Raw genomic sequence first — 115,113 nt, 5'->3', positions numbered from 1 at the left:
AGCGCCGCCTGCGCGTACGCGACGAACGACGGGACGATGTCCACTTCGGCCTCCTCGTCCTGGGCTGCTGCCTGATGCTCTTCCGTCGCCTTCAATCCTGACTTTTGTTAGGCGCTCTAAGGACCGCCGTGCTCCAGGCGCTGTACCGGCTCACCCGCCTCGGCTCCTCCATGGGAGTGCCGCCCAACCTCTTCACGGAGATCACCCGGCTGCTGGCGGTGCTCTCCGAGGACGAGCGCGCGGCGCTCAATCAGTATTTCGGCAAGATTGGGGAGCATCAGGAGCTCATCCAGGACCTCACCCCAGCCGGGGTGGAAGCCTTCAACCGGGACACTCCGGACCAGGAAGGCGTGCGCTACGCCTCGATCGTCACGGGAGCACCACCTCCGACCCTGCTCCGCCGGATGTCATTGCGCCTGCTGCTGTCACCGGACTCGTTCCTCTACGGCATCTTCTCGTCCCTGTATGTGCTGAGCGCGCCCCTCTCCACAACGTTGGAGATTCCCGAGCGCACGGAGGAACAGAACCAGTTGCTCCAAGAGGTGCTCGGCAAGACATTCGAAGCCTGGAGCGATGGCATCGTCCCGAGCCGCTCGCAAGTCTGGGGGCAGCTCATCCACGCCGTGCCAGCCGACCACCTGGACGTCATGGGCCACTTCGATCAGCCCGAGCAGTACATCAGCTGGCTCAAGTCTGGATCGAGCTTCCAGGAGTCACACTTCCATGCCCTCTGGGAGCGGGTGCTCGACTTCACGGTGGGCGAGACGGCCCCGTGACACGCGCGACGACCACCCCGCCCCTTGGCGATCCATCTCAGGAAACGCGAACGTTCGCCCGCGCCACCAAGGCCTCCGAGTCCGCCAGGAATGCCCTGACGTGGTCATCCCTGAGCCCAGCCGAAGGCAGGATCGCCAGACCTTTCTTGTCGAACATGGCGCCGCTGTGTCCTTCGAGGTCCGGCGTCACGAGCAGCGGGGTCACGGTCTCCGCGTAGGCCTCGGCACTCGGTGCCAGGAGCCCGATCATCCACTCGGTGAAACGAAAACGAAGCGTGCCCTCGCCGAGGAAGTTGCTGCGGATGTTGGTCTTGATGACACCGGGATTGAGTCCGAAGAAGTTCGCGTTCTCGTAGCGCTTCGCCGAGTCGATGACGAGCATCTCGTTCCCTGCGACGGTGTTCATGTGCACCGGCATGGCCCTGTAGGACTTCTCGGCGTTGAGGTCGTCGAGCGTGCCGGTCTGGCCGATCCCCGGATAGCCCATGATGAACACCCGCGGCTTCGTCCGAGCCGTCGGCCGTTGCCTCCCGAGACGCGGAGCGATGCCTCGCACCAGCACCAACCTGCTCAGGTAGCTGACCGCCATGTCACGCTCGATGCCCTCGGCGGTCTCCTGGCGCGTGGGCGCGGCGAAGATACCGGTGGTGAGGACGACAAGGTCCAGTGTCTCCGCAGGCAACGCCGCGGCGACACGCTGCGCTTCGCTCATCAGGCTGAGGTCTGCCTGGAGGAACTCGATGCCCGGGACACCGGAATCGCGGAAGGTCTGGCCGACGACTGTCACGCTCGCGCCGCGCGAGGCCAGGAGGCGACTGATGGCACGCCCGAGCCCACCAGTTCCGCCAACGACGGCTACTTTCGTTCCCTTGAGGTCGAGGCTCGCGGAGTCGACCCGGCGCCATGAGAGGTTCTTGTTGTATTTCATGGCGGTCAGAGCCCCTCTGCTACGACGTATTCGCGCACCGTGGTCGGCCGGATCGCCGGGTACCGGTCGTTCATGAGCGGGGCGAGTTTGCCTTCGCCGTTGAGAACGGACCGGTAGTACATGAGTGGCAGGTAGGAGAGGAATTGAGCGGGGCCCGCCTGCTTCAGTTGCTCGATGCGTGCATCCAGGTCTTCGAGCGAACCCAGCCGCTCGACACGCAGCTTCTTCCCCGATCCCGACTCGTAGGCGCGGACGAGGCCTTCGAAGTCGAGAACGTCTCCCGCGACGGAGAAGATGCGCGGAACGGGGCGTTCGTCGACGGCGGCCTCCACGGTGTAGCGCGCCGTGTCCAAGTAGGTGGTCCAGTCCATCGGCTGTTTGCCGTCGCCCCAGACGTAGGCCGTTTGCTTCTCGACGTCGATGACGCGAATGAAGCCGAACAGCACACCTCGATCGAGGAATCCGCCGTTCAGCACGTGGACGACCTCGACCTTGCCGCGCTCGGCATCCGCGACCAACGCGAACTGGCGCCGCATCTCGGAGGTGGGGATGTGGCCCGGCTTCACCTTGAAGAGATCGAGAGAGTAATCGGAGGGAATGAACCTGTTGACTCCAGCGTCCCGCGCCGCGCGCAAGAGGTGCGTCTGGCCGTCGATGATGACCTCGGGGCCACCCTGGACCGCGGAGATGACGGTTGATGCGCCCTGGCAGAGCAAGTCCAGCGCGGCGCGGGATTCTGGCCCCAACGCGCCCTCGACCACCTGTGCCTCTCGCTTCTCGAGGCCCGCGACCTTCTCACGGCTTCCCGGGCGGACGAGAACCCGGAGTCTCACGTCCTGCTTGTCGAGCAGCGCATTGCCGATCAGTGTTCCCAGGTGGCCCGTACCACCCACCAACGCGATTGTCTGCCTGGTCATCATCCCCTCGATCGCTGGAGCGAGCTGTTCCTCGCTCTTCATGAAGAAGGGCCCGTACGAAACGACGCGTTCGTGAAGTAGGCTGTGCCGGGTGCCGGCCCTTTGTTTCTTTCCGGAAAGAAATAAACTCCGATCTGTGGGCTGTCAAGCCCGCGAGCATTGCCATGGGAAGACCGAAGGAAATCACGGACGAGCAGATCGTCGTCACCGCACGGCGCTGTTTCCTCAAGCGCGGCGCGGGCGTGTCAGCTGCCGACATCGGGCGTGAGCTCGGAGTGAGCCACACGACACTGTTCAACCGGTTCGGCTCGAAGGAGGCGCTGATGATCGCTGCCCTCGGGCCGCCCGAAGAGGTTCCCTGGGTGGCTGCGCTCGACGCTGGGCCCGACGACCGCCCGATCCGCGAGCAGCTCGTGGAGCACGCGAAGTTGATCTCCACCTACTTTCAGGACCTGCACGCAGGGCTGGGTGTGTTGCAGGCCGCTGGCATCGAGCCCGGGAAGGCCTACCGCGGGCGCAGGGGCGAGTCGGCACCGGCCCAGGCGCTCCGCGCGCTCGTTGAGTGGCTGAAGCGCGCTCAGAGCCAGGGACGCCTGGCCAGGTGCGACGTCGACACCCTGGCCGCGACACTCTTGGGCGCGCTGCATGGCTGGGCGTTCACCGCGCGAGTCTGCGGCGAATCGACGGCCCCCTCTGCCGGCGAGCGCTACATCGAGCGCTTCATCGATCTCCTCTGGAACGGGATTGGAGGAAACAAGGCGTGAGTGCGGGGACAGCCCGTCAACGAGACGGCGTCAGGACACCAAGGGAACACGAAGCTGGGGTGAAGATGAAGACCATTGGCCTCATTGGCGGAATGAGCTGGCAATCGAGTGCGCACTACTACCGCATCCTCAACGAGGAGACGGCTCGGCGGCTGGGAGGGCTGCACTCGGTGCCGCTGCTGATGGACTCGGTGGACTTCGCGCCCATCGAGGTGCTGCAGCGCAGCGGAGACTGGGAGCAAGCTGGGCACATCCTGGCCGCGAAGGCCGCCAACCTGGTACGGGCTGGCGCGGGAGTGCTGGGGCTTGCCACCAACACCATGCACCTCGTCGCTCCAGCCATCCAGGCGGTGATCGATATCCCCTTCATCCACATCGCGGATCCGACCGCGCAGGCGCTCCTAGGTGACGGCTTCCGCCGCGTGGGTCTGCTGGGCACGCGCTTCACGCTGGAGAAGCCCTTCTACCGCGAGCGGCTGGAGGCAGCGGGGCTGGAGGTGCTGCTGCCCGAGGCCGAGCGCATCCAGCTCAACACCATCATCTATGAAGAGCTGTGCCAGGGCATCGTCACCGAGCCCTCGCGCCGGATCTATCAGGAGGCCATTGCCCAGCTCGCCGCCCGTGGCGCTCAAGCGGTGATCCTCGGCTGCACTGAGATCGGAATGCTCATCACCGCGGAAACCAGTTCCCTGCCCGTCTACGACACAACGGACCTTCACGCCAAAGCACTCGTCTCGGCCGCACTCCGCTGAACTCCGGCGGAGATTGAGGAAGCCTTCCTCCAAGCCGCTGTCAGCCTGAGCAGGGCAGCCGGACACGCATGGGACGAGCGCTGGAATCCTTGCGCCCCGTGCCGAGCTGTCCCTCAGTGCCGATGCCCCAGCACCAGGCAGAGCCGTCGGTGGTGATGGCGCAGGTGAATCGGTCTCCGGCGGCCAGTGCGACGGCCTGGCCCTTCAGCCCCGACACACGCAGAGGAGACGAGAGCGCACTGGGCTTGGCGCTCCCGCTCTGGCCCTCCGTGTTCTCTCCCCAGCAGAGGACATTCCCCTCTCCTCCTTCACCTGAGATGCGCGCGCAGGTGTGGCGGAAGCCAAACACCACCTCCTCGACATGGTGGCCCAGCTCCTTCATCTCCACCGGCACCCTGGCGAGCGCTGGGAAAGGCTCTTCCTCCAGCAGCTCTCCGAAGCACCAGAGCGAGCCATCCTTCTTCCAAGCGCAGGTCTTGTCGACGCCCGCCGCCACACGCACCACCTCGCTCATTCCGGAGATGGGAATAGGCACGGAACTGGAGCGGACATCTCCCTGGCCCAAGGCGCCGTATTCGCTGCGCCCCCAACACCATAGGGAGCCGTCGCGCAGGGCTGCACATGCGTGGCTCGTCCCCGCAGCGACGGAGACCACCTCCAGGGGGAGCTTGGAGACCCGGGTCGGCCCCGGGTGTGGGGTGACGTCTCCGGCGCCGAGCTGACCGCTCTCGTTGGCTCCCCAGCACCACAACGTTCCATCCCGCCGAAGCGCACAGGTGAAACCACCGCCCGTGGCCACCTGCGCTACCCCTGGAGTGGACTCCTCCCAACGGGTAGCAAAGAGCCCATCAGTGCTGGAGGTGAGAGGCCCGAGCAGGCTCCAGCACGCCAGAGAGCCATCCGTCACCCGAGCGCACTGTGCGCCATACAGCTCCGCAGCTCCCTCCAGGCGCTGGATGCGTACGGGATGGCCACCTGGCTCTCCGTAGGCCGCTTCGGAGAAATCAAGGTTGCCCCCCGCACAGTACCCCGCGCCCGTGAAAGTCCTCACGCACGCGATGTCGAGCGCCACGCTCAGCTCGACGGCGTTGCCAGCCAGCAGGCGCAGCGGCTGCGGCGAAAGCTCTCGCTTGTCCTGGGTGTCTCCTTCGGTACCGCGAGCTCCAGGTGGGTGGGAGCCCCAGCACCAGGGCGTGCCGTCGCGAAGGAGCGCGCAGGCAGAACTGCCTCCAGCGGCGATCTGGGATACGCAGCGCCCAGCCTGCACAGGCGCTTTCGTGGGGGGCAGCCCCAGGCGGTGCTTCAGGTGGCCACTGAGCCTCCGAGGAACACCGGCGCCGCCCACGAGTTCCATCCACAGCTCCACCTGCTGCGGTGTCTCCAGGAGGTTCCACAGCTCCGCGTCCTTGGGATTCTCCGTCGGCCGCCCGACGACTCGCTTCAGGGAGAAACGCTCGCGGAGCATCTCACCGGGCGCAAGGTTCACCGGCCCGTGGGGGTGAAGATCCGCAACATCGCCCAGCTCGTCGATGGGGTAGCTGAAAACACGCCCGCTGGCGGTGCGCACATGAAGCTGGGTGAAAGCCGTCCAATGCACGGTGCTGCAAACCTGGACGGGGATCTGTTGGGGTTCGGAGGTCACGTTGCGCGCGACAGCTTCGAGTTCCAGTTCGGTGGGCAGCGGCCCACTATTCGGGACGATGGCCAGGCCGAGCTGCACTCCCTTCACCGGCTTCCCCCACGCCACGTCATCCGCCGCCGCAGGGCTGGCGACCAGCATGATCAAGGCCCCCAGCAACCAGCTCACGCATGCTCTCTGCATGAAAATCCTCTCGACGATCGGCGCGCATGGACTGTACGGCATCGTCCTCCGAGCACGCAGGAACATCTCCGGCGTGATGAACGGACGAGGATCCACCGAGATCTATTCTCCGAGGCGCCGAGTCAATGCGGAGTAGACTCCACACGCTCTCGCGCCACAGTGCCTCCCCTCTCGCGACGGGACCCAGCCATGAAACGCAGGTGTATTCCCGTTGGTATTGCCACGATTGCCGTGCTCATCCAGGTGGTGGTGGGCGCGTCGGGCTGCTGCCCGGGTCCGCGGGACTACAGTTCGAGCCTTCATGCCTTCGCGAAGGCGCGAGTGGCCAATCGCATCCTTGCCGTCCTCCGCCTGGATCGAACACAGATTGCCTTTCCTCCCGCCGAGGATAAGGGGACGCGCGCCGCCGATGGGAGCGTGTCTGTCATCGAGGTTTCACTGGAGTTGGAGTTCCCGCCCGGGCAGGAGGCTCAGGGGGGAGTGCGCGCAGCTGGGCTCATGATCCGGGATCGTGAGGGGTGGGTGGTGAGCCGGCAGTCGTTCGAGCAGGAGCAGGTCTCACGGGGACAGACCCTGCGATCCCGGCTCGAGCTCAAAGGTCGGGAGGGCAAGCCGTTACCGCCGGGCGAATACACGGTGGAAGCCCTGCTCTTCAGCGAGCCCGAGGGAGAACCGACCGTGGTCCAGGCCCAGTTCCGGCTCGCCTCCTGCGCGTTCTACTGAACCGTGAGTGGCGCTTCCCGGAAAGGGATGAGAGCCACCGGTATCTTCGCCATTCGCATAACGACCCGCATATGCACGAAGGAGTTTTCCGCCTCTCCTCTGAATCAACGCTTGCTCAGAGGATGTCGCTGCATAATATGCGCGCCCCTTCCCATGACTGCTAGGAGTGCGCGTTCCCCCATGTCCCCCAACCCCGGCCTTCCTGCCCTGCTTCCGACGTATGCGCCGTACCCCTTTCCCATCCACCGGGGCGAGGAGGACCGCATCTATGACGACCAGGGACGTGCATACCTGGATTGGTACGGAGGGCACTGCGTCTGCGCCACCGGCCACTCTCATCCGCGCGTAGCCGAGGCGGTGGCGGCTCAGGCCCGTGCGCTGCTCTTCTACTCGACGGCGGCATCGCTGCCGGTGCGCGACGCGGCAGCAGAGAAGCTCGTGGCCTTCGCTCCCGAAGCGATGGCGTCCGTCTTCTTCTGCAACTCGGGCGCGGAGGCCAACGAGAACGCACTGAAGATTGCGCTCCTCCTGACAGGACGGAAACGGTTGGCCGCCTGCGAGGGTGGGTGGCACGGGCGCACGCTGCTGGCGCTCTCCGTCACGGACGACCCGAAGCTGACGCAGCCCCTGGCGGACTTCCTCGTGCCGACGACGGTGCTGCCCTTCAACGATGTGGCCGCGCTGTCATCGGCGGACCTGTCTGGCGTGGCGGCGGTCATCGTTGAGCCCATCCAGTCCATCGCAGGCGTGCGCACCGCGACGGTGGAGTGGCTCCAGGCATTGCGCCGCGCGTGTGACGCGAGCGGGACGCTGCTCATCTTCGACGAAATCCAGACGGGCATCGGGAGGACGGGCGCGCCGTTCGCCGCACAGCGCTTCGGCGTGACGCCGGACCTCATCACCTGTGCCAAGGCCATGGCGTCCGGCGTCCCCATGGGCGCTGTGCTGATGAAGGAGCGCGTGGCGCGGAGCCTCAAGTCGGGCGACCTGGGCTCCACCTTCGGAGGAGGACCGCTGGCGTGCGCCGCACTGAGCGTCACCCTGGACATCCTCCGCGAGGAGCGGCTCATGGAGCGCGCGATCCACGTGGAGGCCCAACTGCGCCGCGAGTTGGAGGGCACCGTGGTGCGGCAGATTCACGGCGCGGGGCTGCTGCTTGGACTGCGTGTGGGGCCTCGGGCTGGCGCCCTGCGCCAGCACCTGCTCGCATCGGGCATCCTGGTGGGCGGCTCGCACGACGCGGAGGTGCTCCGCCTCATGCCACCGCTCATCGTGCGAGACGCATCCGTGGCCGCGCTGGTGAAGGCCATCCGCGCCTTCGCGTAGCCACGGGAGTCTCTTAGCCCGGCTCCTTGCGGCGGCCCAGTGGGTCCATGCCGATGTGAAAGTGGTTGCCGCCGCGCAGGCCGATCTCACGCAGCACCTCCAGCTCCTTGATGCGCACCAGGAGCGGATTGGCCGCGAGCAACTGGGCCGCCTTCTCGTCCGCGGTCATGCGCCGCTCCACCGCGACCGCGTGCGCCTCGGCCTCCAGCCGCGACACCTCGGCGAGCTTGCGCGCCTCGATGAGCTTCGCCTCCGACTCGCGCTCGGTCTCGATGACTCGGTTCATGATCTCCCGGAGGTTGCCCGGGAAGACCAGGTCCTTCACGTCCGCCCGGCGCACCTCTACCCCGTAGGATTGCGCCGAGGCGCGCACGTCCTCCCGGATGGCGTCCGACAGCTCGCTGCGGTCGCGGAGGATCTGGTCCAGCGTGCGGCTGGTGAGGAAACGCCGGGCCGCCAGTTGCACGTCCTCGTAGATGCGCTCCTCGTAATGCTCCACGTTGAGCAGCGCCGCGCGGGGATCCACGACCTTGAAGTACAGGAGCAGCGACAGCCGGACAGCGACCTTGTCCGAGGTGAGGATCTCCTGGTTCTTGATGGTGAGCGAGCGCTCGCGCAGATCCACCCGCACCACCTCGCGCCGGGGCAGCCAGAAGCCCGTGAAGAAGCGGTGGCGTCCGGGGTTCAGCGTCCGGACCAGCACTCCGTTCTCATAGAGCAGCCCGAGCGTCCCTTCCTTGATGGTCACATCCATGGGGATACGTGTCCTTGCTGAGGAAAAATCGGGGGCGGGACGCGATGGTTGCCCGATGCGCAGGACGGTTCGAGAGAACCGGCGGCCATATCTCATGGATGCCCGCCGGAGGATCTTCCGCTACTTGGAGCCAGCGTCCGAAGCGCCCCCTTGCTGGCGCCGGACGCTCCCATCCCCACGACCTGACACGCGCCATCACACCTCAGTAGAAAAGGAGCTCGGGCTGCGGGGTGACGGTCAGGCTGATCAAGCGCGAGGCAGTGCCCGCTCATCCCCGAACAGGAGACGTCACCTCCTGCTCTCGGCACATGTTCGATACCCATGTGTGTCACGGGTGTCTCCCGTCGATCATCGCGCCGCCACTCCCTGGAGCCTACCTTGCGCGTCGTTCCCTCCGAGGAGGACTCCTTGCGCATTGCCGTCATTTCGGACTTACACCTGGGCCGGCGCGACACCGTCGATCACTTCGGGCACGAGGACTCGAGCTTCCTGCGCTTCCTGTGCTTCCTGGAGAGCGAGTTCGAGCGCATCGTCCTCCTGGGAGACATCTACGAGACGCTCACCTCGCGGGCCCCCTATCAGCAGGTGGCCGAGCTGGCCGCCGCCCGCGCCGCGCACCCGGAGATCGTCCGGCGCTTCAGCTCCCCGAAGTACCAGTACATCCACGGCAACCACGATCTCATCACCGCGCGCACCGAGGCGGCTCCCGAGCAGTGGGTGCTGGAGGCCGATGGCGTGCGCCTGCTCTTCACCCACGGCCACGCGCATGACTGGATCATCCGCAGGGCACGCTTCATTTCGGAGTGGGGGGTGTGGCTGGGAGCCTGGCTGCGCCGGGGAGGCATGCACTGCGTGTTTCGCGCCTTTGATCAGTGGGACGCGGCGCTCCGGGGCGCGGAGGAAGATCCCACGCGCTGCACCTTCCAGCGGTGGGCGCTGTCGCGCGCTCACGAGCACCAGGCGGACGTGGTCGTCACCGGTCACACGCACCTGGGCACGCGCGCCGAGCACGGGGACCGGCTCTTCCTCAACAGCGGCACCTGCTCGGAGGGGAACTTCTCCTTCCTGGCCCTGGATACCCAGCGCGGGCAGTACAGCCTGCACCAGCGGTGGTGAAGCACCTCAAGCGCTCATGCGCCCACGCCGTGCTCGGCCGTGGAGCAGCAGCGCCAGACCCACGCCTGCCCAGGCCAGTTCCCTCATGCGCTTGAGCAGCGCGAAGGTGGCCGCCAGTTCCAGCGAGGCACTCCCACCTCCGGTATGCAGCAGCGCCACATAGCTGGCGTCCTGGATGCCCAGCCCCGCAGGCACGACGAAGGCGAGCGAGCGCGCCACGGAGACAATGGCCTCCATGGCCAACGCCTGACCGAGACTCATCTCTACTCCGAGCAGGCGCAACAGCAGATAGCCTTCGAAGGACTCCGCCAGCCAGATGAGCAAGTAGAAGAGCGTGGCGTGGCGCGAGCCTCGGCCCTCCAGCGCCTGTCCCAGGTGTGAGTCCGTTCGGGCGATGGCCGTACGTCGGCGCTCGAGCCATGCGCGCACCGCACGGAAGGGCAGCCGCTCCAGCAGCAGGCTCAGCCGGGTCACGGTGCTGCCACCACTCAAGGCCCGTCCCATTCCCGCGGACACCAGCAGCAGCGACACTCCCACCCCACCCAGGAGCAGAGGCAAGCCGGGCAGCCCGAGCAGGGCCGCCGAGCGCTGGTGGAGAAAACCCCAGCCCACCAGCGTGGCGAGCAGAAGGAACAGGCCATGACCGCGGAGGATGAGGCACTTGCGTGCACCGAGGGCGCCAACACCCTGGGGAACATCCACCTGGCAACGGGTTTGAAGAAGCATGAGCCTCACGCCCTCCGCGAGCACGGGTCCCGCGGGAAGGCTGAGAGTGAGGGCCTCGGCCGAGAGCCGAATGCCCGCAAGGCGCAAGGCCCCGGCGCCACGCCCCAGCGCCGCCAGCAGGCTGCGCAACCCCAGCCCATCGAAGAGCACCGAGAGCCCGTAGGGGACGAGCCCCCAAGCCACCATCGGCCCCAGCCGCTCCACCACCCTCCAGACCTGGGCGAAATCCACATCCTGAAAGCTCCACACCAGGCACAGCCCCGCGGCCACGAGGCCCAGGCCATACACCAGGAGCTGGCGTCCGCTGGCTCCCTCGGGCCGAGCCTCTACCTGTCTGGCCGTCATTCACAGCACCTCATGGTTCGCTGCAGCGGCGGCACCGTAGAGGCTGTGTGTCTCGCGGTCGTAACGCGCAGGCACCGATCAGGTGAACGCTACTCACTGCGCGGCGTGCGCCTCATCGCTTGAGTTTCCCTCTCGTGGGGAAGGGAACTGGCATAGTGGGCCCCTGAGAAGCCACGGGAAGTCACCCTGGCTCCGGCACAGCGTGGAGAGGCAACAGGATATGTCGGCACAGCATGACCAGATTGGAGCCAAGGTCGCGGACTGGGACGTGTTGCCAGTGCGCTCGAAGTACATCGAGGGCTACACCTTCTTCAACGCGCTGGGCTCCGTAAACGAAAAGAACGTCCTCGACGTGGCCTGCGGTGACGGGCTGTACACGCGGCAACTCAAGGCGCGCGGAGCCACAAGCGTGACGGGTGTGGACATCTCGGAGGAAATGATTCGCAACGCACGCCAGCAGGAAGCGGACCAACCCCTGGGCATCGAGTACCACGTGTCAGACGTGGCCGACATGCCGCTGTTGGGCTCCTTCGACGTCGTCACGGCCATCTACCTGCTGCCCTACGCGCACTCTCCTGAGCACATGCTCCGCATGTGTCGGAACATTCATGCCCACCTGAAGCCAGGGGGGAGCTTCGTCACCTACGCGTTCAACCCCGACTTCAGCGCAAAGGGCCCCAACAGCACCCGCTATGGGATAACGATGGTGGACTTCCCAGAGTCTCCTCGGGATGGTCATGAGATCTCCGCGGTGCTGCACACGGAGGTCCCCTTGACCATCCAATTCTTCTTGTGGAGCCGAGCCACGCACGAGCAGGTGCTTCGCGATGCGGGCTTCCAATCCATCACCTGGACGCGCCCCGAGTGCTCCCCGACGGGCCTCGCGAAGTACGGCCAGGCGTTCTGGCAGGACTACCTCGACAACCCTCATGCGATGGCCCTGCGCTGCACGCGGTAGGTCTTCCCATGAGTACGAGCCTCACCCTGCTGGCGGGACCGGATGCGTTGCGGTGGATCCGCGAGCGAGGGCTGCGCGCGGATGACGTGGACGTCCTGCCCGGAGCCTCCGGTGGACCGAAGTGGCTGGTGCTGGCCGGACTGGACCGGGTGCTGTTCGGCGGATTCTTCCGGGGCCGCACGCGTCCGCTCCACCTGATCGGCAGCTCCATCGGGAGCTGGCGGTTGTCCTGCCTGGCGCAGAAGGAACCGGTGGCCGCGCTGGAGCGGATGGAGGAGGCCTACGTCCTTCAGCGCTACCCGCCCAAGCCGCCTCCCTCGCTGGTGAGCGCCACCAGCGACCGCATCCTGGACACGGTCCTGGGTAGGGACGGCGTGGAGCAGATCCTCGGCCACCCGTGGGCACGGCTGCACATCGTTACCGCGCTGTGCCGGGGGCTGTCGGCATTCGAGCACCCGCGTGTGCAGATGATGGGACTCGCGCTGGCAGCGATGACGAACCTGGTGAGCCGCCGCACGCTGGGGCTCCACATGCAGCGGGTCATCTTCCACGCGGCGGGAGACACCAGTCCGTTCGCTGGCCTGAAGGATCTGCCCTCGGCCCACCTGCCCTTGACGCGCGAGAACCTGCGGCCGGCGTTGCTGGCCTCGGGCTCCATCCCCCTGGTGCTCAGCGGGGTCCGCATCCCGGGGACCCGTCCCGGTGTCTATCGGGACGGAGGCATCATCGACTACCACCTCGACCTGGACTTCGGTCCGGGCGAGGGACTCGTGCTCTACCCACACTTCTATCCGTATGTAGTGCCCGGATGGTTCGACAAGTCACTGCGCTGGCGGTGGGCACGGCCGCGCAACTTCCGCCGAGCGTTGATCATCGCTCCCTCTCCCGAGCTCGTCGCGCGCCTGCCTTCAGGGCGCATCCCGGACCGGGATGACTTCGTCCGGTTCTCGGATGAGGAGCGGATACGGGCCTGGCGGCAGGTCCTGTCCGAGAGCCGGCGGATGGGAGACGAGTTCTGGGAGTTGCTCTCCACCGGGCGCCTGGCGGAGCGCGTCCGGCCGCTTCACTGAACCTGGGCCATCTCGGACCGTCCACCCGATGGAACCGGCTCTCGAGAGCAGAGCAGGCTCAACCCGAGCAGCGAGTACCAGCCCAGCACGGGACCCGCGCCAGCGCCCAGCACAGGGACCGGAAAGGCGCCCAACTCCGTGACGACGAAGGTCAGCCCGAAGTAGACGGCCAGGGTAGCAACCAGCGGCGCCGCCTCGCTCTTCCGGGAGAACAACTGCACCGCGTGGTGAACCGCAGGAACCAGGAGGGCCGCTGCGGCCAGCAACGTGGCCACGAGCCAGAGCGCTCCGGCGTCGGCCGCCAGGTGAAGAATCCGCTCCACGTGGGGAACCGCATTCAAGGGATCGGCTCGTCCCCAAGCCGCCGCAGCGCCCAGCAGGGCCGCGGTGCTCCCAACGACGCGCCAGCGGATCTCCGTAGACGGCGCAGTCCAAAATAGAAGCACGGCACTGACGCCCCATGCCGTCCCCTGCCCCGCGTCGGGTTGAAGCACGTGGAGTGCTTGGATCGCCGCAACCCATCCACAGGCAAGGATTGGGCGTTCTCCTCGCAAGAGTGCCCACACCGCCGCCAGGAGCCACGGCATGAGCACCGCCGAGACATTCAGACGCACAGGTCCCAAGGTGATCCAGCGGTGCACTCCTTCGAGCCCAGGAAACATCAGAGTCGTGGCCAGCAACGCTCCCATTGCCGCAGCAATTCTTGGCGCCTGACGAACCACTCCCTCCCAGGAGAGCCGGAGAAGTCCCGCAAGGAGCGCGAGCCCAAACCCCATGGCCACCACGTTGACGCCAAAGACCTTCGCAGGGAGGCCCTGAGAGTGCGCCACCCAACCGCCTAGGAGAATGGCTGCCAGCGGAAGCAGACCGACAGCCAGGAACCTCCGCTGGAACGCAAGGAAGCGCATGAAACCTCTGCTCCTCTCATGAAAGGACGACGAGGGCACGCCATGGAACCACAGAAAGCTGTCGGGAAGATCTTCCGCGACGGGCGTTCACCCTCCTGAGCGAGCCCCCTCGCGGTCGTCCCCCTACCCGCCCCCTTCCGGGGACGGGCGTTCCATAGGAGCAACCATGCATCTCAAGACGAGGGTCTCATGGCTCGTCGCGCTCGGGCTGACAACAAGCACGGGAGCGCTGGCGGCGGACTCGGAGCAGGCGGCACTGGCGGTCGGTGAGGCTCAAATCCAGGCGCTGGGAGGTGAGGAACAGGTCGAGGCGGATCTGCTGGAGATCAAGTTCCGTGACCACCAGCTCATCCGGTTGCGAAATGGCGTGCCCGCGGATCTTGCAGGGCGCGGGCTACGCGCACCGGCGGCCACGGTCCTGATGAAGGCGCTGGAGCGCGGCCGGTGGACTCGCTCCCACGACGTATCTGAAGAGGCGCTGGAGAAGCTCCAGGCCGAGGGCCAGCGACGAACCACCGAGCCGCAGCCGGATCTCAACCTGTACTTCCGCGTGCGGCTTCCCCCAGTCCTGGACGCACAACGCATCGCGGCAGCATTCCGCCAGCTCTCGGAGGTGGAGGCCGTCTACCGCGTCCCCCGCCCGGTCGAGTCACCGGTGGCGCCGGACTACTACGCGATCAGCACCGGCTCCTATCAGCAGTACCAGGACGAGGCGCCCGCGGGCATCGATGGGCGCTTTGCCCACGGCGTTCAGGGCGGGAACGGCGCCTCCGTGAGAATCTGCGACGTGGAGTACAGCTTCAACTCCGGGCACGTGGACCTGGGGCCGGTGACAATCATAGGCCCAGCGGGAATCGATCCGTTCAACGACACCAACCACGGCACCGCTGCATTGGGGGTGCTCGGCAGCCTGCCCAACGGTGAAGGTACGCTCGGCATCGCCTATGGCGCGCAAAAGCTGTTCGCCTACGCCAACACGTCGGCCGGCTACAACGTGGGCGCGGCCGTGACAAACTGCGCGGCCAACCTCGGAGACGGAGATGTCATCGTCATCGAGCAGCAGTTGGTCGGGCCCGCGGGCGGCACGAACTACATCCCCTCCGAGTGGTACAAGCCCTGGTACGACGCCATCAAGGCGGCGGTGGCAGCCAACAAGGTCGTCGTCGCGGCGGCAGGCAACGGCACGCAGGATCTGGATTCATCCCTCTACTCCACGGGCAACGGCGGCCATTATCCGTTCCGGCCGGAGAACGACTCGGGGGCCATCCTGGTGGGTGCCGGCCAGTCGCCCATCTATGGCTCCGGGGCACGTGCCCCCGAGAGCTTCTCCACCTATGGCTCCACGGTGGACCTGCAAGGCTGGGGCGACCGGGTGACGTCCACGGGCTATGGCAGCCTCTACAGCAGCGAGGGACTCCACCGGTGGTACACCGCGACCTTCGCGGGCACCTCGAGCGCGACGGCCGTCATCGGCGGCACGGTGGCCAGCCTTCAGGGCGCCGCCATCGCCTCGGGGCGCGGCGCGCTCAGCCCCGGCGAGGTGATCGCCCTGCTCTCTTCCACGGGCACACCGCAGGCCTCGGACCCGCGCCACATCGGCCCCCTGCCGAACCTGCGCAAGGCGATCCTGGCCCTTCCCATCGCCCGGCCCTCCATCTCTCCCGAACTCCCCATCCGCCCCGCGGAGCCGCCCAATGCGCAGGTGGTGGATGCATCCGCGGTCGCGGCGGGACATGGCCTGTATCTCGCCGTCTGGGCGAGCGCCTCCACGAGCCCTCCGGACATCCTGGCAGCGCGCGTGAAAGCGTCGGACGGAGCCTTGCTGGATACCCAGCCCATCGTGATCAGCGCGGCGCCGGGCACCCAGGATCACCCCGCGGTGGCATTCGATGGCACCAACTTCCTGGTGGTGTGGGAAGATCTCCAGAGCCCTCCGAGCGTCTGGGGCGCCCGCGTGCGGGCCTCGGATGGAGCCGTGCTGGACACCCCCTTCCTCGTCAGCCAGACGTTCCAGGGCCCCTTCAAGCTGCCCCAGAGCACACCCTCCGTCGCCTTCGATGCGGCGAGCGGAAACTACTTGGTGACCTGGGACAGCTTCTTCTACGAGAACGGCACCGTCTACAAGGGCATCCAGGGCATCCGCATCCGGGCCTCGAGCGGAGAACGCATCGAGGCGAACAGCTTCGCGATCTCGCACAACGGCTCAGACGCCCGCCTTGCCGCCGCGGGCGGCACCTTCCTGGTGGCCTGGACACGGAACTCGGGCGCACAGGGAAACGACGTGGAGGCTGCGCGCGTCTCAGGCGCCTCGGGGAGCGTGCTGGATGCGATGCCCCTCTCGATCGCAGCGACAGTCGCCAACGAGAACAGCCCCGCGGTCGCCTCCCGTGAAGGTGCGCTCGCGGGCGACGAAGAGTTCCTGGTGGTCTGGACGGGAGCGAACAACAGTCTGTGGGGCCGGCGGCTGCGGGCCTTGGATGGCGCCCCACTCGACGCCACGGAGTTCCTCGTGGGGGCAGCAGCCGTTGTTCCCGCCTCCGTGACCTTCGATGGCCAGGACTACCGGGTAGCGTGGCAAGGAACACGGGACGGGGTGCGCAAGGTGCTCACCACGCGAGTCTCCGCCCTTGGCGAAGTGGCTCCCCAGGCAGAGCTCGTCCTCGGGGAGCTGCCGTCCGCCGCCTCGCCCTGGCGCGAAGGCATCGCCGCTTCGAGCGTGGGCCGCTTCGTTGTGACCTATGCGCAGTACCAACCGTCCGGGGCGCTGCAGCGCCCCCGCATGAAGCTGGTGACAGAGCAGCCAGAGCCCGTGCCGTGTGACTCACTCGAGCCGCTCCTCGTACTCAAAGGCCGGGCGGAGAGCACTCTCGAGTGCGGACCCGGCACCTACCTCGACCCGGGAGCGCAGGCCTTCGATGGCTGCGGCAACCCCATCTCGGTGCATGCCTACAACACAGGGACGGACACCTCCGGGCCCGGACCGCTCCTGGGATATGAGGGCAGCTACACGGTCTGGTATGCAGCGTGGGACTCTCAAGGCCGGACAGTGAACGCGTCGCGCACGGTGAACGTGGATGACCGGACGGCGCCGACGCTGGCGCTCCAGGGACCGGCATTCATGACGCACACGTGCGGCAGCCAGTGGATCGATCCGGGGGTGCAGACACTGGATGCGTGCTACGGCGACATCTCGACCTGGGGCTGGCACACGGGAGAGGTGAACGGCTGGGCCGAGGGCACCTACACCGTGACGTACTTCGCGGCGGATGCGGGCGGCAACACCGCCACGCCCGTGACTCGCACCGTGCAAGTCGTCGACTGCCCCCCATAGCGCTTCGCTCGTCGGACTGCCGGAACCCAGCTCAATGCGTCAGACACGGGAGCTGACATGTCGGAGCGAGAACTGGCACGTCAATTTCCAGGTGAAGCGTGCTTTCTGACCAGAACCGAGGAGGGCAACTCCTCGGCAGGTGGGGCTGGCATCTCCTCTGCATTGCCGACACGTAGATGCGTGATACGTCAACAAGCGAGATATCAATGACACAGAAATGGATGGCTGCCTCTTTCGGAGTTCTGGTGGTGACGATCCTCACCGCGAGCGGCACGGCCCGCGCTGACGCGGCGGGTGACAAGGTGCTCGCCACCATGGATGCGGCCCTGAATCGCGCCAAGACCCTGACCTTCACGTACGAGGTCTTCAACCAGGAGCCCGGCAAGGCGGAGCGGAAGCTGGAGATGACGCTCAAGTTCAAGGGGGACAAAAGACTCGGCGAGTTCCTGGCTCCCGCGGACATGAAGGGGACCAAGGTCCTGATCATGTCTCCGACGCAGATGTACGTATTCCTGCCTTCCTTTGGGAAGGTTCGGCGCATCGCCAGCCACTCCGGCGAGCAGAGCTTCCTCGGCCTCGCGTTCAGCCAGGACGACCTGGCCACGGCGTCGTACAGCGGCAACTACACCGGGCAGATTGCTTCACAAACGCCGACACAGTGGAAGCTCACCGCCACGCCGAAGGCCGGCCAGACCACGACGTACTCGAAGATCACGTTCACGGTGCCCAAGGACAAGGCATTGCCGACCGAGATCCAGTACTTCGATGCTGCGGGCACGAACATCAAGACGGAGAGCCGCTCCAATTACACCTGCGAGGGGAACGTCTGCAGCCCGACCGAGGTCAAGATGGTCAACAACCCCCAGGGCCACTCGACCCGGCTTGTCCGCAAGAGCTGGAAGGTGAACGAGGCCATCCCCGACGACGTCTTCTCGACCCGCAGCCTGGAGGAGTAGCCCCCGCAATTTACTTCGCGCCCCCCGGCCCCGTGTCACGGCGGAAGTAGACCCTTGCGTTTCCGCGTTCCACAACCAGGGCGTAGACCGCGCCCCTGGCGTTGCGCAGGAACTCGAACCGGAGCGGGAGAATCTCGACCGGGCCGATGAAGCGCGTCGGGGACACCGGCAGCAGTTGCACCGGCTGTTGCTTGTTCCGGGTCATCGTCATGACACCATCGGAGAGGCCTACCTTGAGCGTGCCGGCCTCGAAGTGGCCAGCCAGGTTGCCAGTCAGATCGTTCGGCACGCGTGCATCGAGGCGGTAGGTGCCGGTGTAGTCGGCCAGCACGGCCGGGGCCAGTTCCACCGTGCGCACCAATGGGTTGATGCCACGGCCCAGGGCATCCGACAGCGCGTTGCGGATCTCCACGTTCAGCTTGTTGCCCTCGGTACCGTTGGTGAGGATGACCATGCCGTCGCCAGTCTCCAGGTAGCCCTCGATCCAGGCCTTGTAGCTGTCGTTAGAGCCCCCGTGATGGAAGATGCGGGCCTCGCCATCCCCTTCCAGACGCGGCCCCAGGCCGTGAACGCTCGGAGAGACCTCTGTCATCATCTGCAGGGCGATCGTTCGCGGTAGGAAGTCACCCTTGCCCCGGTAGCTGTCGATCAATGCGCCGACGAAGGCGCCCAGCTCGTTGGCGCTGGTCCACAGGCCCGACGCCGCCTGCTCCGGGAAGCTCTCCCATCCGCGAGGCAGTGCAGCGCGCTGGCCGTTCTTGTCGTGGGCCTTGGCGATGTTGCCCACCCCGGCCGGCAGCGGATTGACGAAGGTGCTGCGGCGCATGCCGACAGGTTGGAAGAGCTCGCTGCGAACGATGGTCTCGAACGGCTTGCCCGTGGTGTCCTGCAGCACCAGTTGCTCGACGGTGATGCCACCACCGGAATAGCGCATGCGCGTGCCCGGCTCGAAATCGATGCGGACAGGCTCATTCTTGGCCGGGGCCACACCGTCGAGGGTCTGCACGATCGTCGGCAGCTTCTCACCCGGCAGGTAGTCCTCGAAGCCCCACACCGTCAGGCCCGAGGTATGCGACATCAGCATCCGCAGGGTGACTTTGTTGTCAGCGAAGGCCGGCGCTTTCGGAATCTTCCACGTGGTCAAGTAGGTGTTGATGTCGCGATCCAGATCGAGCTTGCCCGCCGCCACCCTGCGCAGCGTCGTGGCAGCAGTCACAACCTTGCTGACCGAGCCGACGGAGAACAAGGTGTCCGCGTTCACCGCCTCCTGGGTGCCCGCTTCGCGCACACCGAAACCGGCGGCCTGCACGACCTTGCCGTCCTTCAGCACGGCAATGGCCACGCCCGGCACGTGGTAGTAGGCCATGCGCTCCTGCAGCGACCAGCCCGGCAGCGGTTCGCCACACTGAACCACGGCGCATATTCCGGCGCTGCCGCACCGCAGCGCAATCCACCGGCGCAGGCCACGCCAGCCTTGTGATTGAATCCTCCCCATGGACACTTCCGTGGCCCAGCAGGGCCTGCTCCATGCTGCTGTACGCTGGTGGGTGGTGCTGCTGCCTTGCGTGTTGCCGGCATGTGCCACGCTCTCCTCCTCGGGCGTGGAGACGCCCCCCGATCTCGCGTCACGTTGCGAAGCCCATGAGCTGAGCGCTTGCACGGCGTGGGGCGACCAGCTCCTGGGCGAGGGCCGCTGGGAGGAAGCGGCGGCGGCGTACGGCCGGGCCTGCCAATGGAACGACACGACGGCCTGCCTGACCGAGGGCCGTCTGCGCATGGAGCACGGCGATCTGGACAGAGCCGAGCCGCCGCTGCGCAAGTCCTACGAGGCCAACAATGTGGAGGGCACGCAGATCCTGGCGGACCTCTCCGCGGCACGAGGAGACGAGGCGGGCGCAGCACGCCTGCGCTACGAGGCTCTCTCCATCGACAAGTCCGTGGTGGAGCTCGTCATGGGATACCGCTTCGGGATGACGGGTGGCGGTGGTCTGACGGTGGACTTGAACGTCCAGCCGATGGCGATGCTCGCGCGGCGCCTCAACGTAGGAGCGAACGTGACGGTGTCCACCCGGTACTCGTCGCGAGTGGAGCTGAACGGATACGTCGGCTACCAGCACTTCCTATCCGACTGGGCTGCGCCCTACGCGAGGCTGCTCGTGGGCAGCCAACTGTCCTCCAGAACCGCGCGCCCCAACGTCGGCGCGGAGGCAGGGATGAAGTTCTTCTCGGGATCGCTCGCGCACCTGGGCCTCGGCGTAGGGACCTCAAGCGTGGGCTCCACGTACGTATCGGTGGAGGTGGGCCTCGATTGGGTCCTCGCCCTGATGATCCTCGCCGAGATCCACTGAGAGCACTCCCTGCTCTCCGATAGAGAGAGGGAAACAGGCAGAGGCCTGCCCCCTCTCGCGAGACTGAAGCTCAGCTCAGGGGGCCCAGGCGGAGGCCACGCTCCAGCTCGCGTCCGCGCTGAAGGAGGAGGGCTGATCCCAGGTGCTCCCCGAGCCGCTCGCGAGCCACACCTCGCTGTCATAGTGGCGCAGGTAGCTCCCTGGGAAGTTGTAGGCCTCCAAGGCGATGCCCGTGCCGAACAGGCCCGGCTGAGCGCAGAAGGTGGCGTCCTGATCGAAGAGCGCCGAGCCGTCGCGCGCGTCCCTCCTCAAGCGGCTGGACGCGTGCCGCAGGTATTGGCCAGGGAAGTTGCGAGACTCGAGGGAGTAGCAGCTCACATCGGCCAGGCCGGCGACAATCTTGAAGGTCGCGTCCTGCTTGAGCGTGGCGTTGCTGGCGCTGGTCACAACCTCTGTGGAGCCCAGGCCACTCGAGTGGCGCAGGAAGCGGTTGGTGTAGCCCGGCGTCACCACCTGGAGCGAGCGGTAGGCGTTCAACGGCAGATCCGCGCCGCTCCTCCACCAGGGAGACACCACCCGCCACGTCGCGTCCTGTCGATAGCCCTGGGTGTCCGAGAAGGCATCCACCCACAGCTCGGCGTTGCGGTGGCGCAGGTAGGAACCGGACATGTTCTTGGACTCGAGCGACACGTTCTGGCTGCCGTCCAGGGCCGCGCGCGCACAGAAGGTGGCGTCCTGATCGAAGAGCGCCGTGCCATTGCGCGCATCCAAACGGATTCGGCTGTTCTGGTGGCGCAGGAAGGAGCCAGGGATATTGCGAGCCTCGAAGGAGTAGCAGCTCGGATCAGCCAAGCCGGCGACGATCTTGAAGCTCACGTCCTGCTTGAGCGCGCCGCTGCTCGATGCGTCCACCACCTCGGTATAGCCCAGACCGCCCGACTGGCGCAGGTAGCGGTTGGTGTAGCCTGGCGTCGCGACCTGGAACGAGCGGTACCGGTTGACAGGCAGCGCCCCCTGATACTGGAAGGCCTGACGCAGGTTCGGAAGGGGCCCGATGTGGCGGGAGTCCGCGACCTGCGCCGTGCCGGTGCTGGCCAGCAGGAAGCGCACATAACGGGGATCCAGCGCTCCCTGGCCGCGAGCGCGCGCCGCGCCCTGGAGGCTGATGGCCGAGCCGGTGACGACAGGCGAGGCGCTGGAAGTGCCGCTGAAGGTCGAGGTGTAGTACTGGTCCTCTCCGTACGCGGAGCCGAAACGATCGCCATAGCCCATGGTCACGACGCTCTCTCCCCAGCCGTGCACATCCACCCGGGAGCCGAAGTTCGTCCAGCACGTGGGGGCGCGCGTGGAGGCCCCGCTGGCGCCCACCAGGATGGCGCCCGAATCACGTGCGTTCCGGTTGAAGGCATTGCCATACGCGCCCTCATCCAGGTTGGCACTGCCATTGCCGGCAGCTTCCACGACCGTCACACCGTTGGCCGTCGCCGTGGCGATGGCATCGAAGTTGTCCTGCCAGTACTCCATGGCGATGTAGTTGCACTGCCCCTGGTTGCAGGTGCAGGGCGTGCTGTCCGCAGGCCCCTGCGCGTGCAGCTCGACGAGGATGACGCCGCCCCGGCCCACCGCTGAAGCCGCGCTGGAGATGGCGCTGGCGCTGGATTGCGAGCCAATACCAGACACGCCCACCGAAGCTCCGTTCGCGATGCCCGTCACGCCATAGCCGTTGGCCGCGCCGATGGCCACGCCCAGCACCGCGGTGCCGTGGTTGCGCCAGCCCAAATCGTTGTATTGCGAGCCGAGCTGGGTGAACAGGCCAGGCATGTCCTCGTGGGTGGTGCGCCAGCCGCCTTCGATATCCACGAAGCGCACACCGGCGCCGTTACCTCCGGCCACCGTCCATGCGAAGCGAGCATCCACACCGGTAGGGGCCGCATCGAGGTAACCCTGGTTGCTTTCATACAGCGGCGTGGCAGGAGAGATGTCCGCGGCAGCCAGCAGGCTCCGCAGGGCCGCGTCCATGCCAAAGTTCACCATGGCCGGCTCCGCGGGCGGCTGAGCATAGGCCACCTCTACAGTGTCCAGCGCATTGAGGGACTCGACCAGCTTCGCCACATCCTCGGCTCGGGTGCGTGGCAGCAGGGGCATCTCGTAATAGAGGTTGAGATCCGCCAGTTGTTGGCCGCTCAGGGCCTCACCCGTGTTCTTGCGAGCCTCCAGCGCGGACTCTTCCTCGGCGAAGAGACGGCGCAGGGAGCCCAGCCGGGGCGCGCGCTCCAGCAGGGATTGGACGGACTTCACATCCTCTGAGCGCTCGCCTGCCAGGGATACCAAAGCATTGTCGCGCAGGCGTACGCGACTACCCTCCTGGAATTTTACGATCACGCGTTCCACGGGCGTCCCAGCGGGTAGCTCCCGCTGGGCGCGCTTGTCAAGGGCAAGGCGGGGACGAAGGGACAGAGGTGCCGCAGAGGCGGCGGGGATCATGGCCCACAGAAACAGGCCGACGAGCGCGCCCATGAACCGAGCGGCAAGCAACGATGGCTTCATTTGTTTTCCTCGGGAGCTGAGAGAGACATCCATGACGGACTCCGAGCACAGCCAGAGCTCGCATATGAATTATCAGGTCATTCTGTGTTTGAACAGGAAATCCTGCTTTGACTCGATATGCAGATATTTATCTCACATATCATGAGATGGAGACAACATTCACCAGGTGGTGACAACTGTTATCACCATCCTGGATGCTGGCATTCCTTGTGGGATGCACTGCTGGAACGGAATCACCCGCGCGGGAGGAGCCAGAGCAACCGCCCCGGCGAGTTCGACGCACAGCGTCAGCACGATCTCCCAGCCGCCCCTGCCGACACGTCGAGACACGTCGGCGACACGTCGATAGATTCCCCTCCCCACGCAAACAGGAACGGCGGGCCACGGGACCCCAAGAGAGAAGCGGACTCGGCCCGGGTGGCGCGAGGCTTGCTAACGGTCTCCGCCGCCACCTGTGGAGGAGACATCATCATGACGCGGAGTTGGAGAGCGGTTTGTACGCAACTGGTCGCGCTGTGCCTGAGTACGCTCGTCTGGGCATGCGGTCCGGCCCAGGAGGAAGCAACCCACGGTTCCCTCCAGCGCCAGCGCGAGGACTCCCTGTCCGGGGCCAGCGTGGGACGGATCGTCGTCAGTCATGACGAGTGGACCCTCTCGAACACGGGGTTCAATCAGAACCCGAACACCGCGGCATTCGCCCGGAACGTGGCGAGCTGGCTCGGAACCGCAGGGACTGGCCGCTTCCTCGTCTACTCCAACAACTTCGGGCTTCGCGAGAGTACCCTCGCGGCGGTGATGACCGGGGCGGGCTACACCTGGACGGCCACCACCAGCGTGCCCTTCACCCTGAGCACCCTGCTCCAGTACGACGCTGTCTTCATCGCAGGCGATGCGGTCGATACCAACGTCCTCACCCAGTACGTGCGGCAAGGCGGCGGCGTCTACATCGCGGCGGGCACGGGCCTTGGCGCAGCCGCAGAGGCCGCCCTCTGGAATCCATTCCTCAATAGCTTCGGCCTGAGCTTCGCCCCCGCCTACAACGGGGTGTGCTCCAACGCCAGTGGCATGTCCGCGCACCCCATCGTCTCGGGAGTACCCTCGCTCTATTCATGTAATGGCAATTCGGTCTCGCTCGTGGGCCCCGCGAGTCCCTACACGTCCATCGTCCAGAGCGTCTCGGGCCAGGGGCTGTTGGCCGTCTACGATGGCTGCCCGAGCAACGGCCACACCCACTGCTTCGCCAACCTGCCGCCCACGGCCCTGTGCACGAATGTCACCGTGAGCGCTGGCCCGACCTGCACCGCGTCCGCCTCCATCAACAGTGGCAGCCATGATTCGGACTCCAGCGGCTCCACGCTCCAGCTGACGCAGTCTCCGGCGGGCCCCTATCCCCTGGGCACCACCCCCGTCACCCTCACCGTCAGTGACGGCCGGTACTCCTCGCAGTGCACGGGCACCGTCACCGTGATGGATGACACCCCACCCACTCTCCAGTGCCCGGCCGATCTCCAGCTCGCGTGCACGCAGAGCAGCACGGTCTCCTTCGCGCCTACCTTCAGCGATAACTGCGGCGGCCCCAGCACCCTCACCTGCACGCCCTCGTCCGGTAGCTCGTTCCCGAGTGGCACCACCTCCGTCACCTGCTTCGCGACGGACAGTTCGGGCATCCCCGCGGGCTGCAGCTTCAACGTCACCGTGGCGGGCGGCCTGAAGATCCACCTGAGCGACTACAACCTGTTCCTGCGCGAGGACTACAGCCAGGGCCATGACGTGCAGGGCAAGGTGGCAGCCGGTGGCAACATCACCCTGACCGACTTTGCGGTGGGCTCGGGGCTGGCGGCGAACGACACCGCGAACACGCTCGTGGCGGGCGGCAGCCTGAACCTCTCGCGTGGCGGCGTCTGGGGCGATGCCTGGTACGGGGGCAGCTATACCCCGAGTCCCTCCGTGGTCTTCCCTCGCGGCACCGCAGCACAGGGCGCGCCGATCGACTTCGCGGCCCGCTTCGCCGAGTTGCACCACCTGTCCTCCCAGCTGGCCAGCCGGCAGGCCAATGGCACCACGACCCGTGAGAACTGGGGCGGTATCATGTTGCGCGGCGCGTCTCCGGACATGAACTTCTTCGACGTGAACGCCAATGCCTTCACGGGCGCCGCGTTGCTGTCCATTGACGCACCGGCGGGCTCTCTGGCGGTGCTCAACATCCGGGGCGCTTCGGCCACCTTCACGGGCTTCGGCACCTCCTTCAGCGGCGGCATCGGCCCGCGCGGCGTGCTCTACAACTTCGTGGACGCAACGAGCATCCATGCCCGTGGCTTCGGCTTCCAGGGCACGGTGCTGGCTCCCGCCGCGCGCATCGACTTCAGCGATGGAAGCTGGGACGGAGGCATCTATGCTCTGTCGCTGACGGGCAACGCCGAAGGCCACATCAACCCGCTGAGCGAGCGCGAGATCTGCGAGTAGCCAGGAAGTAAAGCCGTAGCAGCATCTGCCTCGGCCACGCGCTCACGTCCCGTACTCCTCGCCAAAAAGAAGGGCCTGGAATCGAGAGGGAAACCTCGAAGACTCCAGGCCCTTCGGCTTTTCTGCCTCTCCCCTGGATGGTGAGTAGCCTGGCTGTGCGCAGTGGCTCAGGCTCTCCCATCACATCTCCCCCGGGTCGGCTCCCCCCAGGAAAAGCTTTCGTTGCCGGAGGAGAGCATGGGAACGTCCACCCCGTCGGGACAAGAGAACACCCCCGCGGCCATCGCACCCCAGATGTCGCGCCAGGGCATCTCCCTGCGTTGGGCCGAGCGGCTCGACACGGATGACGCGCTGCGACTCATCGGGTTGATGAACGCTGTCATCGAGCGCGACCCCATTATCGGCTTTTCCTCTCCCATCGAGCGCGAGAGTGGCCTGGAGCTGATGGCGGACGTCGATCACGACATCGCCCGAGGCAACTCCCACCTCCTGCTCGCCTCCTCCCGGGATGGGAGCTTCGTCGGCATGGGGCTCATGCGACAGAGCAAGCTGCCCCACTGCCGACACCTCGCCGAGCTCCAGATCGGCTTCATCCACCCCCGCATGAGGGGAGGTGGGCTCCTCGAGGCCATGTTCTCGGAGCTCGTGGGCCGGTGTCGGGCCCTGGAGGCCGAACTCCTGATGATCGACGTGCAGGAGGGGACGAGCTCGGAGCGCCTCTGGCGGCTGCTCGGCTTCCGTCCCTATGGACGGCTCGAAGACTACGCCCGGGTGGTCACACACACCCACGCGGGCATCTACATGTACCAGTACGTGAGTGATCTGGCGAAGCGTCTGAGACTCGACGCTTAGAAGGTCATTTCCACCCTCGACCCCCCATCTGGAGATTCACATGAAGATAACCCTTCCTCCCGCCAGACGACTCGGCGCGGAAATCACTGATCTGGATGTCAGAGACTTGTCGCCGGAAATGGCAGGTCAGCTCAAACACCAACTCTATGAGCAACGGCTCCTCATCTTCCGGGACCAGAAGCTTTCGAAGCAGGAGTACATCGACTTCGCAAAGAAAATCGGCCGGCCGCAGATCTACTTCCAGAAGAACTACCACCACCCGGAACATCCAGAGATCTTCGTCTCGTCCAACGTCCCCGAGAATGGCCAGAAGGTCGGCGTCGCGGGGACGGGCAAGTACTGGCACACGGACTACCAGTTCTTCCAGGAGCCCCTCCCGTTCGTCATGGTCTACCCGCAGATCCTGCCGGAGTCCCGGCGGGAGACCTATTTCATCGACATGCAGCGGGTGTACGAGGACCTGCCCGACGAACTCCGGGCGTACGTCGAGAACACCCGGGCCATCCACGACGGGAAGTGGCGCTACAAGATCACGCCCCAGGACATCGACCGGGCCCTCATCGACATCCTCGACGAGGCGAGCAAGCTCGTCCCTCCCGTCATGCACCCGGCGGTCATCCAGCATCCGCTGACGGGCAGGAAGAGCCTCTACATGAGCAGTGGCTTCACCACGGGACTCGAGGGCCTGTCCTACGAGGAGAATGCGGCCGTGCTGCGGCGGCTCTTCGCCTTCATCGAGCGCGAAGAACACATCCATACCCATACCTATCGCATGGGCGACATCCTGCTCTGGGAGAACCGGACGCTGCTGCACAAGGCGGGCGCCACCCCGAAGGGTGAGCGCAACATGAGCTACCGGATCGGTGTCTACGACGATCTGCCCTTCTACGTTGGCGCGAACTGACGAGGACCAACACGATGTACATGCTTGATGAAGCGAGTCAGCCGAGACGGATCGAGGGTGCCCAAGGGTTGCTGGACGAGGTGCTCAAACCCTACAAGCCCGAGTGCCGCTACCTGAAGAGTGCCTTCTTGGAGTACACCGAGGACGCGCTCCCGCATTTGATGAGCGACAACCCTCCCCGAGGCATACTCACGGCACGAGGCCGGTTTTCCATCCCGGAGTCCTGTTACATCGCATCGACGGGGCACTTCAACGCCGTTGAGTACAACATCTGCTACAACCAGCTCAGCTACTACCTCTTGGCGGAGTGCGTCCAGCACCGGCTGCTGGCGCCCGCAGTCGACTGGACGTATTCGGAGTATCTGCACAAGCAGCTTCCGGACTGTCTGATCGTCGAGTTCTCCAGCGCCTTCCGCAAGCCCATCGACTCGCTCGACTTCGAGGGAAGGGTCTCGTTCGACAGCGTGAAGGTCAAGAGCAAGGCCACCTTCATCCAGACGAGCTGCGGCTTCAAGGATGGACAGGAGGGGCGGTCCGAAGGAACGGCGTTGCTGGCACTCCTCCATGCCTCGAAAGCCGCGCCGCATTGACTGTCTGTCCATAGGAGAGCCCATGTCGCGCGAAATGGCGGAACAGCCTGCAGCCCAGCACCTCCTCGATGCGCTCCGGGAAGCTCCCTCCCGGCGTCGCGAAGAGCTCCTCGGGGCACGTCTCCGGGAGGATCTCGGAGAACGGCTGGGGATCGAGCCTTCCCAGCTCGGGAGCCGGGACAACCTGATGGAGCTGGGAATGGACTCGCTCAAGGCGATCGAGTTCAAGAGCACCTTCGAGTCGGAGCTGGGACTGCGGTTGAGCAGCACCCTCCTGTTTGACCATCCCGACCTCGAATCGCTGGTGGGCTTCCTGTTGGAGGCAGTGGAACTGCCCGCGGAGGAGGACGGCGATGAGCTTGCTTCGTGAGGTCACGACGCTCGCGGAACTGCCCACCCGCGTCAGCCAGCGGCATGGCCAGAACACGGCGCTGATCCTCCAGGGGGAGGTGCTGAACTATGAGGGACTCGAGCGCAGGGCCAACAAGCTGGCCCGAGCCCTCCTCCAAGAGGGCCTTCGCCCGGGAGAACGGGTCGCCGTGCTGGGGAAGGAGTCGCTGGACTCGCTGGCATTGCTGTTCGGGACGGCCAAGGCGAAAGCGGTCTTCGTCAACATCAACTGGCGGCTGTCCTCCGAGGAGATCGCCTACATCCTTGACGATGCACGACCCCGGCTGCTCTTCGTGGATGGGGAGTTGCTTCCCCAAGTGTCGCGACTCCTCGAGCGGCTGACGTTCCAACCGAAGGTCCTCACCCTCTCCGCTGCCGACTCGCGATGGCCGTCCGCGAGCCAGTGGAGTGAGGGAGCGTCCGACTCCGCTCCCAGGCTCGCGTATGACCCGGAAGAGGTGGTGGTGCAGCTCTACACCAGCGGGACCACCGGCCATCCCAAGGGAGTCCAGTTGGCCAACAGGAGCTTCTTCGCCCTCGCGCGGGAGATGGACGCGAGGGGTGAGCAATGGCTGGATTGGACTGAGCGCACCGTGTATCTCTCGTTCATTCCCACCTTTCACATCGGAGGGCTCTGGGCCCTGGTACGGGGACTGTCGCTCGGGGGCACGAACGTCGTGCTGCGGACCTTCGACCCTCCGGCCATCCTCCAGGCCATCTCCCGCTACCAGGTCACGAAGCTGGGCGCGGTCCCAGCGATGATCCAGGTGCTCCTGATGGAGCCGGGCCTGCCGAGCACGAACCTCTCCTCCCTGGAGACCGTTCTGTATGGAGGCTCACCCATCTCTCCTTCCCTGCTGGAACGAGCCATGGAGGTGTTCGGCTGCGGCTTCTGTCAGCTCTATGGGATGACGGAGACCGGGAACGTGGCCGTCTGCATGCGGCCCGCGGATCACCGAAGTGCCCCGTCCCAGAGGTTGCGCGCCGCGGGAAGGCCGTTGCCCGGAGTGGAGGTCCGCATCCAGGACGAACACCGGAACGAGCTGGGCGTGGGCGCGGTGGGGGAGATCGCGTTGAAGTCGCCAGCCCGGATGGTGGGCTACTGGCAGCAGCCAGAAGCGAGCTCGCGGACAATGGTCGAGGGCTGGGTACTGACCGGAGACGCGGGATACCGGGATGAGGAGGGTTTCATCTACGTCTGTGATCGGATCAAGGACATGATCATCTGCGCTGGGGAGAACATCTACCCGGCGGAGATCGAGAATGTGCTCCGAACCCAAGATGGCGTGGCGGACGTCGCGGTCATCGGCGTTCCCGACGAGCTGTGGGGTGAGGCGGTGAAGGCGATCGTCATTCCGAAGCCCGGCATCACGCTTCGCGCGGCAGATGTCATGCGGCACGCCAGGAAGCATCTGGCGGAGTTCAAGGTCCCCAAGTCGGTGGACTTCGTGGATCGGCTGCCGAGGAACGCGAGCGGCAAACTCCTGAAGAATGAGCTGCGGCGGCCCTACTGGGAGGGACGAGAGCGCCGCATCAATTGATGGGGGCACGTCGAGGAGCGCAGGGGAGGACGGGCAGCCGGAACTTGGACTTCAGTCAGTCCGCGGCCCTGTAGGACTCGAGCCAAGAGCTCGCCGGGACGGACGCGAGCGCGGGCGCAGGAGTCCGAGCACCAGCAGGGCCCACAGCCAGGAGCCCTGCCAGGAGGAGGGCTGGGCAGAGCAGCCCAGGCCGTAGACGCTCCGCTGCGACGTGGAGAAGAGCACCTCGGGGAGAAGCGGGCTGATGTTGCCAGCCTTATCGGTGGCGATGGCCGAGGCGCGGTGCACTCCCCAGGTGAGCGGCGAGCTGAACGGGTAGTCCCAGGCTCCCAGGGCATCGGCTTTCACCGAGCCGACTTCCACGCCGTCGACAAGGAGGGTGACGATGCTGCCAGGCTCTGCCGTCCCCCAGAAGCGAGGCGTCTCCGTGAAGAGCACCTGACTGGGAGCAGGCTCCTGCAGAGAGGGCTCTTGGGGCGCCTCGTTATCCACTGTCCATGAATAGCGGGCGGCGTCGGGGTCCACATTGTTGGCGGCATCGCGAGCTCGGACACTGAGATGGTGTTCACCGTCTGTCAGTGAAGGGAACTCGCTCGGGCACGGGGTGTAGGGCGCCTGGTCGATGCTGCACTCGAAGCTGGCTCCTGGATCGTTGGACGCGAACGAAAAGGAAGGCGTTCGCTGACGAGTCGCTGGATCAGGAGTCGAGACGATGCTCGTGTCGGGAGGCGTCTTGTCCACGATCCAGGAGTACACGCTGGGAGAGGCCTCCACATTGCCCACCGTATCCCGAGCCTGAACGCGAAAGGTATGTGAGCCCTCGGCGAGGGACGGGAGCGTGAACGGTGACGTGCACAGCTGGAAGGGAGCCTCATCCAAACTGCACAGGTAATAGGTGTCCTGCCCAGAGGCGCGGAAGCTGAAAGAGGCGATGTCCTGGTTGGTGGGATCCGTTGGCCGGGAGTCGAAGCCCGTCTCCAGATTCCGATGGGTGTCCTTCATGTTGAAGTGGAGGGCAATGAGGCTCGGTGACAAGGCCTTCCGGTAGACGCGGAACTCCGAGATGGAGCCCGTGAGGAAGGGAGTCCTCGCCTCCAGCATGCGACCCAACCAGTTGTTCGAGGTGACACCCAGATCAGCTGGGGTGACCCTCGTGGCCTCTCTCGCCACCTCCAGGCCATTCATGTACAAGCGGATGAGCCCCGCTGTGTGATCGATGCTCACCGCCACATGGGTGAACTCTCCTATCGGGAACACTCGGTAGGTCGGGCGAACCACCACCCTGCCCATTTGGGGGGTGGTGATAACGAAGACAGGCGGGAAGATACGGTCCACCTCGAGATACATGGAGGACTGCGCGTTGTCGTTGAAGTCGAAGATGCGCTCTATCCTGTCCGGGCTCATGCCCCATTCCACCCACGCTTCGAAGGTCGCATCCTGGAGCTGAGCGATGGTCCCGCCAATGGGCAGGCTCACGTAAGAGCCCCGTCCGTTCAGGAACGCTTCGCCATCGGCAATCGTGGCGCCCCCTTCGAGGCTGCCATTCGCGCCGCTGACCGAATCAGCAGCGCTGGCGGTGAAACTGTAGCTGTGAACCAACTCCGGTAAGGGATCCGGAGGGGACTGCAAGTCGAGCCGCAGGCGGTTGCTGACGGCACTGATGCCGCCACAGCCGCCACCGCCCGCGAGGTCGACGATCTGGCTGCCGTTGAGGAGGGTCGAGCCCCTTGGCTTGTTCCCGCTGACCTGGAACTGATCAGGCACGATGTCGAAGGGAGTACCTGTCAGGTCGATGTTGCTCTTGCCACCCTGGGAATAGGCAGCCACACAGTCGCTCGCGTTCGCCAGAGGCAGGGAGGAGACGAACTCCCCGTTCAACATGGCCCAGCCATCGCTCGTGGAGAAGGTGGTGTCGTCGAGCACGAGCGTGAGCGTCGCAAGGTCGAGGCGCACCTTGGTGAACCATGTCGTCAGCCCGGTGAATGAGGCGTGCTGCCCCTGGCCAAAGTGGGAGTAGTTGGTGGTGCTCCCCGTTTTTGGCAGCGTGAGGTACTCAAGGGGCCTACCCTCCATGTCATGGCAGTACATCGACACCTCCTGCCTGCCGAGCGTGAGGGTGTAGGTACCATCCCGAGCCGTGGGGTCCTTCGCACGAACCTCGGCGCAATTCTCGGCCGGAAGGCCGTTGCCAGGCTGCAGCAGCGGGAGGGCGACCATCCCCATCCGCCAGAAGGACGTCCAATTGGGAACGAAGTGCGCAAGAGATGACATATCTGGGAGTCCTTGGAAACAAGCCAGCGGAAGAGTGCTCCAGGGAAGATCAAGGCGTTCGCCGGTCACTGCGGGTGATAGCGTATCAAGAACTCCGCAGCATCGAGTGGGGAGGACGAATGGCTTCCAAGGTTACGAATGTCTTCGTGCTGATGCTCGAGAACCGCGCGTTCGATCACATGCTCGGTTTCTCGGGGCTGAAAGGCACCAATCCCGTGAACGGGCAGCAGACCCAGCTCAACGGCCTCACAGGAAAGGAGTCCAACACCTACAACGGTGTCACCTATCCGGTAATGCCGGATGCCGACAAGGTGATGCCTACCGGTCCTGGACATGAGTTTCTCGACACCCTCAGGCAACTGGCGGGCCCTGGAATCAGCTACTCGCGGGGAGGAGCCTATCCGCCGATCAGCAACAGCGGCTTCGTCGCCGATTACGCCTGTTCACCGTCGAAGGGAGAAGGGAACGCGCCCGGGAACTTTGGCGAGATCATGAAGTGCTACAGCGCCAGCCAGTTGCCTGTGCTGAACGCGCTCGCGACGGAGTTCGCCGTCTGTGACAATTGGTACTCGTCTCTCCCCGGGCCTACGTGGCCGAATCGGTTCTTCCTTTACGCAGCATCCTCCGGTGGGCTCGACCACAGCCCCACCACCGAGGAGATGATCGAATGGGAGACCGTCTCAGGCTTCAAGTTCCCGAACGGTTCGATCTTCGATGCGTTGAAAAAGCTCCCATCAGGTTCTGGGTACAGGATCTACGCCGGTGGGGATTTCTCCATCGTCGGGGCCTTGCATGGAATCTCCGTCTTCGACGTCCATGCGCTCTCTCATTTCGCAAAGGACGTTGCGTCCCAGGACTATCCTTGGGCGTTCACCTTCATCGAGCCGAACTACGGCGACATCTTGAACAACACATACGTCGGCGGCACGTCACAGCATCCGCTCGATGACATCACTGGCGGCGAGCGCCTGATCAAGGAGACGTATGAGGCCATCCGCAGCTCGCCTCATTGGGAGACAAGTCTGCTGATCATTACCTGGGATGAGCACGGAGGCTTCTACGACCATGTGGCTCCGCCGAGCGCCATCGCGCCGGGGGATGGCGCCAGTTCCAAATACAATCAATACGGCTTCACATTCGAGCAGTACGGCGTCCGAGTTCCGGCGGTGGTGGTCTCTCCGCTGATCGCCAAGAGCACCATCGACCACCGCCTCTATGACCATGCATCGGTGCCGGCGACGCTCGAGAGGCTCTTTGGGCTCTCGCCCTTGACGAAGCGCGACGCCAATGCGAACGATGTGACGCCGCTCCTCTCGCTTCCAGCACCACGCTCCGACACGCCGGTGACGTTGCCGAATCCGGTGGCTGCGGACACCGCGAGCGCAGAGCGGTTGGCCGTCAATGCGCAGCGCGGGGCGGCACTTGGAGAGCAATCGGTGAACGAAGGCAATCTCGCTGGGTTCCTCCATGTCGCCGCCAAGCACGACCTGGAACTGTCGCCGCCCGAGGCGAAGCCAGCGATTCTTGCGCGCGTCAAGACGATCCAGACGCGTGCACAGGCGCAGCAGTACATGGCGGAGGTGGCTGCGAAGATCCGCGCGAATCAGGCATTGCGCTAGGCAACCCCGCCCTATCCAGTCACCGAGGTGCTTTCAGGCACGCGAGGGCTTCACCTCGAAAGTCATTCCCGCTCGGCGCAACCGCTCCACGAGCTTCATCCCCATGCTGGAGGCGGGAGTGAGCACTCCGCCCTCCGAGGCAATCGAGTCGAAGGCCAGACAGAGCGCCGACTCGGAGAGCATGCGCGCCGTCGCCGCGTAGCCCGGGTCCCCCTGGGACGCCACCCTGCCCTCCAGCTTCACGGTGCCACCCTCTTTCGCCTTGCCCTCGCCGAGCAGGAGAACGGCGAAGCAGCCCTGCTCACGCTTCTCGGCCGAGGGGCCCGTACCAGGGGCGGGCAGCACATGCTTCTCGAGTTGGCGCCGCACCGCGGGCACGCTCGCAGCCAGGAAGAAGCCACCCAGGCCCCCCGCCATGGCCGCCGCGGTGAGCAGGCCCTTGGGGCCTCGCGCGAAGCTCGCGGCCTCGGAGTAGAGGAAGTCCTGGCCCCATGGGTAGCCGAGCAGCGCATTGGAGCGCCGCACCACTCGCGTGTTAACGGGGGCCATGAAGAAGGGGCCCGTCCACCGGCCCAGTTCCTCGTTGTAGCGCACGCCCAGTTGATCCCGCTCCTCGGGCCGGCCACGCCGCGGCTCCGGGTCCAGCCCGTGCGGATTGCCCAGCACGCGGCGCAGCGAGGGGTCCGCCTTCACGTCATCCATCGTCTGCAGCGCGCTGGCGGCAGTGCCTCCACTGATCCCTCCGCGCATCTTCGTCACGAACATGCGGATGCGATCGCAGTGGCTCGCGTGGTGCTCGCGCATGAAGTCCTGGAGCATGAGCACGCCCAGGTCCGAGGGGATGGAGTCGAAGCCGCAGGTGTGCACGATGCGCGCTCCGCTCTCTCGGGCCCGGGCATGGTGCGCGTCGATCATCTTGCGCATCCACTGCACCTCACCGGTCAGGTCGCAGTAGTCGGTGCCATTGCGGGCGCAGGCGGCCACCAGCTCGCTGCCATGGCGCGCATAGGGCCCCACGGTGGTCAGGATGACGTGCGTGCGGGATACCAGTGCGTCCAGCGAAGCCGTGTCCTTCGCGTCCGCCAACAGCACGGGCAGCTCGGCGCAAGCGGGGTTGAGCCCCACCAGCGAGCCGCGCACCTGCTCTAGCTTCGCGCGGTCTCGCCCCGCCAGCGCCCAGCGCGCACCATGGGCGCCCTGGGTCCGAGCGAGGTACTCGGCAACGAGGCGACCGGTAAACCCGGTAGCGCCCCAGACAATGACGTCAAACTCGGCCTTCGAAGGTTTGGGCATGAGCGGAAGGCACGGTTTGACCGGAAGTGACGCCGCGCGTCAACACCCATTCCGCATTTCCACGCCGCCCGAGGGACGCCGTATCTGTATGCGGAGAGGCCCATCAGCCCAGGGATGATGCTCGAAAACCGGCGCATGTCATGGCCCGAGGTTCTTCTCAGAGAGCGCCGCGAGGGCCTGGGTGACGAGCTGATCGTGATCGAAGGCCAGGCGGGGACGGCGCTCGAAGGAGACGAAGAGCGCCGCCGCGGCGTCAGAGCCCCCAAGGACGAGACTCCCCGCGTTGTCGTGCGGCGAAGCCCCATCGACGCGGACGGCGAAGACATGGCTGCGTACCCAACGCTCGTCCGTGTCGCGGGGATCACGGCTACCGCCTGACACGATGGTGACAGGCACCAGCGCTTTCGCCGGCACTCGCATGCCCGTCTCCTCGAGGAGTTCGCGGACGGCGGCGTCGCGCGGCGACTCTCCGGGTCGAACGAAACCTCCGGGCAGGGACATCCGCCCAGCGGCGGCATCGCTGTCGTCGTGGCGGCGAATCAGGAGCAGTTCGTCCTCGCCCAGGGCACCGCGCCGGATGACGACAACATCCGCGGCGTCATTCGGTCCGGGGTAGCGGAGCCGACCCCGGGGACGTCTGTCATCGAGCGCGGCCAGCACTCCCGTGGCGTCGTCGACGAAGCGGGCATGCTGGCTGGCGCGCGCAGCGTCCACGGCGGCCCCCCGCAGCCCTGACAACAACACGTGCCGAGCTCGAAGGTTGTAGGCGGCCTGCTGCTCGTCCGCGACGATGAGGCCGCCGCCGAGAAAGAGCCCCATTCCCTGGGTGTCACGCACCAGGCGCACCACCGGCGCGGCCTTCTCGTACAAGGAACGCGCGCAGCGCCAGAACCTCCGGACGCGCTCATCGAGATCCTCCGCGAGCGTCTGCTCCACGATGGCGCCGAGGACTTCGACTCCCGCCTGCTCCGCGAGACCGTGGCTCAGGCCTTCCATCCCATGCCGTGTCCCACCTGTCAGCAGCACACCTCCCCTCGCCGCGAGGCCACGAAGGACTTCATCGAGAACGGTGGTGGCATACCGGATTTCTTCGGGTGACCATGCGGCGAACGCGTGACGCCATGCCCCCGCAAGCCACAACAATGGCCGCCCAGCCAGGGAAGGCGTCTCGTCGGAGACAGTGGCTCCCAGCTCTCGCAGGCGTTGCTCCTGGGCCGATCGCACCACGCCTCGGAGCACCGCGAGTTCGGCGGCGCGGGCGGGCGTGAAGTGTCTCCGCGGCAGGGGTGGAGGGGGCATCCAGTCGCGCAGCGGGGGCGTCTCGCGTTCCCATTCCTTGCGCCGCGCCAGCAGCGCCTCTTCCGTCTGGCGGAGCCGGTCGAGCCGAGCCTCATCGAGACCGCATGCGAGCGCGACTCGCACTTCGTCGGGAGCGGAGGTGCCATAGAGGCCAGCCCCGTCGCTACCGAGGACGACCGACACCCCCGCATCCACGTACTGGCGCAAGGGCACCTGCAGCGTGGTCTGGATGTTGTTCAGCGCGAGGTTGGAGGTGAGGTTGAACTCCACCACCACCCGGTCCGCGTTGCGGGCCATGTCGGCCAGGGTGTCGTCATCCACGCCGTAGAGGCCGTGGCCGATGCGGATCTCGATGCCTGGGAAGGGAAGCAAGGCACGCACCGCCTCACGAACGTTCTCCGGGTAGGCGGGGTTCTCGCCCGCATGCACGCGGACTACGAAGCCGGGGCGGGCCTTCCCGAGTGCCGCGGCACGTTCGAGCACGGGGACGAAGGCCCGCGTGGAGCAGGTCTCGTGGCCCATGATGTCGACGCCCGCGATGGCCCGGCTGGGCAGGCACTGCTCGACGCGATCCAGCACGTCGAGGTCCCACTCGAGATCGTCATGGCGAGACAGGGCCACGAGGAAACGGAGGCGCACGCCGCTCGCCGCTTCCAGCTCGTCGAGCGAGGCATGGAGCGCGGCAAGTGCGTCGGGCTCCACCACCGTGAAGAGCGACAGCTCGGCGTAGGACACACCGGCGGCGGCAAACCGCTGGGAGATGGCTCGCAGCTGCGGGACGAAGAGCCGAGGGTGCTTGGTGAGCGGACCTCGGCGCGCATAGAGGCGCTCCATGTCCTGGAACGTGATCTGCCGATCGAGCGGAACGTCGAGGCTCCGTGCGAGCCGCACCCTCGCCGGCCCATCGAGCAACGCGACAGGGACATCCTGGCGGGCATCCATGCCCACCTCCGCGAGCAGTGCGCGGGGAACGATGACGCCCTCCTCCACAGCAGCGAGCTCGACCAGGGCTCGTCCGGGGAGAGCGGCGGCGAAGTGGGTGTGCAGATCCGTGCGCGGCGAGAACGATGAAGCGCCAGTGGGGAGCGTCAGCGGCACATGGTTATCGGCCAGGAAGCGCGCCTCGAAGGCTGTGAGCGCATCCACGGTCGAGGGAGCGCTGAAGCGACCACGAACCTGGCCACCAAAAATGAGCGCGTCTCCCCCCTCCCCCACTTGAAGGTGGTGCGCCAGCGCCGCACGCAGGCGGCTGCGGTCGTCATCGGCCTCGACGAGGATGCGGCCCTCCCCCCACCTCACGCGGTGACCGGGAGCAATCTCCAGGGAGGGAGTCATCGTCATGAAGAGGGACGTAAGCGATATCTACCGGGACAGCAGCCGTTCGAGCCATGCCTCGCGGGCCGCGTTCGCAGCTCGGGAGACGGCAGCCTCTGGAGCCATCTGGCTGAAGCCGTGGAACGCGCCGCCCCAGACATGGAGCTCCGCGTCTCCACCCGCAGCCCAGATCGCGTTCGCGTAGGCCACGGCCTCGTCGCGGAAGAGCTCCGCCGCCCCCACGTCGATGAACGTGGGTGGCAGGCCGCTCAGGTCCCTCGCACGAGCGGGGGCCGCGTAGATCGACACGTTGTCCGTTCCGCGCCGCTCACCGAGCAGCGCCGTCCAGCCGGTCAGGTTGCTGATGCGATCCCAGATGCCGATCCCCTGCATCTGGTACGAGGAGACGGTTTCGTTCCGGTCATCAATCATCGGGCATTGGAGCAGTTGGGCGAACAGCTTCGGCCCCTGGCGATCGCGCGCCAACAGGGTGGTACCCGCCGACAGGCCTCCCCCTCCGCTTCCGCCGAAGATGATGAGCCGCTCCGGATTGATCCGCAGCTCCTCCGCATGCGCAGCCATCCACTCGAGCCCCGCGTAGCAGTCCTCGACCGGAATCGGATCCGGGTTCTCGGGAGCCCGCCGGTATTCCACCGTGACGCACACCACGTCGAACTTCATCGCCCACGCCACGAGGTCGGAGGCACCCGCGAACCGGTCGGCCATGACCATCCCGCCACCGTGAATGTGGTAGATGCCCGGTCCCTGCCTGGAATGATCCTTCCGGGAGATCACCGAGACGACCATGTCCACCCCCTGATAGCCGGGGACGGTGAAATCGACGCACTGGACCGGTCTGTCGCCAATCTGTTCGGCGATCGAAGGCGCGGGCATTGCGCGATACTTCTCGATCTGATCCGCGGTCATGTTGACGGGGGCGAACGCGGCGAACTTCGGGAGGATGGCGGAGAGCTCGGGATCGAACGGCGGCGGCTTGGGCTTCTTCGGCGTGTGGCTCATGGACGTGCCGAGCATACCCCCGAACCCGGGACACGTACTGTCAGCGCGTTGACAAGCTGAACCCAGTCACGCACGGTTCGCGACGAAGAACCCGTCGAGGCGCGCTTCCACAGGGGGGGCCAGCGGCGGGGTGGGACGAAGCGACCGATGAGAAGCATTGCGGGTGCCGTGGGATGGCTGCTGGTGGCGTTCGCCGCCGCAGGTGGATGCAACGACCCCAGCCAGGAGACCCTGGACGACCCGGCTGGGAAACCCGTCCAGCGCCGCAGCGCGCTCGCCACCATGGCCCCCGTGCTGGTGCGCGACATCACGCCATCGCCCTCCCCTGTCGTGGATTCCTGGGGAAGTGATCCATCGAAGTTCGTGCAGGTGGGCAACAAGCTCTTCTTCGTCGCGCAGGACTCCGCCCATGGCTATGAGCTGTGGGTCATCGATGGCACGGCGGCCGCCCGGCTCGTCCGGGACTTCGCGCCGGGGGATACGAGCAGCTACCCCAGCATGCTGACGGCGTTCAAAGGGTTGCTCTACTTCACCATCTCCTCCGAGCTGTGGCGAAGCGACGGAACGCCCGAGGGGACCCAGCCCTTCTACCCGGAGACGTCCACCGCGCTCGGGGTCAGCGAGCTGAAGGTCATCGGTGAGACGATGTACATGTCCGCGGGTTTGTACAACGAACGGGAGTTGTACAAGACCGACGGCACGCCCCAGAACACCGTGCAGGTAAAGGAGATCCGCGCGGGCTTCGGGATCTCGGCCGATATCAGCTGGATGACGGACATGGGAGGGACGCTCTTCTTCCTGGCCAACGACGGCTACACGGGACAGGAGCTGTGGAAGAGCGATGGCACGAGTGAGGGCACCCAGTTGGTCAAGGACATCACTCCGGGCTCCACGGGTACCACCTTCGACGCCTCGCGCGCGATGCGGGTGGTGAACAACACGCTCTACCTCTCAGTGCAGAACTCCCCCGCGCTCTGGAAGACCGACGGCACGACCGCGGGCACCGTCCTCATGAAGAGCTTTGCCGCCTCCGGCCACCCTCAGGAGATGACGCAGGTGGGGAACACGGTCTTCTTCTCCGCCAATGACGGCGTCTCGGGTGTCGAGCTGTGGAAGAGCAGCGGGACGGCGGCGAGCACCGTCGTCGTGAAGGACATGCAGGCGGGCTCCGGCTCGAGCTACCCGATGAGCCTGATCGAAGCGGGCGGTTGGCTCTATTTCTTCTCCGGCATCAACGCGGCTGGAGACTTGTACAAGAGCGATGGAACGGACGCGGGCACCCAGTGGGTCGCCACCTCCCGCTACATCTACTGGGAGCGCAACATCACACGCGCCGGCACGGGTGTGTACTTCTTCGAGCGCGGAAGCACCTCGGATAAGTACGCGCTGTCACGGTACGACACGGTGTCGGGCACCAAGACGGTGCTGCACACCTTCACGCCGACGAGTTGGAACGGCTTCTCCTCTCCCACGGCGTTTGGACTGTGGGACAACACGCTCATCTTCGCGGCGAATGATACCGGGGTGGGCCTCGAGTCGTGGAAGACAGACGGAACCCCGGAGGGCACAGTGCCCCTGGCGAACATCTCTATCCCCACCCATGGCAGCAGGCCCGCAGGGTTGGTGAGCCTGGAAAACAAGCTCTTCTTCACGGTCTTCACGGGCACCGGACGTGATCTGTGGTCGAGCACTGGGACAGAGCCCGGTACGACGGTGGTGAAGCAGGGGTTCGGGGGCATCTTCTATCTGTCACCCCAAGGCGGCACGGTGTACTTCAGCGGGCACACCAGCACGGCAGGCAATGAGCCGTGGCTGAGCGATGGGACGGAGGCAGGCACCCGGCTCATCAAGGACATCAACCCCGGCACGGCCAACAGCTCCCCCTGGAGCTTCGTGCTCCTCAACGGCAAGCTGCTCTTCTTCGCCACCACGCCGGCCAACGGCAGCGAGCTGTGGGTGAGTGATGGAACCGATGCGGGGACGATGCTGCTGAAAGACATCAATCCCGGCACGGCCTCCTCCTCGGGCCGCGTCCTGGGGGTGGTGGACGGTGTGGCCTACCTGTCCGCGGACGATGGGGCCCATGGCTATGAGCTGTGGAGGACGGATGGAACCGCGGCCGGCACAGTGTTGGTCAAGGATCTGGTCGTGGGCACGGGAAGCTCCTATCCCAGCGAGCTGAGGGGCTTGAACGGCTCGGTTGTCTTCGCTGCGTACAACAGCGCCTCCCAATCCCTTCTGTGGAGGATGAATCCGTCTGGCAACGTGCAGCAGGTGACGATCTCGTCGTCCGGGGTCATCTCGACGGGCCCAACGGGGCTGACCCTCTACAATGGAGCTCTCTACTTCTTCACCTCGAGCAGGAACGACAAGCTGTGGAAGTACGATGGCACGACGCTCAGCGCGACCGCGGTGGTGCTGAACCGGTTCGTCAATCCCACCAGTCTGGTGTCCGGAGGCAACGGGCTCTACTTCATCGCCGGGGAGCAGCAGCACGGCACCGAGCTGTGGTTCTCTGATGGCACGGCTGCTGGGACTCGCATCGCCAGGGACGTGTACCCGGGCCACCTGAGCGGAGCCGTGGGAGGCAGCCTCCTCGCTGTCCCCTCTCAGGGGGTGGTCGTCTTCCGCGCTACCGACGGCGTGCACGGCGTGGAGCCGTGGGTGTCGGATGGCACCGAGGCGGGAACGTGGATGGAGGGAGATCTCGCTCCAGGACCTGCAACCAGCAACCCCACGGACTTCACGCTCAGCGGCAACAGCGTGTTCTTCAGTGCGGATGATGGGACGCACGGCGTGGAGCTGTGGCGCTTCTCCCTGGGAGCCGCGGATACCACTCCGCCTACCGTGGTGTGCCCCACAGCGGTGACGAGCGAAGCACAGTCCAGCGCTGGCGCTCCCGTCTCCTGGCCACCGGCCACGACCTCGGATGACGTCACTGCATCACCCACGGTGATGTATAGCCATGCCTCGGGCTCGGTGTTCCCTCTGGGGACGACCACCGTGACAGCCACTGCCACGGATGAGGCCAACAACTCCGCTACGTGCTCCTTTACCGTCACCGTCCGAGACACCACCGCCCCTTCGCTGACGTGCCCAGCGAACCTGCAGGTGGAGGCCAGTGGAGCTCAAGGTGCTACGGCCAGCTTCTCGGCCACGGTCAGCGATAGCGTGACGACCAGCCCTGGCGTGACGTACAGCCATGCCTCGAGCTCGGTGTTCCCTCTAGGGACGACGACGGTGACGGCCACCGCTACGGATGCTACGAACAACACCGCCACGTGCTCGTTCACTGTCACCATCCAGGACACCACCGCCCCCTCGCTGACGTGCCCGGCGGCTGTCATTGCCGAGGCTACGGGTTCCGCAGGTGCACCCGTGACGTATGGGGCTGCGGCTTCTTCCGACAGCGTGTCCTCAACAACGCTGACCTACAGCCATGCTTCGGGCTCGTTGTTTCCTCTGGGAACGACGACGGTGACAGCCACTGCCACGGATGAGGCCAATAACACCGCCACGTGCTCCTTCACTGTCAGCGTCCGGGACACCACCGCTCCTTCCCTGACATGCCCGGCGGCCGTCATTGCCGAGGCCACAGGTTCCGCAGGTGCGTCCGTGACGTATGGGGCTGCGGCTTCCTCGGACAGCGTGTCCTCCACGACGCTGATCTACAGCCATGCCTCGGGCTCGATGTTTCCTCTGGGAACAACGACGGTGACGGCCACCGCCACAGATGCAGCAAACAACTCCGCCACGTGCTCCTTCACCGTCACCATCCGGGATACCACCGCTCCCTTCCTGACATGCCCGGCGGACGTCATTGCCGAGGCCACGGGTTCCGCGGGTGCACCCGCGACGTATGGGGCTGCGGCTTCCTCGGATAGTGTGTCTGCCGCGACGCTGACCTACAGCCACGCTTCGGGTTCGATGTTCCCGCTAGGCACCACCACCGTGACGGTCACCACCCAGGATGAGGCGAACAACTCCGCCACGTGCTCCTTCGCCGTCACCGTCCGGGACACAGCGCCCCCTTCACTGACGTGCCCTGCCGACATCACCGCCGAGGCGCAAGACAGCATCGGGGCAACGGTCTCCTTCCCGCCGCCCTCGGTGAGCGATGCCGTCACCAGCAGCACCGAAGTGACGTACAGCCATGCTTCCGGCATCACCTTCGCCCTCGGCGAGACGCAGGTGCTCGTGGTGGCCAGGGATGAGGCGGACAACACCAGTTCCTGCTCCTTCCGCATCACCGTGAAGGACAGCCAAGCCCCCGAGCTTGCCTGCCCAAGCCCCATGACCGTCGAGGCCACCGGGCCCGAGGGGGCCCAGGTGACGCTTGCCTCCGCCACCGTGAAGGACTCCGTGACGACCAGCCCCCAGGTGACCTACCGCCCGAACTCGGGCGACACCTTCGCGCTGGGGGAGAGCGTCGTCACCGTCACCGCGAAGGATGCGGCGGACAACATCGCTACGTGCAGCTTCTCTGTCACCGTCCGGGACACCCTGCCCCCGGCCATCGCCTGCCCGGCCGACATCGAGGTGGAGGCACGAGACGCCTCAGGAAGCCCGGTGGAGTATCCGGCCTCCACGGTGAATGACACCGTGACGGCCAATCCCTCGGTGGCCTACAGCCAGACCTCGGGCAGTGTCTTCCCCGTGGGCACGACAACGGTGACGGCCACCGCTACGGACGCAGCAGGTCTGACGAGCTCATGCTCCTTCCGCGTGAGCGTGAAGCCTCTGGACACGCGGCCTCCCCCTCAGTCCGTGGAGGGGGAAGCCGGCTGCGGCTGCGGCACCACGAGCAACTCCCAGGCGGCACTCTGGGGGGCCCTGGCGCTGATTGCATGGCCGGCCCTGCGGAGGACCCTCTCCCGCCGCACTTGAGGAGTGGCCCAGACGACGGGGAATGCGGACTCCCGCAGCGTAGCTCTATGGAGCGTTGAGGCGAACCATCGACATGTCGTACGTCCGATCGGTGACGGCACCCACAGCCAGGTTGCCGGGCCTGGACAAGCTTTGGGTCGCAAGGTCGAGATACAACCGGTTGTTTGGGTTGGTGTCGCTACCCCGGCTGGTGTTCTCTGTGCCTGGATCGTGAAACGAGTAGTACGTCCGGCCCTGAGCGTCGACACCACGCCCGGTCACCACGACGAAGTGGTCGGTGATGTTGTCTGCATTGAGCGAACCAGGCTTGTGGTTGACGCCCACCACGACAGGCCTGTTCAAGGCAAGCTGCTGATCGATGTATTGACGGCCTCGCTCCGCGCCCGTCGAGTCCGGGACGATGTTCCCTTGCTCGTCGAACCGACGGGTCTGGATGCGATTGTTGGCCCCCGGCAGCATCGAGGCGCCCGCAGCAGAAACCATGGCAGAGGCCGCTTTCAAACAGGCGGTTCTGCCTGGGGTGAAACCATTCCCTGGTTTGAACTGGCTGTAATAGGGCACTTCGACGTGGACCGCAGGGCCCGTGAGAGAAGGTGCCACGGGTTGCAAATCATTGCTTCCCACCGGAGTGGGACTCCCGCCCGAGAGGACCGCAGCGCGACGCGGAGCCCTATCGAAGCTGTCGGTCCTTCCTGGAACGACAGAGGGGGGCTCGGCCGGAACAGGCCTGACCGGCATCTCGGCGGGCGAAGCGGGCTGAGTCACCGTGGGAGCACGTGCCCCTCCACGGCCAACGGAGTAGTTCTGGGTCATGGCATCCTCCAAAGCAACAGCGTGACAGTACTCGCGCGATGGCTACTCATGAGGCGCCGCCGCCCCCTGATCGAGCAAGCGTGCCCATGAACCGAGGGCCCCTGACGGAGCTGCGGACCACGCGGAGAGGTTCGAGGTGCAAGATTCTTCCGCAGAGCCATGTCCGCGCACTCCTCCCCGAGTGGAATCGACGACACGGCATCGCACGAAGGTCAAGCTGCTGCGGCGGGAGTGGGTCCTGGACCCGAGTTGGGGGAAGAGTGAAGGGAGGGGCGGGAGCAGAGAGACAGAGCACGGTTCACGACAAGTGTGGGAGGACCCAGTAGGGACGTCGGTGCGCTCACCCCACTGCCCTACTGGGTAGTTGCCTCCACACAGCCGGCACTCGAACACCTCGAGCACCAAGCTCCTGAGCACTGGCCCACTGCAGGTCTTCGGCTTGTCCGGCCGCGCAAGTGCCTGGAAAGACTAGACCGGAATGAGGACGCAAGCCCGCGCGGCGCGCTCTGCCCAAGTTGGTACGGTTGTCATACCGGTCGGTTCCAGGTGCCCGACACGAGCATTGTCCCCGAGTCAGAGCTGACTCAAGGAGGGGGAGCGTCCAGGAGAACGAAGGGTTTGAAGCCAGGCGGCGGTAGTTCCCCAGGCATTCAAGGCTTCCTGTCCGGATTTCCAAGCACGCAAGCAATCTGAGATGCTTGCGTGCCCCACCCAGAGAACTTCCAAGCCGTAATGCCGAACTCACACGCTCAGTCCTCCTCCTGGTTCATCGAATCAGACCGTCTGTGCATTTCTTTGAGCCATCTCCCCCCGGAGATTGCCTCCCGTGTAGCGCTGCGTGAAGACGAATGGCGGGCGAAAGGCTGGCGGGACGCCCACTACTTGCATTTCTCCGTAGACCAATGGGTCGCACTTGGACGCCCTGTCGAGTACGGCGGGGACGAGGAAGAGCGCGCGTGCCTCCAGGAGGAGTGGGTTGAACTCCAGCACCTGCTCATGGATCTGCTGGCGCTCGAACAGCAATCCATCCGCTGTGAGGTGGTGGGTGTACCGGGCAGCGTGGGGGCGAAGTACAAAGTTCGAGTCGACGGGGAGCAGATTTCAGACACGTCCACTGTCTTCCCGTGGTTCGTGGCTCCAGATGGAAGCGCGCCTCGCCCCCTGATGCCTACTGCCGCCTGGGCCTGCACCGAAGCCCGGCTCGCGAGCCACGCGTCCGTGCACGAACAACTTGCGCGCCTCGCTCGAATCCGAGCCGCTCTGGACGATGCCTCCAGGATGCTCTCAGGACGCGTTCAGTTCACCCCCGCAGGCTATCTCGCAAAGTTCGAACCTCAGCAAGTGGCGAAAGTGGGGCTGCGCTGGGAATCGGAGCCGGACGCGACAGACGTCGTCTCTCTGCAACCCTACGCCGTTCTCCCCAATGGCACTCATGCCCCGCTGCCACTGGGCACCGTGAGACCTGGAGGGATTGCCGGGACCGACAACCGCCGACCGCTGGTCCTACCCCAAGGGGCGGCTCAAGTCCTGGAGAACCTGCGTCCCCTGCAGCGGCGCCTGATAGGAGACGTACAACGGGAACTCGCTGACCCATCCGTCGTCGTCCCCGAAGGACTGGACGCAGACCCCATCCTGGACCTGTCTCAGTACTCTCAGAGAGTCATGGGGTTCGAAGTCCTTCGTGGCCGACAACCTCCCGAGAGAGCTGAGGGTTCCGGACTCGAATGGTTCGATCCATCCGATGACACTGGAGTGTTTTCGTTCACGCTTCAGATTGAGCAGGGTGAGGGACGTGCTCCTCTGTCGCTCCCACTGCGTTCCCGGGAAGAGGCTCTGCGGCTCCTGGATCAGAACGACAGCGCGTTAGCGAAGGGGGACAGTGCTCCACTGGTGGTAGGGGACCACCGATTACGTCCGAGTGAGGTCCTGGGGCGCCAACTCCGCACCGCGCTTCATCTGTCGGAGCAGCCCTCGGAGGAGGGATCGTCTGGAGCAGGCTTGAAGAAGGCCCAGGGAGGTCGGACACGTGAAGCAGCCATCGTACGCGAGTTGGAGGCCACGCCTGCTCGCCCTGGCGTAACCGATTTGGCTGAGGATTCCGTTCCTTGGGATCTCCTGCGAACCGCACTGTTACCGGGAGTGCAGCTCAAGCCCCACCAACACCATGGGATCACGTGGCTGTGGCATCGCGCCATGTCCCAGGACCCCGGCGTCCTGCTCGCTGACGACATGGGGCTTGGCAAGACGTTGCAGGTCGCCTGCTTCCTCACTCTCAGGCGCCTGATGCAGCGTGAGCAGGCTCGTCCACAGCTCGTCGTCTGTCCCACCATCCTACTCGATAACTGGCGCCAGGAACTCTCTCGTTTCTTCGAGGCACGAGTCTGGCCGGAACCATTCATCCTGCATGGCCCTGGCCTCCAGGCGGTATCGCGCGCAGGCGAGCTCAACACCGCCTTCCTTGAGCGTCAGGACATGATCCTGACGAACTATGAGACGCTTGGAGCGCATCAACGCTCGCTCCTGAAAATGGACTTCGATGTCGTCGTCTTCGACGAGGCGCACAACCTCAAGAATCCGGACACGTTGCGCTCGCGCGCCGCACGCGCCCTCAAGCGCTCCTTCGCGGTCGCGCTGACAGGAACGCCGGTCGAGAATGAATTGCTCGATGTCTGGGCCATCTACGATGCCATCCAGAGCCGGGAACCGCGCGTCTTCGGTACACGCGCCTCCTTTCGCGAGGAATATCAGGGCGACCGCGCTGTGGCGGCCCTGCGAAAACGGCTTGGCTATCCTTCCCCCCATTGCACTCTCCTGAGGCGTGAGAAGGCGGATGCCCTCAAGGATCTTCCTCCGAAGCTTCCAAAGAGCCTCACTGTCGAGATGACCGCGGTCCAGGAAGAGCAGGAGCGCCTCATCGCACAACAGGCGCGGAAGCGCGGCGTGCTCTGGGCCCTCGCGGCGCTACAGAAACTCTACCAGCATCCGGCCCTTCTCTCTGAGGCTCGAGGAATGGCGACCACTACGGCGCTTCACGAAAGCCCGAAGACACGCTTGTGCCTGGAGTTGCTGGAGCGCATTGCGAACCAGGGAGGAGGAGCTCCTGCAGAAAAGGCCCTGGTGTTCGTCCTCTCGCGAGCCATGCAGGACCTCCTCGCGCAACTCATCCAAGAGAGGTTTCGGCTCAAGAGCGTGCCCATTCTCAACGGGGAGCCCGAAAACAGGAGGCTGGCCCTGAAGTTCATCGACGACTTCACACGCGCTCAGGGGTTCCAGGTACTCATCCTGAGTCCGCTGGCCGCGGGAGCTGGGCTCAACATCGTGGCCGCGAACCATGTCATCCACTACGGACGCTGGTGGAACCCCGCCAAGGAGGATCAAGCCACGGACCGCGCTTATCGCATCGGCCAAGTGCGCCCGGTCCACGTCTATTATCCGTTGCTCCACCGCCAGGGGCGTAAAGACGCGGGGTTCGATGTACAGCTGAACAGTCTAGTGGAGCGCAAGCGCGCCATGGCGCGCGACTTCTTGTCACCCGAGTACGAGGACTCGAAGCAGTACACGAGCGTCTTCCACTCCTAGGTCCATTTGAACAAGGCAGGGCCATGCCATTTGTATCACTGTTGCGAAGCATCACCCTTATCCAGGCTATCGGCGTCATCGTGGCGCTTGCGCTCCTCGCAATGGGCCTTGTGTGGTGGCGGTGGCTCAGGCTGTCGCGAGCCATTCGTGCGCTGGATACGAACCTGACGGACTTGCTCTCCGGTCAGCGTGAGGAACCTGACTCGAGCGAACTGGGACGGTCGTTGTGGCGTGCCGTCCGAGAGCAGCTCGTCTTCCCTCCCGGACGCCAGCAACTCCCAGGGCCCGTTCTCATGCGGTCCTCCCCCTCACAAGCGCTGCGCGAGAGCTGTCGTTCCCTCTTCCGCCACTCCGCAGGCCATGGCTTTGGCAAGAACCTGACTGGAATCGCGCTGGTCCTCACGTTCAGTCTCCTCGGAGTCGTGCTCGTCGGGCCTGTGCAGGAGGCACTGGCCAGTAACGGAACGAGAACAGACTCCCAGTCGAGCCTGCTCTCACAAGCTATTGGCCAGATGGGCGCCAAGTTCTTCGTGTCCGCCGCGGGGCTCGTACTCTCATTTCTCTTTCAATGGGTCGCTTCAGCACTCGAAGGAAGGCTGCTCGCCCGGCTGGATGCGATGCGCACAGGGTTCGAGCGCAACACCCAGACGCTCGAGGCGCACGAGATTGCTTTGGCGTCCGCTCGTAAGGACGCTCTGGGAGAGCTGAAGGGCGAGCTCTCACAGACCCGCCGGGAATTGTCCGAACGGCTTGAGCAGCTCGAGAGCGTGAACGTCTGCATCCAAGACATCGGCACCCAGGTCCAGGCTCACTTCGGGACGATGATGAAGGAGCATGTCGGCGACGTCATCACCCGGCAGCTCACCTCAGTCGAGAGAGCTGTGCGGGAGATTGCCGCAGAACTACAGCGCTCCATCGCCTCTGGTTTCGCCGCGACGCTGCAGAAGGAAATGTCCACGGTTCGCGCACATCTAGAAGCAATGAACAAGGTGCTCTCCGAGCGGCAGGAGCACGACCTGGGTCGCATCATCGAGCAGCTCCGGGATACGGTATCCGGAGGATTTCAATCGCAGTCGCGGGATATGGCGCGCCAGATGGAGGAGCTCGTGAACGTGCTCCCGAGGCTCGAGCATCAGTTCGAGACCATGTCACAGATGATGGGTAGCAATGCGCGTCAGTGGGGAAGCGAGAACCAACGAACGATTGACGCGCTGGGCGAAAAGGTCTCCGCGCTCGTGGGGAGCTTCGACAAGGTCCGCGATGGATTGGAGACCGCAGTGGCGCGCGTGCTCAAGGCATCAACCGAGTCGTCCCATCGGCTCGGTCTGGAGAACCAGCAGGTGCTTGGCCAGTTGCAGGGTACCGTCCAGGAGGTGCTCTCAGAGATGAAGGAAAGCTCCCGGCAACTGATGAACGCGGCGTCTCGGTCGGCCCAGGAACTCCAGATGCACACCGAGCGGCAAGCAGGGACTTTGAATCATCAGGTCGAGGCGCTGCGCGCTGCCGCTGCCATGGATATGAGCAGCGTTCAAGCAAAATCCAAGGAGTTCGCGGCAACCATGGGGACGACTCAGGAGGGGCTGCGTAAACTCACTGAGCAGCTGAGTGTCGCCGCATCCCAGCTCGTCTCCGCGACCCGCGAGGTCGAAAGGAACCAAGGTAACTCGGAGAAGCTCTCAGTCCGGATGGATGAGGTCGCAAATCGGCTGATCTCAGCTGCCAGTTCGTTCAACCAGCTCTCGGAGGAGCGTAAGAAGGTCATCGAACGAGAGGAGAGCCTGTTGAGCGTACAGCGCCAGGCGCTCGACCGCGTTGACCCAGTCCTCAAGGGGCTGACGCGTACCTACGAGGAGTCAGTGAGTCGGCAGGCTCAAACGCTGAGCGGACATTGGACGACAGTCACTGAGCAACTCAGTGCCGTGGTGGGGCGGACTTCGGGCGAACTCCTGCAGGGCGTGGAAGATCTCACGGAGGTCGTGGAAGACCTCAAGAAGACTCTACAGCCACAGGCGAGGCGGACGTGAGTTCGTCTGGAGACGGGAGCGACCGATCCCTCGCGGATCTCATGGCCGGCGTCGCGGTGGTGTTCCTTCTGCTGGCGGTCATCTTCATCCTGGAGGCGCGGCAGCAACGAGAAGCCGCCATCCAAGAGAAAGAAGCAGCCATTGGGGTAGTGGATTCCCAGAAGGAAGGGGTTCAGTCGTCGCTCCTCGCACTCCGAGAAGACCTGATCGTGCTGGATGCCACGCTGGATGGAGGATTCATCGCGCTCAGTGGGTTGGACGGCGGAGTGAATGCGTTGGAGATTGAGTTCAAGAACCTGCAGTTCGGGCTGGGGCAGTGCCACACCCCTACTGCCTATGAGGAGCAGTTCGAGCGAGGTGCCATTCCGCTCATCCACCGCGTCTGCCAAGCCATCGACTCCATGAGGGATGCTGGCGCGGAGCCCAGCATCATTCTCGAGGGGCATACGGACGACCGCCCATTTCTCGGAACAAGTGGAGAGTGCGGTGTCCGCAATGGCTCTGCCCAGGTCAGCTTCGAGAACAATGTTCGAGCCAGTGCCGCCCGCGCTCAAGAGGTCTTCTTCACGATACGCAGCCAGTTGTGGGACGCGGGCTACGAACTGGACTGTCTGGATGCAAACTTCGTCGTTTCTGGACGAGGGCAGACGGCACCGCGTCCCGGAACCACGGGCAGTGACCCATCCAACCGCAGACTCGTCATCCGGGTTCGCGGCGACCTGCGATTGTAGGAGGCGCGATGGGCCTGGATTCGTGGCTCACGGAGGTTTCCGAACGAGAGCGCTCCCTTGTAGCGGGGCTCGACACGCTCCATGCGCAAGTGATGAACGGGCTGAGGCAGCTCTCCACGCGTGTGGAGGCCGCTCATCAGCGGGTAGACAGCAAGGAGCCGGAGCGCATTCTTCGTGCTCGCCAAGCACTCGATGTGCCAGTCCTCCTCGGCAAGTTGGATGCGCGCGATTTCACCAGCCTGTCCCGCCGGGAGCAGCGCGCGATGCCGGGACTGTGGCGCGAGGTGGGGCTGGAGCGCATGGAATGGTTCCTTGCGCGGAGTCCCGAGAGCTGGCCGCGGCTGGTGAGGCAACGTCTGCGCGACTGGAGTGTGTCCGAGGAAGGTCCGCTGCAGACAGCATGGGCGAAGCTGGCGGGAAGGTGTCCACAGGACTCGCGCTCTTTGCGATGGAAATTGCCCCTCCCCATCGACGAGATACTCGGACCGCAAGGGCCTGGGCTCTTCGCGACGCACTGGAAGGAGCGATCTCTTCTGGAAGCCATCGAGGCACTTCGGGCTGCCGGAGTGAAGCCGAACACCGCCTTTGCCGGCCACGTCGTGGCGGAGTACCTCCGCCGAAGACTTCAGGCGGGCCGGGATGTCTCCGAGAGCCTGACGTTCGTCCTGAGCGGTTCACACAATCAGGCTTGGCTGCCCCAACTGGCTGCAGGAGCCGCATCCGCCATTCCGTTGGAAGCGCGAGTGGCCGTGGTGGCGGCTGCGCTGGAGTGTCGGGCGAGCAGGCTGCTCAGCGAGGGTGTTCGTAGCCGTCTCGAGGAGAGCCTCGTCTCCAAGGACAGTGTCTTTGGCGATCCCCGGATCAAGACCTTGACCGAAGCCTGGACTCAGGTCAGGCAGCGATCGCCAAGAGCTTTCGATGACTTCCTGTCCGCGCTCATCCAGCAGGATCTCGAATTCTTCTTCGAGCGTGCGATGAGAGAGGAGGACCGGCGCCGATTCTGGCTTCGCTACCTTGGTTCTATTCGATCGACGACGTGCTGGCTCGACCCAGCGACGTACGGCGAATTGAGCCGCACGGCCGCGACACTTCCACCCGAGCAGCATGCCGCATTCAGGAGAGCCAGGAAGCTCTCGAAGGGGCGGGTGAGCGCATTCATTCTCTCGTTCGAGCGCTACGTGGTAGTCGAATTTTCCGACACCGGCAACGCGGCCTTCGTCTATCGACATCAGGACCTTGAGAAGAAGCTGCGGGGCGAGCCAGTCGAGAGTTCCAACGACCTCAGCGATGGGCTGTACGGGAAGTTCACAACTCGGCGGCTCACCCACGGAGTACGTTGGCAGGACCGTTTCGCGCAGGCCCTGCTGGAGCTCGGCATCGACTGGGACCGCCGTCCGAAGCGCTGAGCTCTCGCGTACCCTGGTGGCTCCATGATGAGCGGCTGGAAATACTCGCCCTGACGCATCGGAGTGCAGCACCGTCACCAGGTCACGTCCCACGCGAGCGTCACGGTGCCGCCCTGCTCCGGGTACATCTCGCCCCGAGCCACGAAGTGGCGGGCCACGGGATCGAACTCCGTCACCTCGAGCACGCCCCCGCCTGAGACGTAGAAGTGGTGCTCGCGGTTGCCCAGGATGTCGAGCAGGCCGCCCGCGAAGCCGGGGGCACGGCTCGCGGGCGCCGGGAGCTGGACGGATGTGCCCTTCACCGGGCCCGGGAGGAAGGCGATCGAGGAGTAGCGCCAGGTCTCCACGCCTCCTCCCGCCAGCACGCATCCGGAGAACCAGATGTCATAGACGTCTCCTGGGTGAGGCACCACCGAGACGGCGAGCCGGAACGTCCCCGGGGAGCGGTCATCCACCCTCGCCGCGAAGCGCCCCGAGGCCTTCGAATAGCTGCTCGGCTGGTAGTTCGAACACTCGACGTTGCCCACCGGATCAATGACGTCCGGATCGGTGACATCGGGTGGATCGGGCACTCCGCCGCAGTCCCCTCCTGCCAGGAAGGGTGTGAGGAACAGCAACAATCCGCACCTGCGCAAGGATGTCTTCATGACGTGGCCCCCGAGGATAGACCCATTCCAACGCCAACCATCTCAACACTGAGGTGCCATTGTCGACCCGCCGCGCGGTGGACCGCCGTCGCAGGCTCGCGGTATGGCCGCCCGCCCCAGACGTTCTTGGAAATGGGGGGCGCTGCTCATGCGTAGGGAGGGCACTCCGGATCCAGAGCAGGAACCGGAGTGCAGTGATCAGCCCGCTCCCATTTCTTGAGGAGTCGAGATCCATGCCACTACGTGTATTCATTTATCGTGCAACATTGTTGCTCGTTTCCCTGGTTTTCCTGCCCGGCGCCATCTCGGTTTATGTCGACGTGAGCGGACGCGTCCGCTTCTCCGATGGCACCTCTGCCGCGGGAGTGACCGTCTTCCTCCAGGATTCGTCGAGTGGTACCTCGTACACCACCACCACGGATGGCTCCGGCCTGTACGCTCTGGAGGTGCCCCGCGGCACCTATCATGTGGGCGTCCAGCTCCTCACTCCCAGCTTCTCGGGTTCCCAGATCCTGATCACCTCCGGGAATTTCGGCGTCGACAGCTTGCTCAACCTGACGACCCAGGATGTCATGCTCGAGGGCCACCTCCTCGAGAACAACAAGCGCCCCTGCTCCGCCGCACAACTCGTGGGCGTCAACGCCACTGGCGAATTCCACGTCACGGCGAACTCCGCAGGGGAGTACTCCGTCCGCATCTTCGCCGGCCCCTACATCCACATGAGGATGGTGGGGAACACCCAGTCCCCCTGTCTCATGGAGAACCTCCCCAACCGGACGTTCTCCAGCAACGTCTTCATTGACTACCGTTTCCCCGACATCTCCCAGTGTGATGCCCCGAGGGAAGGGGGTGGCACCGGAGGCGGTAACGATCAGGATCCCGAGGAGTCCCAGCCCATCGACCCTCCTCCCAATCCCCCCGGAGATCCCGGCACGGATGGCCCCCTTTAAATCCAGGTAAGGATTTTCGAGGTCCCCGTCTCCCCATCATGGCGGAGCGAATGGCTCGCTCCGCACTGAAGAGGAGGGTCGACAATGTCGCAGAGTCACAAGGCCGTGGAGCTTGCGAGCGTCCTCCAGGGCATTTGAAGAGGCTGGCTCACCAGGGGTAAGAGGCACGCCGGTCCGCGTCCCCCCTGGGAGCCCGATGCCCGTTTCGCCCAATGCCCATGAGGCCGTCGCCCCATGGCTGGAACAGTTGCTCGCCCGGCGGCGGCAATGGCTGCTCGCCCAGGCCCGGCACCTGTGCCGCAACCCCTCGGATGCCGACGATCTCGTCCAGGAGACGATCGTCCGCTTCCTCGCGGCCTTCGGCCATGCGGATCCACCTCCGGATGAGGGCGTCTGCGCCAACTGGCTGGTCACCACCCTCACCCATTGCTTCTATGATCAGCTGCGCAAACAGCGGACCCGTGAGCGAGGTGCCGAAGAGCTGAACCGACAGGACCCCACCGTCGAGCCCGAGCCGCCCCCACGGCCCATCTTCGACCGCATCTCCGATGAGCAGTTCAGCTCGGCCGTGCAGGCCTTGAGCCCGGTGGCGCGCGCCACCTTCGAGCTGCACGCCAGCGGCCGGAAGTACAAGGAGATCGCCGAGGAACTCGGCATTCGCGAGGGCACCGTCGCCAAGCGCCTCCACGATGCGCGCTCGAAGCTCCGCAAGATGCTCGAACCCCTCATCCGCCTGGGAGACCACTGATGTCCGCGCACTGTGAACGAATCGAGCGCTTCGCGGATGGCGAGCTGGCTCCCGAGGAGGCAGAGGGCTTCCGTCAGCACCTGCTGGATTGCCCCCGGTGCCAGGCCGAGCTGGGCAACCTCCTGCAACTCAAGATGATGGCCACGCGCCATGTGGAACGGCAGCCCGCCTCCGCCCGCCCGGCCCCTGTCCGCCGGGTGTTCCCCCGCTGGACCCTGGCGGCCGCGGGGGCTGCCCTCGCCGCCCTGATTGCCCTCGGCGTGCGCATCAAGATGGGAGGCACCTCCCGGACCGATCCCTGGCTGATGAGCGAACCCGAACGGCGGCTCGAGATGCGGCTATCGCTCGCGGAGGCGGACCGGCACCGTTCCCTGGCGGCCCGGGCCATGGGGCAAGACTCCTCGCGAGTTCCGAAGCTCCCGCTCGAAGCGCTCGCCCAGCTCGAACGTGACGGAGATTCAGCCGGCCTCGCCGCGGCTCTCCTCGCTCGCAATGACAAGAGCCTGGTGGATCAAGCCCAGGCCTACCTCGCGCCCCTTTCCGGCACCCCGGAGAACGAGACCCTGCGGGGCGTCGCGCTCCTGGTGAAAGGTGCTCCGGAAGAAGCGCTCCGGCATCTGCAGCTCGCGCTCGACCAGGCCCCCACGCTCCCTCAGGCGCTGTGGAACAGGGCCCTCGCGCTGAGAGATCTCGATCTGCCTCAGGCCTCGGCGGCTGGATTCCGTGAGCTCGCGCAACAAGGAGAGCCCGGCTGGGCGGAGGAGGCCCGCCAACGCGCCAAGGCGCTCTCGGCCGAGGAGCAGGCACGCGCCCAGCGGTGGGAGTCCGTCCTGCGCGCGGGCCGCGAGCTCGCCACCCACGGCACCCTGCCCTCTCCCGCGATCCTCGCCGAGCGCTCGTCCGCCCTGCGCATGTACTTCTACGATGCGGTGCGCACCCGCTCCTCCGCCGAGCAGGTCCGGGCGCTCCTGCCTCTGGCTCGCGAACTCGACCAGCAGGTGGGAGGTGAAGTCCTGGCCCGGTATGCCGAGCGCATCGCCTCGCACGACTTCACGCAGCGGGCACCCCTCGCCCAGGCCTACGCCCAGCTCCGCCAGGGGACCCTGCCCCCGGAGCAGGTCCAGACCCTCATCTCGCAGTTGCTGCGCTCCCCCGAGGAGGATCTCCTCATGGGAGTGCTCATCTACGCCAAGGCCGTCGGTGACCACCTCGATGTCTTCGAGGCCCGCGCCGAGTCCAGTCAGGATCCCTGGTTCCGCCTCCTTGCCGCCCATGAGAAGGCCAAGGTCCAGATCGCACGAGGGCAACTGTCCGAGGCACGCCAGACGCTCGTGAGCGCACTCTCGCTCTGCGCCTCCACTCCCATCGATTACCGCTGTGGAGCCCTCCGCCTGGAGTACACCCTGCTCCTGAGCAACGAGATGCGGCTGGGCGAAGCCTGGGAGCAGGCGACCCTGGCGCGGCGGCAGGCCCGCGCGGCCAACGACCGGGACAAGGAGCTCGTCGCCCTGGGACACCTCGCGCAACTCGCGCGCGTCCGGAACGACTTCCCCCTCGCTCGCGCCTACTTCTCGGAGATGCTCGAGCGCAATCGCGGGAACGCGCAGTTCTCCCTGTTCGCCCACCAGAACCTGGCGCACGTGGCGCTCAACGAGTTGCGCTTCGATCAGGCCCGCGCGGAGATCGATCAGGCCCGCGCCACCGGGCTGCCCCTGTCCCACGTGGGTGCCATGGCGCTGGCGGACCTCTCGCGGCAGCGGCCTTCCTCAGGGGATGAGGCGGCGCTGCGACGGGCGCTCGCGGAACCTCCCCCTACCGCCACCGCCGGCCAGAAGCTGCTCGCCCGGCATGCCCTCGCCCGCTTCCTCATCGAGCGTGACCGGACGGAGGGCCGCTCCCGTATGGAGGAGATCCTCCGAGAGACGGAGTCTGGAGAGCTCCTCGCACGGGATGAAGATGCGCAGAAGGCCCGGGCCTACAGCTTCACCTCGCTCATCCTCGATGCGGGCAAGACCGGAGACACCACCGCCGCGCTGGAGCTCTTCGGCCGCGAGCAGGGCAGTCCCCTCCCTGAGCGCTGTGTCGTCGCCGCGACCGTGGACAGTGAACGAAGCCTCGTCCTCGTCCGAGGCGCCGACGGCAAGCCCCTGGGCGCCTACGACGGAGCGCGCCGGACACGCCTGGCCGACAACCTCACCGGTCTCGTCCCCAGCGAAGCACTGACCGCGCTCCAGGGCTGCGAGACGGTGCAAGCCCATGCGCGTCCTCCGTTGCAGGATCGACCCGGCCTGCTGCCGCCGGAGTTCGCGTGGAGCTACAAGCTGCGCTCGGGGCCCACTCCGCAGCCCCAGGCAACACGTGCCATCCACCTGGTGGTGAAGGATGTGGCTCTCTCCCCCGAGCGCACCCAGTCCCTGGGGCGACTCAACACTTGGAAGGCCGACTTCGGCCCCACAGAGGAGCAACGGCTGCTCACCGGCCCGGAGGCGACTCCTTCCCGAGTCCTCGCCGCCATGCGCGACGCCACGGATATCGATCTCGTGGCCCACGGCGTCGTCCCCTCCACTCGCTTCTCCTACCTCGTGCTGGCACCTGAGGGCACGAGTGACGAGCTGAGCGCCACCCACATCCAGGCGCAGCACCTGGAGGGAGCGCCCCTGGTGGTGCTGGCCGCGTGCCGCGCCGCTCAGGGCCCCTACATCCTTCACGAGCCGTCCGGTCTGCCCGCCGCCTTCATCCAGGCGGGAGCGCGGGCCATCATCGCCGCCACGGTGGAGATCCCGGACCTGGAAGCCGCCGGGTTCTTCAACGCCGTCCGAGAGCGCATCCGCCAGGGCCACCCACCCGCCACCGCGCTGCGGGACGAAAGGCGGAAGTGGCTCGCGCAGGGCCAGGGCCAGCAGTGGCTCGAGTCCGTCCTGCTCTTCGACTGAGCGACACCGCCCGTTCGCGGCCGTGTGACATGAAACGCTACAGCCTCGCGATCCCCGTAACACGGGGAGCTACAGATTTCCGCGTTCAGAGTCCCCTGGCTCCGCCAACTCCTTGAAGTGACACGCGTCAGCAGGCTGGCACCGCCGCTGCATTGTCCAGGCTCAACCGCAAGCCAGACGGACTCGGCGCCGCGGGACCTTCCTCGCCAGGACTTCCCTACCCATGAGACACCAACTGTTGAAGATGTTTGCCTTCGTCATGACCCTGTTCGTGGTCTCCGGCGCCGCAGTGGCCTCCGAGCCCTCCCAAGCCGCGACCTGCACGGATCTCGGGGACCAGTTGGCCAAGGCCGCCGAGTCCGCCGGTATCCCGATCAACCGCGAGCAGACCGTCACCACCACCTCCAACGGTGTCGCCTTCGCGGGCACCAGCATCGCGGGCTTCGAGCAGATCCCCGCCACCCAGTTCCCCAAGGGCGTGGACGCCGGCTTCATCTACCTGAGCTCCCCCGAGAGCGGCATCCCCGCCGGCTACTACCGGCTGCGCACCACCGCCAGCGATCGCGACATCCGCGTGGGCAGCTACCCGGGCATCGTCAGCCTCGTCAACCTCGAGGGCAAGGTCGTCACCGTGGTGCCGGCCACCATCGACACCTTCTCCGTCTCGGTGCCCAAGCCGCTCCCCTTCGAGCGCACGCTGATGGATGCGCAGATCGCCTCCGAGGGCCAGACCCTGCTGCGCCCCTACCTCACCATCACCATCAAGATCCGCTGCCCGAACGGCTCCACCATCACCATCACCATCCGCATCTGAGTTCCCACTCCGATGCATGAGACAGGCGTGCCCCACCGCTCCACCGGCGGGGCACGCCTGCGACTCCTCCAGACATTCCCAAGCGACGCCTGACGTGATGGGATAGCTGCACTCGAACCCTGGAAGCCCCCTTCCAGGGTTTCGCCGTGTAGAGGAACCCTCCGTCATGAGTGTCCGGTCCACCAAGCCGCAACCCCCTCCCGCGGCATTTCCCCGGCCAGGTACCTCGCAGGGCCCCACGGTTCGCCCCCTCCAGCAGCAAGCCCCCCAGAAGGAACCTGCCAAGGCGGATTCCGGAAAGGGCTCTCCCCAGGCGGGAGGTGCAGCAGCCAAGGGCGGAGCCAAGGGCAAGGGCGGCCCTGCCGCAGGGGGCGCGCAAGGCCAGGAGGGCCTGGCCGGCGGCTCGCTGGGCACGGCCAGTGGCGGCTTCGACGGCCTGCAGGAGAGAAATGATCCCTCCGGCCGCGCCGCACTCGAGCGCCTCCAGGGACAGGGCACGCAGGCCCCGCCCTACGGTCAAGAGCGGACGGCCCAACAGGCGCCAGCTCCTGTAGCGCCGGAGGTCCCCCAGCAGCAGCGCAAGGTGACGGAGCGCGAGAGCACCACCGGCGAGCGTCCTGCACTGGGTGGCCGCGCGAAGCTGCGCAGCGTCGTCATCGAGCGGCTGCTCAACGGCATGAAGGACGCGCACGAGCGGCTGACCAACTTCGCCAAGAATCCGGGCCGGCTCGGAGTCGTCAACCTGAGCCTGACTCTCTCGGAGAGCGCGTTCACCCACCTGCTCTGGAAGGAACCGAGCACCATTCCCGCGCGCAAGGCGACCCTGCTCAACATCCTGGGCATGCCCCCCTCCACGGGCGATGCGGCCATCATCCGCGAGCTCATGGCGGAGGTTCACCTGGGCTTCGAGGAGTTCCAGGCCAGCCCCCAGGGCATCGAGGCCTGGCAGCGCTACGACGAAGTGCTCCAGCGCTACGAGGCCATGGGGGTGCAGCCCGTGGTACCGGGCCATGACACCGGCCCCATGCTGGCCGATCTCCAGCGGCTGAAGATTCCCTATAACCTGGACTTCACCCGCTCACTCCTGCTGCACCCGCTGCTGATAGGCGTGGCGCTCGAGCCCGACGAGGGCTCGGCCGACTTCGTCATGGTGGCCGGGTTGACGGTGGCGGAGCTCGGCGCGCTCATCGCCCACATGCGCCGCCTCAACCCCCGGCTCACCAACAAGCACGTGCGCCAGTTGCTCTACCTGGCCACCGCGGACAAGAGGACCGGCGGCCGCAAGCGGCTGGCGGATCCCGACACGAAGGATGTGCAGGAGCTGGCCAAACAGCTCCTGCGCCTCCAGGTCACCCACCACCTCGCCGTTTGAGCCTCAGCCCACGGGGTTGACGAAGGGGTTGAGCCAGTACTCCTCCTCCTCCTGCCTCCGCGCCTCCTCCTCCTGCTTCTGCGCGGCGACCTGCTCGGGTGTGAGCGCCTGCGGAGGAGTGAAGCCCTCGTCGTCAATCTTCAGCTCGCCGATCTGGTGCTGATCATCCGTGGCGACGTCGATGATGCTCTTGATGACGAAGCCGCCGAAGCCGATGGCCGCGCCGAGGACCGGTGCGCCCATGAGGGCCGCACCGATGGCTCCGGCGCCCGCGATGATGTCCACGCCGCCCTTGGCGAGCTGGCCCGTGAGGCCCGTCTCGAGCCCCTCCTTGACGTTCATCGCGCCCTCCCAGATGCCGGCGACGCCGCCCACCACGGCTCCCGCCGTGCCCATGCGCTCGAACACCGACAACCCGGCCCAGGGCTTGATGGCCGCGCTCGCCGCCGCGGTCGTCTCCAGTGCCGAGCCTCCGAGCTGGAAGCCCGCCAGGGCCGCAGCGGGCGCGTCCTTCTCCTTGATGGCGTCGGCCAACGAGATGCCCGCGCCCACCATGCCCGTGACGCCGACGAGCCCCTCGAACGTCTTGGTGGCGTTCTTGGCGCCCCGGAGGGCGTCGTCGACCTTGCTCCCGAGCGCGGCCTGGGAGTTCAGGTACTTCTCACGCAGGCCCGAGCCGACCACCGAGCCCTCGGCCATGGCCTTCGAGGTGGCCGCGGCCGTCACCGCCAGGTTCTCCTCGTCCTCGCTCTGGAACTGCCCGGCCGCGGTGATGTCACGCACCTCGCCCTGGGCGTTCTGGAACGTGAGCCGATCGCCGTTCTCGTTCACCTCATGCACGGCGGTGCCCGCCGGACCGCTCGCCTCACTCCGGATGCTGAGGTCCTTCAAGCCGTCAGCGGTCTGCAGCGAGACGTGCTCCTGCTTGGAGGAGGTCTGCTTGAGGTCCTTGTCCTGGAACTTGCTGTCCGTCTTCTCCGTGTACTTCGTGCCCTCCGCCGTCTGCTCCGCGGTCCGGGTGTAGTGGTGCTCCTGACTCGAGCCGTCCCGGTCCTGACGGATGACGTCCAGTTGGTCCAGCTTGCCATCCGCGCCGTACTTGCTCGTGGACTGGCCGCTCACGTCCACCAGGTCCTTGCCGTCCGGTGAGAACGTCTTGCCGCCGTAGTTCTCCGTCACCGTGTTGCCCTCGCGGTGGCGAATCGTGCTGATGGAGGCGTTGGGCGCTCCCTCCACGAAGGTCTGCGAGGCGTAGGTGTTCGGATCCTTCTTCATCTCCACCAGCCAACGCTTCGGAGCCTGCTCCGGCTCGTAGGCGTCGTTGTTGGCGTCGAACTTCTGCTCCCAGCCGCTGTCCTTGTGCGCCTGGCGCAGGTTCGTCAGGTCCGCGCGGTTGTGGGGCTGGTTGCCGCCCGCGGCCTTGGCGTACTCGGCGGTCTCCAGCTTGCCGTTGCCGAAGATGAGGTCCGAGTCCGTGGTGTACTCGTCCTTCATCTCCTTATCCACGATGGAGGTGGCCTGGGTCTCCCCCTGGGAGAAGCGCTCGATCTTCTGGTACGCGGGCAGCGCCTGCTGGCCGTCCTGGGGCGCCGCGATGGAGTAGGACTTCGTCGTGGCGCGGTCGATGGGCTGGCCGTCCTGGAAGGCCCCCTTGAGGTAGCCATCGATATAGGACTTGTCCTGCTGCTGGGAGTAGGTCGTCTCGCTGCCCTTCACCGTGCCCTGGCTCTGCGCGTACTCCTCCACCGTGAGCTGGCCCTGGCCGGCGGCCACCCAGTTGCCGTTGCCGTCCTTCTCGCCCACCCGGTTGTCGGTATAGGTGAACTTCCCATCGCGGGACTGTTCGATGTCATCCAGCGATGGCTGGGTGTCCATCTCGCTTGCCTGGCTCTGCCACTGCGCGTTGCGCACTCGCGTGCCGCCATCCGCCGTCACCTCCGTGCGGGTGCGGGTGTTCACTCCGTCCTTGAAGCCCTGGGACTCCAGGCTCACCGAGCCGTCCGCTCCGCGCGTGGCCCGCGTGCGCTCCACGATGTTGCCCTGCGCGTCCTTGCGCACCATCTCCGCTTCGTTGTCGTTGATCTTGGTGACCGAGGCCCCCTCTGGCAGCTGCCCCGTGCCGTTGATCAGATCGTTGGTCTGCTGGGAGGTCTCGTTCTTCAGCGCGTTCTGCATCTCCGAGACCTTGGTGCGATCCTCCGCCACCGTCTGGACGTTCACGTCCGCCTCCGCGCGCTGCTCACCGGTCAGCGTCTGGGAGTTCGACGTGTTGGCCGCGGCGTTGACGGTGAGCACCTCCTTGTTGGCGATCTCCTCGGGCGCGCCGATCTCCTGGGGCGCGCCGATCTCAGGGATCCCTTCCACCTCGGGGCCAGCCGAGGGCTTCGCCAGGAGGTTCACCGCACCGCGCTTGGGTGTGCCTTCCAACTCAAAGGAGTCCTTCCGCACTGCCCCAGTGAGCGTGCCGGCCGCCGTCTGCACCGCATTCGCGGGCTTCTGAGCGCCCTGCGACTGCTGGGGCCCGCTGGTGGCCGGCTTGACCTCCTTCTTCGGCGGCGGGGGCGGCGGCGGAGGTGGGCGAGAAGTCGTGCGAATGGCCATGGTCGTCTTTGCACTCCAAGAAGGGGATTTTCGTAACGTTACGATCCGAGCCGACACCGCGGCTCGGAAACCTCTGTGACCAGGCGCCCCACCCGTCCTCGTGGGGCGCCCCTCTGCTCTTCGTCAGAGCCTCAGTTGTTCGTGTTGGCGAAGGCGTTGAGCCACGCCTCTTCCTCCGCCTGCTGCCGATCCAGCTCCTCCTGATGCCGCTGCTCGGCGACCTGCTCGGGCGTCTGGGGCTGCGGAGGCGTGAAGCCCTCGTCATCGATCCGCAGCTCGCCGATCTGGTGCTGATCGTCGGCGACCATGTCGATGATGCTCTTGATGGCGAAGCCTCCGACGCCGATGGCCGCGCCGAGCACCGGCGCCCCCAGCAGCGCCGCGCCGATGGCTCCGGCGCCCGCGACGATGTCCACGCCGCCCTTGGCGATCTGGCCCGTGAGGCCCGTCTCGAGCCCCTTGTCGACGTTGGTGGCGCCCTCCCAGATTCCGGCGGCCCCGCCCACCACGGCGCCCGCGGCTCCGAGCTGCTCGAACGCCTTCAACCCGCTCAGTGGCTTGACGGCCGCGCTCGCCGCGGAGGTCAGCTCCATGGTCGCGCCCGCCATCTGGGTGGACGCCAGACCGATGGCGGCCTTGTCCTTGTCCTTGACGGCCTGGCCCATGGAGATGCCCGCAGCCACGATGCCCGTGGCGCCCACGAGCCCCTCGAACACCTTGGTGGCTCCCTTGGCGGCATTCAGGGTGTCGCCCAGCTTGTTGCCGAGCGCGGCCTGCGCGGTGAGGTACTTCTCCGTCAACCCCGAGACAACCACGCCGCTCTCGGCGAGGGCCTTCGAGCCGGCCGCGGCCGTGGCCGCCAACGTGGACTCCTGCTCGCTGCGGAACTCATTCGGGTTGGTGATGTCCCGCGGCTCGGAGTCTCCCTGGGCCTGGACCTTGAGGTGGTCGCCGTTCGCGTCCACGTCGTGGATGGCGGTGCCATCCGCGTTGGTCGCCTCGCTGTGGATGCTGATGTCCTTCAAGCCATCAGCGGTCTGCAGCGAGACGTGGTCCAGCTTGGTGGTGGTCTGCTTGTTGTCCTTGTCCAGGTACTTGCTGTCCGTCTTCTCCGTGTACCTGGTGCCCTCCGCCGTCTGCTCCGCGGTCCGGGTGTAGTGGCTCTCCTGGCTCGAGCCGTCCCGGTCCACACGGGTGACGTCCAGCTGGTCCAGCTTGCCGTCCGCGCCGTACTTGCTGGTGGAGCTGCCGTTCACGTCCACCAGGTCCTTGCCGTCCGGCGAGAACGTCTTGCCGCCGTACGTCTCCTTCACCGTGTTGCCGTCGCGCTGGCGCAGGGTGCTGATGGAGGCGTTGGGCGCTCCCTCCACGAAGGTCTGCGAGGCGTAGGTGTTCGGATCCTTCTGCATCTCCACCAGCCAGCGCTTCGGCGGCTGCTTGTTCTCACCGACGTCGTTGTTGGCGTCGAACTGCGCCTCCCAGCCGCTGTCCTTGTGCTCCTGGCGCAGGTTCGCCAGGTCCGCGCGGTTGTGCGACTGGTTGCCGATCGCCTTGTCGTACTCGGCGTAGTGCCCCTCCACCGGGAAGCCCGGCTCTACGTAGAGCGGGGTGTCGGTGCTGTTCTCGTTCTTCATCTCCTTGTCGACGATGGACGTGGCCTGGAGGTCGCCCTGGGAGAAGCGCTCGATCTTCTGGTACTGCGGAGTCGGCTGCGTGCCGTCCTCCTTGGGCGCCTCGATGGAGTAGGTCTTCGTGGTGGCGCGGTCGATCTGGCCATCCTTGAAGGCGCCCTGGAGGTAGCCGTCGATGTAGTCCTTGTTGTTCTGCGAGGTGTAGGTCGTCTCGCTGCCCTTCACCGCGCCCTTGCTCTGCGCGTACTCCTCCACTGTGAGCTGGCCCTGACCCGCAGCCACCCAGTTGCCGGTCGCGTCCTTCTCGCCCACCCGGTTGTCGCTGTAGGTGAACTTCCCGTCGCGCGACTGCTCGATGTCATCCAGCGACGGCTGGGTGTTCATCTCGCTCGCCTGGCTCTCCCACTGCGCGTTGCGCACTCGCGTGCCGCCATCCGCCGTCACCTCCGTGCGCGTGCGCGTGTTCACTCCATCCTTGAAGCCCTGGGACTCCAGGCTCACCGAGCCATCCGTCCCGCGCGTGGCCCGCGTGCGCTCGACGATGTTGCCCTGCGCGTCCTTGCGGATCAGCTCCGCTTCGTTGTCATTGAGCTTGGTGACCGAGGCACCTTCGGGTAACTGCCCCGTGCCGCCGATGATGTCGTTGGCCTGCTGGGTGGTCTCGTTCTTCACCGCCGTCTGCGTCTCGGTGATCTGGGCGCGATCATCCGCCACGGTCTGAACGTTCACATCCTGCGCGGCCCGCTCCTCACCGGTCACCGCCGACTGGGTGTTCGGCGTGGTGACGGCGGCGCTTTGCGTGGTGGTCACCTCAGGAGTGGTCACCGCGGCCTTGACCTGGGGAGTCCCCGTGGGCGTGCCGATCTCCTTGGGGAGCTCAGCCTCGGGGAGCACGTCCACCGAGGAGGTGCCCTCGGGCTTCGCCAACAGGCTCACCGCGCTGCGCTTCGCGGTGCCTTCCACCGTGAAGGCGTCCTTCTGCTGCTCGAGCTGGGTCTGGGTCGGCTGCGCGGGCGTGGCCGCCGTGGTCCCGCTGGGCAGCGTCGCCGTGGCCGTGGCCGTCTCGGTCTTGGCCGTCTCGGTGGCCTTCTGCACGCCCTCGGTGAGCGTGGCGGTCGCCGTCTTCGCTGTGTCCGCTGGCTTCTTCGTGTCCTCGGCCGTCTTCAGCCCGCTGGTGGCCTGCTTGACCTCCTTCTTCGGCTCCTGCTTGACCTCCTTCTTCGGCGGCGGGGGAGGCGGCGGAGGTGGGCGAGAGGTCGTGCGAATGGCCATGGCGTCCTTGAACTCGGGAGAGGGGGTATGCGGATGTAAGGACAACTCCGGCCCTGGGTTTGCGGACTTTTCCGACAGAGCCAGTTAGTTGGAATATTAGGCTGTGAACGTTCACATGGCAATGAATTTTGTAACGTTACGAACCCAGCGGATTTCCCGCGTCAGTAGACCTTGAGCAGCCGCGCCCGGTATTCGAAGCGCGAGCGCTCCATCACCTTCTCGGGCTGGAAGATCAGATCCAACGGGAGCGAGAGCTGCCCCGCGGCCAGGGAGGAGACGGCCTTCATCATCTCTGGGGGCGTGTAGAGCCAGCCCTCCACCTGCCACTGGGTCCGCAGGAAGTCGCGTCCCCGGAGCGCCATCTCGGGAGGAGGCGTCATCCCTCCGAGCGCGCCCGGGACGACGCGCAGCACGAAGGCATCGAAGCGATCATTGCCGGAGAGCTCGGTGAGCTTCGCATCCAGCAGCTCGCCGTTCCGGGCCTGGCGCACCTCGAGGGTGACGGTGAGGAGGGCGCTTCGGTTGTTCAGCGCGTCGAGCGTCTCGCGCGCCTGCGCCATGATGCGCAGCCGGTTCGCCGCGGGCTCGTTCCCGAACAGCTGCGCGAGCTTTTCACTCTGCTGGGGAACCGGAGGGGGTGTTCCTCCTGGGTTCCCCGTCTTGGCGTACTGCTCGGCGGCCTGCGTGTAGCTCTTCACGATGCCCGCCATGGGGTTGCGGATCCCCAGGTCCCGAGCATCACCCCCCTCGGTCTTTCCCAGCGCACCTTCCATGGAGCCGCGGACCGCATCGAAGTAGGGGTGCTGGCCGATCCCCCCCGCGCGGGCCGAGGCGGCTCCGTCGTCCGCCCAGTCCTGGACGCGCGCGGTGAGCCGCTCCCCCGTCTCGGCAATGGACTCGGGCTCCAGGGACGGATCCCCCGGGTGCAAGGTCCGCCCTCGGGACTCTGGCTCCGCGGGAGAACCCGCGCCGGGAACGCCCGCGGGCCACGAAGGGACGAGTACCAGCTTGCGCGGAGCATCCCCCTCCCCTGCCCCCGCTGCGGGACGCTCCTCCCGAGGCGGCTGAGGCGGGGTGGGCTCGGCAGTGCTGGGACGCTCAGCGACAGGCTCGGCGGGCTTCTGCCTGCGCGCGGGCCGGATGACAGAGCGGGGAGGGCTCGGCGCATGGGTCGCGGGAGCCTGCGGGGGAGGCGGTGAGGCGAGCGGTACGTCCGTGAAGTCCAGCTCCACGAGGTTCGGCTGCGCACGCTCGGCCACGGGGCTCGGCCTCTCGGAGGCTCGGGGCTCGGAGAGCCACAACCATAGCGCGATGGCCAGGTGCAGGAGCACCGAGGCCAGGAGTGCAGGGGCAAGCCTGAGGCGAGAGGGGCCGGGCTTCATACCCCTCAAAAATGACCCAAATGGCTCGTGCCCGCCAGGGGTCAGGGGCGGCAGCCTGGTTCCCCCTGTCTCTTATAAAGCCCGCTGGCGCCGGGGGCCCTTCAGGGGGAGCTCCAACGTGGCCGTGGCCCCCTTCCCCACCCCATCGCTCTCCAACATGAGGCGGCCGCCCAGGAGCGTCGCCGCGAGCGCGCTGGAGTGCAGGCCCAGGCCGTGCCCGCCCTCTCGCGTCGTGTAGCCCTGGGAGAAGAGCCGATCGCGGCTCTCCGGCGCGATCCCCATCCCGGTGTCCGAGATCTGGATCCGCGCGAAGTCCCCCTCCGCCGTGAGCCGCACGTGCATGTGCCGCTCCCCCTCGGGCAGGGCCCCCATCGCGTTCTTCGCGTTGCTGATGAGGTTGACGAGGATCTGCAGCACCTTGTGCTTGTCCAGGAGCACCGTGGGCAGGGTCACCAGCTCCTGGGTGACGTCGACGCCGTGGCGCCGGAGGGCCGGCATCTGGATGCTCAGCGCATCCCCGACGAGGTTGGAGAGCTCACACTCCTCGGTGATGATCGTGCTGCGAGCGTAGGTCTGCTGGACCTGCACGATGGCCCGGATGTGCTCGATGTGCTTGCCCATCTCCTTCATGCTCTCGCGGAGCGAGTTCCGCTCGAGGAGCAGCTGATCCGTGAGCGCGAAGAGATAGTCCGCGAGCTGGATGCCCTTGGGCTCCTGGGTGAGGAACGTAGCCAGGTCGCCGCGGCGCTCCTCGAGCAGGGCCATGGCCTGCTTCAACCGCTCCATGTGGATGCTGCCCGCCGTCGCCTCCATCACCTCCAGGTTGATGACGGCGCTGGTGAGGACGTTGCCCACGTTGTGGAGCACGTTGACGGCCACCTCCGCCATGCCGGCCGCACGGGCCGTCTCCACCACCTGGGCCTGCGCCTGCTTGAGCTCGCGCGTGCGCTCTTCCACCCGCTTCTCCAGCTCGTCATTGGCGCGGCGAAGGGCGGCCTCGGTGCGCTGGATCTCCCCGTAGAGGCGGGCATTCTCGATGGAGATGGCAGCCTGAGAGGCCAGATGCCCGAGCAGGGAGATGCGCGACGGCGTGAAGGCGTTGGTGGCGAGGTTGTTCTCCAGGAAGAGCACACCGCGGAACTCGTCTCGCCGCAGCAGGGGCAGACAGAGCACGGAGCGGGCGTGACTCTGCTCGAACCAAGGGTCCGCCGAGAAGGCGTGAGGCTGGGAGGCGTCGCCGATGAGCACGTGCTCGCGTGAGCGCTTGACGTAGGAGATCAGCGTCCACGGAAGGGAGTGCTCGCCCGAAGCCGCGGTGGAGTCCTTCCCCGAGGTGCCGAAGATGGCCGCCACCTCGAGCTTGTCGCTGCCCGGCAGCAGCAGGGCCCCGCGCTGGGCCCCCGCATTCTCGATGGCCACGCGCAGCAGCGTGGCTCCCAGCCGCCCGAGGACCATCTCGCCGGAGATGGCCTGCTGGGCCTTCACCACGGTGAGCGCGTCGATCTGCGTGGAGTCCGTATCGGCGACGGTCGACTCGCGGGAGGAAGCCGGGCGGAGGTGGGGCCACTGGGCATCCAGCTGCCGGACCTTCCCGCGCGCACCCCAGCTCACGTAGGCCTCGCGGGCCTTCTGCGCGTAGGGCTCCGCGAGGGTGGGCACCCGCTGCTCGAACCAGAAGCGGGCCGCGAGCTCGCACGCGAGGGCCACGTTCTGGATGAAGCCGTGCTCGCGCGCCGACTGGTACGCCGCCTCGTAGGCATGCAGGGCCTCCACCGTCTGGCCCGTGATGCGGGCCAGCTCCGCGGAGACCATCCGCTCCGGCGCCAGGAACGTGGATGGACAGTTGGCGGCCCACTCCGCGAGTTGCTGCTGGTGCCGCCGCAGCGTCTTGAGCGCCGCGGGCCGCTCCTCCGTTGGCAGGTTCTTGAAGACCGCCGTCAGCGAGAGGGCGTGGAAGAGGTGCAGATCCAGCAGCTGGATGTGGCTGAGCATGGACCAGGCCAGCTCCGTGGCCTTGGGAGCCAGCGCGAGGGCTTCGTCGTACGCGCCACACATGAAGCGGGACTGGATCTTCGTGAGCCAGTAGCAGCAGCGCGTGGCGCTCATCCGCTCGGGAGTCAGCGTGGCCTCGAAGGCGGCCTCGTCGAAGCCCTCGCCATTCAGGGTGCTGAACGAGTCCGAGAGCCCTCGGAGCTGCTGCACATAGCGCTGGGTGAAGTGGATGGTGTCCTGCATGTCCACGAAGCCCGCCTTGCGCACAAAGGCCAGCCGCGCGACGGACTCCTGCCAGACTTCGTCCAGCGCATGCCCCATGTGGAGGCGGTTCGTGACGATGTGGTTGCAGCAATAGCCCGCAACCTGGAAGTCACTCGTCTGGATGCCGAACTGGAAGGCCTTGCTGATGAGCGCCTGCGCCTCGGTGAGCGGGTGGGTGAAGTAGCTGATCGTCTCCAGGCAGATGAGCGCCTTGCCGCGGAAGGCACCCAGCTGGTGGCGCTCGACGAGATCGCACGCGAGCTTGCCGAAGGCATAGCCCTCCGCATACCGCTTGAAGTAGGGCCCCAGCACCAGCCCGTACCCGGCGTACCCGTCGATGGAGGCGTTCACGTTGCCGCGCGCGAGGCTGAGGGCAACCATCCGGCTCAGGTGGAGGATGAGCAGGTGGGGGTTCGTGTAGAACGTGGAGGTGAGCATGGCGCCCAGCACCGTCATCACCGCTTCCAGCTCCGGATCCTTCACGAGGGGCAGCTCCACGAGGCTCTCGATGGAGCGGTTGCCCAGCAGGGCCTTCACCTCCTCGTTGGACTTCTCCACCTCCTCCCAGGTGGGGTGCGCCGGCAGCGGCGTGCCCAACAGCTTCAGGCCCTCCAGCAGGCAGTCACAGGACTCCTGGATCTCCCCGCGGGCGACGTGGATGTCACTCTTCAGCTTGTAGACGGTGGACAACTGCGTGGGGGTGCGCGCCCGGGGCCGCAAGTCGTCCACCAGGCGCCGCGCCTCGACGGTGTTGCCGAGCATGAACTCGCAGCCCGCCTTATCGAGTTGCAGCTTGAAGGCCAGCTCCGGATCCTTCTGCCAGGGGTCTCCCGGGAGGAGCTGGAAGGCCGTGGTGTAGTAGTCGATGGCCGAGCTGAGCGCCGTCGAGTCCTTGGCCTTCTGCCCGGCCTCCGCGTTCAGGCGTGCCACGCGGTGGCGCTCCTCGTCGCTGTCGAGCAGCACGACTCCGGCATTGAACTGACTCACGACATCGAAGAGCTTCTCGCGCACCTCCTCGGGCGAGAGGCTGGACAGCAACAGCCGGCCGATGCGCAGGTGCACGGCCTTGCGCTCCTCCTCGGGGATGAGGGCGTAGGCGGCCTGCTGGATGCGATCGTGCAGGAAGCGGTACTGATCCGGGCCCGCGCGCACCAGCATGCCCTCCAGGAACGCGGGCTCCAGGCCCTGCTCCACCTCGGCCGGGTCGAGGATGTTGGAGATGATGCGCAGCATCGAGAGCGAGAAGGTGTTGCCCACGCACGCGGCCAGCCGCAGCAGGTGCTGTGTCACCGAGGGGAACTGGCGCAGCTTGCTCGCCATGAAGTCGACGACATTGTCCGAGTAGCCCTTGGCCCGGACGGCCTCGGCATCCCACCGCCAGGCGCCCTGGGGAGTGCGCACCAGCAGCCCGTCCTGGTTGAGCGTCAGCAGGAACTGCAACAGGAAGAAGGGATTGCCCCCCGTCTTCTCCCGCGCCAGCACCGAGAGCGGATGGACGATGTCCACCCCGGCCTGAGGCAGCGTGTCGGCGACGAACTGCTCCACCTCCGAGAGGCTCAGCGGCTCCAACTGGATGTCCGTCATCCGCGCGCCGGCCCCGCGCAGCTCTCCCAGCACCTGGGTCAACCGATGCGCCGGCCCCACCTCGTTGTCGCGGTAGGCGCCAATCAACAGCAGCGGCGGCGTCTCGAGGTGAGTGAGCAGGTGCTGAAGGAGCCGGAGGCTGGCCAGGTCCGCCCACTGGAGATCATCCAGGAAGACGACGAGGGGGTGCTCCTCGGTGGCGAAGACGCCGAGGAACTGGCGGAACACCCGGTTGAAGCGGTGGACCGCCTCGGCCGGAGGCAGCTCCGGGACGGGAGGCTGCTTGCCCACGACGAGCTCGAGCTGTGGCACCGCATCCACGAGGAGCTGCCCCAGCCCCTCCCACGCCTTCAGCAGGTGTTCGCGCCAGCGAGCCAGCTCCTCATCGGTCCCCGCCAGCAGCTGCTGCGTCAGCCCTCGAATGGCCTGGGACAGGGTGGCGTAGGGGATGGCCTGCTGGAACTGATCGAACTTGCCGCTGAGGAAGAAGCCACGCTGGCGCACCACGGGCTTGTGCAGCTCATTCACCACGGCGGACTTGCCAATGCCCGAGTAGCCGCGCACGAGGATGAGCTCCGGCCGCCCGCCACGCGCCACGCGCTCGAATCCCTGGAGCAGGACCGCCGCCTGGGCATCACGCCCATACAGGCGCTGCGGGAGCTGGAAGTGCGTGGGGTGATCATTCCTCCCCAGCGGGAAGTCCTCGCTCACGCCCCGGCGCAGCGCATTCAGGCACCGCTCGAGGTCCGCCTTGAGCCCGTCGGCGCTCTGGTAGCGCTCCTCGGCCACCTTGGCCAGCAGCTTCATGACAATCTCGGACACCACCAGCGGCAGGCCCGGGATTCGCTCGATCGGCGGCAAGGGGGAGATGGCCATGTGGGCATGGAACCACTCGAGCGCATCGCGGCCGTGGAAGGGACGGGTGCCCGTCAGCACCTCGTAGAGCGTCACGCCCAGCGAGTACAGGTCGGTCCGGTAGTCCACCGAGCGATTCATGCGCCCGGTCTGCTCGGGAGACATGTAGGCCAGCGTTCCCTCCACCAACGAGGCCGGGGCGGCATCCACGTGCTCGACGAGCTGGAAGGTGGCGATGCCGAAGTCGATCAGGCACGCCCCTCCGCTGGGGGTGATGATGATGTTGGAGGGCTTGATGTCCTTGTGGATGACGCCGCGGCGGTGCAGCTCGGCCAGGGTGCCGGCCAGGGCGATGCCCAGCTCCAGCGCGCGCCCCAGCTCGAAGGGCTTGCCGGTCAACTCGGACAGCGGCACGCCCTCCACCGACTCCATGAGGAGCACGGGCCGATCGTGGACGCGCTCACAGGCGTGGACCCGGGTGATGCCATGCACGTCGTGCAGGCGCTGGAGGATGCCGAACTCCCGGCGATAGCGCTCGGTCTCGCGCGGCCCGAGGGAGGAGGCCACGGGCGTCTTGAGGATGAGAGACAGGCCATCAGTGTCTCGAACCACCCGGAAGAGCAGGCTGTTACTGGTGGCCTTGATCGAGCCTCGCAGCGTGTAACCAGGAATGTTCAACATGATGGATGTGCTCTCGAAGTCGGGCCGAGCCGCGGGGATCAACCTGGGCTGCTCATCATCCAGGCGGGCGCGGAGACAGCGGCAGACTCGTCATGACAGTGGATCCAAATCCGCCCCCCGGTTCAGATCGCACTGTGGCTGTTGAAAGCATACCCCATGACCGTTGGACTCGATCAACGGAGGGGAAACGCCCACCTGCCCAACTAAGGACGCGGCGTCTCGCTTCCGTTGACGGGGCGTGCTGGCTCGCAGAGGTAGCAGAGTCGGAGCGCGAGCTGTTCATCCCAACCCGCCCGGTAGTCTTCGCAGCGCCGCCCAGTCAGGTTGTGGAGCGCCTGGGTGACATCAGCCAGCTCTCCGCCCTGCTCTGCCTGATCCGCAGCGTACCCGGCGAAGTCCGCGTCCGTGGCGTACCAGAACACGCAGAAGCCAGGCTCCTGCCGCACCCGACCGTGGGTGTACTGGAGCCACCCGAAGAGCAGCGGGTCCGCGTCGACGGTGCGGCGCAGGCTGGCGTTCATGAAGTTCATCAGCGGCCACGAGGGAGCCAGCAGCCCGCCGAACGCAGCACCCTCGCGAGCGAGCGTGGCCTCGATGCGCCGCTGGCCCTCCCTGTCCACGAGGGGTTGGAGCCAGCGCCAGGGAGGGGTGCCGAACCTCCGCTCGTGGAAGCTGTCGCGGTAGGGCCTGCAGGCGGCGTAGAGGTTGAACAGGGCGATGCCCCAGAGCGCGACGAGGGGCACGAGGACTGCGTGGCTCGCCCGAGGCTTCCGCTGCCCCCACTGCACGAGGGCCTGAGCTGCGAGCGCGGAGATCAGGACCAGCGCCGCGCCGAAGACCAGGACCATGCCGTGCAGGTGGTACTTGAAGAGGTAATACTCCGGCTTGAACCCCATCCGCAGATAGAGGAACTGGATGAAGGTGTTGATGGCTCCGAAGACTCCCGCATACCGGGCGAGCCGGGCCCCCTCGGCACCGAGTGGCAGTCCCATCCGGCGCGCGGCGAACGGGAGGATCAGCAGCAGCACCGTCAGAAAGGCCTCGCCCCGGATCATCGCGTGGATCTCAGGCGCGATGATGGCGCCCCAGACCGGGTGCAGCTGCCAGAGGGTCCGGTAGGCAAAGGCCGCGGCCCCACCGAGCCCGACAGCCAGCGCGATCAGCCCCCAGCGCAGGCGCTTGGAGTGCGACACCCCGCCCGCCTCGACGGCCGTGAGCACGGCGCTGACGGCGGCCACGTCTCCCAGGTTGAGCCCATAGGTGAACCGGTGGAGGACGATGGCGAACAGGAGCATCGCCACGCGCAGCGCACGCGTGCGGCTCAGCCCGAAGAGCACCCAACAGAGGACGGTGGGAACCAGCCCGAACAGGTGGACATAGAACCCGTCGGCCTGATGGTAGTGCAGCACCCGGAAGAGGATGTTGGTCCCCAGCACTCCGAAGCCGGCCAGAAAGAGCCACTGGGCCAGCCTCGCGGGCGCCTTGCCTCTGTCAGCCCCCGCGCGAGACACGGCCGCGAGCGCCGCCAGCAGGCAGAGCGTCACCAGCAGGGGAATCGCGTAGAAGCCGGCGCGGAATGACTCGAAGGCATCCAGGCCGAAGAACACCTCCAGCCAGTGCGTGAGCGCATAGAAGGTGACGAACTTCTGGTAGGTGTCCGGCTCGGTCTCGATGAAATGACGCTTGAGGGAGACGTGGTTGCCCGCGTCGCCGCCTCCCACGGACACCATGCCCTCGAAGGCGGGCGTGTACAGCGCCCAGACGACGATGACCATGGCCGCGGCGAGTACCAACACCGACTGCACGAGCAGGAACCGATCCTCCACCTTCGGCCTTCCGCTCAGGAAGACCAGGGCCAGGACAGCTCCCGCGACGATGACTCCCAGGCCCAGGCCCGTGGAGATGCCGACGCCGAGCGCAGCCCGAAAGAGCCCGGACAGCAACAGTGGGAACACGAGCAGCAGCGGCAACAGCAACAGCACTCCTGCCCCTGCCCCGCTCTCGCCCTCCTGAAGCTCGGCCGGGGCATCCAGGAAACCCAGGGCCCGGCTCAGCCGATCGCGCAGTGCGTGCACGGTGATTGCCATGCGCTCAGCCCCCGACCAGGGATCTCACCCGAAGCCCCAGCAGCGCGGTGGTCACCTTGACCATGAAGCGAATGCTCTTCAGCCCGCTCAGGCTCGAGACGCCCTGCGTGCGCGGGCTCATCTCCACCAGGTGCTCGTCGATCCGCAGCCCCCGGAGCGCGAGCAACGCGATCGACTCGGGCTCGGGGTACTCGTCCGGCATGGAGCGCAGCAGCGCCTGCACGGCCCGCCGTGAGTACACCCGGAAGCCCGACGTCGGATCACTCACCCGCGCGGACCTGCCGAAGAGTCCCAGGACGAAGGTGACCACCACGCCACCCGCGCGCCGCAGCCGCGTGGTGCTCCGCAGCGGATTCGAGACCGCATCCGCCGTGGGCTCGGGCGCCGCGAAGCGCGAGCCGATGAGCAGATCCGCTCCCTTGCGCGCCGCGACGGCGGCCAGCCGGGGAATCTCTTCGATTGGATGCTGGCCATCGGAGTCGCACTGGACGACGTAGTCCGCGCCCACGCTGCGGGAGATCTTGAACCCCGTCAGCAGCGCCCCGGCGACGCCCACGTTCGCGCTGTGGGTGACATGGTTGTGCGGCGCGAGCGTCTTCAGCAGGTGGGGCGTCTCGTCCGTCGAGCCGTCGTCCATCACGCAGAAGGTGAAGCGCTCCGGCCCGTCCACCTTCGCCTCGAGCGCCTTGAGCCGGGAGAGGACCTGCGGCAGCGAACCGGCCTCGTTGTAGCAAGGCAGGATGACCAGGATCTTGCAGCTGCCCCCTTCGAGGCTCCGTGCGCCCTGCTCCGGGAACGTCCGAGCCGCGAAGCTCGTGGTGAGCTCGGCGATCTGCCGGGAGAAGCGCTGGTTCTCGGCCTGCTGCTCCACCATCTGGAAGAACAGGAACATCATCATCCCGCCGAGCACGAAGTTGCTGACGAGCTCGATGCCCAGCACGCGGATCAGCGGCCGGAACAGGTTGGGGCTGATGGCCGCGGTGAGCAGGAACAGCGCCACCAGCCACCAGATCAGCGAGTTGCGCGCTGGGAGGCGGTGGCCGAACTGCGAGAACAGGAGGGTGAAGAATCCCGCGGCGAGCAGGACGACGATCAGGGACATGTGCTCCTTGCGCTCTAAGGCCCTCCGCGCTTGCACAACAAGCACTTTCTACGCACGGGCCCCCAAATTTCCAGGGGTTCCATCGGCAACCCGCGCCCCTACTTGCGGAGGAGCCGCCGGAACTCGCCCGGCGTCTGCGAGTAGATGCGGTGGAAGGCCCGGTTGAATGCTCCGGACGACTCGTACCCGACGGCGCTGGCGATCTCCGCGATGCCGTGCTCTCCCTCGCGCAAGAGGCAGCCCGCTTTGTACATCCTCCAGCGCGTCAGGTATTCGAGCGGCGCCTCTCCGATCTGCTCCTTGAAGCGCAGCGCGAACACGGAGCGCGACATGCCCGCGACCCGGGCGAGCTCCTCGACCGACCAGGGATGCGCGGGCGCGTGGTGCATCGCACGCAGCGCAGTTCCCAGCGGTGAGTTGCCCAGCGCCGCCAGCCACCCCTGCTCCCCTGCCCTGCCAGAGGCGTAGTGCGTGCGAATCGTCTGCACGAAGAGGATCTCGGCCAGGCGGCTGATCACGATGGGCGAGCCGAGCGTGGATGTCGCCGTCTCGATGGCCAGGAGGTTGAGCGTCGCGCCCAGCGCGCTGGCCTGGGCCTCGTCTCCCCGGACGAACAGGACGCGAGGGAGCATCTCGAAGACGGGCTTGCTGCTCCACTCGTCGAACTCGAACAGGCCGGTGACCACGGTGGTGGGCGCACCGCCTCCTCCGCAACGGAGCAGATTGCCGACCTTTGTCTGGATGAGCTCTTCGCCGTCCACGGCGCGGGTGCGAAGTGAGTCCCGCACCGCAATGCCGATGTTGGCGGCGACGACGTAGCAGTCACCGCCGCGCAGGGGGATGGGGTTCGGCTCGCCCGCGACCTCGAGCCAGCAACTCCCGCGCGTCACCAGTCCGAACTTCGCGTGCGGAGAGCCAGCAAACTTGACGCCCCACGGAGCGGTCGCTTCCATCCGGCAATACAGCGCGTTCCGGACGCGCATCTCCGTGAATACGTCGCTGAACGGGTCCACTCCCGCCAAGGCGCTTGAGTCCGGACGCTCGGATCGTTCTTCAGGGGTTTCAGGCACTGACGGTCCTCCCAGGCAGACGTAGGGTACCTCTTGAAAGGGAGATCACACCATGAGTCTCGTCAGTGGAGCGAAGAGGACTGTTGGGAGCCAGGGGGTGCGTACGCTCGGGTCAGGGTGGATGGCCTCCGTGCTTGTCGTGTGGGTCGCGACGATCGCCGTTGCAGCCGTGCCTCACGCTCGAGGCATCTCCTTCTTCCCCGGGCTGCGGTTCGCGGTCGTGACGCCCGTGTGCGTGCTCGTCGCAGTGGTCGCGGCGTTCGCCTACCGCGCACTCGCCGGACGCTCGGGTCGGCCACGCCTGTTCCTGGGGGCGGGCATCTTCGGGCTCGCCCTGGTGATGTTGCTGGGAATGCTCTTCATGGGCCCTCCTGGCCTCGCCGCAGCGGGGTTCCCGGCCGCCATCGCCGTGGCTGCTGCCGTGGCCTGGATCGTCCCGCGCTGCGTCGAGCGGCCGCACCGTTCGCGCGTGGGCATGGCCGCGTTTGTGCTCTTTGGCGTGCTCGAAGCCGCGGGTGTCGTGGCGGCACTCGCGAGCGAACGCGTCGCGCATCCTGGCCCCTCGGGTCTCGCTTTCGAGATTCCGCGCACGATGTTCGACGCGGACCACCGGTTCGTCGATCTCCCCAGCGGGGCACGCGTCCACTACGTGGATGAGGGCCAGGGAGAGACGCTGCTCTTCCTGCACGGAAATCCCTCCTGGTCGTTTCAGTGGCGCGACCTCATTCATGGGCTCCGCGATTCGTACCGCTGCGTGGCGCTCGACTATCCCGGCTTCGGCCTGTCACAGGCGCCCGCCGGCTTCGGCTTCACCCCTCGCGAGGAGAGCCTCGTCCTCGAGGAGCTCGTCGATCGCCTCGGGCTTCGGGATGTGACGCTGGTCATGCAGGACTGGGGTGGGCCCATCGGGATGGGGCTCGCGCAACGCCGTCCGGAGCTCATCCGGCGGGTCATCCTGGGAAGCACCTGGGCCTGGAGAACGAGCACCAGCGAACCGCGCGGCAAGTGGTCGGTCATCGCCGGAGGCCCCATCGGTGAGTTCGTGCAGGTCAACTTCAACGGGATTGCCTCGTTCGCGTTGAAGGACAGCATCGTCCGCGAGCTACCCCCCGACGTGGCGGAGGTCTACCTGCACCCGTTCCGTCCGCTCGACCGTCGCGGCATCGCCGCCTTCTACCCGGGCCAGATCACCGCCGCGAGTGACTACTTCTCGGAGCTCGAAGCGGGCCTTCCCGCGCTCAAGGACAAGGAGGCGCTCATCTTCTGGGCACTCGGGGACCCTGGTGTTTCCCGGGGCGACCTGACGCGGTGGGAACAGACGTTTCCGAACCACAAGACGGTCGAGCTGCCCCATGCGAGCCACTTCTTCTTCGAGGACACCGCAGGTCAGTTGATCTCGGAGATCCGTGCGTTCGTGCCGTCAGCCCCGCGCGAAGAGGCGAGCACTCTCCGACAGCCACTCCCAACCAGTTGGGAGTAGCCACTCTCCTTGGATGGGGGTCCGGCCGGAATCCGCTGGCGGCTTGATGGTTTCCGACCTTCGAGCATTGGGTACCTCGAATTGCTGCTTAGCAAGGGGGTATGCCACCATTCTCGCCCATGCTCAAACGCGTGAACTGGAGGCGCCGCCTTTGTGTCCTGACCGCCTCTGCGGTTCTCGGGTGCTCGCCATCGAAGACTCTCGCTCCTGACCCGGAGGAGATCGATGCCGATATCGCGCGCCCTGAGCCTGGAGGGCCACTCCTGGGGAGCATTCCGGGGCCCATGCTCGGGCCCTTCGACACCTATTCGCAAGCGCTGTTCTCGGCTTGCAGGAAGATCTTCACGAAACCCCGTTCGAGCGCCGGGCGAAAACCCCCCGAAACCGCTCTCCGCGAGGAGCAGGAGGCGTTCCGTCTGCGCAGGCGAGTCGCAACTGAATATTGCGCCTGGATGTACTACACGCCAGACAATCAATACGCGATCAGTCTCCTGACTGATCAAGCAGATCCCGATCCCACGGGAACAACCAAGCGCTGTATTCCTCCCCCCTTCGTAGAGGATCGTCGTTACCCATCGGAGAGCATCCAATACATTGTCGTCCTCCACAATCACACGTTCGACACCGCAATCTCTACGAAGGATGTCCGCTTCATTGTAGACCAAGGGAATTTACATGGCTTTGAACCCAAGACGAAAGATCGCGATCGACGGCTCTCCGTTGTCGCGTTTTTCTCGAATGAGCACGAAAATCCCACATGTGACGGCTTCTATACATACACACCGTACACCGGCAAGATATTGAAGTGGACCCGAGATGGCAGGCAATGGACCTGTATGCAGACTCACGTCGTCAAGTGGCTCACCCGTGAGTCGCTAGATGCGCCCACGATCAAGGAAGAAACGGCTCCTTGCCCCACCATGGGGGGAGCTCTATGAGAAATCTGCCACTCCTGACCGCTCTTCTGCTTGTTACTTGTGCCCGGAGCCCAGTCTCTCCCCCGCCGAGGCAAGAATATGATGAATCCATCCGCTTCCCCAAGGCGCTCGTTTTTTCTGGCGGAGTGCGGCTTGGCCGGTCCAATGAGAAGCTAATCGTCGATGGCGCGATGATCCAAGCCATGATGATTGCCGCCCAGGATTTCATTCCCCCAAATTCTGGCACCTCTCGCTGTTTTTCCAAGCCAGGAGATTTTCTCTACGAGGGGATTCGCCAAGACAATATCATCTTTGTTCAAATCTCCCCGGATTACGTCACTTGCGAGAGCGGAACCGGGCCATTGGACTGGGCCGCCGTATACGCCATCAGCACCGATGGCCACATCCTCAGGCGTGCAGACCCCGAGGAACTCGATTGGGCTTCCTCTCCCTCGCTCCCGGATGCCGGCGAGAACGACGACGGTGGCTATAGCCGTAAATACGAACTCAGCGATCTTGATCGCATGAACACAGAACCCGTGGACGACCCACCCTTCTTTACGCGGCCAGAGTGGTTGGACAGCGAAAACAACCCCCGGCGCTTGTTGCGGAACAAGTTTCGCACCCTCGATGGAGGTATTCCGGATGGAGGTATTCCGGATGGCGGCGCTCCAACAGTTCCCTCCAGGTAACCACGAGCAACAAGACAAGCACTCCCCGACAGTGCTCGAAGCGTGCAGTCCATGTTGATGTTGGGGAAGAGGGTGCAACTTTCTAGCCTGACGGCAACTCTGGGCTGGCCGGCAGGGACGGTTGGGTGACCTTCGGAAGCCTCTACGTCAACTCCCTCTAATTGGGAGGCGCGGGAGACTGCGACGGGGCGGGGTATCCGCCAGCGGGCTCGGCCACTTTCACGGGCCCTCAATCCGTCAACCTGACGGCCAGTGGCTACTGCGGCGGCATCGGCACCACCAACAACCTGCTGCAGTTGAGCTGGCTTAACTGAGCCGCCGCTCGGGCCGGCCACCCGGCGTGAGGCTCACCCACGAGCCCCACGCCTGGGCACCCGCTCACTTCCCCGAGTCCGAGGCCACGCCGCCCGAGCCCAGCTCGACGATGCTCGCGGCGAACTCCCCCTCCACCTCGGCCTTGAAGGCGCCCGGCTCGCTCTTGGCGCGGAGCCGGCCGTGCGCCGTGCCACCCTCGGAGATGAGGGACACGGTGGCCTCCTGCAGCGCATACACCTCGGCCGGCCACGTGCGCGTCGCCCGCAGCACGTAGCCCTTGCAGCCGCGCAGATCTCCCGACTGGTCCAGGTCCGTGCGCTCGCAGGCCAACGCCAGCGAGTAAATGGCCAGGTTTGCGTTGCCGCCACCCGACGAGGCGCTGCGCACCGTACCGAGCAGCACCACGCCATTCCCGGGCACCAGGCTGCGTGCGGCCCGCATCAGCTTCTGCGGATCGCCGCGGTTGGAGCCCGTCTCCGCCGCCTTCAACAGCTCGGTGGGCTTCATGTAGCGAAGGCCGGCATCCCCGATCAGCGTCGCGTTCATGATGACGTCCTCGCGGATCCGCTCCTTGGGCTTGCTCTCGGCGGGAGTCTCGTAGAAGCGCAGCTCCACGGTCGGCAGGGTCCGAGCGGCACAGCCCGACAGACACACCGCCGCGACCGCGGCACTCCAGGCAAGTCGAACGTTCATTCGGTGTTCCTCCTCTCGAATCCTGGGCCTACCGGCTCGCTGAACCCGACTTGCCGCCCGGCGCCTGCTCCTCGGGCGCGAGGACGATCTCGATGCGGCGGTTCAGGCTCTTGCCCTGCGCGGTCCGGTTGGAGGCGATGGGGTGGTGCTCGCCATAGCCCACGGCGGAGAGCCGCTCGCCCGGCACGCCCTTGTCCTGGAGCAGCTTCACCACCTCGATGGCGCGCGTGGTGGACAGCTCCCAGTTGCTGGGGAATGAGCCCTTGGGATCCGTCGGCACGTCGTCCGTGTGGCCCTCCACGCGGATGAGCTTGCTGGAGGTGCCCTTGAGCGCATCGGCCACCTTCGCCAGCGCCGCCTGCCCCTCCGGGTTGATCTTCACGCTGCCGGAGGAGAACAGGATCTTGTCCTTCATCTGCACCACCATCCGGCCCTTGAGCTCGGACAGCTCGATCTTGCCGGACTTGATCTCGTCCTTGAGGCTCTTCGCGAGGGACTCGTACTCCTCAGACTTCTTCTCCAGCTCCGCGCGAGCCTTCTCCAGCTTGTCCTTGCTCTGGGCGAGCGACTCGTTGAGCGCGGAGAGCTCCGTCACCTTCTTCTTGAGCTCCTGGGCGCGGGCCTCGCTGGCGGCGGCGGCCTCATCCGACTTGGTGCGCTCCTTCTGCGCGGTCTCCAGGTCCGCCGAGAGCTGCGCCACCTTCGCCTCGAGCGACTTGGCCTTCTCCGACTCGTCTCCGTACTGCCGACGGTAGTTCTCCGCCTCGACGGCCTTGGCATCGAGCTGCGACTTCGGCACGCCACACCCCGCGAAAAGCCCCACCGTCACCAACGACACGAACAATCGCTTCATGTGTTCCTCCCAAGGGTGCCGACTCTTGGCAGAGACTCCATGTGCGCGAAAACGGCCCGGAGTGCGTCCTATGGCCGGAATGGCACAACAGGATCGCAGTCCTTCAACCTCGTTGTGCGACGAAGATCCTGGAAGCGTCCGAGGGCTGGGAGCATGCTGGGCGCAGGAGGGGTACACCGTGGAACTTCGAAGGCTCGGGCGGTCGGACATCCAGATCTCCGCGATTGGCCTGGGGTGCTGGCAGTTCTCCGAGGGCTTCGGACTGGTGGGGGGGTTCTGGAAGGCGCTGCCCCCCGAGACGGTCCGGGAGATCGTCGACGCGTCGCTGCGCGGCGGTATCAACTGGTTCGACACGGCCGAGGCCTACGGGCATGGCCGCTCGGAGAAGGCGCTGGCGGCGGCGCTGCAGCAGTTGGGCAAGAAGCCGGGAGAGGTCATCGTCGCCACGAAGTGGCTGCCACTGATGCGTGGCTCGTTGAGCATCACCGAGACGATCCGCGAGCGCCTCGAGTGCCTGAGTCCCTACGGCATCGACCTGCACCAGATCCATCAGCCGTACGCGCTGGCGACGGTGGAGGCGCAGGCCCACGCGATGGCGGATCTGGTCGAGGCGAAGAAGATCCGCACGGTGGGTGTGAGCAACTTCTCCGCGAAGCGGATGCGTGCGTTCCACGCGGCGTTGGCGAAGCGGGGCATTCCGCTCGTGTCGAACCAGATGCCCTACAACCTGCTGGACCGGAGGATCGAGTCCAACGGAGTGCTCGCGGCTGCCAAGGAGCTGGGCATCACGATCATCGCGTACTCACCGCTGGCGCAGGGTGTGCTCTCGGGCAAGTTCCACGATGACCCGAAGCTCATCCGCAAGAGCCCGGGTCCTCGCAAGTTCCTGCCGGCCTTCCGTCCTGCGGGGCTGGCGCGCACCCGCCCGCTGGTGGACGAGCTGCGGAAGATCGCCACGGCGTACGGCGTGACTGCTTCACAGGTGGCGCTCAACTGGCTGCTCCACTTCCACGGGGACACGGTGGTGGCCATCCCCGGCGCGAGCAAGAGGCATCACGCCGAGGAGAACGTCGGCGCCATGGGCTTCGCCCTCACACAGGACGAGCTGCGCCGCATCGACGAGCTGTCACGGCAGGTGCGCTAGCTGGGACAGAGCAGAGAGGCGCGGCAACATCTCCCGCCTCTCGCCCAAAGAAGGTGCTTCTCAGTTGACGCTCGGGTCCCGCTTCTGGCGTTCAATCCAGTCTCGGAAATAGAAGATGCTTGTGAACCAAGACTCGTGGCTTCCCTTGGCCTTGGTCCACCCCCCACTGATTCCGACGAGCCAGCGCCCCTCTGCAGTCTCGCGAAAGCAGGGGCCGCCGCTGTCGCCCGCTACGACGTGAACTCCGCCCATACTGAACCGGAACTCCTTGGTCTCGCGCGTCGTGATGACTTCCGTCACCAGATTTCTGCCGAAGCGCCGCACTCCAGGATCGGCGCCGTCTTGCACACTCGGCCCATACCCCACCAAAACCAACTGCTCATTGGGCTTCACCTCTACCTCAGGCATGTTCCCATCGGGATTGACACCCTCCATCGCCGACTCCAGCCGAATGACGGCGAGGTCCGCGAAGTGGCTCTTGACCTTCCCATCCTGGATCTCGGACCTGAAGCTCTCGTGCGCTATGACAGTGCCCCTGGAGAAGCCCGGCACGTCCACCCACACCCCATTCTCTTGCTGATAGCGATAAGCCCAGACAAGTGCCTTCTTCTCGCACTTCGCGTTCGTATAGACATTGACTCCGGCTCGGCTCTCGAAATCCATTGGCAGACAGAAACAATGCGCCGAGGAGAGCACAAGGCGCGGAGCAATGAGAACACCACTGCAATTGCCTGCGGGCGTCGATACGAAGACAGTTGACCGATAGCGGTTGGCATAATCATTCATGCCTTTCGCCACGGAGAAGTGAGTATCAGGAGTTGTGGCACATGCGCCCTCGAAGACTACGAGGGCGAGCAAGAGTGCCTTCCAAGAGTGGTTCCGATGAGCGAGCATAAACCTTCACCTGGGGTGCTTTGATGCAGGCGCCGTGCTGGAGCCCAAGCTTGCCGCGCGTTGGAGCTCGGCGTGTAGCCAATCCCTGAAGAAGTACGTACTTGTGAAGGCGAGTTCCTTATCAGAGCCAACGCTCGCGATTCCAACCAACCACCGATGGTTCGTGTCTTCCCGAAAGCATGGGCCGCCTGTATACCCATTGAAAACGAAGGCACCTTGCTGCTCATAAAGGAGCCTTCCGTCTGCGGTTCCATGAGGCTGGGTAACTTTGTTGTGCCTGAAGTAACGAACCCCGGGGACGCCAAGAAACCGCGGATCGTCTCCATAGCCCACCATGACGAGGGCTTCGTTATCCTGAACCTCGGTCTCAGAGAATGAAACCTGCGGCAGTTCATCCTTCACAGGCGAATCCAGGATGATGATGGCGAGATCAGCATGGGTGGTCAGCACGGCGCCTTGACCATCGCGTTCAAGCTTGAACTCAGGGTGGACTCGAACCTCACCCGTGAACCCTCGGAAGATCTTCTCAGACGATTCCTCCTCGAGTTCAGCGTACTTCACCTTGCCATAGCGAACCGTGCGAAGGAACGCACGCTCAGCACAGGCCGAAGGGCCCACGGGGCCCTTGTCAGGAACTCCATGCGCCGCGGACTGCCGCGGCGGGCACAAACAGCTGGCTGCTGTCAGCGCCACCCGTTGGCTCAGGAGAATGCCGCTGCAACTTGCATGAACCCGATCAGCATCTGCCGTGAGCATGACGGTGGATGCGTACCGGTTGCTGATGTCCATCGTCCCTGCCGACGACCCGCCACTGAATCTGCCGGCAATGGCGAGCACCCTGCCCCCCGACGGTCTACTCCTGTCGGTTGAATCCGCCTCGTGCGAAGAGCTTGGGGCCGGAACATGAGCTGCTGGAGCATCCGAGCTGCTCTGCTTGCATGCCCCTGCCAAGGACACTCCCAGTGCGCACACAAGGCTTACTCCGATGGGCGCCAGCGTACAGCGCACCTCAATCTCCCTCTGGGACACGGACCATTTGGAACCAGGATACTCTTCTCCATGGGGTCACCGCAGCACTCTCTTGACCTGGTTGACAGGGCTTCAGGGTTGCTGGCCCCGGATGAATTCGATGAAGGCACGCAGCGGCGCCGGCACCTGACGGCGGCTCGGGTAATACAGGTAGTAGCCCGGAAACTTCGGAGCCCACTCAGCCAGCACGCGCTGAAGCTGGCCTGCCTCGAGCCAGGGCCGCGCGTGCTCCTCGAACACATAGGCGATCCCCATCCCATCGAGCGCCGCTCGCATGAGGAGCTCTGAGTCGTTGACGATCAGCGGCCCCTCGACGGCCACCTCGAACTCCTTGCCTCTCTTCACGAACTCCCAGCGATAGAGGCTCCCTTCCGCGGTCCAACGCCAGTTGAGGCACTGGTGCGCGTGCAGTTCCTTCGGCGTCCTGGGCACTCCATATCGAGCGAAGTATTCGGGCGAGCCGACCGCCGCCATCTCCTGGTCTCTGCCGAGCCTCACCGCCACCATGTCCTTCGCCAGGCTCTCGCCCAGCCGGACGCCCGCGTCGAAGCCTCCGGCGACGATGTCCGCCATCGCGTCCTCCACCTGCACCTCCACGATGATGTCCGGATAGGCGGCGTGGAAGGAGCTGAGCAGGGGCCCCAGGAACTGCACGGCGGCGAGCCGGGGAGCGTTGATGCGCAGGCTCCCGGAGGGCGTGTCTCGCATCTCCAGGACCTCGGCGACGGCTCCATCGAGATCCGAGATCGCCGGGACGATCCGCGCCAGCAACCGCTCCCCGGCCTTGCTGAGCGCCACGCTGCGAGTCGTCCGGTTCAGCAGGCGAGCCCCAAGCCGCTCCTCGAGCTGGCGGATCGTCTGGCTGAGCGCCGACGGTGAGACACGCAGATGGGCCGCGGCTCGGGAGAAGCTCTTGTGCTCGGCGACGGCCGCAAAGGCGGTGAGCTCGGCGAACTCGCTCCCTCGCATTCTGTACCTCCTGCTTCAAAGCCCATTCAGATTATGCCTCATGATCTAAAAAGCCGTGCCTCCCATTCTTCCCCCCGTCGAGCGGCCACCTGGCGTGGCTGCCTTCGGGAGGACGTCATGAGTGCGAAGCTTTCCCTGGATACCTACCGCCTGCTGGGCCGCTCGGGCCTGCGCGTGTCGCCCCTGTCGCTCGGGACGATGACCTTCGGCTCCGACTGGGGCTGGGGCGCGAACGAAGCGGACTCGCGCCGCCAGTTCGATGCCTACGTGGACCGTGGCGGCAACTTCATCGACACGGCCAGCAACTACACCAACGGCACCTCGGAGCAACTCGTCGGGAAATTCTCGGCCGAGAAGCGCGAGCGGCTGGTGCTGGCCACCAAGTACACGATGTCCCGGCGTCCGGATGATCCGAACGCGGGCGGCAACCACCGCAAGAGCATGGTCCGCTCGGTGGAGCAGAGCCTGGTGCGGCTGAAGACAGACTACATCGACCTGCTCTACCTCCACGTCTGGGACGAGCTGACCCCGGTGGAGGAGGTGCTCCGGGCGATGGACGATCTGGTCCGCTCCGGCAAGGTGCTCTACCTGGGAATCTCGGACACGCCGGCCTGGCAGATCTCCCGCATGCAGACGATCGCGGACCTGCGCGGCTGGGCGCCATTGGTCGCGCTGCAGATCGAATACAGCCTCCTGGAGCGCACGGTGGAGCGAGAACTGATCCCCATGGCCAAGGAATTGGGCCTGGGAGTCCTGCCCTGGTCACCGCTGGCGGGCGGAGTGCTGACGGGCAAGTACTCGAAGACGGATCTCGGCGGGCCCACCAACGGAGCCAGCGTCACGGGCTCGCGGAAGACGATCACCCTGGCCAAGGGCTCACTGTCCGAGCGCGGGCTGGCCATCGCCGAGGCCGTGAAGGAAGTCGCGGCCCGGATCGAGCGCACGCCCGCGCAGGTGGCCATCGCCTGGACGCTGCAGAACCCCACCGTCGTGGCGCCCATCATCGGCGCGCGGACATTCGAGCAGCTCGAGGACAACCTGAAGGCGCTCGAAGTCGAGTTCCCCGCCGACGCGCTCGCGAAGCTCCAGGAGGCCAGCGCGATCGAGCTGGGCTTCCCGCACGACTTCCTCCAACTGCCGACGCTGCGCGGAGGAGTCTTCGGCAACGTGAAGATCTCACCGCGCCGGTAAGGCAGCCTCCAGCCTCTGCCCGGGTCCACCCAAGGATTCCTCACCGGTGCATGGCGAGGAAGTTCCGGACCTGGGCGGTGTGGTAGTGGACGAGGAAGGTGTTGATGATGGGCAGGACGCGCTCCACCATCGCCGCCGCCTCCTTGGGAGGGAGCCGGCCGGTGAGTCGATCGCTCAGGAGCTGAGCCTCGCCCACGAAGAGCTTCGACATGGCCTTGGAGTAGAGCAGCAGATCATCCACCTGGAAGCCAAGCTCCTCGGTGAAGCCGGCCTCCTTCAGTTGGCTCCACAGCTCCACGATGAACGTGTCATCGCGCGCCAGCACCGTGCGCCCGCCCTGCTTGCTCGTGGCCAGGATGCCCAGTTCGACCATGCGCTCCAGGTCCGAGCCGCGAACGCCCGTCTCCTCGAGCAGCTCGTCCGCGCCCACGGTGTCGGGCAGGCGCTCGGTGCCGAGCGTGGGCCCCAGGCGCTGGCGGATCTCGGTGATGAGCTCACGCTGCTTGGGGGTGAAGCGCTCCTCGCTCTCGCCCAGCATGGCGCGGATGGCGCGCAGCGGCAGGAAGCGCTCCTCCTGGAGCTGGCGGATGAGGCTCAACCGCTTCAGGTGCTGCTCGCTGTAGAAGGCCATGTTGCGGCCCGTCTTCTGTCCCTCCGGCAGCAGGCCCTGCTGGATGTAGAAGTGCACGACTTGCCGCGACAGGCCCGCGCGCTCGCACAGATCCTTCATCCGATAGGGGAAGGCGGAGCGATCCACCGCCACCTTGCCTCGCTGCTCAACGCCCCGTTTCCGGCGCCGCTCGCCACCACCACTCATGTCGCGAGAGTACGGCATGGCTGGGTCCCCGGCCAGAGGGGCGGATGCGGCCCTCCCTCCCTCCTTCCTCAGCGCTTCATGGCGCGGCCCCCAAACATCTGGGAGCGCCGCCTCCGGGCCCCCGCGATAAGGAACCGCTGGTAGAAGACGGGCAGCACCCGCTGCATGAGATCGATGAAGACCGCGTCGATGCCGATGAGCTGGCGCCTGCGGTTCTTGAGGATGGCCGCGAGAATGTCCTCGGCCGCGTCCTCGGGCGGGGTGGAGAAGAGCTTCTCGACGTTCGCGGCGGACTGCTCATCCACCCAGCCAGGCCGGATGCGGGTGCGGGAACTGCGAGCGATGTTGGTCTTGATGCCGCCCGGGAAGACACACGTGACGCCGATCGCGTTGTTCTCGACCTCCATCTCCTGGCGCAGCGCATCGGTGAAGCCCTTCACCGCGAACTTCGCGGCGTTGTAGGCCCCCTGCGTGGGCACGCTGATGAGCCCGAACACGCTGGAGACGTTGACGATGTGGCCCTCCCCCGCCGCCTGGATGTGCGGGAGGAAGGCCTTGGTGCCGTGCACCACGCCCCAGAAGTTGATGTTCATGAGCCACTCGAAGTCCTCGTACCGGGTGTCTTCGATGGTGGCGCCCAGGGCGACGCCCGCGTTGTTGATGATGATGTGGACGGCGCCCAATTCCCGCGCCACCTCGTCAGCCCAGGTGTGCACCGCGGCCCGCTGCGCCACATCCACCCGAGTCGCGCGCACCTGGACGCCATGGGCCCGGCACGCCTCCGCCGTCTCCGCGAGCCCCTTCTCGTTCACATCGGAGAGGGCCACATGGCACCCGCGCCGAGCGAGCAGCACCGCCATCGCTCGACCGATACCCGAGGCGGCTCCCGTGACCGCTGCGACCTTTCCCTGGACCGTTTTCATGCGCGGCTCCGCTCTTCGTTACCTCGTCTCCATGAATCCTCATGACAAGGATGACCCATCCCGACACGCACTCGCAGTGCGTTCCGCGTAGAGGCGAGGGCACAGGCGGGCGCTGGGGACAAGAAATCTCCGTGAAAATTCCACTCGGGGCCCGGTGTTTGGGTCACCCGACCGTGCTGACACGTCACTGGCAGACCCTGACGTGTCACATCCCGCGCTGACACAGCCATCCGCCTCGGGCGCCTCCACGGGCTCAGAGGGAAACCCGGAGACAGAGCCTTCCCCTGCCCTGGCACACCCCCTGCAAATCGGGTCCGCACAAGACGGGTGCTCCCCCCACGAGCGCTCTCACCTGAGACCTGCCACCCCATGCCCCTGGGCGCACCGCGAGCGCACGCGCCGCGATCCAGCGCACCCCTCCACCCTCAAGAAGAGTGTCGATTATCCGACGAGGCAACCCCCGATGGCTGCGGCCCAAGCGAAGCAACCGTTTCAACTCCCCGACTTCTATATCCCCTGGCCTGCACGGCTGAACGCCAACCTGGAAGGGGCTCGGACGCACTCCAAGGCGTGGGCTCGGGAGATGGGGATCCTGGACTCGAAGGACGGGACGCCGGAGATCTGGACCGAGAAGAAGTTCGACGCGATGGACTACGCGCTGCTCTGCTCGTACACGCACCCCGAGGCGCCGGGCCCAGAGCTGGACCTGATCACCGACTGGTACGTCTGGGTCTTCTACTTCGACGATCACTTCCTGGATCTCTACAAGGTCACGAAGGATCAGGTGGGCGCGAAGAAGTATCTGGACCGGCTGCCGCTGTTCATGCCGGTCGATCTCTCCCCCACGCCCGAGCCCACCAATCCGGTGGAGCGAGGCCTGATCGATCTGTGGAACCGCACGGTGCCCAGCAAGTCCATCGAGTGGCGGCGCCGGTTCTTCCAGAGCACCAAGGCCCTGCTCGAGGAGTCGACATGGGAGCTCTCGAACATCACCGAGAGCCGCGTCTCGAACCCCATCGAGTACATCGAGATGCGCCGCAAGGTGGGTGGCGCGCCCTGGTCGGCGGACCTGGTGGAGCACGCCGTCTTCGTCGAGGTGCCGGACCGGATCGCCGCCTCCAGGCCCATGCTGGTCCTCAAGGACACGTTCTCGGACGCGGTGCACCTGCGCAACGATTTGTTCTCCTACGAGCGGGAGATCCTGCACGAGGGAGAGCTCTCCAACTGCGTCCTGGTGATCGAGAAGTTCCTGGACGTCGACACGCAGCGCGCGGCCAATCTCACCAATGACATCCTGACGTCGCGACTCCACCAGTTCGAGAACACCGCGCTGGCGGAGCTGCCTCCCCTCTTCGAGGAGTTCGCGCTCGATCCGGTCGAGCGGGCGAGCGTCCTCACCTATATCCGAGGGCTCCAGGACTGGCAGTCCGGCGGCCATGAGTGGCACATGCGGTCGAGCCGCTACATGAACCGCGACGCGGGAGGCTCCGGGGGTGGGTGGACGCTCCCGCTGGGCCCCACGGGCCTGGGCGCCTCGTCGGCGCGGCTGCACCTGTCCCCCGACGCACTGGGGCTGAAGCGGTTCAAGAGCTTCACGCACGTGCCCTTCCTGCACGTGGGCCCGGTGAAGCAGCCCAAGTTCTACATGCCGTACACCACGACGCAGAGTCCCCACCTGGATTCCGCGCGGAAGAACTCCAAGGCGTGGGCCCGCCAGATGGGGATGCTGGATGTGCTGCCGGGCGTTCCCGGCGGCTACATCTGGGACGACCACCGGTTCGACGTGGCGGACGTGGCGCTCTGCGGCGCGCTCATCAACCCGGGGGCCACAGGCCCCGAGCTCGACCTGACGGCGTCCTGGCTCGTCTGGGGAACGTACGCCGACGACTACTTCCCGATGCTCTACGGGAACTCGCGCAACATGGCGGGCGCGAAGCTGTTCAACGCCCGGCTGTCGGCCTTCATGCCGGACGATCCCTCCACGCTCTCCGAGGTCCCCACCAACCCGGTGGAGCGCGGACTGGCGGATCTCTGGGCGCGCACGGCGGGCGGCTTGTCCACGAACGCGCGGAACCTGTTCCGCAAGGCCATCCAGGACATGACGGAGAGCTGGCTCTGGGAGCTGGCCAACCTGATGCAGAACCGCATCCCGGATCCGGTCGACTACGTGGAGATGCGCCGGAAGACGTTCGGCTCGGATCTCACCATGAGCCTGTCCCGCCTGGCCCACGGCGACGCCATTCCCGCCGAGATCTTCCACACCCGGCCGGTGCGCGGGCTGGAGAACTCGGCCGCCGATTACGCGTGCCTGACCAACGACATCTTCTCCTACCAGAAGGAGATCGAGTTCGAGGGTGAGCTGAACAATGGAGTGCTCGTCGTCCAGCGCTTCCTGGACCTGGACAAGCAGGGGGCCGTCGAGGTCGTCAACAACTTGATGGCCGCGCGCATGCAGCAGTTCGAGCACATCGTCGCCAAGGAGCTGCCCGTCCTCGTCGAGGACTACAAGCTGGACTCGCAGGCGCGAGAGAAGCTGAACAAGTACGTCGAGAAGCTGCAGCAGTGGATGGCGGGCGTGCTCCGGTGGCACCAGGCGGTGGATCGCTACAAGGAATTCGAGCTGCTCAACTCTCGGAAGCCCGAGCGGCTGATTGGCAAACCCACGGGGCGGGGCACCTCGGCGGCGCGCATCGCGGCGCTGTTCGGGGCCCACAGGCCTGGGTGAGATGTCCGTGAAAAGTGTCGTGTTCTTTCTTCCTGTCTTCTTCCTGAAGGGAAACGGTGAGTCGTGGCAAATCCAGTGAATCCGAGCGGTGATGCAGAGAAGCAGCAGATGAGCCTTGGGACGGCGGCGGCGCGCCAGCTGGCGACGACGACCAAGACCGTTCCGCAGATGCAGGGAATCTCCTCGCGGTGGCTGCTGAAGCTACTGCCGTGGGTGCAGGTGTCCGGCGGCATCTATCGCGTCAACCGCCGGCTGACCTACTCCGTGGGCGACGGCCGCGTCACCTTCACCAACACCGGTGCGAAGGTGCAGGTCATTCCCCAGGAGCTCTGCGAGCTGCCGCTGCTGCGCGGCTATGACGATGTGGAGGTGCTCACCGCCCTGGCCAACCGCTTCGAGCAGAAGGAGCTCAAGGCGGGCGAGATCATCACCGAGAAGGGCAAGGAGGCGGACTCGATCTGCCTGATCGCCCACGGCAAGGTGAACAAGATCGGCGCGGGCAAGTACGGCGATCAGACGGTGCTCGAGGTGCTCGCGGACGGCGACCACTACAGCTACGAGGCGCTGCTGGAGTCGCAGGACTACTGGCAGTTCACGGTGAAGACCGTCACGCCCGCCACGGTGTTGATCCTGAAGCAGGACGCGTTCGAGGCGGTGGTGGCCCAGTCCCCCTCGCTCCAGAAGCACCTGGCGAACTTCCGGGCCCTGTCGAAGAAGAAGCAGGACAGCACGGGCCAGGCGGCCATCGAGCTGGCCGCGGGCCATTCGGGCGAGCCGGTGCTGCCGGGCACCTACGTGGACTACGAGACGTCTCCGCGCGAGTACGAGCTGAGCGTGGCGCAGACAGTGCTGCAGATCCACTCGCGCGTGGCGGACCTGTTCAACGAGCCGATGAACCAGACCGAGCAGCAGTTGCGTCTGACCGTCGAGGCGTTGAAGGAGCGCAAGGAGCACGAGCTCATCAACAACCGCGACTTCGGCCTGCTGCACAACGCGGACCTCAAGCAGCGCATCCACACCCGGAGCGGTCCGCCGACGCCGGATGACATGGACGAGCTGCTGGCGACGGTGTGGAAGGATCCGACGTTCTTCCTGGCGCACCCGCGCACCATCGCGGCGTTCGGGCAGGAGTGCAGCCGCCGCGGCATCTACCCCACCAGCGTGGACGTGGGCGGCAACATGGTGCCCGCGTGGCGCGGCATCCCCATCTTCCCGTGCAACAAGATCCCCATCAGCGACACCCGGACGAGCTCCATCCTGCTGATGCGCGCGGGCGAGAAGAACCAGGGCGTCGTCGGCCTGCACCACGCCGGCATCCCGGACGAGATCGAGCCCAGCCTGTCCGTGCGTTTCATGGGCATCAACGAGAAGGCGATCATCAACTACCTGGTCACCACGTACTTCTCCGCGGCGGTGCTCATCCCTGACGCGCTCGGCGTGCTCGAGAGCGTGGAGATCGGCCGCTACTAGGCACGGACGGTCCGCCCGCGGACCGGACCCGCACAAAGGCTCAGCACATGGCGAACATCGTGACAACAGGCGGTGGTGGAGATCTCGAGAGTCAGCATTCGAGCCTGGCTACGGCCGCGGCTCGCAAGCTGGCGACGACGACCAAGACCGTCCCGCAGATGCAGGGAATCACCCCCCGGTGGCTGCTGCACATCCTGCCCTGGGTCGAGGTGAAGGGTGGCGTGTACCGCGTCAACCGCCGCCTCACCTATACCGCGGAGGACGACCGCCTCAACTTCAGCAACATTGGGGCGAAGGTGCAGGTGGTTCCCCAGGAACTCTCGAAGCTGCCGCTGCTGCGCGGCTTCGAGGACGACGGCTCGGTGCTCGCTCCGCTGGCCGGCCGCTTCGTCCAGAGGGAGTTCAAGGCGGGCGAGTCCATCGTCGAGGCCGGACAGTCCGCTGAGCACATCTTCCTGATTGCTCACGGCAAGGCCAACAAGCTGGGCGCGGGCAAGTACGGCGATCCGGTCATCCTCGATGTGCTCGCCGATGGCGATCACTTTGGGGACCAGGCGGTGGTCGAGTCGAACGATCGCTGGGCGTTCACGGTGAAGGCCATCACTCCGTGCACGGTGATGGCCCTGCCGCAGCAGGTGTTCGAGGGGCAGATCCAGCAGTCCCCCGCGCTGCGCGCCCACGTGGAGAAGTTCAAGGAGCGGCTGAAGAAGCCGCAGGACAAGATGGGGCAGGCGGCCATCCAGTTGGCGGCCGGCCACTCGGGAGAGCCGTCCCTGCAGGGGACGTTCGTCGACTACGAGCTGACGCCTCGTGAGTACGAGCTGAGCGTGGCCCAGACCGTGCTCAACGTTCACACCCGCGTGGCGGATGTGTTCAGCGACCCGATGAACCAGACCGAGCAGCAGTTGCGGCTGACCGTCGAGGCGCTGCGCGAGCGGCAGGAGTACGAGCTGGTCAACAACCGGGACTTCGGGTTGCTGCACAACGCGGACCTCAAGCAGCGCATCCACGCTCGCAGCGGGCCGCCCACTCCGGACGATCTGGACGAGCTGATCAGCCGGCGCAGGAAGTCCCGGTACCTGCTGGCGCACCCGCGTACCATCGCGGCGTTCGGACAGGAGTGCACCCGCCGGGGCATCTACCCGACGGTGGTCGAGGTGGAGGGGAAGAAGTTCATGGGCTGGCGCGGCGTGCCGATCCTGCCCTGCGACAAGATCCCCATCACCGAGTCGCGCACGAGTTCCATCATCGTCCTGAGGACGGGAGAGGACGATCAGGGTGTCGTCGGCCTGCGTCAAACCGGCCTTGCGGATGAGATCGAGCCCGGGCTGTCCGCGCGGCGCATGGACATCAGCGACAAGGCGATTACCTCCTACCTGGTTAGCACCTACTTCTCCGCGGCCATCCTGATCCCCGATGCTCTCGGTGTGCTCGAGAACGTCGAGCTCGGGCGCTAGCCCTCACCCGGAGAGGTCCTCATGAAGAAGCTCGTGTTCCTGTTCGCAGTCGTCGCCGGTACCGCCTTCGCTTCCCAGCCTCCCAAGGCCAAGGACCCGGCGGCTCAGCAGTCCAAGGCGAAGTCCGCTGGCGAGGCGAAGAACCCGCCAGAGGGCAAGAGCGCCGAGGACAAGGGCAAGGGCAAGGGCGCTGAGGACAAGGGCAAGGGCAAGGGCAAGGGACAGAGCAGCGAGGACAGGGAGGTCGAGGAGTAGAACCGGCACGCGGGGACATCCCCGCGTTACGGGTTGTGACGCTGCCGCCGCGGCTTGACGCTCTGCCAGGCCAGCTGCGGCAGCGTGGCGCGCATCCACTTCGGATCGAGCTCGGCCCCCGCGAGGAAACGGCGGCACGCCTCGTGGCTGGGGCCGAGCAGCACCACGTCGAACACCAGCGGAGACCAGGGGGGCAGCTTCCCCTCGGAGATGAAGCGGCTCAGGTGGAGGACGACGGGCGTGAGCAGCTCGGCCTTCCTGGCCTGCAGGGCGTGGATGGCCTTCGCGTCCGCGCCGAACTCGATCGCCGTGGCCTGGTACATGAAGCGCCCCTCGTCCGGATGGCCGAGGATCCATTCGAGATGGCCATCGACGAGCGCCTCCACGGCTTCTTCCGCCGTGGCCGTGGCGGTCACCCTCTCAGCCAGGTGCGCGAAGAGACGCTCGAAGGTCCGCGTCAGCAGCGCGAGGATGAGGCCAGGGAGCCCATCGAACAGGTGGTAGACGCTGGAAGGGCTCGCTCCCGCTTCGCGCCGGATCTCCTCGATGCCGGTGCCGAGCACGCCTCTGCGTACGAAGCACTTCAGCGCGGCGTCCAGGAGTGCGTCGCGGCGCTTCAGGCCGTCACGTCGGGCGGGCTCCATCCTCGGCGTACCCTAGTGCGGCACGGTTCTGGGGTCGAATTGGAATAAACTTCCAATTCCGAGGCCGGGCTGTCAGGCTCGGGGGATGGCTGATTTGATCCTCACGGGTGCCTCGCGCGGTATCGGCCACGCGCTGGCGCTGGCTCTCGCCGAGCAGCGGGGCGATCGGCTCGTCCTCGTGGCCCGGGACCAAGCGCGCCTCGAGGCTCTGGTCACCGCTGTCGAGCAGAAGGGCGGCCGTGCCATCGCGGTTCCCGGGGATCTGTCCTCGCTGTCAGAGGCACGAGCCCTTGGACAGCGGCTGGCCGAGGTGGTCTCTCCGGGTTCGACGCTCGTTCACAACGCGGGATTGTGGCCAGCGAAGCGAGTGCTCACCGCGGAGGGGTTCGAGGCGGCCTTCGTCATCAACCACCTGGCGCCGCTCGTGATGCAGCGGCCGTTGCTCGAGGCCCAGCGCCTGCGCCGCATCATGGCGGTGAATGCCGGGCTGATCATCAAGGGGCGGTTCGACGCGGTGCGTACTCCGACCGGTGAGGACTTCTCGGGGATCCGGACCTACTGCACCACGAAGCTCTGCTTCGCCGTGGCCATGCGAGACATCGCCGCGGCCTGGCCAGCTCTCGACGTGGTGGTCCTCCACCCGGGCGTGGTGCGCACGGACCTGGGAGCGCGGACGGGTCCACTTGGGTGGCTCTTGTCGTTGGTGAAGCGCGGCTGGGAGGCGCCCGAGGTGTGCGCGTCCCGGCTCGCGAGGATCCTCGCCCGTGAGCGCTGGTCTCCCTCGGGGGAGGCCCGCTGGCTGATCGAGGAGACCGAGCAACCGTGGCCGGCCGTCGCAGAGGACGAGGCCACACGGCGCGCCATCCGGGAGACCACGGCCCGACTCCTCGCCAACGTGTGATGCCGCGCGGACCGGGAGTCCCCGGGACGCAGTTCAACCCTTCTGTGCTCTGTGAACCGGGGCAGGCGCCCTGTCGGCGGCGAGCTGGCGAAACCTGTCCACCAAGCATACAGGTTCGCCAGAACCGCGCCGGACGGGAGCCTGGGGTATGGCGCGGCATGGCGCCTCCCACGGCTCAGGGCACTTCGCGCCCAGAGGAAGCGCTCCACACCGCGAACCACTCCTGTGTGTCCAGCTTCAGTGAGAGGGCCTTCGCGGCGGAGGTGATGCGCTCCAGCCGCTGGGTGCCCAACACAGGGATGATGGTCGACGGGTGCCGCAGCAGCCACGCATAGATGACCTGATCGAGGTCCACTCCATGCTGGCGGCCTAGTTCGGACAGCACGGCGCGCACCCGGCCCTCTGCCCCACCCTCGCCCTTCAACAACCGGCCGCCTGCCAGGGGGGACCAGGCCATGGGGAGAATCCGCCGCTGCAGACACTGATCGAGCGTCCCATCCAGGAAGGGCTCCAGGCGGAGCGGATGGAGTTCCACCTGGTTCGTCACCAGAGGCTGATCGAGCCGGCTGGAGAGGGCATCGAACTGCGAGGGAGTGAAGTTGGAGACGCCCAGGTAGCGCACCTTGCCCTGAGCGATGAGCTGGCGGATGGCCTCGGCCACCTCATCGGGGTCCAGCAGAGGACTGGGCCGGTGGAGGAGCAGCACATCGATGTAATCCGTAGCCAGGTTGCGCAGTGACCGTTCCACGGAGGCGACGATGTGCTGGCGCGAGTAATCGTAGTGCTTGATGCGATTCTGGGGCCGGGCGGGGTCCACCAGCATGATTCCGCACTTGGTGACCAGCTCCATCCGCTGACGAAGGCTGGGGTTGGCGCGCAACGCGGCACCAAAGGCCTCTTCGCAGCGGTACCCGCCGTAGATGTCGGCGTGGTCGAACGTGGTGATGCCACAGTCCAGACAGGTCTGGATCTGCGCCAGCACGCGTTGGACATCGGCCTGCTGGCCATCGTTGAACAGCCGCCAGACGCCATAGGCCAGCCGGGATACCTCGGGGCCACCGGGCGCCATCTTCACGCGCATGGGAAGACTCATGGCGCCCACCCTAGCCTGCGTGAGCCCAGGTGTCCGCTCAGAACGAAGGGAAACTCGACCTCCGCTATACTCACGCACGCTGTTCCCGGGGACGCTGAGAGCATGGTCTCGACAAACAGTTCCGGGTCGCGCGCACCGCACACTGAATCCAGCCACCGCACGGTAATGAGATGCCCCTTCGCCTGATCGGTCAGGGTGCGCCACGGGAGTACCGGCCTGTCACTTCCAACAGCTCCATCCATGTGGGCTCTGATGATTTCGAAGAAGGACTGACGCGGTGGGTGCTGGAAATGCCCCTGCCACTCCGCGCCCCCTCTTCAGGGAAGCCGGTCCGCATCTCCTACCCCGACAAGGATGCGGAAGCGCACTGGCAGCGCCTCATGAGCAAGAGCTTCGGCGGCCTCTGCGCGCCGAGCCAGCGTAGGGCAGACTGCCTCTCACTGCTCGACGACGTGATGGGCCTGAGCCCGTGGGACAAGCTGGGGGTGGCCCTGGGCCTGTCACTCCAGCCCCTTCGAGAAAGCATCTCCCATGCGGTGGAGGACACCCTGGCCCCCCAGCTTTTCTACACCGTGATTGCGACGGAACTCATCACCTGGGCCGCGCTGGCGGCCAATCCCGAGCCCGTCTTCACCAAGGCCGCAGCCATTGTCTCCGCCCTCATGCTCCTCTACCTGGGGGTGGAAACCTTCCTGGAACTGGTGGATGCCAGCAGGGAGTTGAAGCGAGCCACCGACCCAGCCACCACTCCCGAGGAATTGGAGCAAGCCAGTCAGCGCTTCGCGAAGCGCGTGGGGCCCGAAGCAGCCCGAGTCTTCGTCCTCGCAGTGACGGTGGCGGTAAGCTACGGCATGAGCGGAGGCTCCTCGTGGCTGGCCTCACGTCTCACGATGCTGCCTGCCTCATCGGAGGCGGCTGCCACAGGGGCTTCCCGCGTGGGATTGAGGCTCGCAGGGGTGGGCCAGGTGAGCGCGGTGGCCGTCTCCGTCGATGGCACCATCACCCTCACACTGGCCCCGACAGCAGTTGCGATGGCCGCCCGCGAGCCACACGAACCGGCCCCCAAGACAACTCTGGCGTTGCCTCCCGAGCACCACATCGCCACGAACAAGTGGCCTGATGCCACCCATGGCGGAGGCCCATGGATTCCCGTCTTCGAGAGGATCTTCAAACGCGCCGGTATGTCGCTGGAGGATCCAGCCAACAAGGTGCGCGTCCAGGGACACCAGGGCCCTCATCCCGAAGAGTACCATCGCGAAGTCTTCCGAAGACTGGACCGGGCAACCGCCACTTGCCGTCCCCTGGAGCAGTGTCGAACTGCACTCATCAAGGAACTCAGGTCACTGGCTGAGGAGATCTCCACGCCAGGAACTCGGCTGAACAAGCTGGTCACCCGGAGTTGACGGTCAGAGAGAGATCCATCATGTCGAAGCGGTACTTCGATCTGTTCGAGAATGTCCACGTACCGGCCCGCTGGCACCTGGACACGCCCGTCGACGCGCAGGGGCAGGAACTCTGGACCTGGCTCTTCCGGCAAGGAGCGCCTGCTTCCGTCGCCGAGCCTATCCGAATCCCCCTGTTCCGCCCTGGGGAGCCACTGGACTTCTCTCTTGCAGGAGCCGCCGTCCCGATCCTTCACGAGAGGGTGGCGAAGGTTTTCACGAGCCTGGCCTCCAGCGACGTCCAGCTCATTCCCGTGCAGGTCGAATCACAGACCACCAGGTTCTTCATCCTCAACGCGCTCCGCGTCGTGAAGTGCATCGACGACACAGCAAGCGAGGAAGTGCAGCGCTACACGCCAGAAGACGGACAGCCGGAACTCGTGGGTGAGTACCGGAATGTGGTGGGAATGAAGATCGACCCTTCGAAAGTCGGCGAGACCCAGGTGTTTCGCCCATGGGGATGGCCCGTGGTGCTCGTCGTCTCCCAGGAGATCAAGGAGGCACTCGAGAGCATGGGCGCGACCGGGACATCGTTTGAAGAGGTGTAGCCCTCCAGCAGCACTTCAGTCTGCGTCCAGTTGCTTGAGCGCGATGCGGGCGTCGGAGGCGAACCTCCCCGAGGGCTCCAGCAGCAGGTACTTCTTGTACGCCTCCACCGCCTCGTCCTCTCGCTGGAGCCCCTGGAGTGCCATCCCCAGGGAGAACCACGCCCGGGCATTCAGGATGTCCTCCGTCACCACCTCTTGCAGCAGCTTCGCCGCCTGCTCGTTGCTCTCCTTCCCGGTGTTTCCCAACACCAGCGAGAAGCCCAACCCCTCCTTCGCCTCGACCGAGTCCGGACGGATCTTCAGCGCCGCACGATAGTAGTCCTGCGCCGCCTGGTAGCGCCTGCTCCCAGTCGCCGTCTTCGCCTGCTGGATGAAGCGATCGTACTCCTCCGACGAGCCCGAGGGCTTCGTCCCCCGCAGGCCCGTCCCCGCGGACGCCTTCACGGGCGCCTCCTCCTTCGGCGGAGCCTGGACAACCACAGGCTCCGGCTCCGGCTTCTTCAGGAGAAGCACGAGCAGGCCGATGGCCACCCATCCCACCGCCGTACCTCCCGCGATGCTCCAATTCCACACCGCCCAGGGGGATGGAGAAGGCGCGGGAGCCACCTGAGGCTCCTGCGACCGGTACCTCTCTCGAGCGAACGTGGCCGAAGCACTCGCGGATGAAGGGCTTGCGGGGGGAAGCGTCGGCGGCAGAGTACTCGTCGCGTGAGGACTCGGCCGCACCCTCCTCGCCACCGGCATCGTCGGGTCGTCGAGAGGAGAGTCCTCCTCCTCGGCAGGAGCCTCCTCCTCCTCGGCAGAAGTCTCCTCCTCGGCAGGAGCCTCCTCCTCCTCGACCGGGGCTTCCTCCTCTTCAACAGGAGCGCTTTTCGCCTTCTTGAGAGGCTCCTCTTCCTCCTCGTCGACAGGAGCAGCGTTCTCGTCGACAGGAACCACCTTCAGCGCCTCGCGCCAGGATGCGAGCACGTCCTGGAAGGAGCGAGGGACGTGCACCTCCCGCCCCTGGCGGGTCAGCGTGTCCCGGCACAGGTGCTGGACGTAGTGCGAGAGCGTCATCGAGGTGAACTGGGGCGCGAACGACAGCAGGAAGCCCGCCAGCGCATCCCCGAACTCCTGAGCCGACGCGTAGCGGTCCTCCTTTCGCACCGCGAGCGCCGCCATGAGGATGTCCTCCAGCCTCCGCGGCACCTTCGGGTTGAGCTCGCGCGGACGCGGGAACTCGCCCTTGCCCATCTTCGGCAGCACGACGAACTCCGGGCCCTCGGCGGGGAGCTTCCCGCACACCAACTCGTACAGCGTGATGCCCGTGGCCCACACGTCCGTGCGCGAATCCACCTCCTCGCCGCGCGCCTGCTCCGGAGAGAAGAACAGGTACTTGCCCTTCACCACCCCAGGCTCCGTGGCCAGCTCGCTCAACTGCCGAGCCTTCGCCAGCCCGAGGTCGATGATCTTCACCTGCCCCTCGTAGCTGATGAGCACGTTCTCCGGAGAGATGTCCCGGTGGACGATCCCCAGCGGCTTGCCAGTCTCATCCTTCCGGGTATGGGCGTAGTGCAGCCCCCGGCAGATCGCGACGCCGATGAAGACGGCCGGCGGCAACGGCAGCGAGGGCCATCCCGCCTGCAGCGTCCGGTGGATGAGATCGTGCAGCGGCGGCCCGTCCACGTACTCCATGGCCAGGAAGTACTCGTTGTCCACCCGGCCGAAGTCGAACACCTGCGCGATGTTGTCGTGGGTCAGCGTGGCGGAGATGCGCGCCTCGCTGATCAACATGCTGGTGAAGACGTAGTCGTCCGAGTACTCGGGCAGGACCTTCTTGATGACCGCGGCCTTGGAGAAACCCGCCTCGCCCAGCAACCGGGCCAGCCAGGTCTCCGCCATGCCGCCATAGCCGAGCCGGGACATCAGCTCATAGCGGCCAAACCGCTTTCCAGGTTGAGGAGCCATTGCTGCCCCCCATCCTACCCAGGGACTCTCCTCGCTCCACAACAGGCGTTGCGGACGGCACGCCCCCGAGCCAACCTGGAGAGCCCCCAGGGCCCACCTCTTGCCGCCCCGGGATTCCGAGGACTCCATGACCCCTGAACGTTCCCGGCAGCGGATACTCCATGGGCTGGCGCTGGCCTGGCTGCTCGGCGCGGTGGCCGCGTGCGCTTCGGCCCCCGCTCCCGCGCCCGTACGCCCGGTGCTTCGCGTTGGCACCAGCGGTGACTACCCGCCCTTCAGTGACTGGAAGCAGGAGCATCCCAGCGGCTTCTCCGTGGCGCTGATGGAGGCCTTCGCCGCTGACCAGGGGCTCGAGCCCTCGTGGGTGCGCTTCCGCTGGGCGGAGCTGGTAGGAGACCTGGAAGCCGGGAAGTTCGACCTGGCCGACAGCGGCATCACCGTGCGGCCAGAGCGCTCCGTGGCGGGCCGATTCACCGTCCCGGTGCTGCGCAATGGCGCCGTGCTGCTGCTCCGGTACCCGAGCCAGGCTCCGCCTCCGGCGGTGGCCTCTCCGCAGGACATGGGCACGGCGCTGGCACGGCTTCGGGCGCTCGACCAGCCCGGGCTGCGCGTGGCCGTGAACCGGGGCGGTCACCTGGAGCGAGTGGCTCGGGCGCTCTTCCATCAGGCCCAGGTCCAGGCCATCCCCGACAACGCGGGTGTGCGGGAGGCACTGGCCTCGGGCCAGGTGGATGCGGCGCTGAGCAACAACCTCGAGGCGCCGCGCTGGGCCGAGGGCCTCTTGGGCATCGAGCTGCTGGGCCCGCTCACCCGAGACGTGGTGGCGGTCTACGTCCGCGCCGACCAGCTCGAGTTGGAAGCCCGGCTCGACACGTGGCTGATGGCGCAGGAGGAGAGCGGCCGGCTCCGCGAGCTGCGCGCTCGCTACCTGGGACCGGGCGCAGGAGGCCCCACGGCACTGCCTGTCCAGGCACTCCTGGCAGCCACCGCCGAGCGCCTGGCGCTCATGCCCTGGGTTGCCGCAGCCAAGCAGCGCACCGGCAAGGCGGTGGAGGACACCTCGCAGGAGGCTCGGGTGCTCGCGGCCTTCCGAGCCGAGGTCCGCAAGGCGGTGCCGCCGGGACAAGAGCCCCCGTCCGATGCCGCCCTCGACACGTTCTTCCAGGCGCAGATCGACGCCGCCAAGCTCGTGCAGCAGCGCACGCCTGTCGAGGCCGGTGCTCCCACCTACTCCCTGGAGATGGACCTGCGTCCGGCGATAGCTCGCATCACCGAGAGGATGGCGACGCTCGTGGCGCGTCTGCCTGCCCACCTGGACGAAGCCGAGGTACGAGAGCTGGCGCGAGACTGGCTCGGCGCCAGCGCACTGGAGCCCGCGGAGGTGGAGCGGCTCGCTCGAACGCTCGCGGCCCTACGCTCGCAGTAACCAGCACGAGCCTCCGGTGTCACCACCCAAACCAAGGATGGGACGGCGGTGTACCTGGGGGCCGTGCCTCTGGAATACTCGCCCCGCCAATGAGTGACCCCGAGAAGGAACCGAAGACGGCCCCGGCCTCCGTCTCCGTGGATGACGCCCCCACCGTCATCCGCTCCTCCCCGTCTCCGCACGATGAGGTCACCTGGCTCTCCAGCTCCGCGCGCCCACCCACCACTTTCGCCGTCCCCGCCCCAGGCCAGATGCTCGCCGGCCGCTACATGGTCTTCGACACCCTCGGCCAGGGCGGCATGGGCGTCGTGCTCGCGGCCTATGACACGCGCCTGGACCGGCGCGTCGCCCTCAAGCTCCTGCACCCCATCGACGCCTCGGACGCTACCGCCACCGATGGGGAGGCCCGCCTCGTGCGCGAGGCCCAGGCCATGGCGCGCCTCAACCACCCCCACGTCGTCGCCGTCTACGACGCGGGGCCCCTCGAGGCCGGCTCCCTCTTCATCGCCATGGAATATGTGGAGGGACAGACCCTCCGCCAGTGGTGCGACCAGCAGCCCCGCTCCTGGCGCGAGGTGCTCGATACCTACCTCTCCGCGGGCAAGGGGCTCGTCGCCGCCCATGCCGCCGGGCTCATCCACCGCGACTTCAAGCCCGACAACGTCCTCATCGGCAAGGACGGCCGCATCCGTGTCATGGACTTCGGCCTGGCTCGATCCGCGCTGGATCTCATCCCCTCCGAGCAGTTCCCGGCCTCCCTGTCCGCGGACACGCTGAGCAGCGCGCTCACCATCCCCGGAACCCTCATGGGCACGCCGAAGTACATGGCCCCCGAGCTCCTCCGGGGCAAGCCCGCCGGCGTCCGCAGCGATCTCTACGCCTTCTGCGTGGCGCTCTACGAGGCCCTCTACGGCCAGCTCCCCTTCCCCGACCGCAGCATGGCCGAGTACTCCCGCGCCCGCCGCGAGGGCCTCGTCACCCCGCCTCCCGCCTCTTCGGATGTGCCCGCCTGGGTGACTCGCACCGTGCTCCAGGGGCTCCAGGCCGATCCCCAGCAGCGCCCCGCCTCCATGGAGGCCCTGCTGGCCCTGCTGCTGGATGATCCCGCCATCAAACGCCAGGCCCGCCGCCGAGTCCTCGCCATGGCCTCGGTCGCCGGAGTGCTGGCGGCGCTCGCCCTCTGGGGCTGGGCTCGACAGCACGCCCAGGCTCCCACGTGCAGCCAGGTGGCCCGAAGGCTCGATGGCGTCTGGGACGCCTCGGTGAAACAGAAGGTGCTCGACTCGCTGCACGGCACCGGCCTCCCGTACGCGGACGCCACCGCCGAGCGCGTCTCCACGGCCCTGGACAGCTACGCCAGCCAGTGGATCAAACAGAGCACCGCGCTCTGTGAAGCCGAGCAGGCCACTCAGCTCCCCCGGCTCGCGGCGCTGCGCGAATCCTGCCTGGAGCGGAGGCGCAGCCGCCTGCACGCCCTCACCGAGCTGCTCTCTCACGGCTCCGAGCCCGCGCTGCTGGAGAAGGCCACCCAGTCCGCCCGCTCGCTCCCGCCCCTCGAGGACTGCGCGGACGACGAGGCCCTCACCGCCGCGGTCCCCCCTCCCGAGGATCCCGCGGTCCGGGCTCAGGTGGAGAAGCTGCTCGGCACCGTGGATATCATCGAGGCCCTCTACACCGCCGGCCAGTACAAGGAGGGCCTCGCCACCGCGGAGAAGCTGCTGCCCCAGGTGGAGGCCGCGGGCCACCCGCCCCTCCACGCCCAGCTCCTGCTCCTCATGGCCCAGTTGAAGGACGGCTCCGGCGACTACAAGGGCTCCGAGGCCCTGGCGCGCCAGGCCCTCTCCGAAGCCGCGCGGGGCAGGGACTCGCTGCAGATGTCCCGGGCCATGAGCCTCCTGGTCAGGGAGCTGGACCGGCAGCGCAGGTTCGCCGAGGCGGCGCCCCTGGCCCCAGCGGTTCGAGCGATGGCCGACAGCACCGGGAATGAGCTGACGCAGGCCACCGCGTACTCCGTCCTGGGCCGCATGTTCACCGAACAGGGCAAGTACCCGGAGGCCTGGGAGAGCCTCTCGCAAGCCCTGGTCCTCCGGGAGAAGGCCCTGGGCCCCGAGCACCCCGACTCGGCCTCCACCCTCTCCAACCTCGCCACCGTCGCCTGGTGGATGGGCCGCTATGACGAGTCGCTCGAGCGCACCCAGCGCGCCGCGGCCCTCAAGGAAAACGCGCTCGGTCCCGAGCACCCCGAAGCCATCCAGATGCTCACCAACATGGGCGCCATGCTCTACGAGGTGGGCCGCTACGAGGAGGCGCTCCAGCGCTTCGAGCGGGCCCTGGAGCTCGAACAGAAGGTGCTGGGGCCCGACTATCCGCACATCGCCTCCACCCTCACCAACCTGGGCATCGTGCTGCTGACCCTCGGGCGCCCCGAGGAGGCACGGCGGATGGCCGAGCGCGCCGTCGCCTTCAGGGAGAAGCTCTCGGGCCCCGACGCTCAGGAGCTCGCGGGCCCGCTCACCAGCCTCGGTGGAGCGCTCGAGGAGCTCGGGCGCCACGAGGAGGCGCTCCAGGCCCACACGCGCGCCACGCAGCTGCGCGAGAAGACGCTGGGCCCGGATCACGATCTCGTCTCCGAGTCGCTCCGCCAACAGGCCCTCGTGCTGACGCACTTGAAGCGCTTCCGCGAGGCCCATGAGCGCATCGATCGCGCGCTGGCCATCGCCGAGAAGGCGCTCGGCAAGGAGCATCCGGACCTCTCCTACCCGCTTCAGATCCAGGGGGAGCTGTTCCTCGCGGAGGGAAGAGCCGCCGAGGCCCTGCCGCCCCTCGAGCGGGCCCAGAAGCTCGCCCCCAAGGGAGCCATCCGCGCCGAGGTGGGCTTCTCGCTGGCGCAGGCACTCTGGGAGGCCCGGAGCGCCGAGCGCGCTCGCGCCGTGGAGCTGGCCACCCAGGCCCGGGAGGACTGGCAGCGCATTGGCCATGCCGAGCGGGTGGCGCGCAGCACCCGATGGCTGGCAGCCCACCCGCGCCCCTGAGGCACGGGCTCAGGCGACCTTCGGCTCCGCCGCCTTCTGCGCCTGCTGCTGCGCGTATACCTGCGCCGCCGCCTCCAGGCGCCCGCAGGGCCTGCGGAAGGCACAGCGCACGCACATGGACACGTCCTCCGTCATCGGAAACGCGGCGGACTCCTTCGGCGTGTTGGTGGCCGCATCCGTGAGCATGCCGCGCATGTTCGCCACGCTCTGGGTGAAGCGCGCCTTGAAGGCCTCCATGGCCGCCAGGTCCACGTGGACGTTCTGCTCCAGTCCCTCGTTCAGGTACACCAGCGAGGTGCGCACCTTCTCCACGGGGAACTTGTAGCGCTGGGACACGTAGAGCGCGTAGCCCAGCACCTGCTCGTCATACCCGTCTCGCGCCTTGCCCGTCTTCCAGTCCACCACCACGGGCATGCCCGCCTCATCCAGGTAGGCGAAGTCCGGGATGGCGAACACCTTCACCCCATCCAGGGTGAAGCTGGAGAAGTCGAAGCCCGCATCCACCTCCAGCCACTGCTCCCGCTTGAGCGAGCGGGCCAGCGCCGGCCACCGCGAGGAGAAGAACCACCCCAGCGCCTGGCGCACCGTCTCCCAGTTCTGCTTCCACGCCTCGTCGGGCACCGGCTCGGCGTACTCGTGCTCCACCAGCCCGGTGAACGTCTTCCGGTACTTCTGCGTCCAGTACGACTTCTTCGCCGAGTGCCGGAAGTCGTCCTGCATCAGCTTGCGGGCCCGGGCCTCCACATCGGCCGGATCCACCTGCCGCCCCGCCTGCCAGTCCAGCAGCACGTCCTTCACGCAGTCGTGCACCACGCTGCCCGCCCAGCTGTAGCGGTTGCTCAGCTTCTTGAGGACGTACAGCTCGCGCACGTCCTTCGAGGCCCCTGCCTCCCACCCGCCCCACGAGCCGTAGTAGTAGAGGTAGTAGGCCCGAAGGCATTCGGAGAACTTCTCGTGGCGACTCTTGGACCAGGAGAAGTCGTTGGTGAGGGTGGCGCGCCGCATCGGAGGGGCGCATCCTATGCCCTCGCCCGCCCGGCCAGAAAGGGGGCGGGCAAGGATCCTTCAAGAACTACTCGGTTCCGAAGGGGCGCGGCTTGGAGCTGCCGCTGCCCGAGGCGCAGAGCCGGTAGGAGTTGACCACCAGGTCGAGGGCCTCCTTCTCCAGATGGAAGTTGGCCAGGCTCAGGCTCTTGACGAAGTTCCAGGCAGCGTCCTTGACAGTCTTCTCATCCGCGTCGGGTCCCAGCTTCACCGCGAGATCCTCACCGGCCGTCTTGAGGCTGGCGATGACGTCGTCGGACAGGTGGGTCTTGGCGCCCACGTAAGGCCCGTGGCTCACGGGTGGCCGGTGCACCTCGGGCCGCTGCGGACGCTTCGGCTCGAACCCGGAGTGGCCCTTCCCACGCGAAGGCCCGCTCTTGCCCGGCTTCTCGAAGCCATCCGCGGCAGTGGCAGGCCGCGTCGACGGAGGAACGATCCCCCCCGAACGGGAGGGAGCCTTCGTCTCGGCCTTCTCGGAGCCGCGGGAGGGCAGGGAGACCTTGGGGGCATCGGCTTTCGGGCTGCGCATGGAGGAAGCCTCGGGCTTTCTAGATAGGTACACCGTTACCTGGTTTTCACGCGCCCTCCGGGAAAAGTTGCTTCTCCAGAGATTCACGTTCCAACCCCTTGGATTTACTGGAGTTGAGGGGGTCCAAGCGCCTTCTGGCCACAACCCGCGATAATGACTCGTTATGTCGACTCCAGTCGACGTAAGAAATCTTCGTTGGCTCTGCCGAGCGCGCGGGGGTACTTCTGCTGGAAGCAGCTCGCCTGACGCCACGGCACGCACCACCACGCCGTCGTCCCGTCAGGACGCGGCGTTACCGTGCTGTCCTCGAGAAGGGCAGCCTGCAAATCTTCCGGGTCCGGGCGCCGTCACCCGATGAGCAGCCCGCGTTTCCAGCGCGAGGACCCATCAGAAAGCCGCAGGAGTTTCCAGCTCCTGACGTGCCTAGGGCCCCGGCGGAGTGTCTCTGCACTCCCCGGGTTACCCGACCTTTTTACAGGTCGGTAGTCGCAGACGCTAGATCCAGGCGCATTCCCGCATCAACCAGAAAGATCCGCAGTGGTGTCCAGTGAGCCCCTTTCCCCGAAGGCGGCTACAGGCGAAGAAGTGCCAGTTGGACCCTCCGTGTGGATGCTCCACCCGTCGCCGCTGCCGGGAGTGTGAGCGCTGGGTGTGCACTGCCCATCGCATCGGAGCTCTCTGCTACGAGTGCGCTCCACCGCCTGCTCCGCAGGGGCCTCCGGCTGCAGTTCCGACTGAGAAGGAGCCGCCCGAGGATGAGCCTCAGCATGCACCTGCTGAAGGTACTCCAGAGTGACGTGGGCGTAGATCTGCGTCGTCGTCAAGGACTCGTGTCCCATCAACTCCTGGATGCTCTCGATGTGAGCTCCGTTGTGGAGAAGATGGGTCGCGTACGCGTGCCGCAGCGTGTGCGGGGAGACCTGAGTGCCAGCCTGGCTCGAGTGCATGGCCACCCTCTCCCGGATCTGGCCTGGCGTGAGTCGGCGCCCCCACCTGCCGACGATGAGCGCAGTCGGGTGCGCCCCTTTCCTTGAGCGGAGCTCTCCGCGCCGCTGCAGGTACACGCCAATGACCTGCGCGGCCATTGGGTTGATGGGGCAGAGCCTCTCTTTGCTCCCCTTCCCTGTGACTCGAACCATCCTCTCCCGCAGGTCCACGTCATCGATGTCGAGCGCGGCGACCTCTGAGACGCGCAGTCCTCCGCTGTAGAGCAGCTCGAGGACCGCTCGGTCCCTCCAGCCAAGCGCGCTCCCCTCCGGAGGCTGCTCGAGGATACGAGCCACTTCGTCCACCCGCGGAACAGTGCGAGCTTTCGACTGCGGAGAGATGACCCGCACCAGCTTCAGCGGGCTCGAGCGGATGGTCCGCTGTCTCACGAGGTAGCGGTAGAAGCACTTCAGGCTCGAGACGTGACGCGCCCTGCTCGTGGACGCCAGCTCCGTCTTCAGCAGGTTGAAGTAGTCGACCACCTGCGCCGGCGTCACCGAGACGAGCTCGAGGCGGCGCGCGACCAGGTGGTCGTGGAACCTGCCGACGTCCGCCAGATAGTTCCTGATGGTGTGTGGAGAGAACTGCCGGACGCTGGTGAGGTGCTGGCGGAACGCGACGAGGTGAGGATCAAGGCTGTCCATGCGACAGCCGTACGTAGGCGAGCCCCAGCGGCACTCAACCTTTCAGGTAGGAGGCCGCGCTCCTCACCCGCGAACGTCCGCAGGGCTCTCCCTCAGCCACACCACGACGACGGCGAGGTGCCCGGTGCTCGCATAGAGCCACTCCTGCCCGAGCACCACGTAGGACTTTGCGCCGACCACCTGCACGACAGCCCCGGCATCAGGCAGGGGCTCCCGGCTATAGGGGCGCGTCCACAGCGGAGCGCCACCATCCACAGCGAAGTGCACTTCGAGTGGCATAGTCCCTCGCGCTCGGCCGGGCCCGGCCCGTCACGCCTGAGGCGGCACAGGCGAGTTGGGCAGCTGCTTGTGGGCCCAGTCGATGACGATGCCGCGGCCGCCAGCCACCACCATCTCGATGGGACCGCGCGCGGCTGACTTGATGAAGGGGCTCACCTCGAGCTGGTCGAAAGCATCCAACGCCGCGCTGCTCACCAAGTCGTAGCACTCGCCCACGAGGGCGATTCCCTTCTCGGAGCCCAGCCGCTGCAACACCTCACGCAGGACAGGCACGTTGACTCGAGCCATCTTCTTGCCACTGCGCGGACTGCCTTGGGTGCCCATACGCTCAACGCCTCCAAGAGAACGGAGCGGCACCGAGAAAACTGGAGCCTGCATGGCAACCACTGCCACCAGGCCCCCACCCACCAACCCGCCGCCCACCACAAGGCAAACTTATCCCGAGGTGTTTTATTTCGGAATGGTCTCAAGGGTAGGGTGGCAGGCCAGTGAGTCCTTGCTGACTGCTACAGGCCTGCCACCCTCTCAGGCGTTACCGCTTCCCCACCCGGGAGGGGGTGCCACTTTGATCTGTGTTTGGCGCACCAACCATGCGCACCAACCATGAGACATCCGACTCGATGCGGGCCAGGCGCTCCGCGTTGTCACGGTCACGCTCGGCTGCCCGCTCGAGCTTCTGCATCAGCTCGGTGTGAGCCGTCTGCACAGCACGCTGCTCCTCACCGTGGTTGAGAGCCACCATGCCGGTAGCGCCCCCTCCGAGCGCTCCGAGCATGGTGCCTCCCACAATCACCACACGCAGCACCTTCTCCCGTACCCCGCCACGCTCCGCCATCGGTACCGCCTCCATCACCGAGCGCGTGGGATTACGCGCTCGGAGTCTTCGTCACCGCGGCCGCCGCAGCCTGGAACGGCTCTTCCATCTTCACCATCGGGGCGCCAACCCCTTCGTGGAACCACGTGCCGGGCTTCACCTCGGCGCTGAAGGGCACGCGCTGGAGCTCCACGCTGGACTCGTGCGGCACGTCCACCATGGCGAAGTGCACGGCGAGCGTCGCACTGTTGTCCTCGTGGAGCTCCACCACCACGGCCGGGCGGCGCATACCCGCCGAGGGGCCCTTGCTGATGACGTACTCGGCCAGGCCCAAATACACCCCAGCATGAATCATACGGGAGCCTGCCTGCGGAGCGTGCCCCCCCTGCATCATGATGGGCGGCGACGCCAGGCCATACAACTCCCGGTCCTGGATGAACTCGGCCAACTGCATGAGGAAGGCGTCTCGCTGCGCCTCCGGGACGCTGCAGAGGTCCGCCACCAGGTGCTTGGTCTCCATGAGCATGGCGGTGAGCGTGCTGTAGATGATGTAGCGGACCGACTCCGGCACCTTCTCGAGGACCGCCACCTTCTCCTCGACCTTCTCCGGCGACCAGAGGGACGCGCAGAGGAACGCCAGCGGCTCGGCTGACGGGATCGCCGCCACCACTGCGGAGACCAGCCGTGTGCTCACCATCTTCCAGCTGTCGACGAGGGCGCGTGCGCTCACCGTCGGCCGTTTCTCCCACTCCGCCTGGAGAACCTTGGCGTCCTTCGGGTCCATCATTGCGGAGCTCGCACCCTCCTGGGGCTGCTCCTTCTTCTCCGCGGACACCACCGAAGACGCACCACTGCCCGACTGCTTATTCACTCTCCCACCAGCCATCGCCCACCTCACCCATACAACGAGAGAGCTCCAGCATAACGTGTCTGGGATTAACGCGCTCGCCCCCGGGTTCAGTGCCCGGGCGGAGGTGACGGGCGTGGCGGACGGGCTTGATGCACTCCAGGCAGCTCTGGACGAGTTGGGTGAGGATGCGCGGTGCACGTTGGAGATCCGGTTTGACCCTGCCGGAGCTCGACAAGCTGTTGAGCCTATCCGACTGCTGCGTCGCGACGTGCCCCTCGAGCTCCAGGTCCTCGACCACCTGGCGGCACTGAACCTGCCCACTGGGGACTACTCCCTCCGGATCCGCGAGAAGGGCCGTCACGTCAGCCAGGCCACGGTCTCCCTGCGGGTGCGCGACGCCAATGCCGCAGTCACGACCGCCGTCACGCCAGCCGTCACACCCTCCGTCACACCGCCGGTCGCCCCAGCAGTCGCGCCGCCGACAGACCTCTTCCGAGAGGTGACGGAGCGGCTGATCCGCGAGGCCGTGGAGAGCAAGCTCAACCCTCCTCGCGAGGAGTACGAGGAGGACCCCGAGGAGGAGGGGGACGGGGAAGGAGCCTCACCGCTCGCGACCGGGCTTCTCGGTCTCCTGGAGAGGGCCATCCAGTCCCCGGTGCTGGCCCCAGCCGTGGCCGAGCTCGTGGAGAGCGTCGCGGACGTGCTCAAGGTGCGCGCGCGCACCTCGGACGCCAAGGCGCGGCTCTACGAAGCGCGGGCGGCTCGAGCTGGTGCCGCCCCTCGGCAGGAGCCTGCCGAGGAGGGCACTCGCGGGAAGGTTGTGGGGTTCCGGAGGAAGGCGACGGTGGGTGCGGGCGGGACAGAGGGCGGCGGCACCCATGGCACCGAGAGCTGACACCATCTCGCGCGCAGGCCACCGGGTGCGCCGGGAGCCTCTGCTGCCGGGCACCGAGGGCATCGACAGGACGCGTGCGCGGATGCTCGAGCTCATCCGCGAGGGGAGCAAGGACCCGGAGGTCCAGGACGAGGCCAGACGCGCCGCATTCCTCGCCCGCCCCCACGACTACCACGGCGAAATCCAAGCTGTGTGGGACTACATGACTGGGCTGGAGGCGGCACCGTACCGCCTGGACCCGGTCGACGCCGAGCTTCTGCAGGGTGCGGCTGTCCCGTCGAGGGGGCGGGACTGCGACTGCGCTGTCATCAAGGCGGGAAGCCTCTTCGAGGCCATCGGGCACCCTGTGTTCGTGATCATCGGCGCGCGGCGCGCCCCTCGCCCAGGCGAGCCGGTTCGCTACAACCACACTTGGCTCGAGGTGTGGTGCCGGTCCTGCCGTCAAGTGCACTCCTTTGACCCAGTCCTGGATCTGCTCCGCCCTGCCGAGCGGGCACAGCTGGGCGACGTCCTCCCCCACGCAGTCACGAGGAGATTCCCTGTGTCCCTCTCCACTCTCGGTTACACCGAAGGAGCCCCCCGGCGCGCCCGTCGACGTGTTGGCGCTCGCCCTCCCCCGGGCCTCTCCGGCCTCGACGGCTTCTCGCTCAAGAAGCTCGCGAAGGGAGTTGCGAAGGTGGCCACCAGCAAGGTTGGCGGCGCGATCCTGAAGAAGGCCATCAGCTTCGTTCCCGGTGGGTCGGCCGCCCTCACCGCCATCGACGTGGCCTCCAAGGGCGTGAAGGTCATCAACGCGGTGAAGAAGGGCGGCGTCGCTGGCCTGGCCAAGGTTGCGGCCCCCATGCTCCTGGACAAGGTCGCCCCAGGCCTCTCGGCCGCGGTGAAGTCCAACCCCATCGCTCGGGCGGTGTCGACGGTCGCGAAGGCTGCGAGCCCCAAGCCCTCCGCCCCCAAGGCACTGAAGGCCTCGACGGCTCGCACGGTCTCGAAGCCCGCCGCCCCCAAGGCTGTTGGCGTCAAGCCGAAGACGCTGATCGCGCGCGCCGCTGCTGCCGCTGCTGCTTCCTCTGCGTCTGCGGCGCAGCCGACACCTGTCTCCGTTGCGCCCCCCCCCTCCTCCATGCAGGAGGAGCCGCCGACGTTCGTCAGCCCTCCGGAGGACGCGGAGACGTTCGAGCCGGCCGCGCCGGAGGATGACGGCGCCTCCTACGAGGAGGCCTCCGAGGACGCGGTCGAGCCCCAGGGTGAGGAGAGCCTTGATGCGGGCCCTTTCGACGACGGCTCGGCGGCGGAGGAGGAGTGATGGCCGCCCGCGTCGTCGCAAAGGTGGCGCCTCCCGTCCCGGCCGCCACGCTGAAGGCTGAGGTGAAGCCCCTGCTCGAGCTTGCCCAGAAGGTGGCGAAAGCCGCCAACGAGGCAGGGGGAGAGGACTCCGTGAAGAAGGCGGGCATTGGTGCCGCGGCCACCTACTCGAAGACGGTGCAGGACTTCGCCACCAAGCAGATCGACGAGGTGGTGGCGGGCCGCCTGCCCGTGGCGAAGTGGCGGGAGAACCTCCAGCTCTGGCTGAAGCAGGGCCAGTCCCAACTGAAGGACGCAGAGGAGCGGAGCTCGCTCTGGTACCGCGTCTCCCACGCCGTGGCGGGCAAGGTGGAGCAAGGCGTCACCGCCGCCACCGACAAGCTGAAGGAGCTCAAGGCGAAGGTGGCCCAGCTCACCGGCATGCGGGCGGAGCTCGACAAGCTGCGCGCGGGGCTCAAGGGCAAGAAGCTCTCGACGCAGGCTTCGGACACCCTCTTTGGGGCCCCGGCGTCGCGCGCCGAGGAAACGTGGAAGCAGTTGGGGACTGTCATGTCCGCACTCGAGAAGGGAGCGAGCCTCGTCACTGGGCAGTCCACACTGGGAAGCCCCCTCGTGGTCGGCGCCGGGGCGGCAGTGGCAACCGTGGCCGTCGCAACCTCGCTGGCCGCGAGCCTCTTTGCCTACTACCAGAATGCCACCGAGGTGGCGCGCGCGGAGGTGGCCAAGCAGGAGCTCACGCTGGTCCAGCAGGGCAAGGGCGCGGAGGTGAAAGAGCTCCGCACGCTGCGGAATGAGGCGGACAAAGTCCGCGCCGAGTCCAACGAATCCCCCTTCAGCGCCCTCGCGACGTCCGCCAAGTGGGTTGGCCTCGGGCTCATGGCTGCAGGCCTCGCCTGGGGCGCCCGCGAGGTGGCCCGGGTGGTGAAGGACAAGGACGCCGAGGTTCCCCGGCCATGAGGATTCCTCACGCGCTCGCGCAGCTCGGCACCGTCCTCGAGCTTCGCGTCGAGAAGGACGGCAAGAGGTCCACCCTCTCGTGGCCCAAGAAGGGCCTCTGGCTCTGCACGGACTCGACGCAGAAGCGTCTGTACCTCGTGCCAGCTCCGAAGGCTGCCCCGGGGCCTCTCGCGGGCCCCGCAAAGCGGGCTCTGAAGGGTGTCGCCCGAGCGTACAAACGCTGGTCGGAGTTCGAGGCGGCCAACGTCACCCCAGCGACCGTGGAGCTCGGCGCCACTGAGGACCGTGGATGCGTCGCCTCCATCGCCTACCGCTCGGACAAGTGGAGCGGGCGCGCGGAGGACTACGAGCACGACTTCAAGGGACGCCCGCGGCTGTGCTGCGTGGGCTCCGTCTACGTCATCTCCGGTGGGGGCTTCTCTGTCACCCCCTCCGGGATCCGAGGGTGAAAGGGAGCCCATGAACCTGGAGAGACAGAAGGAGCTGATGATCGTGAACGGCACCAAGAAGAAGAACAAGAAGAGGGCGGCGACGGCCAAGTCGCGCACCTCGGCCACCCCGAAGAGGAAGCGCCGGAGCCGACAGGCTGCGCCGCCGCCTGCCCCCCGCCGGGCCCGGGCGCGTCGACGCAACCCCGGCGTGGACGTGGGAGGCACCCTGGTGGCCGCAGGCGTCGGCATGGCGACGGTCGTCGCCCTGCAGCCGCTGCTGCACCAGGTCACCACGCGCGTGTCGAATCGGATGGTGCGGGCCGGGCTGCGCACTATCCTCCCGGCCGGCGCGACGATGGGCTTGGGCCTGTTCCTCAACCGGCTGAACCCAAGTGCGGGTAAGGCGGTTGCCAGCGCTGGCGCCGCCCTCGCCGTCCTCCACGGGCTGAGCGAGCTCGCCAACGGCGCCGGGCAGCCCGTCGGTGCCCTCCAGAAGGTGGGCTACGCGCAGCTCGGAGCGCCGGATGATGTCTACATCTCCGGCGGCCAGGTCTACCGGATGCTGCCTGACGGCACCTCTCAGCCGATGTACGCGCTGGCCGGGGAGGCCATCGAGCTCAACCTGGACAACGGTGGCACCGAGAGCGCGACGCTGCTGGGTGACCTCGGGGAGAGTGAGGTCCTCGTGATGGACCAGCGAGGCAACCTTCTGGCCCTGCCCAAGGGTGACAGCTCCGGCGTCGAGGGCATCGAGCAGGCCGACCTGAGCGGCGGCTCCTTCGAGGTGGCGGACGACCTGGGCGACATCGAGGCCGACGAGGGCCTCTCCGGGGAGTCCGAGAACGGCTGGAGCGCCTGACGGGGAGACAGCCACCGCATTCCAGGACGCCTGGGGAGGCCGGAGCTTCGGTCTCCCGCCTCCTCAGGACTCCTTCACTTCCACCGCAGCACAGCAGCTACTCGAGGGTTGAACCATGGCACAGCAGGCGAAGGGGCAGGGGCAGGGGAAGCAGCGAATCAGCAACGCGCAGAAGCAGATCGAGAAGCTGCGCAACGTCGCGCCGGCGCGGCTGCACGCTGCGTTCCGGATGACGGGCAACGTGAACAGCAACACGGCGTTCGGCAAGTTCAACAACGGGCAGGTCGACATTTTCAAGGAGGCGTCGGACTTCCCGGTCCGCATCGCGGAGAATGCGTACAACAACTGGCTCGCCTCCGGCGCCAAGCCCGTGGCCGACGTCTACCCGAAGGCCATCGGCCTTTACGTGGGCGAGCGCTTCCCGGGAGTGCTGCCCATCAAGGCGATCCTCGCGGAGCACAGCATCCTGACGATCCAGCTCCCCTCGGGGGCAAAGGTCATCAAGCAGCCGTCGCTGACCATCCCGGCGGGCGTGGGCGTCGAGACGCGGTACGCCACCGCGGACTCCGCGGGGGCTGACAAGAAGCTCAACGAGACGTTCGGCCCGATGAGCC

The 115,113-nt window shown here is 66.3% G+C and carries 85 protein-coding genes and 1 pseudogene; 48 read left to right on the top strand and 38 right to left on the bottom strand.

The window, feature by feature from the left end; translation table 11 throughout:
* The first annotated feature begins 128 nt into the window (after positions 1-128).
* Positions 129-776 carry a hypothetical protein gene (locus KY501_RS46060; protein WP_224371264.1) on the top strand — a complete coding sequence of 216 codons (648 nt, stop codon included), beginning with the start codon at positions 129-131 and terminating at the stop codon, positions 774-776.
* Between the two features lie 37 nt (positions 777-813).
* On the opposite strand, the gene KY501_RS46055 is transcribed toward KY501_RS46060, so the two are convergent.
* Together KY501_RS46055 and KY501_RS46050 are read right to left on the bottom strand one after the other, a co-directional pair.
* Positions 814-1,704 carry an SDR family NAD(P)-dependent oxidoreductase gene (locus KY501_RS46055; RefSeq protein WP_224371262.1) on the bottom strand — a complete coding sequence of 297 codons (891 nt, stop codon included), beginning with the start codon at positions 1,702-1,704 and terminating at the stop codon, positions 814-816.
* Positions 1,705-1,709: 5 nt separating this feature from the next.
* Positions 1,710-2,663, bottom strand: coding sequence for an NmrA family NAD(P)-binding protein (locus KY501_RS46050; RefSeq protein ID WP_224371260.1), 954 nt, complete (start codon positions 2,661-2,663; stop codon positions 1,710-1,712).
* Positions 2,664-2,785: 122 nt separating this feature from the next.
* Here KY501_RS46050 and KY501_RS46045 point away from each other — a divergent pair, with 122 nt between their 5' ends.
* Together KY501_RS46045 and KY501_RS46040 are read left to right on the top strand one after the other, a co-directional pair.
* Positions 2,786-3,385, top strand: coding sequence for a TetR/AcrR family transcriptional regulator (locus tag KY501_RS46045; RefSeq protein ID WP_224371258.1), 600 nt, complete (start codon positions 2,786-2,788; stop codon positions 3,383-3,385).
* Between the two features lie 65 nt (positions 3,386-3,450).
* A complete protein-coding gene (locus tag KY501_RS46040) occupies positions 3,451-4,137 on the top strand; it encodes an aspartate/glutamate racemase family protein (protein ID WP_224371270.1) in 687 nt (228 codons plus the stop codon).
* Between the two features lie 40 nt (positions 4,138-4,177).
* Here KY501_RS46040 and KY501_RS46035 read toward each other — a convergent pair whose 3' ends face one another.
* Complete coding sequence (locus KY501_RS46035; RefSeq protein WP_224371256.1) at positions 4,178-5,959, bottom strand: RCC1 domain-containing protein; 1,782 nt, start codon at positions 5,957-5,959, stop codon at positions 4,178-4,180.
* A 189-nt stretch (positions 5,960-6,148) separates the two neighbouring features.
* Between KY501_RS46035 and KY501_RS46030 the strand changes: the two genes are divergently transcribed.
* Both KY501_RS46030 and KY501_RS46025 read left to right on the top strand, forming a co-directional pair.
* Positions 6,149-6,682, top strand: coding sequence for a hypothetical protein (locus KY501_RS46030; RefSeq protein WP_224371254.1), 534 nt, complete (start codon positions 6,149-6,151; stop codon positions 6,680-6,682).
* A gap of 180 nt (positions 6,683-6,862) precedes the next feature.
* Positions 6,863-8,008 (top strand): aspartate aminotransferase family protein, encoded by a 1,146-nt coding sequence (locus tag KY501_RS46025; RefSeq protein ID WP_224371252.1) that lies wholly within the window; start codon positions 6,863-6,865, stop codon positions 8,006-8,008.
* A 13-nt stretch (positions 8,009-8,021) separates the two neighbouring features.
* Here the strand turns inward: KY501_RS46025 and KY501_RS46020 are convergent, their stop codons facing one another.
* Complete coding sequence (locus KY501_RS46020; protein WP_224371250.1) at positions 8,022-8,762, bottom strand: slipin family protein; 741 nt, start codon at positions 8,760-8,762, stop codon at positions 8,022-8,024.
* Between the two features lie 378 nt (positions 8,763-9,140).
* Between KY501_RS46020 and KY501_RS46015 the strand changes: the two genes are divergently transcribed.
* Positions 9,141-9,878, top strand: a complete 738-nt coding sequence (locus tag KY501_RS46015) for a metallophosphoesterase family protein (RefSeq protein WP_224371247.1) — start codon at positions 9,141-9,143, stop codon at positions 9,876-9,878.
* 6 nt (positions 9,879-9,884) lie between these two features.
* Here KY501_RS46015 and KY501_RS46010 read toward each other — a convergent pair whose 3' ends face one another.
* Positions 9,885-10,949 (bottom strand): lysylphosphatidylglycerol synthase transmembrane domain-containing protein, encoded by a 1,065-nt coding sequence (locus tag KY501_RS46010; protein WP_224371245.1) that lies wholly within the window; start codon positions 10,947-10,949, stop codon positions 9,885-9,887.
* A 220-nt stretch (positions 10,950-11,169) separates the two neighbouring features.
* Between KY501_RS46010 and KY501_RS46005 the strand changes: the two genes are divergently transcribed.
* Positions 11,170-11,907 (top strand): class I SAM-dependent methyltransferase, encoded by a 738-nt coding sequence (locus tag KY501_RS46005; protein ID WP_224371243.1) that lies wholly within the window; start codon positions 11,170-11,172, stop codon positions 11,905-11,907.
* Between the two features lie 8 nt (positions 11,908-11,915).
* Positions 11,916-12,977, top strand: a complete 1,062-nt coding sequence (locus tag KY501_RS46000; RefSeq protein ID WP_224371242.1) for a patatin-like phospholipase domain-containing protein — start codon at positions 11,916-11,918, stop codon at positions 12,975-12,977.
* On the opposite strand, the gene KY501_RS45995 is transcribed toward KY501_RS46000, so the two are convergent.
* The gene (locus tag KY501_RS45995; protein ID WP_224371240.1) at positions 12,971-13,318 is read right to left on the bottom strand and encodes a hypothetical protein; all 348 of its coding nucleotides are present in this window, start codon (positions 13,316-13,318) and stop codon (positions 12,971-12,973) included. The genes KY501_RS46000 and KY501_RS45995 overlap by 7 nt on opposite strands.
* Positions 13,319-14,051: 733 nt before the next feature.
* Here KY501_RS45995 and KY501_RS45990 point away from each other — a divergent pair.
* Together KY501_RS45990 and KY501_RS45985 are read left to right on the top strand one after the other, a co-directional pair.
* A complete protein-coding gene (locus KY501_RS45990) occupies positions 14,052-17,216 on the top strand; it encodes an immunoglobulin-like domain-containing protein (RefSeq protein ID WP_224371238.1) in 3,165 nt (1,054 codons plus the stop codon).
* Positions 17,217-17,422: 206 nt separating this feature from the next.
* Positions 17,423-18,172, top strand: coding sequence for an outer membrane lipoprotein-sorting protein (locus KY501_RS45985; protein WP_224371236.1), 750 nt, complete (start codon positions 17,423-17,425; stop codon positions 18,170-18,172).
* A gap of 10 nt (positions 18,173-18,182) precedes the next feature.
* Here the strand turns inward: KY501_RS45985 and KY501_RS45980 are convergent, their stop codons facing one another.
* Complete coding sequence (locus tag KY501_RS45980) at positions 18,183-19,586, bottom strand: serine hydrolase domain-containing protein (protein ID WP_224371234.1); 1,404 nt, start codon at positions 19,584-19,586, stop codon at positions 18,183-18,185.
* Between the two features lie 79 nt (positions 19,587-19,665).
* On the opposite strand from KY501_RS45980, the gene KY501_RS45975 reads away from it, so the two are divergent.
* Positions 19,666-20,520: a tetratricopeptide repeat protein gene (locus KY501_RS45975; protein WP_224371231.1), complete on the top strand. Its 855-nt coding sequence runs from the start codon at positions 19,666-19,668 to the stop codon at positions 20,518-20,520.
* Positions 20,521-20,595: 75 nt separating this feature from the next.
* On the opposite strand, the gene KY501_RS45970 is transcribed toward KY501_RS45975, so the two are convergent.
* Positions 20,596-22,818 carry an AbfB domain-containing protein gene (locus tag KY501_RS45970; RefSeq protein ID WP_224371229.1) on the bottom strand — a complete coding sequence of 741 codons (2,223 nt, stop codon included), beginning with the start codon at positions 22,816-22,818 and terminating at the stop codon, positions 20,596-20,598.
* 720 nt (positions 22,819-23,538) lie between these two features.
* Between KY501_RS45970 and KY501_RS45965 the strand changes: the two genes are divergently transcribed.
* From KY501_RS45965 to KY501_RS45940, 6 genes are all read left to right on the top strand, one after another.
* Positions 23,539-25,530, top strand: coding sequence for a choice-of-anchor A family protein (locus KY501_RS45965; protein ID WP_224371227.1), 1,992 nt, complete (start codon positions 23,539-23,541; stop codon positions 25,528-25,530).
* Positions 25,531-25,767: 237 nt separating this feature from the next.
* The gene (locus KY501_RS45960; protein WP_224371225.1) at positions 25,768-26,382 is read left to right on the top strand and encodes a GNAT family N-acetyltransferase; all 615 of its coding nucleotides are present in this window, start codon (positions 25,768-25,770) and stop codon (positions 26,380-26,382) included.
* 40 nt (positions 26,383-26,422) lie between these two features.
* On the top strand, positions 26,423-27,286 hold the full coding sequence (locus KY501_RS45955) for a TauD/TfdA dioxygenase family protein (RefSeq protein WP_224371223.1): 864 nt from the start codon (positions 26,423-26,425) through the stop codon (positions 27,284-27,286).
* 14 nt (positions 27,287-27,300) lie between these two features.
* Positions 27,301-27,876: an FcoT family thioesterase gene (locus tag KY501_RS45950; RefSeq protein WP_224371221.1), complete on the top strand. Its 576-nt coding sequence runs from the start codon at positions 27,301-27,303 to the stop codon at positions 27,874-27,876.
* 22 nt (positions 27,877-27,898) lie between these two features.
* Positions 27,899-28,246 (top strand): acyl carrier protein, encoded by a 348-nt coding sequence (locus tag KY501_RS45945; protein WP_224371219.1) that lies wholly within the window; start codon positions 27,899-27,901, stop codon positions 28,244-28,246.
* The gene (locus KY501_RS45940; RefSeq protein WP_224371217.1) at positions 28,230-29,807 is read left to right on the top strand and encodes a long-chain-fatty-acid--CoA ligase; all 1,578 of its coding nucleotides are present in this window, start codon (positions 28,230-28,232) and stop codon (positions 29,805-29,807) included. Before KY501_RS45945 ends, KY501_RS45940 begins: the two co-directional genes overlap by 17 nt.
* A 51-nt stretch (positions 29,808-29,858) precedes the next feature.
* Here KY501_RS45940 and KY501_RS45935 read toward each other — a convergent pair whose 3' ends face one another.
* Complete coding sequence (locus KY501_RS45935; protein ID WP_224371215.1) at positions 29,859-32,078, bottom strand: LamG-like jellyroll fold domain-containing protein; 2,220 nt, start codon at positions 32,076-32,078, stop codon at positions 29,859-29,861.
* Positions 32,079-32,197: 119 nt separating this feature from the next.
* Between KY501_RS45935 and KY501_RS45930 the strand changes: the two genes are divergently transcribed.
* The gene (locus KY501_RS45930; protein WP_224371213.1) at positions 32,198-33,697 is read left to right on the top strand and encodes an alkaline phosphatase family protein; all 1,500 of its coding nucleotides are present in this window, start codon (positions 32,198-32,200) and stop codon (positions 33,695-33,697) included.
* A 33-nt stretch (positions 33,698-33,730) separates the two neighbouring features.
* Here KY501_RS45930 and KY501_RS45925 read toward each other — a convergent pair whose 3' ends face one another.
* The 3 genes from KY501_RS45925 to KY501_RS45915 all read right to left on the bottom strand — a co-directional run bounded on the left by KY501_RS45925 (position 33,731) and on the right by KY501_RS45915 (position 38,638).
* Positions 33,731-34,990: a saccharopine dehydrogenase family protein gene (locus tag KY501_RS45925; protein WP_224371211.1), complete on the bottom strand. Its 1,260-nt coding sequence runs from the start codon at positions 34,988-34,990 to the stop codon at positions 33,731-33,733.
* A gap of 138 nt (positions 34,991-35,128) precedes the next feature.
* Entirely contained in the window at positions 35,129-37,630 is a 2,502-nt protein-coding gene (locus tag KY501_RS45920) for an NUDIX domain-containing protein (protein WP_224371209.1), read from the bottom strand.
* Between the two features lie 21 nt (positions 37,631-37,651).
* The gene (locus KY501_RS45915) at positions 37,652-38,638 is read right to left on the bottom strand and encodes an alpha/beta hydrolase (RefSeq protein ID WP_224371208.1); all 987 of its coding nucleotides are present in this window, start codon (positions 38,636-38,638) and stop codon (positions 37,652-37,654) included.
* Between the two features lie 132 nt (positions 38,639-38,770).
* Between KY501_RS45915 and KY501_RS45910 the strand changes: the two genes are divergently transcribed.
* The gene (locus tag KY501_RS45910) at positions 38,771-43,510 is read left to right on the top strand and encodes an ELWxxDGT repeat protein (RefSeq protein WP_224371206.1); all 4,740 of its coding nucleotides are present in this window, start codon (positions 38,771-38,773) and stop codon (positions 43,508-43,510) included.
* A 45-nt stretch (positions 43,511-43,555) separates the two neighbouring features.
* Here KY501_RS45910 and KY501_RS45905 read toward each other — a convergent pair whose 3' ends face one another.
* Positions 43,556-44,110, bottom strand: a complete 555-nt coding sequence (locus KY501_RS45905) for a hypothetical protein (protein ID WP_224371204.1) — start codon at positions 44,108-44,110, stop codon at positions 43,556-43,558.
* A gap of 945 nt (positions 44,111-45,055) precedes the next feature.
* On the opposite strand from KY501_RS45905, the gene KY501_RS45900 reads away from it, so the two are divergent.
* Genes KY501_RS45900 through KY501_RS45885 form a run of 4 tightly spaced genes read left to right on the top strand, consistent with a single transcriptional unit; the run spans position 45,056 to position 52,063 of the window.
* Positions 45,056-47,902, top strand: coding sequence for a DEAD/DEAH box helicase (locus KY501_RS45900; RefSeq protein WP_309243053.1), 2,847 nt, complete (start codon positions 45,056-45,058; stop codon positions 47,900-47,902).
* A gap of 23 nt (positions 47,903-47,925) precedes the next feature.
* Entirely contained in the window at positions 47,926-49,926 is a 2,001-nt protein-coding gene (locus tag KY501_RS45895) for a coiled-coil domain-containing protein (RefSeq protein WP_224371202.1), read from the top strand.
* Positions 49,923-50,657 (top strand): hypothetical protein, encoded by a 735-nt coding sequence (locus KY501_RS45890; protein ID WP_224371200.1) that lies wholly within the window; start codon positions 49,923-49,925, stop codon positions 50,655-50,657. Before KY501_RS45895 ends, KY501_RS45890 begins: the two co-directional genes overlap by 4 nt.
* 8 nt (positions 50,658-50,665) lie before the next feature.
* Positions 50,666-52,063, top strand: a complete 1,398-nt coding sequence (locus KY501_RS45885) for an EH signature domain-containing protein (protein ID WP_224371198.1) — start codon at positions 50,666-50,668, stop codon at positions 52,061-52,063.
* A gap of 74 nt (positions 52,064-52,137) precedes the next feature.
* Here the strand turns inward: KY501_RS45885 and KY501_RS45880 are convergent, their stop codons facing one another.
* The gene (locus KY501_RS45880) at positions 52,138-52,710 is read right to left on the bottom strand and encodes a hypothetical protein (protein WP_224371197.1); all 573 of its coding nucleotides are present in this window, start codon (positions 52,708-52,710) and stop codon (positions 52,138-52,140) included.
* 233 nt (positions 52,711-52,943) lie between these two features.
* Here KY501_RS45880 and KY501_RS45875 point away from each other — a divergent pair, with 233 nt between their 5' ends.
* The 5 genes from KY501_RS45875 (at position 52,944) to KY501_RS45855 (ending at position 59,527) form a co-directional block, all read left to right on the top strand.
* Positions 52,944-53,660: a carboxypeptidase regulatory-like domain-containing protein gene (locus tag KY501_RS45875; RefSeq protein WP_224371195.1), complete on the top strand. Its 717-nt coding sequence runs from the start codon at positions 52,944-52,946 to the stop codon at positions 53,658-53,660.
* Between the two features lie 196 nt (positions 53,661-53,856).
* On the top strand, positions 53,857-54,408 hold the full coding sequence (locus KY501_RS45870) for an RNA polymerase sigma factor (protein ID WP_224371193.1): 552 nt from the start codon (positions 53,857-53,859) through the stop codon (positions 54,406-54,408).
* Positions 54,408-57,341 carry a CHAT domain-containing protein gene (locus KY501_RS45865; protein WP_224371191.1) on the top strand — a complete coding sequence of 978 codons (2,934 nt, stop codon included), beginning with the start codon at positions 54,408-54,410 and terminating at the stop codon, positions 57,339-57,341. Before KY501_RS45870 ends, KY501_RS45865 begins: the two co-directional genes overlap by 1 nt.
* Before the next feature lie 223 nt (positions 57,342-57,564).
* Positions 57,565-58,155: a hypothetical protein gene (locus KY501_RS45860; RefSeq protein ID WP_224371189.1), complete on the top strand. Its 591-nt coding sequence runs from the start codon at positions 57,565-57,567 to the stop codon at positions 58,153-58,155.
* Between the two features lie 166 nt (positions 58,156-58,321).
* Entirely contained in the window at positions 58,322-59,527 is a 1,206-nt protein-coding gene (locus tag KY501_RS45855) for a hypothetical protein (RefSeq protein WP_224371187.1), read from the top strand.
* Positions 59,528-59,530: 3 nt separating this feature from the next.
* Here KY501_RS45855 and KY501_RS45850 read toward each other — a convergent pair whose 3' ends face one another.
* The 7 genes from KY501_RS45850 to KY501_RS45820 all read right to left on the bottom strand — a co-directional run bounded on the left by KY501_RS45850 (position 59,531) and on the right by KY501_RS45820 (position 75,991).
* Complete coding sequence (locus KY501_RS45850; protein ID WP_224371185.1) at positions 59,531-62,128, bottom strand: hypothetical protein; 2,598 nt, start codon at positions 62,126-62,128, stop codon at positions 59,531-59,533.
* 131 nt (positions 62,129-62,259) lie between these two features.
* Positions 62,260-65,031, bottom strand: coding sequence for a hypothetical protein (locus KY501_RS45845; protein ID WP_224371183.1), 2,772 nt, complete (start codon positions 65,029-65,031; stop codon positions 62,260-62,262).
* 161 nt (positions 65,032-65,192) lie between these two features.
* Positions 65,193-66,413, bottom strand: coding sequence for an energy transducer TonB (locus tag KY501_RS45840; RefSeq protein WP_224371181.1), 1,221 nt, complete (start codon positions 66,411-66,413; stop codon positions 65,193-65,195).
* A gap of 72 nt (positions 66,414-66,485) precedes the next feature.
* Positions 66,486-71,789, bottom strand: coding sequence for a trifunctional serine/threonine-protein kinase/ATP-binding protein/sensor histidine kinase (locus tag KY501_RS45835; protein ID WP_224371179.1), 5,304 nt, complete (start codon positions 71,787-71,789; stop codon positions 66,486-66,488).
* Positions 71,790-71,992: 203 nt separating this feature from the next.
* Entirely contained in the window at positions 71,993-73,876 is a 1,884-nt protein-coding gene (locus tag KY501_RS45830) for a hypothetical protein (protein WP_224371177.1), read from the bottom strand.
* 4 nt (positions 73,877-73,880) lie between these two features.
* A complete protein-coding gene (locus tag KY501_RS45825) occupies positions 73,881-74,978 on the bottom strand; it encodes a DUF2304 family protein (RefSeq protein ID WP_224371175.1) in 1,098 nt (365 codons plus the stop codon).
* 98 nt (positions 74,979-75,076) lie between these two features.
* The gene (locus KY501_RS45820) at positions 75,077-75,991 is read right to left on the bottom strand and encodes an AraC family transcriptional regulator (protein ID WP_224371266.1); all 915 of its coding nucleotides are present in this window, start codon (positions 75,989-75,991) and stop codon (positions 75,077-75,079) included.
* 187 nt (positions 75,992-76,178) lie between these two features.
* Here KY501_RS45820 and KY501_RS45815 point away from each other — a divergent pair, with 187 nt between their 5' ends.
* From KY501_RS45815 to KY501_RS45805, 3 genes are all read left to right on the top strand, one after another.
* On the top strand, positions 76,179-77,528 hold the full coding sequence (locus KY501_RS45815) for an alpha/beta fold hydrolase (protein WP_224371173.1): 1,350 nt from the start codon (positions 76,179-76,181) through the stop codon (positions 77,526-77,528).
* Between the two features lie 284 nt (positions 77,529-77,812).
* Positions 77,813-78,466 (top strand): hypothetical protein, encoded by a 654-nt coding sequence (locus KY501_RS45810; protein ID WP_224371171.1) that lies wholly within the window; start codon positions 77,813-77,815, stop codon positions 78,464-78,466.
* 170 nt (positions 78,467-78,636) lie between these two features.
* Complete coding sequence (locus KY501_RS45805; protein ID WP_224371169.1) at positions 78,637-79,137, top strand: hypothetical protein; 501 nt, start codon at positions 78,637-78,639, stop codon at positions 79,135-79,137.
* 378 nt (positions 79,138-79,515) lie between these two features.
* On the opposite strand, the gene KY501_RS45800 is transcribed toward KY501_RS45805, so the two are convergent.
* Both KY501_RS45800 and KY501_RS45795 read right to left on the bottom strand, forming a co-directional pair.
* Entirely contained in the window at positions 79,516-80,145 is a 630-nt protein-coding gene (locus KY501_RS45800) for a hypothetical protein (RefSeq protein ID WP_224371167.1), read from the bottom strand.
* A 28-nt stretch (positions 80,146-80,173) separates the two neighbouring features.
* Positions 80,174-80,998 (bottom strand): OmpA/MotB family protein, encoded by an 825-nt coding sequence (locus KY501_RS45795; RefSeq protein WP_224371165.1) that lies wholly within the window; start codon positions 80,996-80,998, stop codon positions 80,174-80,176.
* A gap of 178 nt (positions 80,999-81,176) precedes the next feature.
* Between KY501_RS45795 and KY501_RS45790 the strand changes: the two genes are divergently transcribed.
* A complete protein-coding gene (locus KY501_RS45790; protein ID WP_224371163.1) occupies positions 81,177-82,142 on the top strand; it encodes an aldo/keto reductase in 966 nt (321 codons plus the stop codon).
* A 60-nt stretch (positions 82,143-82,202) separates the two neighbouring features.
* Here KY501_RS45790 and KY501_RS45785 read toward each other — a convergent pair whose 3' ends face one another.
* The 3 genes from KY501_RS45785 to KY501_RS45775 form a co-directional block, all read right to left on the bottom strand.
* On the bottom strand, positions 82,203-83,000 hold the full coding sequence (locus tag KY501_RS45785; protein WP_224371161.1) for a trypsin-like serine protease: 798 nt from the start codon (positions 82,998-83,000) through the stop codon (positions 82,203-82,205).
* A gap of 42 nt (positions 83,001-83,042) precedes the next feature.
* A complete protein-coding gene (locus KY501_RS45780) occupies positions 83,043-83,825 on the bottom strand; it encodes a trypsin-like peptidase domain-containing protein (protein WP_224371159.1) in 783 nt (260 codons plus the stop codon).
* Positions 83,826-84,137: 312 nt separating this feature from the next.
* Complete coding sequence (locus KY501_RS45775; protein WP_224371157.1) at positions 84,138-85,034, bottom strand: LysR family transcriptional regulator; 897 nt, start codon at positions 85,032-85,034, stop codon at positions 84,138-84,140.
* A 117-nt stretch (positions 85,035-85,151) separates the two neighbouring features.
* Between KY501_RS45775 and KY501_RS45770 the strand changes: the two genes are divergently transcribed.
* Positions 85,152-86,225: an aldo/keto reductase gene (locus tag KY501_RS45770; protein WP_224371155.1), complete on the top strand. Its 1,074-nt coding sequence runs from the start codon at positions 85,152-85,154 to the stop codon at positions 86,223-86,225.
* Positions 86,226-86,265: 40 nt separating this feature from the next.
* On the opposite strand, the gene KY501_RS45765 is transcribed toward KY501_RS45770, so the two are convergent.
* Both KY501_RS45765 and KY501_RS45760 read right to left on the bottom strand, forming a co-directional pair.
* Positions 86,266-87,060, bottom strand: coding sequence for a MerR family transcriptional regulator (locus KY501_RS45765; RefSeq protein ID WP_224371153.1), 795 nt, complete (start codon positions 87,058-87,060; stop codon positions 86,266-86,268).
* 50 nt (positions 87,061-87,110) lie between these two features.
* Positions 87,111-87,965: an SDR family NAD(P)-dependent oxidoreductase gene (locus tag KY501_RS45760; RefSeq protein WP_224371151.1), complete on the bottom strand. Its 855-nt coding sequence runs from the start codon at positions 87,963-87,965 to the stop codon at positions 87,111-87,113.
* A gap of 463 nt (positions 87,966-88,428) precedes the next feature.
* Here KY501_RS45760 and KY501_RS45755 point away from each other — a divergent pair, with 463 nt between their 5' ends.
* The 4 genes from KY501_RS45755 (at position 88,429) to KY501_RS45740 (ending at position 93,872) form a co-directional block, all read left to right on the top strand.
* Positions 88,429-90,690, top strand: coding sequence for a family 2 encapsulin nanocompartment cargo protein terpene cyclase (locus KY501_RS45755; protein WP_224371149.1), 2,262 nt, complete (start codon positions 88,429-88,431; stop codon positions 90,688-90,690).
* Between the two features lie 108 nt (positions 90,691-90,798).
* Positions 90,799-92,160 (top strand): family 2B encapsulin nanocompartment shell protein, encoded by a 1,362-nt coding sequence (locus KY501_RS45750; RefSeq protein WP_255637380.1) that lies wholly within the window; start codon positions 90,799-90,801, stop codon positions 92,158-92,160.
* A gap of 47 nt (positions 92,161-92,207) precedes the next feature.
* A complete protein-coding gene (locus KY501_RS45745) occupies positions 92,208-93,617 on the top strand; it encodes a family 2B encapsulin nanocompartment shell protein (RefSeq protein ID WP_224371146.1) in 1,410 nt (469 codons plus the stop codon).
* 21 nt (positions 93,618-93,638) lie between these two features.
* Entirely contained in the window at positions 93,639-93,872 is a 234-nt protein-coding gene (locus KY501_RS45740) for a hypothetical protein (protein ID WP_224371144.1), read from the top strand.
* Positions 93,873-93,898: 26 nt separating this feature from the next.
* Here the strand turns inward: KY501_RS45740 and KY501_RS45735 are convergent, their stop codons facing one another.
* The gene (locus KY501_RS45735) at positions 93,899-94,516 is read right to left on the bottom strand and encodes a TetR/AcrR family transcriptional regulator (RefSeq protein WP_224371142.1); all 618 of its coding nucleotides are present in this window, start codon (positions 94,514-94,516) and stop codon (positions 93,899-93,901) included.
* An 85-nt stretch (positions 94,517-94,601) separates the two neighbouring features.
* On the opposite strand from KY501_RS45735, the gene KY501_RS45730 reads away from it, so the two are divergent.
* Entirely contained in the window at positions 94,602-95,417 is an 816-nt protein-coding gene (locus KY501_RS45730) for an SDR family NAD(P)-dependent oxidoreductase (RefSeq protein WP_224371140.1), read from the top strand.
* A gap of 175 nt (positions 95,418-95,592) precedes the next feature.
* Here KY501_RS45730 and KY501_RS45725 read toward each other — a convergent pair whose 3' ends face one another.
* Entirely contained in the window at positions 95,593-96,510 is a 918-nt protein-coding gene (locus tag KY501_RS45725; protein ID WP_224371138.1) for an aldo/keto reductase, read from the bottom strand.
* Between the two features lie 188 nt (positions 96,511-96,698).
* Here KY501_RS45725 and KY501_RS45720 point away from each other — a divergent pair.
* Together KY501_RS45720 and KY501_RS45715 are read left to right on the top strand one after the other, a co-directional pair.
* Positions 96,699-97,913: pseudogene (locus KY501_RS45720) on the top strand (AHH domain-containing protein); the annotation flags it as partial.
* Between the two features lie 20 nt (positions 97,914-97,933).
* Complete coding sequence (locus KY501_RS45715; RefSeq protein ID WP_224371134.1) at positions 97,934-98,500, top strand: imm11 family protein; 567 nt, start codon at positions 97,934-97,936, stop codon at positions 98,498-98,500.
* 15 nt (positions 98,501-98,515) lie between these two features.
* Here KY501_RS45715 and KY501_RS45710 read toward each other — a convergent pair whose 3' ends face one another.
* The gene (locus tag KY501_RS45710) at positions 98,516-100,450 is read right to left on the bottom strand and encodes a serine/threonine-protein kinase (protein ID WP_224371132.1); all 1,935 of its coding nucleotides are present in this window, start codon (positions 100,448-100,450) and stop codon (positions 98,516-98,518) included.
* 127 nt (positions 100,451-100,577) lie between these two features.
* Here KY501_RS45710 and KY501_RS45705 point away from each other — a divergent pair, with 127 nt between their 5' ends.
* Together KY501_RS45705 and KY501_RS45700 are read left to right on the top strand one after the other, a co-directional pair.
* Positions 100,578-101,876 (top strand): transporter substrate-binding domain-containing protein, encoded by a 1,299-nt coding sequence (locus KY501_RS45705; RefSeq protein WP_224371129.1) that lies wholly within the window; start codon positions 100,578-100,580, stop codon positions 101,874-101,876.
* A gap of 89 nt (positions 101,877-101,965) precedes the next feature.
* On the top strand, positions 101,966-104,908 hold the full coding sequence (locus KY501_RS45700; protein WP_224371127.1) for a tetratricopeptide repeat protein: 2,943 nt from the start codon (positions 101,966-101,968) through the stop codon (positions 104,906-104,908).
* Positions 104,909-104,917: 9 nt separating this feature from the next.
* Here the strand turns inward: KY501_RS45700 and KY501_RS45695 are convergent, their stop codons facing one another.
* The 7 genes from KY501_RS45695 to KY501_RS45665 form a co-directional block, all read right to left on the bottom strand.
* On the bottom strand, positions 104,918-105,913 hold the full coding sequence (locus KY501_RS45695) for a PD-(D/E)XK nuclease family protein (RefSeq protein ID WP_224371125.1): 996 nt from the start codon (positions 105,911-105,913) through the stop codon (positions 104,918-104,920).
* A 67-nt stretch (positions 105,914-105,980) separates the two neighbouring features.
* On the bottom strand, positions 105,981-106,481 hold the full coding sequence (locus tag KY501_RS45690) for a hypothetical protein (RefSeq protein WP_224371123.1): 501 nt from the start codon (positions 106,479-106,481) through the stop codon (positions 105,981-105,983).
* A gap of 518 nt (positions 106,482-106,999) precedes the next feature.
* The gene (locus KY501_RS45685; protein ID WP_224371121.1) at positions 107,000-108,112 is read right to left on the bottom strand and encodes a tyrosine-type recombinase/integrase; all 1,113 of its coding nucleotides are present in this window, start codon (positions 108,110-108,112) and stop codon (positions 107,000-107,002) included.
* A gap of 63 nt (positions 108,113-108,175) precedes the next feature.
* Positions 108,176-108,391: a hypothetical protein gene (locus tag KY501_RS45680; RefSeq protein ID WP_224371119.1), complete on the bottom strand. Its 216-nt coding sequence runs from the start codon at positions 108,389-108,391 to the stop codon at positions 108,176-108,178.
* 30 nt (positions 108,392-108,421) lie between these two features.
* Positions 108,422-108,715 carry a hypothetical protein gene (locus tag KY501_RS45675; RefSeq protein WP_224371117.1) on the bottom strand — a complete coding sequence of 98 codons (294 nt, stop codon included), beginning with the start codon at positions 108,713-108,715 and terminating at the stop codon, positions 108,422-108,424.
* A 208-nt stretch (positions 108,716-108,923) separates the two neighbouring features.
* Complete coding sequence (locus KY501_RS45670; protein WP_224371116.1) at positions 108,924-109,226, bottom strand: hypothetical protein; 303 nt, start codon at positions 109,224-109,226, stop codon at positions 108,924-108,926.
* A 31-nt stretch (positions 109,227-109,257) separates the two neighbouring features.
* Entirely contained in the window at positions 109,258-110,076 is an 819-nt protein-coding gene (locus tag KY501_RS45665; protein ID WP_224371114.1) for a hypothetical protein, read from the bottom strand.
* Positions 110,077-110,131: 55 nt separating this feature from the next.
* Between KY501_RS45665 and KY501_RS45660 the strand changes: the two genes are divergently transcribed.
* The 6 genes from KY501_RS45660 to KY501_RS45635 form a co-directional block, all read left to right on the top strand.
* Positions 110,132-110,950 carry a hypothetical protein gene (locus tag KY501_RS45660; protein WP_224371112.1) on the top strand — a complete coding sequence of 273 codons (819 nt, stop codon included), beginning with the start codon at positions 110,132-110,134 and terminating at the stop codon, positions 110,948-110,950.
* Entirely contained in the window at positions 110,934-112,253 is a 1,320-nt protein-coding gene (locus tag KY501_RS45655; protein WP_224371110.1) for a hypothetical protein, read from the top strand. Before KY501_RS45660 ends, KY501_RS45655 begins: the two co-directional genes overlap by 17 nt.
* Entirely contained in the window at positions 112,253-113,209 is a 957-nt protein-coding gene (locus KY501_RS45650; RefSeq protein ID WP_224371108.1) for a hypothetical protein, read from the top strand. Before KY501_RS45655 ends, KY501_RS45650 begins: the two co-directional genes overlap by 1 nt.
* Positions 113,206-113,658 (top strand): hypothetical protein, encoded by a 453-nt coding sequence (locus tag KY501_RS45645; protein ID WP_224371106.1) that lies wholly within the window; start codon positions 113,206-113,208, stop codon positions 113,656-113,658. The genes KY501_RS45650 and KY501_RS45645 overlap by 4 nt, the downstream gene beginning before the upstream one ends.
* Positions 113,659-113,668: 10 nt before the next feature.
* A complete protein-coding gene (locus tag KY501_RS45640) occupies positions 113,669-114,499 on the top strand; it encodes a hypothetical protein (protein WP_224371104.1) in 831 nt (276 codons plus the stop codon).
* A gap of 115 nt (positions 114,500-114,614) precedes the next feature.
* Positions 114,615-115,113 (top strand): hypothetical protein (locus KY501_RS45635; RefSeq protein ID WP_224371102.1); only part of this gene is annotated, 499 nt, incomplete at its 3' end.

It is taken from the genome of Hyalangium versicolor, from assembly GCF_020103695.1.
Lineage (GTDB): Bacteria > Myxococcota > Myxococcia > Myxococcales > Myxococcaceae > Hyalangium > Hyalangium versicolor.
Note: the sequence above shows the minus strand (reverse complement) of the source record. Positions and strands in the feature narration are given on the sequence as shown.

Bases quoted from the DNA above. Each gene is read 5' to 3' on its own strand.
- KY501_RS45915 (WP_224371208.1), bottom strand. From the start codon at position 38,638: ATGCTCGGCACGTCCATGAGCCACACGCCGAAGAAGCCCAAGCCGCCG.
- KY501_RS45825 (WP_224371175.1), bottom strand. From the start codon at position 74,978: ATGTCCCTGATCGTCGTCCTGCTCGCCGCGGGATTCTTCACCCTCCTG.
- KY501_RS45655 (WP_224371110.1), top strand. From the start codon at position 110,934: ATGGCACCGAGAGCTGACACCATCTCGCGCGCAGGCCACCGGGTGCGC.
- KY501_RS46050 (WP_224371260.1), bottom strand. From the start codon at position 2,663: ATGAAGAGCGAGGAACAGCTCGCTCCAGCGATCGAGGGGATGATGACC.
- KY501_RS45870 (WP_224371193.1), top strand. From the start codon at position 53,857: ATGCCCGTTTCGCCCAATGCCCATGAGGCCGTCGCCCCATGGCTGGAA.
- KY501_RS45755 (WP_224371149.1), top strand. From the start codon at position 88,429: ATGGCTGCGGCCCAAGCGAAGCAACCGTTTCAACTCCCCGACTTCTAT.
- KY501_RS45885 (WP_224371198.1), top strand. From the start codon at position 50,666: ATGGGCCTGGATTCGTGGCTCACGGAGGTTTCCGAACGAGAGCGCTCC.
- KY501_RS45990 (WP_224371238.1), top strand. From the start codon at position 14,052: ATGCATCTCAAGACGAGGGTCTCATGGCTCGTCGCGCTCGGGCTGACA.
- KY501_RS45695 (WP_224371125.1), bottom strand. From the start codon at position 105,913: ATGCGGCGCGCCACCCTCACCAACGACTTCTCCTGGTCCAAGAGTCGC.
- KY501_RS46010 (WP_224371245.1), bottom strand. From the start codon at position 10,949: ATGACGGCCAGACAGGTAGAGGCTCGGCCCGAGGGAGCCAGCGGACGC.
- KY501_RS45640 (WP_224371104.1), top strand. From the start codon at position 113,669: ATGAACCTGGAGAGACAGAAGGAGCTGATGATCGTGAACGGCACCAAG.
- KY501_RS45855 (WP_224371187.1), top strand. From the start codon at position 58,322: ATGAGTGTCCGGTCCACCAAGCCGCAACCCCCTCCCGCGGCATTTCCC.
- KY501_RS45765 (WP_224371153.1), bottom strand. From the start codon at position 87,060: ATGCCGTACTCTCGCGACATGAGTGGTGGTGGCGAGCGGCGCCGGAAA.
- KY501_RS45935 (WP_224371215.1), bottom strand. From the start codon at position 32,078: ATGTCATCTCTTGCGCACTTCGTTCCCAATTGGACGTCCTTCTGGCGG.
- KY501_RS45700 (WP_224371127.1), top strand. From the start codon at position 101,966: ATGAGTGACCCCGAGAAGGAACCGAAGACGGCCCCGGCCTCCGTCTCC.
- KY501_RS45740 (WP_224371144.1), top strand. From the start codon at position 93,639: ATGAAGAAGCTCGTGTTCCTGTTCGCAGTCGTCGCCGGTACCGCCTTC.
- KY501_RS45810 (WP_224371171.1), top strand. From the start codon at position 77,813: ATGCTCGGGCCCTTCGACACCTATTCGCAAGCGCTGTTCTCGGCTTGC.
- KY501_RS45860 (WP_224371189.1), top strand. From the start codon at position 57,565: ATGAGACACCAACTGTTGAAGATGTTTGCCTTCGTCATGACCCTGTTC.
- KY501_RS45950 (WP_224371221.1), top strand. From the start codon at position 27,301: ATGTACATGCTTGATGAAGCGAGTCAGCCGAGACGGATCGAGGGTGCC.
- KY501_RS45770 (WP_224371155.1), top strand. From the start codon at position 85,152: ATGAGTGCGAAGCTTTCCCTGGATACCTACCGCCTGCTGGGCCGCTCG.
- KY501_RS45835 (WP_224371179.1), bottom strand. From the start codon at position 71,789: ATGTTGAACATTCCTGGTTACACGCTGCGAGGCTCGATCAAGGCCACC.
- KY501_RS45710 (WP_224371132.1), bottom strand. From the start codon at position 100,450: ATGGCTCCTCAACCTGGAAAGCGGTTTGGCCGCTATGAGCTGATGTCC.
- KY501_RS45780 (WP_224371159.1), bottom strand. From the start codon at position 83,825: ATGGACATCAGCAACCGGTACGCATCCACCGTCATGCTCACGGCAGAT.
- KY501_RS46035 (WP_224371256.1), bottom strand. From the start codon at position 5,959: ATGCAGAGAGCATGCGTGAGCTGGTTGCTGGGGGCCTTGATCATGCTG.
- KY501_RS45975 (WP_224371231.1), top strand. From the start codon at position 19,666: ATGGACACTTCCGTGGCCCAGCAGGGCCTGCTCCATGCTGCTGTACGC.
- KY501_RS45800 (WP_224371167.1), bottom strand. From the start codon at position 80,145: ATGAACGTTCGACTTGCCTGGAGTGCCGCGGTCGCGGCGGTGTGTCTG.
- KY501_RS45850 (WP_224371185.1), bottom strand. From the start codon at position 62,128: ATGGCCATTCGCACGACTTCTCGCCCACCTCCGCCGCCGCCCCCGCCG.
- KY501_RS45645 (WP_224371106.1), top strand. From the start codon at position 113,206: ATGAGGATTCCTCACGCGCTCGCGCAGCTCGGCACCGTCCTCGAGCTT.
- KY501_RS45650 (WP_224371108.1), top strand. From the start codon at position 112,253: ATGGCCGCCCGCGTCGTCGCAAAGGTGGCGCCTCCCGTCCCGGCCGCC.
- KY501_RS45745 (WP_224371146.1), top strand. From the start codon at position 92,208: ATGGCGAACATCGTGACAACAGGCGGTGGTGGAGATCTCGAGAGTCAG.
- KY501_RS45705 (WP_224371129.1), top strand. From the start codon at position 100,578: ATGACCCCTGAACGTTCCCGGCAGCGGATACTCCATGGGCTGGCGCTG.
- KY501_RS46025 (WP_224371252.1), top strand. From the start codon at position 6,863: ATGTCCCCCAACCCCGGCCTTCCTGCCCTGCTTCCGACGTATGCGCCG.
- KY501_RS45985 (WP_224371236.1), top strand. From the start codon at position 17,423: ATGACACAGAAATGGATGGCTGCCTCTTTCGGAGTTCTGGTGGTGACG.
- KY501_RS45845 (WP_224371183.1), bottom strand. From the start codon at position 65,031: ATGGCCATTCGCACGACCTCTCGCCCACCTCCGCCGCCTCCCCCGCCG.
- KY501_RS45880 (WP_224371197.1), bottom strand. From the start codon at position 52,710: ATGAAGACATCCTTGCGCAGGTGCGGATTGTTGCTGTTCCTCACACCC.
- KY501_RS46020 (WP_224371250.1), bottom strand. From the start codon at position 8,762: ATGGATGTGACCATCAAGGAAGGGACGCTCGGGCTGCTCTATGAGAAC.
- KY501_RS45830 (WP_224371177.1), bottom strand. From the start codon at position 73,876: ATGGCAATCACCGTGCACGCACTGCGCGATCGGCTGAGCCGGGCCCTG.
- KY501_RS45750 (WP_255637380.1), top strand. From the start codon at position 90,799: ATGAGCCTTGGGACGGCGGCGGCGCGCCAGCTGGCGACGACGACCAAG.
- KY501_RS46055 (WP_224371262.1), bottom strand. From the start codon at position 1,704: ATGAAATACAACAAGAACCTCTCATGGCGCCGGGTCGACTCCGCGAGC.
- KY501_RS45940 (WP_224371217.1), top strand. From the start codon at position 28,230: ATGAGCTTGCTTCGTGAGGTCACGACGCTCGCGGAACTGCCCACCCGC.
- KY501_RS45920 (WP_224371209.1), bottom strand. From the start codon at position 37,630: ATGACGATGACTCCCTCCCTGGAGATTGCTCCCGGTCACCGCGTGAGG.
- KY501_RS45960 (WP_224371225.1), top strand. From the start codon at position 25,768: ATGGGAACGTCCACCCCGTCGGGACAAGAGAACACCCCCGCGGCCATC.
- KY501_RS45730 (WP_224371140.1), top strand. From the start codon at position 94,602: ATGGCTGATTTGATCCTCACGGGTGCCTCGCGCGGTATCGGCCACGCG.
- KY501_RS46000 (WP_224371242.1), top strand. From the start codon at position 11,916: ATGAGTACGAGCCTCACCCTGCTGGCGGGACCGGATGCGTTGCGGTGG.
- KY501_RS46045 (WP_224371258.1), top strand. From the start codon at position 2,786: ATGGGAAGACCGAAGGAAATCACGGACGAGCAGATCGTCGTCACCGCA.
- KY501_RS45690 (WP_224371123.1), bottom strand. From the start codon at position 106,481: ATGCGCAGCCCGAAAGCCGATGCCCCCAAGGTCTCCCTGCCCTCCCGC.
- KY501_RS45895 (WP_224371202.1), top strand. From the start codon at position 47,926: ATGCCATTTGTATCACTGTTGCGAAGCATCACCCTTATCCAGGCTATC.
- KY501_RS45805 (WP_224371169.1), top strand. From the start codon at position 78,637: ATGATCCAAGCCATGATGATTGCCGCCCAGGATTTCATTCCCCCAAAT.
- KY501_RS45775 (WP_224371157.1), bottom strand. From the start codon at position 85,034: ATGCGAGGGAGCGAGTTCGCCGAGCTCACCGCCTTTGCGGCCGTCGCC.
- KY501_RS45840 (WP_224371181.1), bottom strand. From the start codon at position 66,413: ATGAAGCCCGGCCCCTCTCGCCTCAGGCTTGCCCCTGCACTCCTGGCC.
- KY501_RS45795 (WP_224371165.1), bottom strand. From the start codon at position 80,998: ATGAAGCGATTGTTCGTGTCGTTGGTGACGGTGGGGCTTTTCGCGGGG.
- KY501_RS46040 (WP_224371270.1), top strand. From the start codon at position 3,451: ATGAAGACCATTGGCCTCATTGGCGGAATGAGCTGGCAATCGAGTGCG.
- KY501_RS45925 (WP_224371211.1), bottom strand. From the start codon at position 34,990: ATGCCCAAACCTTCGAAGGCCGAGTTTGACGTCATTGTCTGGGGCGCT.
- KY501_RS45865 (WP_224371191.1), top strand. From the start codon at position 54,408: ATGTCCGCGCACTGTGAACGAATCGAGCGCTTCGCGGATGGCGAGCTG.
- KY501_RS45680 (WP_224371119.1), bottom strand. From the start codon at position 108,391: ATGCCACTCGAAGTGCACTTCGCTGTGGATGGTGGCGCTCCGCTGTGG.
- KY501_RS45900 (WP_309243053.1), top strand. From the start codon at position 45,056: ATGCCGAACTCACACGCTCAGTCCTCCTCCTGGTTCATCGAATCAGAC.
- KY501_RS45760 (WP_224371151.1), bottom strand. From the start codon at position 87,965: ATGAAAACGGTCCAGGGAAAGGTCGCAGCGGTCACGGGAGCCGCCTCG.
- KY501_RS45715 (WP_224371134.1), top strand. From the start codon at position 97,934: ATGTCGAAGCGGTACTTCGATCTGTTCGAGAATGTCCACGTACCGGCC.
- KY501_RS45910 (WP_224371206.1), top strand. From the start codon at position 38,771: ATGAGAAGCATTGCGGGTGCCGTGGGATGGCTGCTGGTGGCGTTCGCC.
- KY501_RS46030 (WP_224371254.1), top strand. From the start codon at position 6,149: ATGAAACGCAGGTGTATTCCCGTTGGTATTGCCACGATTGCCGTGCTC.
- KY501_RS45930 (WP_224371213.1), top strand. From the start codon at position 32,198: ATGGCTTCCAAGGTTACGAATGTCTTCGTGCTGATGCTCGAGAACCGC.
- KY501_RS45725 (WP_224371138.1), bottom strand. From the start codon at position 96,510: ATGAGTCTTCCCATGCGCGTGAAGATGGCGCCCGGTGGCCCCGAGGTA.
- KY501_RS45965 (WP_224371227.1), top strand. From the start codon at position 23,539: ATGACGCGGAGTTGGAGAGCGGTTTGTACGCAACTGGTCGCGCTGTGC.
- KY501_RS45685 (WP_224371121.1), bottom strand. From the start codon at position 108,112: ATGGACAGCCTTGATCCTCACCTCGTCGCGTTCCGCCAGCACCTCACC.
- KY501_RS45675 (WP_224371117.1), bottom strand. From the start codon at position 108,715: ATGGGCACCCAAGGCAGTCCGCGCAGTGGCAAGAAGATGGCTCGAGTC.
- KY501_RS45945 (WP_224371219.1), top strand. From the start codon at position 27,899: ATGTCGCGCGAAATGGCGGAACAGCCTGCAGCCCAGCACCTCCTCGAT.
- KY501_RS45955 (WP_224371223.1), top strand. From the start codon at position 26,423: ATGAAGATAACCCTTCCTCCCGCCAGACGACTCGGCGCGGAAATCACT.
- KY501_RS45735 (WP_224371142.1), bottom strand. From the start codon at position 94,516: ATGGAGCCCGCCCGACGTGACGGCCTGAAGCGCCGCGACGCACTCCTG.
- KY501_RS46005 (WP_224371243.1), top strand. From the start codon at position 11,170: ATGTCGGCACAGCATGACCAGATTGGAGCCAAGGTCGCGGACTGGGAC.
- KY501_RS45670 (WP_224371116.1), bottom strand. From the start codon at position 109,226: ATGGCGGAGCGTGGCGGGGTACGGGAGAAGGTGCTGCGTGTGGTGATT.
- KY501_RS45875 (WP_224371195.1), top strand. From the start codon at position 52,944: ATGCCACTACGTGTATTCATTTATCGTGCAACATTGTTGCTCGTTTCC.